98 protein-coding genes and 1 tRNA gene (1 of these 99 cut by a window edge) are annotated in these 113,037 nt (G+C 74.7%); 54 read left to right on the top strand and 45 right to left on the bottom strand.

Annotated elements, in window-relative coordinates; translation table 11 throughout:
• Positions 1–109: the end of a glycosyltransferase family 4 protein gene (locus ACIRBY_RS31710; protein ID WP_403907126.1), read on the top strand. 1,004 nt of this gene lie to the left of the window's left edge; 109 of the gene's 1,113 nt are visible here — the last part of the coding sequence; its start codon lies beyond the left edge, outside the window; its stop codon occupies positions 107–109.
• A gap of 12 nt (positions 110–121) precedes the next feature.
• Here ACIRBY_RS31710 and ACIRBY_RS31705 read toward each other — a convergent pair whose 3' ends face one another.
• The 3 genes from ACIRBY_RS31705 to ACIRBY_RS31695 form a co-directional block, all read right to left on the bottom strand.
• Entirely contained in the window at positions 122–1,744 is a 1,623-nt protein-coding gene (locus ACIRBY_RS31705; RefSeq protein ID WP_403907123.1) for a PucR family transcriptional regulator, read from the bottom strand.
• Between the two features lie 158 nt (positions 1,745–1,902).
• A complete protein-coding gene (locus ACIRBY_RS31700) occupies positions 1,903–3,285 on the bottom strand; it encodes an FAD-binding protein (RefSeq protein WP_403907121.1) in 1,383 nt (460 codons plus the stop codon).
• A gap of 88 nt (positions 3,286–3,373) precedes the next feature.
• Complete coding sequence (locus ACIRBY_RS31695; protein WP_403907118.1) at positions 3,374–5,227, bottom strand: glycoside hydrolase family 15 protein; 1,854 nt, start codon at positions 5,225–5,227, stop codon at positions 3,374–3,376.
• Between the two features lie 427 nt (positions 5,228–5,654).
• Between ACIRBY_RS31695 and ACIRBY_RS31690 the strand changes: the two genes are divergently transcribed.
• The 13 genes from ACIRBY_RS31690 to ACIRBY_RS31630 all read left to right on the top strand — a co-directional run bounded on the left by ACIRBY_RS31690 (position 5,655) and on the right by ACIRBY_RS31630 (position 20,267).
• Complete coding sequence (locus tag ACIRBY_RS31690; RefSeq protein WP_366454049.1) at positions 5,655–7,289, top strand: CTP synthase; 1,635 nt, start codon at positions 5,655–5,657, stop codon at positions 7,287–7,289.
• A gap of 72 nt (positions 7,290–7,361) precedes the next feature.
• Positions 7,362–8,000, top strand: coding sequence for an NUDIX domain-containing protein (locus ACIRBY_RS31685; protein ID WP_403907116.1), 639 nt, complete (start codon positions 7,362–7,364; stop codon positions 7,998–8,000).
• A 142-nt stretch (positions 8,001–8,142) separates the two neighbouring features.
• Positions 8,143–10,161, top strand: coding sequence for a tetratricopeptide repeat protein (locus ACIRBY_RS31680; protein ID WP_403907113.1), 2,019 nt, complete (start codon positions 8,143–8,145; stop codon positions 10,159–10,161).
• Between the two features lie 152 nt (positions 10,162–10,313).
• Positions 10,314–11,429 carry an alanine dehydrogenase gene (gene ald, locus ACIRBY_RS31675; protein ID WP_366454047.1) on the top strand — a complete coding sequence of 372 codons (1,116 nt, stop codon included), beginning with the start codon at positions 10,314–10,316 and terminating at the stop codon, positions 11,427–11,429.
• Positions 11,430–11,878: 449 nt separating this feature from the next.
• A complete protein-coding gene (locus ACIRBY_RS31670) occupies positions 11,879–12,916 on the top strand; it encodes a ParA family protein (RefSeq protein WP_237292736.1) in 1,038 nt (345 codons plus the stop codon).
• The gene (locus ACIRBY_RS31665; RefSeq protein WP_403907109.1) at positions 12,901–13,383 is read left to right on the top strand and encodes a hypothetical protein; all 483 of its coding nucleotides are present in this window, start codon (positions 12,901–12,903) and stop codon (positions 13,381–13,383) included. The genes ACIRBY_RS31670 and ACIRBY_RS31665 overlap by 16 nt, the downstream gene beginning before the upstream one ends.
• 279 nt (positions 13,384–13,662) lie before the next feature.
• Positions 13,663–14,721: a segregation and condensation protein A gene (locus tag ACIRBY_RS31660; RefSeq protein ID WP_403907106.1), complete on the top strand. Its 1,059-nt coding sequence runs from the start codon at positions 13,663–13,665 to the stop codon at positions 14,719–14,721.
• Entirely contained in the window at positions 14,721–15,326 is a 606-nt protein-coding gene (gene scpB, locus ACIRBY_RS31655) for an SMC-Scp complex subunit ScpB (RefSeq protein ID WP_403907103.1), read from the top strand. The genes ACIRBY_RS31660 and scpB overlap by 1 nt, the downstream gene beginning before the upstream one ends.
• Positions 15,326–16,570: a pseudouridine synthase gene (locus ACIRBY_RS31650; protein WP_403907101.1), complete on the top strand. Its 1,245-nt coding sequence runs from the start codon at positions 15,326–15,328 to the stop codon at positions 16,568–16,570. Before scpB ends, ACIRBY_RS31650 begins: the two co-directional genes overlap by 1 nt.
• A 130-nt stretch (positions 16,571–16,700) precedes the next feature.
• Positions 16,701–17,318: a nicotinamide riboside transporter PnuC gene (pnuC, locus tag ACIRBY_RS31645; RefSeq protein WP_403907099.1), complete on the top strand. Its 618-nt coding sequence runs from the start codon at positions 16,701–16,703 to the stop codon at positions 17,316–17,318.
• Complete coding sequence (locus ACIRBY_RS31640) at positions 17,315–18,403, top strand: AAA family ATPase (RefSeq protein ID WP_403907096.1); 1,089 nt, start codon at positions 17,315–17,317, stop codon at positions 18,401–18,403. Before pnuC ends, ACIRBY_RS31640 begins: the two co-directional genes overlap by 4 nt.
• Before the next feature lie 80 nt (positions 18,404–18,483).
• Positions 18,484–19,254 carry an NUDIX hydrolase gene (locus tag ACIRBY_RS31635; protein WP_403907173.1) on the top strand — a complete coding sequence of 257 codons (771 nt, stop codon included), beginning with the start codon at positions 18,484–18,486 and terminating at the stop codon, positions 19,252–19,254.
• Positions 19,251–20,267, top strand: coding sequence for an ADP-ribosylglycohydrolase family protein (locus tag ACIRBY_RS31630; RefSeq protein ID WP_403907094.1), 1,017 nt, complete (start codon positions 19,251–19,253; stop codon positions 20,265–20,267). The genes ACIRBY_RS31635 and ACIRBY_RS31630 overlap by 4 nt, the downstream gene beginning before the upstream one ends.
• Before the next feature lie 7 nt (positions 20,268–20,274).
• Here the strand turns inward: ACIRBY_RS31630 and ACIRBY_RS31625 are convergent, their stop codons facing one another.
• The 3 genes from ACIRBY_RS31625 to ACIRBY_RS31615 all read right to left on the bottom strand — a co-directional run bounded on the left by ACIRBY_RS31625 (position 20,275) and on the right by ACIRBY_RS31615 (position 21,895).
• Complete coding sequence (locus tag ACIRBY_RS31625) at positions 20,275–20,955, bottom strand: DNA polymerase beta superfamily protein (protein ID WP_403907091.1); 681 nt, start codon at positions 20,953–20,955, stop codon at positions 20,275–20,277.
• A gap of 29 nt (positions 20,956–20,984) precedes the next feature.
• On the bottom strand, positions 20,985–21,464 hold the full coding sequence (locus ACIRBY_RS31620; protein WP_403907089.1) for a Rieske (2Fe-2S) protein: 480 nt from the start codon (positions 21,462–21,464) through the stop codon (positions 20,985–20,987).
• Between the two features lie 86 nt (positions 21,465–21,550).
• Positions 21,551–21,895: a DUF952 domain-containing protein gene (locus tag ACIRBY_RS31615; RefSeq protein WP_403907088.1), complete on the bottom strand. Its 345-nt coding sequence runs from the start codon at positions 21,893–21,895 to the stop codon at positions 21,551–21,553.
• A 156-nt stretch (positions 21,896–22,051) separates the two neighbouring features.
• On the opposite strand from ACIRBY_RS31615, the gene ACIRBY_RS31610 reads away from it, so the two are divergent.
• From ACIRBY_RS31610 to der, 4 genes are all read left to right on the top strand, one after another.
• Positions 22,052–23,140, top strand: a complete 1,089-nt coding sequence (locus ACIRBY_RS31610; protein WP_403907085.1) for a prephenate dehydrogenase — start codon at positions 22,052–22,054, stop codon at positions 23,138–23,140.
• A 141-nt stretch (positions 23,141–23,281) separates the two neighbouring features.
• Complete coding sequence (cmk, locus tag ACIRBY_RS31605; protein WP_403907082.1) at positions 23,282–23,983, top strand: (d)CMP kinase; 702 nt, start codon at positions 23,282–23,284, stop codon at positions 23,981–23,983.
• Positions 23,944–24,627 (top strand): lysophospholipid acyltransferase family protein, encoded by a 684-nt coding sequence (locus ACIRBY_RS31600; protein ID WP_403907079.1) that lies wholly within the window; start codon positions 23,944–23,946, stop codon positions 24,625–24,627. The genes cmk and ACIRBY_RS31600 overlap by 40 nt, the downstream gene beginning before the upstream one ends.
• 75 nt (positions 24,628–24,702) lie before the next feature.
• Positions 24,703–26,166 carry a ribosome biogenesis GTPase Der gene (gene der, locus ACIRBY_RS31595; protein ID WP_403907077.1) on the top strand — a complete coding sequence of 488 codons (1,464 nt, stop codon included), beginning with the start codon at positions 24,703–24,705 and terminating at the stop codon, positions 26,164–26,166.
• Between the two features lie 16 nt (positions 26,167–26,182).
• Here der and ACIRBY_RS31590 read toward each other — a convergent pair whose 3' ends face one another.
• Together ACIRBY_RS31590 and ACIRBY_RS31585 are read right to left on the bottom strand one after the other, a co-directional pair.
• Positions 26,183–26,677 (bottom strand): hypothetical protein, encoded by a 495-nt coding sequence (locus ACIRBY_RS31590; RefSeq protein ID WP_403907074.1) that lies wholly within the window; start codon positions 26,675–26,677, stop codon positions 26,183–26,185.
• A gap of 170 nt (positions 26,678–26,847) precedes the next feature.
• Entirely contained in the window at positions 26,848–27,663 is an 816-nt protein-coding gene (locus ACIRBY_RS31585; RefSeq protein ID WP_403907071.1) for a hypothetical protein, read from the bottom strand.
• A 292-nt stretch (positions 27,664–27,955) separates the two neighbouring features.
• Here ACIRBY_RS31585 and ACIRBY_RS31580 point away from each other — a divergent pair, with 292 nt between their 5' ends.
• Together ACIRBY_RS31580 and ACIRBY_RS31575 are read left to right on the top strand one after the other, a co-directional pair.
• Positions 27,956–28,723, top strand: coding sequence for a transglycosylase family protein (locus ACIRBY_RS31580; RefSeq protein WP_403907068.1), 768 nt, complete (start codon positions 27,956–27,958; stop codon positions 28,721–28,723).
• A 232-nt stretch (positions 28,724–28,955) separates the two neighbouring features.
• Positions 28,956–30,005, top strand: a complete 1,050-nt coding sequence (locus tag ACIRBY_RS31575; protein WP_403907066.1) for a helix-turn-helix transcriptional regulator — start codon at positions 28,956–28,958, stop codon at positions 30,003–30,005.
• Between the two features lie 134 nt (positions 30,006–30,139).
• On the opposite strand, the gene ACIRBY_RS31570 is transcribed toward ACIRBY_RS31575, so the two are convergent.
• Entirely contained in the window at positions 30,140–31,189 is a 1,050-nt protein-coding gene (locus tag ACIRBY_RS31570) for a phosphatase PAP2 family protein (RefSeq protein ID WP_403907063.1), read from the bottom strand.
• 263 nt (positions 31,190–31,452) lie between these two features.
• Positions 31,453–32,589 (bottom strand): glycosyltransferase family 39 protein, encoded by a 1,137-nt coding sequence (locus ACIRBY_RS31565; protein ID WP_403907171.1) that lies wholly within the window; start codon positions 32,587–32,589, stop codon positions 31,453–31,455.
• 295 nt (positions 32,590–32,884) lie between these two features.
• Between ACIRBY_RS31565 and ACIRBY_RS31560 the strand changes: the two genes are divergently transcribed.
• The gene (locus tag ACIRBY_RS31560) at positions 32,885–34,591 is read left to right on the top strand and encodes an MFS transporter (RefSeq protein ID WP_403907061.1); all 1,707 of its coding nucleotides are present in this window, start codon (positions 32,885–32,887) and stop codon (positions 34,589–34,591) included.
• Positions 34,592–34,624: 33 nt separating this feature from the next.
• Positions 34,625–35,818, top strand: coding sequence for an acyl-CoA dehydrogenase family protein (locus ACIRBY_RS31555; protein WP_403907059.1), 1,194 nt, complete (start codon positions 34,625–34,627; stop codon positions 35,816–35,818).
• 16 nt (positions 35,819–35,834) lie between these two features.
• Here the strand turns inward: ACIRBY_RS31555 and ACIRBY_RS31550 are convergent, their stop codons facing one another.
• Positions 35,835–36,293 carry a cell division protein SepF gene (locus ACIRBY_RS31550; protein ID WP_403907056.1) on the bottom strand — a complete coding sequence of 153 codons (459 nt, stop codon included), beginning with the start codon at positions 36,291–36,293 and terminating at the stop codon, positions 35,835–35,837.
• A gap of 285 nt (positions 36,294–36,578) precedes the next feature.
• Here ACIRBY_RS31550 and ACIRBY_RS31545 point away from each other — a divergent pair, with 285 nt between their 5' ends.
• The 4 genes from ACIRBY_RS31545 to ACIRBY_RS31530 all read left to right on the top strand — a co-directional run bounded on the left by ACIRBY_RS31545 (position 36,579) and on the right by ACIRBY_RS31530 (position 40,474).
• Positions 36,579–37,922, top strand: coding sequence for a DUF5685 family protein (locus ACIRBY_RS31545; RefSeq protein ID WP_403907054.1), 1,344 nt, complete (start codon positions 36,579–36,581; stop codon positions 37,920–37,922).
• Between the two features lie 120 nt (positions 37,923–38,042).
• Positions 38,043–38,864: a DUF1684 domain-containing protein gene (locus ACIRBY_RS31540; protein ID WP_403907052.1), complete on the top strand. Its 822-nt coding sequence runs from the start codon at positions 38,043–38,045 to the stop codon at positions 38,862–38,864.
• Between the two features lie 162 nt (positions 38,865–39,026).
• On the top strand, positions 39,027–39,911 hold the full coding sequence (locus ACIRBY_RS31535) for a S1 family peptidase (protein WP_403907050.1): 885 nt from the start codon (positions 39,027–39,029) through the stop codon (positions 39,909–39,911).
• An 83-nt stretch (positions 39,912–39,994) separates the two neighbouring features.
• Positions 39,995–40,474: a hypothetical protein gene (locus ACIRBY_RS31530; protein WP_403907047.1), complete on the top strand. Its 480-nt coding sequence runs from the start codon at positions 39,995–39,997 to the stop codon at positions 40,472–40,474.
• Positions 40,475–40,516: 42 nt separating this feature from the next.
• On the opposite strand, the gene ACIRBY_RS31525 is transcribed toward ACIRBY_RS31530, so the two are convergent.
• The 6 genes from ACIRBY_RS31525 to ACIRBY_RS31500 form a co-directional block, all read right to left on the bottom strand.
• Positions 40,517–41,416, bottom strand: coding sequence for a DUF4231 domain-containing protein (locus tag ACIRBY_RS31525; RefSeq protein ID WP_403907169.1), 900 nt, complete (start codon positions 41,414–41,416; stop codon positions 40,517–40,519).
• A 73-nt stretch (positions 41,417–41,489) separates the two neighbouring features.
• Entirely contained in the window at positions 41,490–45,473 is a 3,984-nt protein-coding gene (fxsT, locus tag ACIRBY_RS31520) for an FxSxx-COOH system tetratricopeptide repeat protein (RefSeq protein WP_403907045.1), read from the bottom strand.
• Entirely contained in the window at positions 45,457–46,860 is a 1,404-nt protein-coding gene (locus ACIRBY_RS31515) for a TIR-like protein FxsC (protein ID WP_403907166.1), read from the bottom strand. Before ACIRBY_RS31515 ends, fxsT begins: the two co-directional genes overlap by 17 nt.
• Positions 46,861–46,903: 43 nt before the next feature.
• On the bottom strand, positions 46,904–47,698 hold the full coding sequence (locus tag ACIRBY_RS31510; RefSeq protein WP_403907042.1) for an aminoglycoside N(3)-acetyltransferase: 795 nt from the start codon (positions 47,696–47,698) through the stop codon (positions 46,904–46,906).
• Positions 47,695–49,953 carry a radical SAM/SPASM protein FxsBH, inactivated beta-hydroxylase extension form gene (gene fxsBH, locus ACIRBY_RS31505; RefSeq protein ID WP_403907040.1) on the bottom strand — a complete coding sequence of 753 codons (2,259 nt, stop codon included), beginning with the start codon at positions 49,951–49,953 and terminating at the stop codon, positions 47,695–47,697. Before fxsBH ends, ACIRBY_RS31510 begins: the two co-directional genes overlap by 4 nt.
• Before the next feature lie 29 nt (positions 49,954–49,982).
• Entirely contained in the window at positions 49,983–50,147 is a 165-nt protein-coding gene (locus ACIRBY_RS31500; RefSeq protein ID WP_403907038.1) for an FXSXX-COOH protein, read from the bottom strand.
• 244 nt (positions 50,148–50,391) lie between these two features.
• Between ACIRBY_RS31500 and ACIRBY_RS31495 the strand changes: the two genes are divergently transcribed.
• Positions 50,392–50,976, top strand: a complete 585-nt coding sequence (locus tag ACIRBY_RS31495) for an NADPH-dependent FMN reductase (protein ID WP_403907035.1) — start codon at positions 50,392–50,394, stop codon at positions 50,974–50,976.
• On the opposite strand, the gene ACIRBY_RS31490 is transcribed toward ACIRBY_RS31495, so the two are convergent.
• Both ACIRBY_RS31490 and ACIRBY_RS31485 read right to left on the bottom strand, forming a co-directional pair.
• Entirely contained in the window at positions 50,973–51,875 is a 903-nt protein-coding gene (locus ACIRBY_RS31490) for an alpha/beta fold hydrolase (protein ID WP_403907032.1), read from the bottom strand. The two genes, ACIRBY_RS31495 and ACIRBY_RS31490, sit on opposite strands and share 4 nt — an antisense overlap.
• 85 nt (positions 51,876–51,960) lie before the next feature.
• Positions 51,961–53,082 (bottom strand): DUF3533 domain-containing protein, encoded by a 1,122-nt coding sequence (locus ACIRBY_RS31485; protein ID WP_403907030.1) that lies wholly within the window; start codon positions 53,080–53,082, stop codon positions 51,961–51,963.
• Between the two features lie 147 nt (positions 53,083–53,229).
• Here ACIRBY_RS31485 and ACIRBY_RS31480 point away from each other — a divergent pair, with 147 nt between their 5' ends.
• Together ACIRBY_RS31480 and ACIRBY_RS31475 are read left to right on the top strand one after the other, a co-directional pair.
• On the top strand, positions 53,230–56,871 hold the full coding sequence (locus ACIRBY_RS31480) for a DNA polymerase III subunit alpha (RefSeq protein WP_403907028.1): 3,642 nt from the start codon (positions 53,230–53,232) through the stop codon (positions 56,869–56,871).
• The gene (locus ACIRBY_RS31475) at positions 56,868–57,938 is read left to right on the top strand and encodes a hypothetical protein (RefSeq protein ID WP_403907025.1); all 1,071 of its coding nucleotides are present in this window, start codon (positions 56,868–56,870) and stop codon (positions 57,936–57,938) included. Before ACIRBY_RS31480 ends, ACIRBY_RS31475 begins: the two co-directional genes overlap by 4 nt.
• 138 nt (positions 57,939–58,076) lie before the next feature.
• Here the strand turns inward: ACIRBY_RS31475 and ACIRBY_RS31470 are convergent, their stop codons facing one another.
• Positions 58,077–59,192 (bottom strand): hypothetical protein, encoded by a 1,116-nt coding sequence (locus tag ACIRBY_RS31470; RefSeq protein WP_403907023.1) that lies wholly within the window; start codon positions 59,190–59,192, stop codon positions 58,077–58,079.
• A gap of 206 nt (positions 59,193–59,398) precedes the next feature.
• Here ACIRBY_RS31470 and ACIRBY_RS31465 point away from each other — a divergent pair, with 206 nt between their 5' ends.
• Positions 59,399–60,259: an esterase/lipase family protein gene (locus ACIRBY_RS31465; protein WP_403907021.1), complete on the top strand. Its 861-nt coding sequence runs from the start codon at positions 59,399–59,401 to the stop codon at positions 60,257–60,259.
• A gap of 3 nt (positions 60,260–60,262) precedes the next feature.
• Here the strand turns inward: ACIRBY_RS31465 and ACIRBY_RS31460 are convergent, their stop codons facing one another.
• From ACIRBY_RS31460 to ACIRBY_RS31450, 3 genes are all read right to left on the bottom strand, one after another.
• Positions 60,263–61,321, bottom strand: coding sequence for a lytic polysaccharide monooxygenase (locus ACIRBY_RS31460; RefSeq protein ID WP_403907019.1), 1,059 nt, complete (start codon positions 61,319–61,321; stop codon positions 60,263–60,265).
• Between the two features lie 215 nt (positions 61,322–61,536).
• Complete coding sequence (locus ACIRBY_RS31455; RefSeq protein WP_403907017.1) at positions 61,537–62,019, bottom strand: DUF402 domain-containing protein; 483 nt, start codon at positions 62,017–62,019, stop codon at positions 61,537–61,539.
• Positions 62,016–62,972 (bottom strand): GNAT family N-acetyltransferase, encoded by a 957-nt coding sequence (locus ACIRBY_RS31450; RefSeq protein ID WP_403907015.1) that lies wholly within the window; start codon positions 62,970–62,972, stop codon positions 62,016–62,018. Before ACIRBY_RS31450 ends, ACIRBY_RS31455 begins: the two co-directional genes overlap by 4 nt.
• Before the next feature lie 55 nt (positions 62,973–63,027).
• Between ACIRBY_RS31450 and ACIRBY_RS31445 the strand changes: the two genes are divergently transcribed.
• Positions 63,028–63,417 carry a GntR family transcriptional regulator gene (locus ACIRBY_RS31445; protein WP_403907013.1) on the top strand — a complete coding sequence of 130 codons (390 nt, stop codon included), beginning with the start codon at positions 63,028–63,030 and terminating at the stop codon, positions 63,415–63,417.
• A gap of 182 nt (positions 63,418–63,599) precedes the next feature.
• Here the strand turns inward: ACIRBY_RS31445 and ACIRBY_RS31440 are convergent, their stop codons facing one another.
• Positions 63,600–64,694 (bottom strand): DUF5925 domain-containing protein, encoded by a 1,095-nt coding sequence (locus tag ACIRBY_RS31440; RefSeq protein ID WP_403907010.1) that lies wholly within the window; start codon positions 64,692–64,694, stop codon positions 63,600–63,602.
• Positions 64,695–64,900: 206 nt separating this feature from the next.
• On the opposite strand from ACIRBY_RS31440, the gene ACIRBY_RS31435 reads away from it, so the two are divergent.
• Positions 64,901–65,701, top strand: a complete 801-nt coding sequence (locus ACIRBY_RS31435; RefSeq protein WP_403907163.1) for an SGNH/GDSL hydrolase family protein — start codon at positions 64,901–64,903, stop codon at positions 65,699–65,701.
• Here the strand turns inward: ACIRBY_RS31435 and ACIRBY_RS31430 are convergent.
• Positions 65,671–67,341 (bottom strand): serine/threonine-protein kinase, encoded by a 1,671-nt coding sequence (locus ACIRBY_RS31430; protein WP_403907008.1) that lies wholly within the window; start codon positions 67,339–67,341, stop codon positions 65,671–65,673. The genes ACIRBY_RS31435 and ACIRBY_RS31430 overlap by 31 nt on opposite strands.
• Before the next feature lie 271 nt (positions 67,342–67,612).
• Between ACIRBY_RS31430 and ACIRBY_RS31425 the strand changes: the two genes are divergently transcribed.
• The gene (locus ACIRBY_RS31425; protein ID WP_390689946.1) at positions 67,613–67,882 is read left to right on the top strand and encodes a hypothetical protein; all 270 of its coding nucleotides are present in this window, start codon (positions 67,613–67,615) and stop codon (positions 67,880–67,882) included.
• A gap of 115 nt (positions 67,883–67,997) precedes the next feature.
• Here ACIRBY_RS31425 and ACIRBY_RS31420 read toward each other — a convergent pair whose 3' ends face one another.
• The 3 genes from ACIRBY_RS31420 to ACIRBY_RS31410 all read right to left on the bottom strand — a co-directional run bounded on the left by ACIRBY_RS31420 (position 67,998) and on the right by ACIRBY_RS31410 (position 71,021).
• On the bottom strand, positions 67,998–69,194 hold the full coding sequence (locus tag ACIRBY_RS31420) for a CaiB/BaiF CoA transferase family protein (protein ID WP_403907005.1): 1,197 nt from the start codon (positions 69,192–69,194) through the stop codon (positions 67,998–68,000).
• Positions 69,195–69,261: 67 nt separating this feature from the next.
• Positions 69,262–70,050, bottom strand: coding sequence for an ABC transporter permease (locus ACIRBY_RS31415; protein ID WP_403907003.1), 789 nt, complete (start codon positions 70,048–70,050; stop codon positions 69,262–69,264).
• Positions 70,047–71,021 (bottom strand): ATP-binding cassette domain-containing protein, encoded by a 975-nt coding sequence (locus ACIRBY_RS31410; RefSeq protein WP_403907000.1) that lies wholly within the window; start codon positions 71,019–71,021, stop codon positions 70,047–70,049. Before ACIRBY_RS31410 ends, ACIRBY_RS31415 begins: the two co-directional genes overlap by 4 nt.
• An 82-nt stretch (positions 71,022–71,103) precedes the next feature.
• On the opposite strand from ACIRBY_RS31410, the gene ACIRBY_RS31405 reads away from it, so the two are divergent.
• Entirely contained in the window at positions 71,104–71,829 is a 726-nt protein-coding gene (locus ACIRBY_RS31405; RefSeq protein WP_403906998.1) for a TetR/AcrR family transcriptional regulator, read from the top strand.
• 438 nt (positions 71,830–72,267) lie between these two features.
• Here the strand turns inward: ACIRBY_RS31405 and ACIRBY_RS31400 are convergent, their stop codons facing one another.
• Positions 72,268–73,389 (bottom strand): type ISP restriction/modification enzyme, encoded by a 1,122-nt coding sequence (locus ACIRBY_RS31400; RefSeq protein ID WP_403907160.1) that lies wholly within the window; start codon positions 73,387–73,389, stop codon positions 72,268–72,270.
• 150 nt (positions 73,390–73,539) lie between these two features.
• Between ACIRBY_RS31400 and ACIRBY_RS31395 the strand changes: the two genes are divergently transcribed.
• On the top strand, positions 73,540–73,710 hold the full coding sequence (locus tag ACIRBY_RS31395; RefSeq protein ID WP_362065136.1) for a hypothetical protein: 171 nt from the start codon (positions 73,540–73,542) through the stop codon (positions 73,708–73,710).
• 21 nt (positions 73,711–73,731) lie between these two features.
• Here ACIRBY_RS31395 and ACIRBY_RS31390 read toward each other — a convergent pair whose 3' ends face one another.
• Positions 73,732–74,481 (bottom strand): GntR family transcriptional regulator, encoded by a 750-nt coding sequence (locus tag ACIRBY_RS31390; RefSeq protein ID WP_403906996.1) that lies wholly within the window; start codon positions 74,479–74,481, stop codon positions 73,732–73,734.
• Positions 74,482–74,552: 71 nt separating this feature from the next.
• Positions 74,553–75,866, bottom strand: coding sequence for a homogentisate 1,2-dioxygenase (gene hmgA / locus ACIRBY_RS31385; RefSeq protein WP_403906993.1), 1,314 nt, complete (start codon positions 75,864–75,866; stop codon positions 74,553–74,555).
• A 184-nt stretch (positions 75,867–76,050) separates the two neighbouring features.
• On the opposite strand from hmgA, the gene ACIRBY_RS31380 reads away from it, so the two are divergent.
• The 8 genes from ACIRBY_RS31380 (at position 76,051) to ACIRBY_RS31345 (ending at position 88,118) form a co-directional block, all read left to right on the top strand.
• Positions 76,051–78,393: a right-handed parallel beta-helix repeat-containing protein gene (locus ACIRBY_RS31380; RefSeq protein ID WP_403906990.1), complete on the top strand. Its 2,343-nt coding sequence runs from the start codon at positions 76,051–76,053 to the stop codon at positions 78,391–78,393.
• 92 nt (positions 78,394–78,485) lie between these two features.
• Positions 78,486–79,304 carry a hypothetical protein gene (locus tag ACIRBY_RS31375; RefSeq protein ID WP_403907157.1) on the top strand — a complete coding sequence of 273 codons (819 nt, stop codon included), beginning with the start codon at positions 78,486–78,488 and terminating at the stop codon, positions 79,302–79,304.
• 152 nt (positions 79,305–79,456) lie between these two features.
• On the top strand, positions 79,457–80,797 hold the full coding sequence (locus ACIRBY_RS31370) for a hypothetical protein (RefSeq protein ID WP_403907154.1): 1,341 nt from the start codon (positions 79,457–79,459) through the stop codon (positions 80,795–80,797).
• A gap of 20 nt (positions 80,798–80,817) precedes the next feature.
• Positions 80,818–81,438, top strand: coding sequence for a TetR family transcriptional regulator (locus ACIRBY_RS31365; RefSeq protein ID WP_403907151.1), 621 nt, complete (start codon positions 80,818–80,820; stop codon positions 81,436–81,438).
• Between the two features lie 168 nt (positions 81,439–81,606).
• On the top strand, positions 81,607–83,880 hold the full coding sequence (locus ACIRBY_RS31360; RefSeq protein ID WP_403906988.1) for a molybdopterin oxidoreductase family protein: 2,274 nt from the start codon (positions 81,607–81,609) through the stop codon (positions 83,878–83,880).
• A gap of 73 nt (positions 83,881–83,953) precedes the next feature.
• Positions 83,954–85,450, top strand: coding sequence for a CitMHS family transporter (locus tag ACIRBY_RS31355; protein ID WP_403906986.1), 1,497 nt, complete (start codon positions 83,954–83,956; stop codon positions 85,448–85,450).
• Between the two features lie 107 nt (positions 85,451–85,557).
• Complete coding sequence (locus tag ACIRBY_RS31350) at positions 85,558–86,970, top strand: aldehyde dehydrogenase family protein (protein ID WP_403906984.1); 1,413 nt, start codon at positions 85,558–85,560, stop codon at positions 86,968–86,970.
• A gap of 68 nt (positions 86,971–87,038) precedes the next feature.
• On the top strand, positions 87,039–88,118 hold the full coding sequence (locus ACIRBY_RS31345) for a Zn-dependent alcohol dehydrogenase (protein ID WP_403906981.1): 1,080 nt from the start codon (positions 87,039–87,041) through the stop codon (positions 88,116–88,118).
• A 113-nt stretch (positions 88,119–88,231) separates the two neighbouring features.
• Here ACIRBY_RS31345 and ACIRBY_RS31340 read toward each other — a convergent pair whose 3' ends face one another.
• A complete protein-coding gene (locus tag ACIRBY_RS31340; RefSeq protein ID WP_403906979.1) occupies positions 88,232–88,915 on the bottom strand; it encodes a TetR/AcrR family transcriptional regulator in 684 nt (227 codons plus the stop codon).
• A gap of 79 nt (positions 88,916–88,994) precedes the next feature.
• Here ACIRBY_RS31340 and ACIRBY_RS31335 point away from each other — a divergent pair, with 79 nt between their 5' ends.
• Positions 88,995–90,149 carry an acyl-CoA dehydrogenase family protein gene (locus tag ACIRBY_RS31335; protein WP_403906976.1) on the top strand — a complete coding sequence of 385 codons (1,155 nt, stop codon included), beginning with the start codon at positions 88,995–88,997 and terminating at the stop codon, positions 90,147–90,149.
• 83 nt (positions 90,150–90,232) lie between these two features.
• The gene (locus ACIRBY_RS31330) at positions 90,233–90,877 is read left to right on the top strand and encodes a TetR/AcrR family transcriptional regulator (RefSeq protein ID WP_403906974.1); all 645 of its coding nucleotides are present in this window, start codon (positions 90,233–90,235) and stop codon (positions 90,875–90,877) included.
• On the opposite strand, the gene ACIRBY_RS31325 is transcribed toward ACIRBY_RS31330, so the two are convergent.
• Positions 90,868–91,329 (bottom strand): MaoC family dehydratase, encoded by a 462-nt coding sequence (locus ACIRBY_RS31325; protein ID WP_403906972.1) that lies wholly within the window; start codon positions 91,327–91,329, stop codon positions 90,868–90,870. The two genes, ACIRBY_RS31330 and ACIRBY_RS31325, sit on opposite strands and share 10 nt — an antisense overlap.
• Before the next feature lie 115 nt (positions 91,330–91,444).
• Between ACIRBY_RS31325 and soxR the strand changes: the two genes are divergently transcribed.
• Complete coding sequence (gene soxR, locus ACIRBY_RS31320) at positions 91,445–91,894, top strand: redox-sensitive transcriptional activator SoxR (RefSeq protein ID WP_403906970.1); 450 nt, start codon at positions 91,445–91,447, stop codon at positions 91,892–91,894.
• On the opposite strand, the gene ACIRBY_RS31315 is transcribed toward soxR, so the two are convergent.
• The 4 genes from ACIRBY_RS31315 to ACIRBY_RS31300 form a co-directional block, all read right to left on the bottom strand.
• Positions 91,869–92,597: a 3-keto-5-aminohexanoate cleavage protein gene (locus ACIRBY_RS31315; protein ID WP_403906968.1), complete on the bottom strand. Its 729-nt coding sequence runs from the start codon at positions 92,595–92,597 to the stop codon at positions 91,869–91,871. The genes soxR and ACIRBY_RS31315 overlap by 26 nt on opposite strands.
• Positions 92,598–92,848: 251 nt before the next feature.
• Entirely contained in the window at positions 92,849–93,448 is a 600-nt protein-coding gene (locus ACIRBY_RS31310) for a hypothetical protein (RefSeq protein WP_403906965.1), read from the bottom strand.
• Between the two features lie 159 nt (positions 93,449–93,607).
• Entirely contained in the window at positions 93,608–94,930 is a 1,323-nt protein-coding gene (locus ACIRBY_RS31305) for a serine-threonine protein kinase (protein WP_403906963.1), read from the bottom strand.
• A gap of 283 nt (positions 94,931–95,213) precedes the next feature.
• Positions 95,214–96,461: an exo-beta-N-acetylmuramidase NamZ domain-containing protein gene (locus ACIRBY_RS31300; protein WP_403906961.1), complete on the bottom strand. Its 1,248-nt coding sequence runs from the start codon at positions 96,459–96,461 to the stop codon at positions 95,214–95,216.
• A 100-nt stretch (positions 96,462–96,561) separates the two neighbouring features.
• Between ACIRBY_RS31300 and ACIRBY_RS31295 the strand changes: the two genes are divergently transcribed.
• From ACIRBY_RS31295 to ACIRBY_RS31285, 3 genes are read left to right on the top strand one after another with little or no spacing between them, the layout of a single operon-like run.
• Entirely contained in the window at positions 96,562–97,335 is a 774-nt protein-coding gene (locus tag ACIRBY_RS31295) for an SDR family oxidoreductase (RefSeq protein ID WP_403906959.1), read from the top strand.
• A complete protein-coding gene (locus tag ACIRBY_RS31290; protein WP_403906956.1) occupies positions 97,332–99,035 on the top strand; it encodes a class I adenylate-forming enzyme family protein in 1,704 nt (567 codons plus the stop codon). The genes ACIRBY_RS31295 and ACIRBY_RS31290 overlap by 4 nt, the downstream gene beginning before the upstream one ends.
• A 36-nt stretch (positions 99,036–99,071) precedes the next feature.
• Positions 99,072–99,683, top strand: coding sequence for a TetR/AcrR family transcriptional regulator (locus tag ACIRBY_RS31285; RefSeq protein ID WP_403906954.1), 612 nt, complete (start codon positions 99,072–99,074; stop codon positions 99,681–99,683).
• Here the strand turns inward: ACIRBY_RS31285 and ACIRBY_RS31280 are convergent.
• Positions 99,680–100,798, bottom strand: a complete 1,119-nt coding sequence (locus tag ACIRBY_RS31280; protein WP_403906951.1) for an alkene reductase — start codon at positions 100,796–100,798, stop codon at positions 99,680–99,682. The two genes, ACIRBY_RS31285 and ACIRBY_RS31280, sit on opposite strands and share 4 nt — an antisense overlap.
• A 55-nt stretch (positions 100,799–100,853) precedes the next feature.
• On the opposite strand from ACIRBY_RS31280, the gene ACIRBY_RS31275 reads away from it, so the two are divergent.
• A complete protein-coding gene (locus tag ACIRBY_RS31275) occupies positions 100,854–101,234 on the top strand; it encodes a MerR family transcriptional regulator (protein ID WP_403906949.1) in 381 nt (126 codons plus the stop codon).
• Here the strand turns inward: ACIRBY_RS31275 and ACIRBY_RS31270 are convergent.
• The 6 genes from ACIRBY_RS31270 to ACIRBY_RS31245 all read right to left on the bottom strand — a co-directional run bounded on the left by ACIRBY_RS31270 (position 101,225) and on the right by ACIRBY_RS31245 (position 105,947).
• Positions 101,225–102,439 (bottom strand): acyl-CoA dehydrogenase family protein, encoded by a 1,215-nt coding sequence (locus ACIRBY_RS31270; protein WP_403906947.1) that lies wholly within the window; start codon positions 102,437–102,439, stop codon positions 101,225–101,227. The genes ACIRBY_RS31275 and ACIRBY_RS31270 overlap by 10 nt on opposite strands.
• Positions 102,440–102,451: 12 nt before the next feature.
• Positions 102,452–103,477: a phosphotransferase family protein gene (locus ACIRBY_RS31265; protein WP_403906945.1), complete on the bottom strand. Its 1,026-nt coding sequence runs from the start codon at positions 103,475–103,477 to the stop codon at positions 102,452–102,454.
• A 113-nt stretch (positions 103,478–103,590) separates the two neighbouring features.
• Positions 103,591–104,499, bottom strand: coding sequence for an MBL fold metallo-hydrolase (locus ACIRBY_RS31260; protein ID WP_403906942.1), 909 nt, complete (start codon positions 104,497–104,499; stop codon positions 103,591–103,593).
• Between the two features lie 169 nt (positions 104,500–104,668).
• Positions 104,669–104,989, bottom strand: a complete 321-nt coding sequence (locus ACIRBY_RS31255; protein ID WP_403906939.1) for a DUF202 domain-containing protein — start codon at positions 104,987–104,989, stop codon at positions 104,669–104,671.
• Entirely contained in the window at positions 104,986–105,384 is a 399-nt protein-coding gene (locus ACIRBY_RS31250) for a DUF202 domain-containing protein (protein WP_366453972.1), read from the bottom strand. The genes ACIRBY_RS31255 and ACIRBY_RS31250 overlap by 4 nt, the downstream gene beginning before the upstream one ends.
• 20 nt (positions 105,385–105,404) lie before the next feature.
• The gene (locus tag ACIRBY_RS31245; RefSeq protein ID WP_403906936.1) at positions 105,405–105,947 is read right to left on the bottom strand and encodes an NUDIX hydrolase; all 543 of its coding nucleotides are present in this window, start codon (positions 105,945–105,947) and stop codon (positions 105,405–105,407) included.
• Between the two features lie 85 nt (positions 105,948–106,032).
• Between ACIRBY_RS31245 and ACIRBY_RS31240 the strand changes: the two genes are divergently transcribed.
• The 4 genes from ACIRBY_RS31240 (at position 106,033) to ACIRBY_RS31225 (ending at position 112,585) form a co-directional block, all read left to right on the top strand.
• Complete coding sequence (locus ACIRBY_RS31240) at positions 106,033–107,688, top strand: FAD-binding dehydrogenase (RefSeq protein ID WP_403906933.1); 1,656 nt, start codon at positions 106,033–106,035, stop codon at positions 107,686–107,688.
• Positions 107,689–108,387: 699 nt separating this feature from the next.
• Entirely contained in the window at positions 108,388–109,335 is a 948-nt protein-coding gene (locus ACIRBY_RS31235; RefSeq protein WP_403906930.1) for a hypothetical protein, read from the top strand.
• Between the two features lie 39 nt (positions 109,336–109,374).
• Positions 109,375–110,925 (top strand): APC family permease, encoded by a 1,551-nt coding sequence (locus ACIRBY_RS31230; protein ID WP_403906928.1) that lies wholly within the window; start codon positions 109,375–109,377, stop codon positions 110,923–110,925.
• Positions 110,926–111,145: 220 nt separating this feature from the next.
• Complete coding sequence (locus tag ACIRBY_RS31225) at positions 111,146–112,585, top strand: amino acid permease (RefSeq protein ID WP_403906925.1); 1,440 nt, start codon at positions 111,146–111,148, stop codon at positions 112,583–112,585.
• A gap of 146 nt (positions 112,586–112,731) precedes the next feature.
• On the opposite strand, the gene ACIRBY_RS31220 is transcribed toward ACIRBY_RS31225, so the two are convergent.
• Positions 112,732–112,816 (bottom strand) — tRNA-Leu (locus ACIRBY_RS31220).
• Between the last annotated feature and the right edge of the window lie 221 nt (positions 112,817–113,037).

Here is a 113,037-nt window from a genome sequence, read left to right as displayed (position 1 = left end):
CCTCGCCCTCGCCGGCCGCGCCCAGGCGGCGACGTGGCCGTCGGAGGACGACACGGTGGCACAGGTCCTGTCGGTCTACGACGAACTGATGGAACGCGGGCGCCCCTGACCGGCGGGGACCTCAGGACGGCGAGGCGTGGCGTCGGGCGCGCAGGGCCAGGCTCAGGGAGAGGACCGTTTCCGGGTCGTCCAGGTCCGTGCCCAGGAGTTCCGAGATCCGGGCCAGCCGGTTGTACAGGGTCTGCCGGTTCAGGTGCAGCTCGCGCGCCGTCTCCGCCTTGCGGCCCGCATGGGCCAGGTAGGTCTCCAGAGTGGGCAGCAGCGGCGGCCGGGACGCGGCGTCGTGGACGCGCAGGGCGCCGATCGCCCGGTCCACGAACGCCGCCAGGTCCGGGTGTTCGCGCAGCCGCCACAGCAACAGGTCGATGTCCAGGCGGCGCGCGTCGTACCAGGGGCGGGCCGGCAGGCCGTGCGCGGCGGTGGCGGTCTCCGCGGCGTGCCGCAGGCCCGCCGAGGCCGCCGACCAGCTGCCCGAGACGCCGACCACCACCACCGGCGGGGCCCCGGCCCGGTCCAGGCCGGCCCGCTCCACCCCGGCCCGCAGCGCGCCCGCCACCCGGTCGGCGACCGCCGTGCGCTCCGACTCCGCCCGCAGCGACACCAGCAGCGGCACCCGCCCCTCCACCGGGCGGACGCCCAGCAGCACCGGGACGCCGACCGAGGACAGCTCCTCCTGGACCGCCCGGGCCAGCACCGACCAGTTCCCGGACGGAACCAGGTCCGAGGACAGCCGCATCACCAGGGGCAGCAGCGGCCCCGCTCCCGGACGGAAGCCCAGCACCCGTGCCTGCGCCGGGGCGTCCTCCGCCGAGATCCGCCCCTCCGCCAGGTCCGTCAGGAAGTCGCCCCGGCCGCGCGCGGCCAGCTCCTCCTCCTGCCGGGCCTGCATCAGCACCACCGCGAGCACCCCCGCCGTCCGCTCCGCCGCCATCCGGTGGACCGGCAGCAGCGGCGCCGAGACCCCGACCAGGACGACCCGGGCCCGCACCGAGCCCGTGCCGTGGCCGCCGCCCGGCACGTCGACCACGACGGCGTTCGCCGGGGGCTCGGCCGCGCGCTGGCCCCGCAGCCCCTCCCACACCTGGAGCGGGTCGGCCGCGGCCTCCCCGGCCACCGGCCCGGCCGCGTACAGCAGTTGGCCGTCCGGGGTCTCCAGGAAGACCGGGTTGGCGGTGAAGTCGGCCAGGATGCGCAGCACCTGCGGGATCCCGCCGCCGCCCAACAGGGCCTCCGTGCACCGCCGGTGGACCTCCTCGGCCCGTTGGAGGAGCGCGTAGTGGTGGTTGACGATCTCGGTGTGGATCTCCTCCGTCACCGCGACGAAGGGGACTTCCCGGTGCAGCTGCACGAGCGGCAGCCCGGCCGTCCGGGCGGTCTCCACCAGGGTCGCCGGGAGCCGGGTGAAGCGCGGGCCGAGTTCCACGACCAGGGCGGCGATCCCGCGGTCCGCGAGGCGGCGGACGAAGGCGCGCTGCTCGGCGGGCCGGGTGCCCAGCCCCAGCCCGGTGGTCAGCAGCAGTTCGCCGCCCTTGAGCAGCGAGGCGATGTTCGGCACCTCGCCCGCGTGCACCCAGCGGACGGTCCGGCCGAGGCGGTCGGCGCAGGCCACCACCTCCGGCAGTCCGCTGCGCAGTCCCGGCAGTTCCAGTGCCCGCTGAACGGTGATCCCGCCCTGGTTGTCCATATCGCGGGACGCTACCGGCCGCGTTGTTCCGAGGACATCACCGGGTGGTCACGGAGTCCGGCATGTCCCCCCGACGGGCCGACAACTCGTCGCTCCCCCCGCAGGGATCACCGGACCGCGCACCGATTGTGGCGTACGTCACGGGGTGCGAGACGGGCTCAGACCGGCGGGATGTTGTGGTTGAAGCGGAAGACGTTGTCCGGGTCGTACTGCCGCTTCAGCCGCGCCAGCCGCCGCATGTTGTCGGCGCCCAGGCCGGCCACCACCCGGTCCGCGCCCTCGTCCCCGGTGAAGTTCAGGTACACCGCCCCGGTGGACCACGGCTGGACGTCGGCGCGGACGTCCCTGACCCACTGGATGGCCCGCTCGTCGTCGGCTGCGTCCTCCCACAGGCCGAAGGGGTGCACCGCCCACGGCGCGTCCCGGTACGGCACCGGGTAGTCCTCCCCGCCCGCGGCGATCGCCCCGCCCTGCGGCCAGAGCACGTGCTGGGTGCCGCTCGGCACCGGCATCGAGGCGGCCCGGGCGCAGAACACGTCCACGAACGCGTCGGGCGCCCCGGTCAGGTACTCCGCCGACCAGTAGTTCCGCAGCCCCGGCGGGTCGTCGAGCATGCACTGGAGCTCGGCGTACGGGATCGCCGTGACGACCTCGGCCTCGTGCGGGATCGCCAGCAGGGGGTCGGCCATCTTGCGCAGCTCGTCCTCGGGGCCCGCGTAGGTCACCAGCGCCCCGGCCAGCAGCAGGCCGACCAGGTGCGGCGGGACGAACGGCGCGGGCGGCCCGGTCAGGTAGAGGACGCCGCCGCCGGCCTCGTCCGGACCGGCTTCGATGACGTCCCGGTACGCGCGCACCACCTCGGGGCCGCGTTCCGGCAGGTAGAACACCATCGCGATCGACAGGGCCGGCAGGTCGTGCAGGCGCAGGGTCAGCGAGGTGGCGATCCCGAAGTTCCCGCCGCCGCCGTGCAGCCCCCAGAACAGCTCCGGATGGTCCTCCGCCGTGACGTTCAGCAGCTCGCCCTGGGCGGTGACCAGCTCCACCCCCAGCAGGTTGTCCACCGCCAGGCCGAAGGCCCGGTCGAGCCAGCCCGTGCCCCCGCCGAGGACGTAGCCGCCGACGCCGGTGGTGGAGGCCCGGCCGCCGGTGGTCGCCAGGGCGTACGGCTCGCAGGCCCGGTCCAGGTGGCTCATCGTGGCCCCGCCCGCGACGCGTACGGCCTTCGCCGCCGGATGGACGGTGACCTCGTGCATCCGGCGCAGGTCCACGACCACGCCCCCGTCGTTCAGGGACATCCCGGCCACGCTGTGCCCGCCGCCGCGCACCGCCACCGGCAGGTCCAGCTCCCGGGCGAAGCGGACCGTCGTGACCACGTCCGCCGCGCTCTCGCACTGGGCGATCACCGCGGGCCGGCGGTCGATCATCGCGTTGAAGACCGTCCGGGCCTCGGCGTACCCGGGGTCGCCGGGGGCGAAGACCTCGCCGGCCAGGTCCTCGCGGAGCGCGGCGAGCGCCGTGCCCGCCTTCGAGAGGGGCGCCATCGCCACCCCCCCTTTCCCAGAAGGGCATGGACCCCTCCAGGTTAGGCGGGCACCCGGGGGGCCGCGCGCCGGCGGCCCCGGCCCTCCGTCAGCCCCCGTACGCGCCGCTCGCCGTCAGCCGCAGGGCGGTGTCGATCAGCGGGACGTGGCTGAAGGCCTGCGGGAAGTTCCCGACCTGGCGCTGGAGCTTGGGGTCCCACTCCTCCGCCAGGAGGCCCAGGTCGTTGCGGAGCGAGAGCAGCTTCTCGAAGAGGCGGCGGGCCTCGTCGACCCGGCCGATCATCGCCAGGTCGTCGGCCATCCAGAAGGAGCAGGCGAGGAAGGCGCCCTCGTCCCCCTCCAGACCGTCCACGCCGGCCTCCTCGCCGGCCGTCGGATAGCGCAGGATGAACCCGTCCGGGGTCGACAGCTCGCGCTGGATCGCCTCGATGGTGCCGATGACCCGCTTGTCGTCGGGGGGCAGGAAGCCCATCTGCGGGATCAGCAGCAGCGAGGCGTCCAGCTCCCGGGAGCCGTACGACTGGGTGAAGGTGTTGCGCTCCGGGTCGTAGCCCTTCTCGCACACGTCCGCGTGGATCTCGTCGCGCAGGGCCCGCCAGCGCTCCAGCGGGCCGTCCGCGTCCCCGCTCTCGATCAGCTTGATCGTGCGGTCCACGGCCACCCACGCCATCACCTTCGAGTGCACGAAGTGGCGGCGCGGGCCGCGCACCTCCCAGATGCCCTCGTCCGGCTCGTTCCAGTGGATCTCCAGGTAGCGGATCAGCTTGAGCTGGAGCACCGAGGCGTAGTCGTTGCGGGCCAGGCCGGTCATGTGGCCCAGGTGCAGGGCCTCGGTGACCTCGCCGTACACGTCGAGCTGGAGCTGGTGGGCGGCGCCGTTGCCGACGCGCACGGGGGCCGAGTTCTCGTAGCCGGGCAGCCAGTCCAGCTCGGTCTCGCCCAGCTCCCGCTCGCCGGCGATCCCGTACATGATCTGGAGGTTCTCCGGGTCCCCGGCGACCGCGCGCAGCAGCCAGTCCCGCCAGGCGGCGGCCTCGCCGCGGTAGCCGGTGCGCAGGAGCGAGGAGAGGGTGATGGCGGCGTCGCGCAGCCACGTGTAGCGGTAGTCCCAGTTGCGGACCCCGCCGATCTCCTCCGGCAGGGAGGTGGTCGGCGCGGCGACGATCCCGCCCGTGGGGGCGTACGTCAGGGCCTTGAGGGTGATCAGGGAGCGGACCACCGCCTCCCGGTAGGGCCCGTGGTACGTACAGAGGTCGACCCACTCGCGCCAGAACTCGGTCGTGGCCTCCAGGGCCGACTCGGCCTCCGGGGTCTCCGGGGCGCCCAGGTGCGAGGGCTGCCAGCTGATGGTGAAGGCCACCCGGTCGCCCGGCGCGACGGTGAAGTCGGAGTAGGTCGTCAGGTCCTTGCCGTAGGTGTCCGCTTCGGCGTCGAGCCACACGGAGTCGGGGCCCGCGACGGCCACCGTGCGCCCCTCGACCTTGCGCACCCAGGGCACGACCCGCCCGTAGCTGAAGCGCATCCGCAGCGCCGACCGCATCGGCACGCGGCCGCTGACGCCCTCCACGATGCGGATCAGCTGCGGCGCGTGCCCCTCGCGGGGCGGCATGAAGTCGATGACGCGGACGGTCCCGCGCGGGGTGTCCCACTCCGACTCCAGCACCAGTGAGTCGCCCCGGTAGCGGCGCCGGGTCGCCTTCGGCGGCTCCGTCCCCGGCGGGAACGACGGTCCGATCCGCCAGAACCCGTGTTCATCGGTGCCCAGAAGGCTCGCGAAGACGGCATGGGAGTCGAAGCGCGGCAGGCACAGCCAGTCCACCGCCCCGTCCCGGCAGACCAGCGCCGCGGTCTGCATGTCCCCGATCAGTGCGTAATCCTCGATGCGCCCGGACACGTTGCTCTCCAGTCGAACGGCCACGTCCGCCCCGTAGGGCGCTTGCATTGCGCTGTCGCGCGGTCTCCTGTGCGCAGGGATCCCCGCGTCGAGTCCTACATTGCCGGAACCGGCGTTGTTACGCCGTTCGCCGGACTGCTCGGCGGCGATGTGCAGCGGTATCCGAGCAAGGTAAGTCCGCACCCTAGTGATCCCCTTAAGTATGGGGACAATGTCACTCGGCCGAACGGGTGACCTGGGGGAACGCGGCCGCGGGACGGCCCGGCGGGGTCGCGGGCGGAGCCGGCGCGCAGCGCGCCCGGAGGCGGACCGCCCCGGGCGCTGATAGGCTGGTACCCCGTGGACCGGTGGTCTGCCTGTGCGAATCAGGAGCCCCGAAACCGCAGCTTCGGCGCCCCCGGAAACGGGAGAAGTCGCCGGACGCACCTCACCTCGCGACCACGGGAGCCCCCTCTTGGCGATGCCGCCCAAATCCATGACGACCAAGCACATCTTCGTCACCGGGGGTGTCGCTTCGTCCCTCGGCAAGGGCCTGACGGCCTCCAGCCTGGGTGCGCTGCTCAAGGCGCGCGGCCTGCGGGTCACGATGCAGAAGCTCGACCCGTACCTGAACGTCGACCCCGGCACGATGAACCCCTTCCAGCACGGCGAGGTGTTCGTCACCAACGACGGCGCCGAGACCGACCTGGACATCGGCCACTACGAGCGCTTCCTCGACGTCGACCTCGACGGCTCGGCCAACGTCACCACCGGCCAGGTCTACTCGCAGGTCATCGCCAAGGAGCGGCGCGGCGAGTACCTCGGCGACACCGTGCAGGTCATCCCGCACATCACCAACGAGATCAAGCACCGCATCCGCCGCATGGCGACCGACGACGTCGACGTGGTCATCACCGAGGTCGGCGGCACGGTCGGCGACATCGAGTCGCTGCCGTTCCTGGAGACCGTCCGCCAGGTCCGCCACGAGGTCGGCCGCGACAACGTCTTCGTCGTGCACATCTCGCTGCTGCCCTACATCGGCCCCTCCGGCGAGCTGAAGACCAAGCCGACCCAGCACTCCGTCGCCGCGCTGCGCAACATCGGCATCCAGCCCGACGCGATCGTGCTGCGCGCCGACCGCGACGTCCCCACCTCCATCAAGCGCAAGATCTCGCTGATGTGCGACGTGGACGAGGCGGCCGTGGTCGCGGCGATCGACGCCAAGTCGATCTACGACATCCCGAAGGTGCTGCACACCGAGGGCCTGGACGCCTACGTCGTCCGCAAGCTCGACCTGCCCTTCCGCGACGTCGACTGGACGGTGTGGGAGGACCTGCTCGACCGGGTCCACAACCCCGACCACGAGGTCAAGGTCGCGCTCGTCGGCAAGTACATCGACCTGCCCGACGCCTACCTGTCGGTGACCGAGGCGCTGCGCGCCGGCGGTTTCGCCAACCGGGCCCGCGTCCAGATCAAGTGGGTCACCTCCGACGACTGCAAGACCCAGGCCGGCGCCGCCGCGCAGCTGTCCGACGTGGACGCGATCTGCGTCCCCGGCGGCTTCGGTGACCGCGGTGTGAACGGCAAGGTCGGCGCGATCACCTACGCCCGCGAGAACAAGATCCCGCTGCTGGGCCTGTGCCTGGGCCTGCAGTGCGTGGTCATCGAGGCCGCGCGCAACCTCGCGGGCATCGAGGAGGCGAACTCCACCGAGTTCGAGCCCTCGACCCCGCACCCGGTCATCTCGACCATGGAGGAGCAGCTGGCCTTCGTCGAGGGCGCGGGCGACCTGGGCGGCACCATGCGCCTGGGCATGTACCCGGCGAAGCTCGCCGAGGGCTCCATCGTGCGCGAGGTCTACGGCGACCAGGCGTACGTGGACGAGCGCCACCGCCACCGCTACGAGGTGAACAACGCCTACCGCGGCGAGCTGGAGAAGAAGGCCGGCCTGGTCTTCTCCGGCACCTCCCCGGACAACAAGCTCGTCGAGTACGTCGAGTACCCGCGCGAGGTGCACCCCTACCTGGTGGCCACCCAGGCCCACCCGGAGCTCCGCTCCCGCCCGACCCGCCCGCACCCGCTCTTCGCGGGCCTGGTCAAGGCCGCGGTGGAGCGCCAGCAGCAGGGCTGACGCTCGGTAACGTAGACGGCCGGGGTACGGAGATCCGTACCCCGGCCGTCGCGCGTTGTGGAGGACATCGGCATGGGCATCGCCATCAAGGACACCGCGGAAGCCTGGGAGACGCTGTCGACCGGGCGGCCGTTCCAGGGCGCCAAGACGGCGGTGGACTCCGACGAGGTCCGGATGCCGGACGGGTCGGTGGCCCGCCGCGACTACCAGGTGCACCCGGGCTCGGTGTGCGTCCTCGCCCTGGACGGGGAGGGGCGGGTGCTGGTGATCAACCAGTACCGGCACCCGGTCCGGCGCCGGCTGTGGGAGCTGCCCGCCGGGCTGCTCGACGTACCCGGTGAGAACCCGCTGCACGGGGCGCAGCGGGAGCTGTACGAGGAGGCGCACGTCAAGGCCGGGGACTGGCGGGTGCTCGCCGACTTCTTCTCCTCCCCGGGCGGCTCCGACGAGGCGGTCCGGATCTTCCTGGCCCGGGACGTGGCCGAGGCGGACGGGGTCCGCTACGCGGAGACGGATTCCGAGGAGGCCGACATGCGGGTGGAGTGGGTGGAGCGCTCCGACCTGGTACGGGGCGTCCTGGCGGGCGAGCTCGGGAACCCGGCGCTGGTCACGGGTGTCCTCGCGCTGACGGCCGCCCTCGCCGCCGAGGGCGGCCTGGACGCCCTCCGCCCGGCCGACGCCCCCTGGCCGGCCCGCCCGTACGAGGCGTAGCCGGGCCCGGAGGGTGCCCCGGCGCGGGGCGGGGAGGAGCCCCGCGCCGGGGCACCCGGACGGCCCCGGCTGATTAATAGGCCCATCCGCTGATCCGATCGGGCGATCTGTAGGCCGCGCTCCACACGGCCCGTCGCTCTGCGTGAACTACGCTCAGCAACCCGAAGGCAGGGAGAGGAGCGGATCCGTGGCGGATTTCGTCGGGCGGCGGCGTGAGCTGAAGGAGCTGCGCGAGGACATCGCGCGGACCGGGCTCGACACCCTCTCCGGCCGCAAGGCCAAGGCGCCCCGCGCGCGGGTGCTGCTCGTCGCCGGGCGCCCCGGCTCCGGCCGGACCGCCCTCGCCGAGGCCTTCGTGCGCGAGGTCGCCGACGACTACCCCGACGGGCTGGTCCGCGTCCGGCTCACCGCCCCCGGCGGCGAGCCCCTGGAGACCGAGCGGGCCGTGCGCGTCCTGCTGGAGGGCCTCGGGCAGCGCACCCCGCCCGGCGCCTGCGAGGACGACCTCAGCGCCGCCCTGCGCGAGACCCTCGCCGGGCGGCGGGCGATCCTGCTCCTCGACGACGCCGCCGACCCCCAGCAGGTCGACGCCCTGCTCCCGGACACCCCCGAGTGCCTGGTCGTCGTCACCGCCGAGGGCCCCCTCACGGGCATCCCCGACGTCCGCCCCTGCACGCTCGGCGGGCTCGACACCGGCTCCGCCGTCGGGCTGCTCGGCCGGATCATCGGGGACACCCGGATCACCGTCGACCCGCTCGCCGCCGAGGACCTCGCCGAGGAGTGCGGGGCGCTGCCCGCCGTGCTCACCCTGGCCGGGGGCTGGCTCGCCGCCCACCCCAAGGCCGCCGTGGCCGATCTGGCCAAGCAGCTCCACGAGATGTCCCCGGGCACCTCCGGCCCGCTCGGCCGCGCCTTCCGGATCGTCTACGAGTCCCTCCCGCAGCCCGCCCAGCGCACCCTGCGGCTGCTGCCGCTCGCGCCCGCCGGGATCCTCGACTCGCACACCGCCTCCGCCCTCGCGGGCTGCTCCGTGGCCGCGGCCCAGTCCACCCTGGAGGACTTCGCCCGGCTGGGCCTCGTACGGCACGACCGGGACGGCATCTTCCTGCTCCCCGGCTGCCTCGCGCCCTTCCTGCAGTCCCTGCTGGAGGCCAGGGAGCGGCCCGCCGAGGTACAGCTGGCCCGGGCCCGGATGCTGGAGCGGACCGTACGCCTGCTGACCTCCTGCCAGGCCATGGCCGACCTGCCCGACGAGGAGGCGGCGGAGGCCCGGGAGGCCCTGGACGGGCTCCCGCGCGCCCTCCGCTTCCCCGACCGCCGGGCCGCCGCGACCTGGCTGGACACCCGCCTGCCCGCGCTGACCGCCTCCGCCGCCCTGGCCGTGGCCGACGGCGGCCTGGACACCCTGGCCCGCAGGTTGGTCTCCGCGCTGGTCAGGGCCCTGGCCGCGCACCGGGGAACCGAGGCCGCCGCCCCCGAGCTGTACGGGCTGCACCGGCTCGTCCTGGGCGTGGCCGAGCGCCGCCACCTGCACCGGGAGCAGGCCGCGGCCCTGCTGAACCTGGCCGATCTGGACGCGGCCACCGGCCGCACCCCCGAGGCGCTGGAGCGCTACCGGGCCGCGCTGGCCGCCGGAAAGGCGGCGAAGGACCCGTACGCGACCGGCCGCGCGATGGAATCCGTAGGCGGTGCGTACCAGGAGCTGGCGGACTGGCCGAGGGCCTCCGACTGGTTCGGCCGCGCGCTGGCCCATGCCCTCGCCCGGGGGGAGCGCGCGGACGAGGCCCGGCTGTACGGGCGGCTCGGCAACGTGCACACCTACGCGGGCCGCTACGGGGACGCCCTGCGCAGCTGGCGCGCGGCCGCCGCGGGCTACCGCAGGCTCGCCGATGTCCCGGGACAGGCAAAGGCGTTGAGCGAGATGGCGCGCATTCAGGAGTACGCCGGCCGGCCCGAGGAATCACTGCACACCTGCCGCGAGGCGATCGAGCTCGCACGCCGTGCCGGAGACCTGCGGCTGCAGGCCGCGCTCCAGGTCCGGCTGGCCGACACCCTGGACCGGCTGGGCGACCCGGCGGCCGCCCGACTGCACCGGTCAGCGGCCGACAGATTGCTGGGAGACGACCCCGCAGCCTGCGAAATCCGCAGTGTCTCCGACTGAAATTATTGGTTTGCAAGGCTAGACAGCGCCTCATCCTTCATTAGACTGGCTTCACCACGACATCCAGTGGTGCATCCCGTTGCGCGTTCTTGTGGGCGGGTATGTATGGAAGTGCCCCGTAACATCCCCTGAGTCAAGGACCGTGATCGACGATGAAGGTCGGCATCCCCCGCGAAGTCAAGAACAACGAGTTCCGGGTCGCCATCACGCCCGCCGGCGTGCATGAGCTGGTCCGCAACGGCCACCAGGTCTTCATCGAGCAGAACGCCGGTGTGGGCTCCTCGATCACGGACGCCGAGTACGTCGCCGCCGGTGCCGAGATCCTCGGCACCGCCGACGAGGTCTGGGCGACCGCCGACCTGCTGCTGAAGGTCAAGGAGCCGATCGCGGAGGAGTACCACCGCCTCCGCAAGGACCAGACCCTCTTCACCTACCTGCACCTGGCGGCCTCCCGCGAGTGCACGGACGCCCTGCTGGAGTCCGGCACCACCGCCATCGCGTACGAGACGGTCGAGCTCGCCAACCGCGCGCTGCCGCTGCTCGCCCCGATGTCCGAGGTCGCGGGCCGCCTGGCCCCGCAGGTCGGCGCCTACCACCTGATGCGCTCGGCCGGCGGCCGCGGCGTCCTCCCGGGCGGCGTCCCCGGCACCCACGCCGGCGAGTGCGTCGTCATCGGCGGCGGCGTCTCCGGCTGGAACGCCGTGCAGATCGCCATCGGCATGGGCTTCCACGTGACCCTGCTCGACCGCGACATCAACAAGCTGCGCGAGGCCGACAAGATCTTCGGCACCAAGGTCAAGACGATCGTCTCCAACGCCTACGAGCTGGAGAAGGCCGTCATCGAGGCGGACCTCGTCGTCGGCGCCGTACTGATCCCGGGTGCGAAGGCCCCGAAGCTGGTCACCAACGAGCTCGTCGCCAAGATGAAGCCCGGAAGTGTCCTTGTCGACATTGCCATCGACCAGGGCGGCTGCTTCGAGGACTCCCGTCCGACCACCCACGCCGAGCCGACCTTCCAGGTCCACAACTCGGTCTTCTACTGCGTCGCCAACATGCCGGGCGCGGTGCCGAACACCTCCACCTACGCGCTGACCAACGCGACCCTGCCCTACATCGTGCAGCTCGCGAACCTCGGCTGGGCCGAGGCGCTCCGTCGCGACCCGGCGCTCGCGCTGGGCCTCAACACCCATGACGGCAAGGTCGTTTACGGCCCCGTCGCCGAGGCCCACAACCTCGAGTCCGTCGAGCTCAGCGCCCTTCTCGGCTGAACCGTCAACGACTGACGTCAATCTCACGTCTCCGGCCGGACCTTGCCCCCAAGGTCCGGCCGGAGGTGTTTGCGGCGGGCCCGCGGAGGCCGTTCAACTCGCCTCGAACGTAACCCTTTAACCCTTTCGCGCACCCGCGAAACTTCATGACGACCGCCCGTACGCCCTTGACAGAGTGGTGTTCGGTTGCCGACACATCGTGCCGGGTCCGGCGGATTGTGTTGCCGCTGGGCGGTGACACGCCATAGAGTCGCCAACCGTCGGCATGGTGCAACGCTGACCTATCGATAAGTGTCCTGGTCACGTCCGAGGAGGTAAGACGACTTGTGAATGAGTCGACATTTGCTCCCGGAGGTGGTCGAGCAGGGACGCCCGAGCGGAACCAGGGTTCCGCCGGGCTCGAAGCTGTCGGCTCCGTCGCGGTCCGCACCTTCGCAAACCACCAGCACATGACGACGCCCCAAAAGAGCATGGACGGCCTAGACGTGAACTCCACGGCCGGCGACCACAGCGGCGATGCGCCCATTGGTTTCGCCGACTACGACCAGGTGCCCGAGGGGCACTTCTACGACCCCGACGCGGAATACGAGCCGGACCCCGAGTACGCGGCCACCCTCGCGCCCGACGCTGCCCGCCAGCGCCGCGAGCGCATCGGCCCGACCGGACGCCCGCTGCCGTACTTCCCGATCCCGGGTCCGCTGACCGACCACGGTCCGGCGAAGATCATCGCGATGTGCAACCAGAAGGGCGGCGTCGGCAAGACCACGTCGACCATCAACCTGGGTGCCGCGCTCGCCGAGTACGGGCGCCGCGTGCTGCTCGTCGACTTCGACCCGCAGGGCGCGCTGTCCGTGGGCCTCGGCGTGAACCCGATGGAACTCGACCTGACGGTCTACAACCTGCTCATGGAGCGGGGCATGTCGGCCGACGAGGTGCTGCTCAAGACGGCGGTCCCCAACATGGACCTGCTGCCGAGCAACATCGACCTGTCCGCCGCCGAGGTGCAGCTGGTCAGCGAGGTCGCGCGCGAGTCGACGCTCCAGCGGGCGCTCAAGCCGCTGATGAACGACTACGACTACATCGTGATCGACTGTCAGCCCTCGCTGGGCCTCCTGACGGTGAACGCCCTGACGGCGGCTCACAAGGTCATCGTCCCGCTGGAATGCGAGTTCTTCGCGCTGCGCGGCGTGGCGCTGCTGACCGAGACCATCGAGAAGGTCCAGGAGCGCCTCAACCCGGAGCTGGAGCTCGACGGCATCCTCGCCACGATGTACGACTCCCGCACGGTGCACAGCCGCGAGGTGCTGGCGCGCGTCGTCGAGGCCTTCGACGACCACGTCTACCACACGGTCATCGGCCGGACGGTGCGCTTCCCGGAGACCACGGTCGCCGGTGAGCCGATCACCACGTACGCCTCCAACTCCGTCGGCGCCGCCGCCTACCGCCAGCTGGCCAGGGAGGTGCTCGCCCGGTGTCCCGCCGAGTGAGCCTGCCCGGCGCCGACGAACTGTTCCGCACGACCGGGGGGATGGCCCTCCAGTCGTCCTCGCCGCGGCGGGGCGCCGAGGAGGCGCCGCAGCCCGCGGGTACGGAGCACACGGCGGCCGCACCGGCGGACGGCACGGCGAGGACCACCGGGGACGCCCCGGCGGTGGGCGCGCAGCGCAGGCCGCAGGAAGGTTCTGGCAGCGCCGGGCCCCGGCAGAACAAGGCCCAGGGCCGCGGCGCGAACCGGCGGCCCAGCGGGCGCGAGCGGCACGACGAGAAGATCACGGTCTACGTCTCCGCCGAGGAGCTCATGGACCTGGAGCACGCCCGGCTGGTGCTCCGCGGGGAGCACGGGCTCGCGGTCGACCGGGGGCGGATCGTCCGCGAGGCGGTCGCGGTCGTCCTGGCGGACCTGGAGTCGCGCGGCGACGCCAGCATCCTGGTCCGCCGCCTGCGCGGCCGCTAGGCCCGCGGCGCCGTTCCCCACCCCGAGCTTCCCCCGCTCCCAGGGGCTCCGCCCCTGACCCCGTTCCGGGCGCTTCGCGCCGGTGCGCTCCGGCCCCGCCGGGCGTTTGAGGCGCGGGGGTCTGGGGGCGGAGCCCCCTGGGAACGGGCGAAGGGCGGGCAGGGGACCGCTCCGCGCAGCGGCACCGTCCCCCGCGACCGGCGGTGGACCGGGAAACGCCCGGCCAGGGCCTAGGCTGCCAGTGCCGCCCGGCCGCCACCCGCACCACCCTGGACCCGCATGCCCCCGAACCACACCCCCCGCCGCCCCCTGGGCCACGGCCCCGGCACCCCGCCGGAGCCCGCTGAGCCGCCCGCTGCGGGGCGAGGGGCCCCGGAGGGCGACGACGTCCCACGGCGCGGCCACGGGGCCGCCGACGGCCCCGCAGAGCCGCCACAGCAGCTCCCGGAGCCCGAGCCGACCGTTACGGCCCCCGACGCGACCGTTACGGCCCCCGACGCGGCGACGGTCCCTGGGGCGCACGGCGCACCCGCCGCCGGGGGCGACGGCCGGTTCACGCTGCGGCTCGACAACTTCGAGGGCCCCTTCGACCTGCTGCTCCAGCTGATCTCCCGGCACAAGCTCGACGTCACCGAGGTCGCCCTCTCCAAGGTCACCGACGAGTTCATGGCGCACATCCGCGCCATGGGCCCCGACTGGGACCTCGACCAGACCACCGAGTTCCTCGTCGTCGCCGCCACCCTCCTCGACCTCAAGACGGCCCGGCTGCTCCCCGCCGCCGAGGTCGAGGACGAGGCCGACCTCGCGCTCCTGGAGGCCCGGGACCTGCTCTTCGCCCGGCTGCTGCAGTACCGGGCGTACAAGCGGATCGCCGAGATCTTCGAGCACCGCGCCGAGGAGGAGGGCCGCCGCTTCCCCCGGACCGTGGGGCTGGAGCCGCACCACGCCGAGCTGCTGCCCGAGGTGGTCCTCGGCATCGGCGCCGAGGGCCTGGCCCGCCTCGCCGTCCGGGCCATGCAGCCCAGGGCCAGGCCGGAGGTCTACGTCGACCACATCCACGCCCCGCTCGTCAGCGTCCGCGAGCAGGCGGGTCTCGTCGTACGCCTGCTCAAGACGCGCGGCGAGGCGACCTTCCGGGAGCTGGCCGAGGACGCCCCGGACACCCTCACCGTCGTCGCCCGCTTCCTGGCGCTGCTGGAGCTGTACCGGGAGAAGGCCGTGGTCCTCGACCAGGAGGAGGCCCTGCTCACCCTCACCGTCCGCTGGTGCGGCGGGGACGGCGACGGCATGCCGACGGTGACCGACGAGTTCGACCGAGTCGTGGAGGTACGGGACTGATGGAGCTGAAGGGGGCCCTGGAGGCCGTCCTGATGGTGGTGGACGAGCCCGCGACCGCCGACCACCTCGCCAAGGTGCTCGGCCGCACCCCCCGCGAGGTCGCCGACGCCCTCGCCGCCCTCGCCGACGAGTACACCGCCCAGCGCAGGGGCTTCGAGCTGCGCCTGGTCGCCGGGGGCTGGAGGTTCTACACCCGGCCCGAGTACGCGGACGCCGTCGAGTCCTTCGTCCTGGACGGCCGGCAGGCCCGGCTCACCCAGGCGGCCCTGGAGACCCTCGCGGTCGTCGCCTACCGCCAGCCGGTGAGCCGTTCGCGGGTCTCGGCGGTCCGCGGGGTCAACTGCGACGGGGTCATGCGGACCCTGCTCCAGCGGGGTCTGGTGGCCGAGGCGGGCACGGAACCCGAAACAGGTGCGATCCTGTACAGGACGACGAACTACTTTCTGGAGCGGATGGGCCTGCGCGGCCTGGACGAGCTCCCGGAGCTCGCGCCCTTCCTCCCCGAGGCGGACGCGATCGAAGCCGAGACGCAAGAAGGTGTGCCGTCGTTCGATCCGGACGCACCGGACACTGACGTAGACGACGACAAGACGACGGAACTTTGATGCGAAGCAGCGGCAACGGCAACGGTGGCAACAGGAACAGCGGCGGCGGCGGGCGCGGTGGCGCCCGCGGCGGCTCCTCCGGTGGCGGCGGCTACCGCGGTGGCGGCAGCGGCGGCGGTGGCTACCGGGGCGGCTCCGGCGGCGGCTCGGGCAGCGGCGGCGGCTACCGCGGCTCCTCCGGCGGCCAGGGCGGCTCGCGCGACCGCGACCGCGACCAGGCACCCCAGCGCCCCCGCAACCCGCGCCCCGAGGAGCGCCGCTACGACGTAGGCCCCGAGGGCGAGCGCAGCGGCCGCAGCGGCGGCGGCGCCCGTGGCGCGGCGGCGCGCGGTGGTGCCAAGGGCGGCCCCAAGACCTCCAAGACCCCCGGCATCGGCGGCGCCGGCGGCCCGCGCCGCGGCCCGGGCAGCCGCAGCGGCCAGTCCCGCCCGCGCGAGCTGGACGCGCGGATCGAGGAGCGCGTGCGCGACCGGTACGCCGACAAGCCGGTGATCCGCACCCCGAAGACCTTCCCCGGCGCCGAGCTGGAGGGCGAGCGCCTGCAGAAGGTGCTGGCCCGGGCCGGCATGGGCTCGCGCCGCGCCTGCGAGGAGCTCATCGAGCAGGCCCGCGTCGAGGTCAACGGCGAGATCGTCACGGAGCAGGGCAAGCGCGTCCAGCCGAAGGACGAGATCAAGGTGGACGGCCTGACCGTCGCCACCCAGTCGTACCTGTTCTTCGCGCTGAACAAGCCGGCCGGCGTCGTCTCCACGATGGAGGACCCGGACGGCCGCCAGTGCCTGGGCGACTACGTCACCAACCGCGAGACCCGCCTCTTCCACGTCGGCCGGCTCGACACCGAGACCGAGGGCATCATCCTCCTCACCAACCACGGTGAGCTGGCCCACCGCCTCACGCACCCGAAGTACGGCGTGCAGAAGACCTACGTCGCCGCGATCACCGGCTCCCTGCCCCGCGACATCGGCAAGCGGCTCAAGGACGGCATCGAGCTGGAGGACGGGTACGCCCGCGCCGACAACTTCCGCGTCGTCGACCAGGTCGGCAAGAACTACCTGGTCGAGGTGACCCTCCACGAGGGCCGCAAGCACATCGTCCGCCGCATGCTGGCCGAGGCCGGCTTCCCGGTCGACAAGCTCGTCCGGACCTCCTTCGGCCCGATCGAGCTCGGCGACCAGAAGTCCGGCTGGCTGCGCCGCCTGACCAACACCGAGGTCGGCATGCTCATGCGCGAGGTCGGCCTCTAGCCGCCCCGAGACCCGTACGGAAGCCCGCGGTGCCCCCGGCACCGCGGGCTTCCGCGTTCCCGCGCGGCTTGTCGGAGCGGCCCCCGCCTGTTTATAGTCAACCTGACTATTAAAGGGAGCGGGTGGCCCCATGGGCTGGTACTTGAGCTGGACCGAGATCCTGGGCTTCGCCACGGGCGCCCTGTGCGTCTGGCTGGTGGCCCGCCAGCACGTCGCCAACTGGCCGGTCGGCATCGCCAACAACGTGTTCTTCATCGTCCTGTTCACCCAGGCCGGCCTCTACGCCGACGCCGGCCTGCAGATCGTCTTCATCGCCCTCGCCGCGTACGGCTGGTGGTCCTGGACCCACGGGGGTGGACCAGGAACCGCCGAGGCCCTGCCGGTGCGCCGCACCACGCGCGCCGAATGGCTCCGGCTGCTCGCGGCGGGGGCGGTGGGGGCGGCCGCGCTGACCCTGCTGCTGGGCCGGGCCAGCGACTCCACCGTCCCCTTCTGGGACGCGCTCACCACCGCCCTCTCGCTCATGGCCACCTACGGGCAGTGCCGCAAGCTCCTGGAGTCCTGGTGGCTGTGGATCGCCGCCGACCTCGTCTACGTCCCGCTGTACGCCTACAAGGGGCTGTACCTGACCTCGGTCCTCTACGTCGGCTTCCTCGCCCTGTGCGTGGCCGGGTTCCTCGGCTGGCGTCGCGCCCTCCCGGCGCGCGGCGCCGCCCGCACGGCCACGGCGGCGGGGGCCTCGGCATGAGCGGCGGAAGGCGGTTCGGGCACGGGCTGGTGCTCGGCAAGTTCTACCCGCCGCACGCCGGCCACCACCATCTCGTGCGCACCGCCCAGGACCAGTGCGAGCGGCTGACCGTGCTGGTCTGCGCCGCCTCCGTGGAGTCGGTGCCGCTCGCCGACCGGGTCGCCTGGATGCGCGAGGAGCACCCCGGCGCGGACGTGGTCGGCGCGGTCGACGACGTCCCCGTCGACCTGCACGACCCGGCGGTCTGGGAGGCGCACATGGCGATCTTCCGGGCGGCGGTCGGCCGGCCCGTGGACGCCGTCTTCACCTCCGAGGAGTACGGCACCGAGCTCGCCCGGCGCTTCGGCGCCGAGGAGGTCTGCGTCGACCCGGCGCGCACCCTGTTCCCGGTCTCCGGGACGGCCGTACGGGCGGACCCCGCCGGCTGCTGGGAGTTCCTGGGACCGGCCGTCCGGGCCGCGCTGACCCGGCGGGTCGTCGTGCTCGGAGCCGAGTCCACCGGGACCACCACCCTCTCGCGGGAGCTGGCCGCGCACTACCGGCGGCGCGGCGGGGTGTGGGCCAAGACCGGCTGGGTCGCCGAGTACGGGCGCGCGTACAGCGAGGAGAAGCTGGCCGCGGCCCGCGCGGCGGACCCGTCGGCCTCCTGGGAGGACGTGTCCTTCACCTCGCGGGAGTTCCCGGTGATCGCCCGCCGCCAGGACGCCGACGAGGACCGGGCCGCCCGGCTCGGCTCCCCGGTGCTCTTCTGCGACACGGACTCCTTCGCCACGGGCATCTGGCACGAGCGCTACGTCGGCGGGCGCAACCGCGAGGTCGAGCGGATCGCCGCGCGGACCCGGCGCGACCTGTACCTGCTGACGGACCACGAGGGGGTCCCCTTCGAGGACGACGGGCTGCGCGACGGGCCGCAGCTCAGGCCCTGGATGACCGCCCGCTTCCGGCGGGAGCTCGCCCGTACCGGGCGGCGCTTCCTGGTCGTGGGCGGCGACCGGCGCGCACGGCTGGAGGAGGCCGTGGCGGCCGTCGACGGCCTCCTGGCCGAGGGCTGGCACTTCACCGCCCCGCTCCCGGAGCGCCGGTGAACGCCCCGGCGGCGGACCCCGGCGGCCGCCACCGCCCGACGGGCCCCGGGCCGGCTGCCGGGGCCGGCGGCGCGGGCGGTGTGCGTCCCGTCCCGGCCGGTGGCGGGCCCGGACCGGAGGCCGCCGCGCCCTACGATCCGTACGCCTTCGAGCCGTTCGCGGTGACCGTCGACCTGGCCGTGCTCACCGTGCGCGGCGGCGTCCTGCACGTCCTGCTGATCCGGCGCGCCCAGAACCCCTACGCGGGGGCCTGGGCGCTGCCCGGCGGCTTCGTACTGCCCCGGGAGTCCGCCGAGACGGCGGCCCTGCGCGAGCTCGCCGAGGAGACGGGCCTGCCGCCGGAGCTGGTCCGGTCCCTGCACCCGGAGCAGCTGCGCACCTACAGCGAACCCGACCGCGACCCCCGGATGCGGGTGGTCTCCGTCGCCTTCACGGCGCTCGTCCCCGACCTGCCGGAGCCGGCCGAGCGGGGCGGCGGGGACGCCGACCGGGCGCGCTGGGTTCCGGTGGCGGAGGCCTCGGGGCTCGCCTTCGACCACGCGCGGATCCTGGCCGACGCCCGCCGGCGGGTGGGCGCGAAGCTGGAGTACACCTGCCTCGCCACCGCCTTCTGCCCCCCCGAGTTCACGCTCGGGGAACTCCAGGCCGTCTACGAGACCGTCTGGGGCACCGGCCTCGACCGCCCCAACTTCCGCCGCAAGGTGCTCGCCACCCCAGGCTTCGTCGAAGCCGTCCCCGGAGCCGCCCGGCTCACCGGCGGCCGCGGCAAACCGGCCGCCCTCTACCGGGCCGGACCGGCGACCACCCTCCACCCGCCCCTGCTGCGACCCACGGAAGGACCGACCCTGTGAGCGCCCCGAAGCGCGCCGCGACCGGCGCCCTGATCGGACTGGCCCTGGGCGACGCCCTCGGCTTCCCGACCGAGTTCAACGACGTCCCGTCCATCCTGGCCAAGACCGGGCCCTGGCGGCAGATGCGCCTGCCCCGCCCGGCGATCGTCACCGACGACACCCAGATGACCCTGGCCCTGGCCCGCGGCATACGGACGGCCTCCGAGCGCGGCCCCGTCGGCCCGCTGCGCCTGGCCCGGCCGGTCCGCGAGGAGTTCGTCGACTGGTACCACTCCCCGGAGAACAACCGCGCCCCCGGCCGCACCTGCCTGGTGGCCTGCGGCCTGCTGAACGACCCCGCGCGGGACTGGCGGGACGCCAGCCAGACCGGCTCCAAGGGCTGCGGCGCCAACATGCGCGTCGCACCCGTCGGCCTGGTCCCCGGCTGGACGGACGAGGAGCGCGCCGGCGCCGCCCAGCTCCAGTCGGCCCTCACCCACGGCCACCCCACCGCCCTCGCCGCCTCCGACCTGACCGCCCGCGCCGTCCACCTCCTGGCACAGGGCACCGAGGTGACGGGCCTGGTCGGGCGGCTGCGCTCGTACGCCCTGGAGAACCGCACCCGCTACCACGAGCGCTGGCTCGGCGACCTCTGGATGCGCACCGCCTCCGACGCCTCGCCCGAGTCCTTCATCGCCCGGGGCTGGGACGACTGCCTGGCCGTCCTGGACCGGCTCGCGGCGGCCCTGCGCACCCCGTCCCCGGAGACCGACCCCTGCCTGGCCACCGGCGAGGGCTGGATCGCCGAGGAGGCCCTGGCCACCGCCCTCCACTGCTTCCTGCTCTTCCCGGACGAACCCCTGCTGGCCCTGCGCCGCGCGGCCTGCACGGCGGGCGACTCCGACTCCCTCGCCTGCCTGGCCGGCGCCTTCGCGGGCGCCCACCTCGGCGCCGACGCCTGGCCCCGGGACTGGGAGGGCGGCATCGAATACCGCGAGGAACTCCTCGCCTTCGGCACCCTCTGGGACGCCTGAGCCGACCCTAGCGGGCAGAGGCGAGGCGGGTCCGGTGGAGGAAGGCCCCGACCCGGGCGAGGTCGGGGTCGGCGGGGAGGGAGGTGGTGGTGAGGGCCGTTTCGGACTCCTCCGTCAGGCGGGTCATCCAGGCGTCGGTCTCCTCCCAGGTCAGCTCGCCCCGCTTGACCGCCAGGAGGAGGTCGCGGTAAGGGGTGGCGTCGATGTCCAGGCGGCCCGAGCGGAGCAGGTCGCGGCAGGACAGGAGCAGGCGCAGCAGGTGCATGGCGTGCTTCCAGCGGGGCGCGCCGTGCAGGCGGACGTCCGCGACGAGCTTGCGGTGCTGCGAGACGGCGTAGCGGGTGAAGGTGGCGTGGGCCCGGCGGGAGAGGAACGCCTCGCGCAGCGAGAGGAGCTCCTCGCCCACCGGGGTGAGCCGGTCCACCAGGGGGGAGTGCAGGCACTCCAGGATGTTCGGGTTGGCGCGCAGGGCGAGTTCGCAGAAGCGCTCCAGCTCCCAGGAGAACTCCTCCTCCCGCGGCCCCTCCACGTGCGTGGGGGGCTTCTCGAACCGCCAGAAGAGCGGCGTGGGGGCGAGGAAGACACCGCGCCGGTCGGTGTCGCTCGCCTCCGTGGCCAGCCCGAAGGCGCGGGAGCCCATCACGCAGGCGTAGATCGTGTGGTCCCGGACCAGGGTGAGGTCGTCCATGCGGGGGAGGGTAGGCGGCCGGGTCCCGGCTAGGCGAGTGAGATTTCGCCGTTCGGGGCCACCGTGATCTTCTTCTCCTCCAGGCCGCGCGTCGCCGGACCGTGGGTCACCGCACCGTCCCCGACCTGGAACCTGCTGCCGTGGCACGGGCAGTCGATGGTGCCGTCCGCGACCTTGTTCACCAGGCACCCCTGGTGAGGGCACACCGCCGAGAAGCAGCGGAAGGACCCGGCCGTCGGCTGGGTCACCACCAGCTTCTCCTCTTTGAGCACCGTGCCGCCGCCCACCGGCACCTTCGAGGCCGCCACGAGGGCCTTCGCGGACTTCGGCGGGGCGGACGCCTCCGGCGAGGAGGCCGCCGACGCGGCGGCCGAGGGCTGGGCGGACGGGGCCGCCGGCTCGGTGGCGGACTTCTCCGCCCCGCCTCCGCAGGCGGCGAGCGTGCCGCCGGCCAGGGCGGCCGCTCCGGCCGCGAGTACCGTGCGCCGGGCGGTCTGTGACTCAGTCATGGGAGCTCCGTGGTTCGGTCGGTGGCGGGGGCGGCGGGCAGCATCCTGGCGCGCGACGGGCTCCGGCAGAAGCCCGCCACTCCGGTTCACCCGCCCCGGTGCCAGGGGGTCAGCTCCGCCGGGCCGCCGCCGGGCGTGCGTACGACCTCCCACACGCGCAGCACGGCGTCCCGGTTCAACGGCCCGTGGACGTGCGGGTACGGGTCCTGCGGGCCGCCCGTGCGGCGGACCTCCGACGTCAGGGCCGCCTCGTCGAGCTCCACGGCGAGCAGGGGACCGGGCACCTCCCCGTAGTGGGACCCCACGACGGCCAGGACGGTCGGGCGGTCCGCCGAGCAGTGGACGAACCCCTCGGAGGCGAGCGAGGGCGGGGCGTACGGGAGCCCGGGGGCGGCGCTCCAGTCCGCGAGCGGGACGATGTGGAAGATCATGCCGTCGTTCTACCGGACCGGGGCCCCGGAGGCGCACCGGGCGGCGGCGCGTGTCGGTCGCCCGCCGTCCACAGGGCGGACCGCAGGGGACCGGAGGCGTATCCGCTGGCTACCCTGAGTCAGGACCAGCCGTCAGCGATCACCTTGGAGCGCCCCGTGAGAACCGCCGCCGTCATCGGAACCGGACTGATCGGCACCTCCGCGGCGCTCGCCCTGACCGCCCGCGGGATCGCCGTCCACCTCATCGACCACGACCCGGCGCAGGCCCGGACCGCCGCCGCCCTCGGCGCCGGCACCGACGACGCCCCCGAGGGCCAGGTCGACCTCGCGATCGTCGCCGTGCCGCCCGCCCACGTGGCCGCCGCACTGGCCGACGCCATCGGGCGCGGGCTGGCCCGGGCCTACGTGGACGTGGCCAGCGTCAAGGGCGGACCGCGCCGCGAGCTCGCCGCGCTGGGCGCCGACACCTCCGCCTACATCGGCACCCACCCCATGGCCGGCAAGGAGCGCTCCGGCCCCCTGGCCGCGACGGCCGACCTGTTCGAGGGCCGCCCCTGGGTGCTGACCCCGACCCGGGACACCGACCACGAGGTGCTGAACCTGGCGCTGGAGCTCGTCGCCCTGTGCCGGGCCGTCCCCGTGGTGATGGACGCCGACGCCCACGACCGGGCGGTCGCGCTCGTCTCCCACACCCCGCAGCTGGTCTCCAGCATGGTCGCCGCCCGCCTGGAGGAGGCGGACGAGACGGCGGTCCGGCTGTGCGGCCAGGGCATCCGCGACGTGACCCGGATCGCGGCCTCCGACCCCCGGATGTGGGTGGAGATCCTCTCCGCCAACCCGGGCCCGGTCGCCGACGTCCTGGCCGGCATCGCCGCCGACCTGGAGGAGACGGTGGAGGCGCTGCGCGGCCTCCAGTCCGCCGACGAGGCCAAGCGCCGGGGTGGCGCCGCCGGCATCGAGGACGTCCTCAAGCGGGGCAACGCCGGACGGGTGCGGGTCCCCGGCAAGCACGGCGCGGCGCCCACGGCCTACGAGACGGTCGGGGTGTTCATCAGCGACAAGCCCGGCGAACTGGCGCGGATCTTCGCCGACGCCGGCCGGGCCGGGGTCAACATCGAGGACGTGCGGATCGAGCACGCGACCGGCCAGCAGGCGGGCCTGGTCCAGCTCATGGTCGAGCCGCGGGCCGTCGCCGCCCTGACCACCGAGCTCCGCGAACGCGGCTGGTCCCTGCGCCAGCAGTAGGGCCCCGGCGGTGCCCGGGGCCCTGGCGCAGCGGGCCCCGCCGACCGCCCGGGACCGGCGGGTGCGCGGGGCCGGTAACCTGGGGAGGGGCGCTATTGGCGCGCCCGGACTCGTCCGCGCAACCAGGAAGGTGCCCGCACCGTGGAATCCGTAGCTCCGTCCGCCGTGATCGTCGCCATCGACGGTCCCTCCGGCACGGGCAAGTCCAGCACCTCCAAGGCCGTGGCCGCCAAGCTCGGGCTGCGCTACCTGGACACCGGTGCCCAGTACCGGGCCATCACCTGGTGGATGATCACCAACGGCATCGACACCGACGACCCGCAGGCGATCGCCCTCGCCGCCGGCAAGCCGGCCATCGTCTCCGGGACGGACCCCTCCGCGCCCACCATCACCGTGGACGGCCTGGACGCCTCGGGCCCGATCCGCACCCAGGAGGTCACCTCCAAGGTCAGCGCCGTCAGCGCCGTCCCCGAGGTGCGCACCCTGATCACCGACCTCCAGCGCTCCATCGCCGCCGAGGCGGCCGAGCAGGCCGACGGCATCGTGGTCGAGGGCCGGGACATCGGCACCACCGTCCTGCCCGACGCCGACCTCAAGGTCTTCCTGACGGCCTCCGCCGAGGCCCGCGCCGCCCGCCGCAGCGGCGAACTGCGCGGCAAGGAGGCCACGGACCTCGCCGCCACCAAGGAAGCCCTGATCAAGCGGGACGCCGCCGACTCCGGCCGCAAGACCTCCCCGCTGGCCAAGGCCGGCGACGCCGTCGAGGTGGACACCACCGAGCTCACCCTCGACCAGGTCATCGAGTGCGTCGTGACCCTGGTGGAAGAGCGGCGGGGCAAGTGAGCGGTACGCCCTCCCTCAAGGGCGCGGCGGTCGGCAGACGCATCGGGATCGGGCTCATGTACGGGCTCTGGAAGCCGCGCGTGCTGGGTGCCTGGAAGGTACCCGCCACCGGCCCCGTCATCCTGGCCGTGAACCACTCCCACAACCTCGACGGCCCGCTGGTCATGGGCACCGCGCCCCGGCCGCTGCACTTCCTGATCAAGAAGGAGGCGTTCGTCGGGCCCCTCGGTCCCTTCCTGGAGGGGATCGGGCAGGTGAAGGTGGACCGCGCCGGCACCGACCGGACCGCCATCACCCGCGCCCTGGACGTCCTCGGCGAAGGCGGCGCCCTGGGGATATTCCCCGAGGGAACCCGAGGCGACGGCGACTTCGCCTCCCTGCGCGCCGGGCTCGCCTACTTCGCGGTCCGCAGCGCCGCGCCCATCGTGCCGGTCGCCGTCCTCGGCAGCACCGACGCCAAGGGCCGGCTCGTCAAGGGCCTGCCGCCGCTGCGCAGCCGCGTCGACGTCGTCTTCGGCTCCGCCTTCGAGGCCGGGGACGGCACGGGCCGCCGCACCCGGACCGCGCTGGACGCGGCCACCGTACGCATCCAGGACCGGCTGACCGCCCACCTGGCCGACGCCAAGCGCCTCACCGGCCGCTGAGCGAGACTTGAACCCAGTAGTGGCGCCCGCCGCGCGGGTACCACCGACCACCACGAACGACGAGGAACGGACTTCATGAACGACCAGCACGACCACGGAGCACTTGGCGACGCCGAGTACGCGGAGTTCATGGAGCTCGCCGCGGAGGAAGGCTTCGACCTGGACGAGGTCGAGGACGCCATCGGCGAGGCCGGCCACGGACCGCTCCCCGTACTCGCGGTCGTCGGCCGCCCGAACGTCGGCAAGTCGACCCTGGTCAACCGCATCATCGGCCGCCGCGAGGCCGTCGTCGAGGACAAGCCCGGCGTCACCCGCGACCGCGTCACCTACGAGGCCGAGTGGGCCGGCCGCCGCTTCAAGGTCGTCGACACCGGCGGCTGGGAGCAGGACGTCCTCGGCATCGACGCCTCCGTCGCCGCCCAGGCCGAGTACGCCATCGAGACCGCCGACGCCGTCGTCTTCGTCGTGGACGCCAAGGTCGGCGCCACCGACAGCGACGAGGCCGTCGTCAAGCTGCTGCGCCGGGCCGGCAAGCCCGTCGTGCTCTGCGCCAACAAGGTCGACGGCCAGAGCGGCGAGGCCGACGCTGCCTACCTGTGGTCCCTCGGCCTGGGCCAGCCGTACCCGGTCTCCTCGCTGCACGGCCGCGGCACGGGCGACATGCTCGACGCCGTCCTGGAGGTCCTGCCGGAGGCCCCCGAGCAGACCTTCGGCGGCGCCCCGATCGGGGGCCCGCGCCGCATCGCCCTGATCGGCCGCCCGAACGTCGGCAAGTCCTCGCTGCTGAACAAGGTCGCCCGCGAGGACCGCGTCGTCGTGAACGAGCTGGCCGGCACCACCCGCGACCCGGTCGACGAGCTGATCGAGCTCGGCGGGGTCACCTGGAAGTTCGTCGACACGGCGGGCATCCGCAAGAAGGTCCACCTCCAGCAGGGCGCCGACTACTACGCCTCGCTGCGCACGGCCGCCGCCGTCGAGAAGGCGGAGGTGGCGGTCATCCTGATCGACACCACCGAGAACATCAGCGTCCAGGACCAGCGCATCATCACCATGGCCGTCGAGGCCGGCCGCGCGATCGTGATCGCGTACAACAAGTGGGACGAGCTGGACGAGGAGCGCCGCTACTACCTCGAGCGCGAGATCGAGACCGAGATGCAGCAGGTCTCCTGGGCGCCCCGGGTCAACGTCTCCGCGAAGACCGGCCGCCACATGGAGAAGCTGGTCCCGGCGATCGAGACCGCCCTCGCGGGCTGGGAGACGCGCGTCCCCACGGGCCGCCTCAACGCCTTCCTCGGCGAGATCGTCGCCGCGCACCCGCACCCGATCCGCGGCGGCAAGCAGCCCCGCATCCTGTTCGGTACCCAGGCGGGCAGCAAGCCGCCGCGGTTCGTCCTCTTCGCCTCCGGCTTCCTGGAGCACGGCTACCGGCGCTTCATCGAGCGCCGCCTGCGCGAGGAGTTCGGCTTCGAGGGCACCCCTCTGCACATCTCGGTGCGGGTGCGCGAGAAGCGCGGCGCCCAGTACAAGAAGAAGAAGTAGCGGCGGCGCGCCGGGGTCAGTAGCCCCGGCGCGGAGCGGGCGGCAGGGCCGCCGGGATGTGCTGCATCCCGGTGTGGTGCTGCCGCCCGTCGCCGTATCCGGGTCCGGCCGCGGTCCCGGACACGGTGGCGCCGGCATGGGCGTACAGGGGCTGGGGGACGACCGGCGCCGGCGGGTACGGGGGCTGCCAGGGGTCGTCCCGCTGCCATGCGGAACCGTTCCACCCCGCGGTGTACGAGCCGCTGCCGTAGGAGACGCCGGAGGACCCGGTGTAGGAGCCGCCGTACGGGTACCCGTAGGAGGAGCCGTACGAGAAGGCGGTGAAGCCGAGGTCCTCCTCGCCGCTCCGGTCGCCCGGCAGGGCCCGGAAGGCGCGCAGGTACTCGGAGTACAGGGCGTCGAAGATCGGGGTGTGCGAGGCGGCCGGAGCGTGGTCCCGGTCCAGTGCGGGGCGCATCGGGGGGACGCTGCTCGGGTGGGACGGGGCGCGGGAGGGGTCGTATGCATGCACGTATCAGCCAACGAAACCGTGGCCCTGCGGATGCGGGGTGACGGGGCGTAAAACGCAGATCGCCGGGGGTGCGCGGGACGGACCGCGCACCCCCGGCGCATGCCGCCCGGCCCCTTTCGCGGGGAGGTCGGGCGGCCGTTTCCGGCGGGGAGGAAAAGGAGGGGGCGGGCTCAGGCGCCCGGGGCACCCGCGAGGGGCATGGAGGCCGCGACGAGCTTGCCGTTGCTCGCGGCCTTGTCCAGGGCGTCGCGGAGCAGGTCCTCGCGCGGCTGCTGGCCGATGGAGCCGACCGGGGCGGCGTAGACCAGGACGCGCTGGGTCTTGTTGACCGCGGCCCGCCAGCCGTCGGTGACGGACAGCGCCTGGTGCGCCTGCCACCAGGAGGCCTGGGGGCCGCCGCCCGCGCCGGGCTGGAGCACGGCGTGCAGCTGGCCGCCGGCGAGCAGGACCGACCAGCCGTCCAGGGCGGACGGCACCTGGTTGGTGTCGGTGACGGGGATGAAGCCCTGCTCGATGAGGAGCGGCAGGAAGTCGTCGCCGGGGCCGGTGGTGCCGGGGCGGGCGATCGGCGCGGTCGGCTCGACGACCAGCGCGGGGTGGAGTTCGCCGTTGATCAGGATCAGGCCGCTGGTGATGCCGAGGACGGCCTGGCCGCCGGGGACGCTCTGCGGGACCTCGCCCGCGGGGGTCGCCCGCTCCGGGGCGGGGCTGTCGCCGGTGATGCTGCGGACCGCGCCCTGGAGCTCGGCCTCGGAGACCGTGACCACCTGGGAGGGGATGCAGCCGGCGTGGGCGAAGGCGAGGACGGCCGTCTCCTCGCCCACGAACAGCACGGTGCTCGTCGGGTCGGTCTCGGGGTCGCCGGGGGTGCGGCAGGAGGTGCAGTCGTAACTGCCCGGGGCGTCGTCGCCGGTGAGCAGCCTGTCGGCTTCTTCGTCACCGATCTCGGCACGTACCTCAAGACTGACGTCGAGCATGCGCGGCACGGGGTGGCTCCTCATTCGTGCGGAGGCCGGGGGGTTCCCGGCTCGCCGGGATCAACGCCCGAGGCTCGGCCGGGGTCACGCCGTCCGAGGGAACGGAATCGAACCGGCCACCCGAACGAGTGAACCACTCGGGGGCGGCTTCTTTTTTGTGGCAACTGTTGCTTGGTTGTGCGCAGTTGATGGCCGGTGCTGGCTGTTTGGGCGGGGTGCGGCGGTCGGCCGTCCGGGTGGGGCGCGGAGGTCCGCCGCGTGGCGGGCCGGGCGGCGGGCGGGGGCTGCGTAGCGTGGCGCGATGCCCGATGTCCGTCTCCGGCGGGCCGCGTTCGCGGTCTGCGCCGCGCTGGTGCTCGTACTCCCGTGGAGCGCCGGCGCGGTCGCGGCGCCGCCCCCGCCCGCCCCCGGGCCGGCGGGGGCCGCGCATCCCGGTTCGCCGGGCGTCATCGGGCACGGGCCGGGGGACTGCGGGCCGGGCGGGGAGTGGCCGTGGGACTGCGTGGCCGACTGCGAGAGCAGCGGGCGCTGGTCGGTGAACACGGGCAACGGCTTCTACGGGGGCCTGCAGTTCTGGCAGCCGACGTGGGTGGAGCACGGGGGGCTCGCGTACGCGGCGCGGGCCGACCTGGCGACGCGGGAGCAGCAGATCCGCGTCGCGGAGGACGTGCTCGGGTCACAGGGGTGGGAGGCGTGGCCGGTGTGCGCGAAGCGGTACGGGCTGGCCGGGCGGATGCACGTGGTGCGGGGCGGGGACACGCTGGAGGGGATCGCGCGGCGCCACCGCGTCGCCGGGGGCTGGCGGACCCTGTACGACACGAACCGGACCGTGATCGGCCCGGACCCGTCGGCCCTCCCCCTCGGCCTCCTCCTCATCCTCCCCCCACCCCCACCCACGGCCCCGACGCCGACGCCGACGCCGACGCCGACGCCGACGCCGACGCCGACGCCTACGCCTACGCCCCAGGCCCCCGTGCCCCCGCCGCGGCCGACCCCCACGCCCTCGGCGACTCCGGCTCCGGCGGCCTCGTCCCCGACCGCCCCGGGGCCGGTTCCCGCGCGGCCGTAGACACGGCGCTCCGCGCCCGCGCCTCAAGCGCCGGCGGGGCTGTGAACGGCCCCGCCGGCGCTTGAGGCGCGGGGTCTGGGGCGGAGCCCCGGGGAACGGTGGAAGGGCGGGTGGGGGACCACGCTCCGCGCAGCGCCGACGGTCCGCGGCTGACGGCCGGACCCGGCCAGGGGCGGGACCCCGCCCGGCACTCGACGGACGGAGTCCGCGGCGGAGAGGGGAGACTGGGCCGATGCTCGAGACCTCCGCACGGCTGCTGCGCCTCCTCTCCCTCCTCCAGGCCCACCGCGAATGGACCGGCGCCGACCTGGCCGAGCGGCTCGGGGTCACGCCCCGGACCGTCCGGCGGGACGTCGACCGGCTGCGGGAGCTCGGGTACCCCGTCAACGCCAGCCCCGGCACCGGCGGCGGCTACCAGCTCGGCGCGGGTGCCGAGCTGCCGCCGCTGCTGCTCGACGACGACGAGGCCGTCGCCGTCGCCGTCGGGCTGCGCACCGCCGCCGGTAACGGGGTCGAGGGGATCGGGGAGGCCTCGGTGCGGGCGCTCGCCAAGCTGGAGCAGGTGCTGCCGGGCCGGCTGCGCGGACGGGTGTCCGCGCTCAACGAGTTCACCGTGCCCATGCTCCGCGGGCCCGGCCGCGACACCGTCGACCCCGCCGTGCTCACCGAGCTCGCCGCCGTCTGCCGGGACGGCGAGCGGCTGCGCTTCGGGTACCGGGACCACGGCGGGGCGCTCAGCCGCCGGACGGTCGAGCCGCACCGGCTCGTGTGCACCGAGCGCCGCTGGTACCTCGTCGCCTGGGACCTCGACCGCGAGGACTGGCGCACCTTCCGAGCCGACCGGATCGAGCCCCGCCCGCCGCACGGCCCGCGCTTCACCCCGCGTCCGGCCCCGGCCGAGGACCTCGCCGCGTACGTCTCCGAGGGGATCTCGGGGCGCGCCTACGCCGCCCGGGCGGTGGTGCGGCTGAAGGTTTCGGCCGAGGCGGCGGCGCGGGTCGTCGGCCCCGCGGACGGGGTGCTGGAGCCGCTCGGCGCGGACGGCTGCCTGCTGCGCACCGGGGCGGTGAACCTCGACGTTCTGGTGATTCACATCATGCTGCTCGGGTGTGAGTTCGAGGTGGTGGAGCCGCCGGAGCTGGGCGATCGGATCCGGGCTCTGCGGGACCTTCTCGGCCGTGCGCTGGAGAGCGCGGGTGAGAAGGGGAATTCGGTTCGGGGGGATTTGAATTCCGTCCAAGGAATGGGCGATTCGGCGGTTGCGGCTGTCGACAACCCGTGACACAAGCGTGACCCGGTACGGAGGAACGTACGGGCGCGTTGCTGACGCGCCGGACATATGAACGGCGGCCCGGTTCGTGGAACCGGGCCGCCGTCGTGGTGCGGGGTGGGTGTGCGTACCGCCCCGCGGGGGCGTCAGCCGCCGGTGGCGGGGCGGGCGCTGCGGGCGGCGGCCCGCTCGGTGTGCGCCGGGCGGCGGCTGCCGGCGGGGGTGACCGGGGTGCGCTCGGAGCGGATCAGGTGGGGCCGCGACACCGGGTGGGCGTGCGGGCCGGGCCGCAGCGCGGGGGAGTGCCCGCCGGCGGCCGTCTGGGCGGCTACGGGCGCCGCCTCGGCCGCGTCGGCCCGCCGGGGCCGCCACTTGCCGCCGGCCGAGAGCAGCGGGGTGAGCGCGGCGGCGACGGGCTCGGAGACCCGGCCGTCCTCCAGGCGGCGGCGCCACTGCTCGCGCAGCTCGAAGACGTACGCCTCGGAGCGGGCGATCAGCGGCTCGAACCAGGGCAGCGCCAGCATGATCAGCAGGCCGGCGGTCCAGCCGAGCAGGACGTCGCTCACCCAGTGGGTGCCGAGGTAGACGGTGGTCGCGCCGACGCTGAGCGAGAGCACCCCGGAGAGGATCGACAGCACCCGCCGGGTGACCGTGGTGGAGGCCAGGTAGGCCAGGATCCCCCAGGTCACGACGGCGTTGGCGGTGTGGCCGGAAGGAAATATATCGCCGCCCGCGAAGAGCTCGGCCGAGCCGATCTGGGTGGCGTAGTGCGGACCGAGCCGGCCGAGGCCGAGCTTCACGGAGCCCACGGTGATGTTCAGCAGCAGCAGGGCCACGCCGAGGGCGATCAGCGGGCGGAGGGTGTGCTGCCGCCAGGAGCGCCAGCCGAGCCAGGCCGCCACCATCACCGCGGTGGGGCCGCGCTGGCCGAGGACGACCAGGTAGTCGAGGAAGGCGTGGATCTGCGGCCACTGCTCGTAGGGCCGGAAGAACATGATCTGCCAGTCCAGGCGGACGAGCCAGGACGTCGTCAGCACGGCCACGACGATCGCCACGTAGAAGGCGAAGGTCGCGGAGAGGAGCACGATGCGGTGCCGGCTCATCTGCGGAGTCTGCAGATGAGCCGGTCGCTCTGGTTCCCGGTCCAGCCGGGCGAACACCGGCTCCAGACGGGTCAGCAATTGATCGGTACGCACTCAATCGACGTTACCGCGCGGCGAAGCACGGCCCGTGCGAATCGCGCGCTTTGTGATGACCATGTGATGTGGAGTGCGTCTCACGCGGGACTTAATTCCCGTTATTTCGCCCCTCGTTGGAACTCCCCGGAAACAGCTCTCGGAGTGCTGCGCGGCCAATTGTCCGCGCGCTTACGGCAGGTTTATCGTCGCAGCTCAATTCCTTTGCGCAATCATGGATTGGAATGTTCCGTTCCGTGATCAAGGGCCGATGGCGCCGGCGGTCACGGCGGGCCCGAGCCGTTGAGCCAGAACGCCCCGTAGACCGCCGAGGCCAGGGCGAGCCCCCCGACGACGGCCGCGGCCCGCCCGGGCCGCCACCGGGCCAGCGCCACCGCCGGCGGCAGCACCAACGGGAACGCCGGCAGCAGCAGCCGGGGCTTGGAGCCGAAGTACCCCGAGGCGCACAGCGCCAGCGCCACCACGATCCCGCAGTAGACGAGGAGCACGGCCGGTTGGCGGCGGCGCACGCACAGCGCGTACAGCCACAGCACCAGCAGCACGCCCGCGATCAGGCCCACCCCGGCGGGGAACGCGGACGAGGCCAGCCGCGCCCCGATGAACCGGGCGAAGGCCAAGCCCCCGTCGAAGCCGTTCCCCCAGCCCGCCTGCACGTCCAGGTAGCCCGTCAGCCCCCCGCCGGTCCGGGCCCCGACCCACAGCGCGTACGCCCCCGCCCCCAGCGGGGCCAGCGCCACCCCGGCCGCCATCCGCCACGAGCGCTCCCCGCGCCGCCACGCCAGCGCGGCCGCCACCCACACCGCCGCGACCACCGCCGCCCCGACCGGACGGGTCAGCCCCGCCCCCGCGGCGAGCAGGCCGGCCGTGAGCCAGCGCCCGCGCAGCGCCGCGTACAGGGCCCAGGCGGCCAGGGCGGTGAACAGCGACTCGCTGTACGCCATCGACTGGACGATCCCCACCGGCAGCGCCGCCCACAGCGCCACCGCCAGCACCCCGGCGCGCCGCCCGTACAAGAGGTCCGCGACGGCGAAGACCCCCCACGCCGCGGCGAGCCCCGCGACCGCCGACACCACCAGGCCGGCGGAACCGTAGGAGAGCCCTGAGGGCGCCGCCACCAGCCGCTCCAGCCACGGCAGCAGCGGAAAGAACGCCAGGTTGGAATGGACGGCCCCGCTCGGCAGGACCACCTCGTACCCGTACCCCTGCGCGGCGATGCGGGCGTACCAGAGGGAGTCCCAGCGCGCCGACAGCAGCGTGTGGGGGCTGCTGCCGGCCGCGGCGGACCACACCGCGAGCACGGCCAGCCCGAGCAGCCGCACCGCGGCGAAGGCGGCGAGCGCGGGCGCGGCCCGGCGCGGGCCGGGGCCGGGATACTCGGGGGGAGCGTCGGAGGCGGGCACAGTTGTCACGTGGACGAGTATCGACGGCGCCGCCACCGGGGACGGAAACAGAACCACGGGCCGTGACCGGGCGTGTACACCGGGGGAGGGGGGAGCGGGGCGAGTGGCGCACACCACAGGGGGGCCGCCGCCGGGATGAGAGCTTGACCACGTGTCGGGCACACGAACTCGCGTACGCTGACCCTTCACTCGCGTGTCGATGCCGGACCCCGTAGGACGCCGCACAGGGCACCACCCCGCGGCGCCACACGACGCTGGTCCGCCGAGTGCGAGGGATCACCTGGGAGGTACATGGATGTCGGGGACGAACACGGCCGGCGACAGGAAGCCCTCCCTGAGACAGCGGATCACCGAGGCCTCCGGCGGCGCCAACCGCTGGGTCGTCCTGGCGGTCCTCTGCGTCAGCCTGGTGCTCGTCGCGCTCGACGCGACGATCCTGCACGTCGCCGTCCCCGCCGTCACCGAGGACCTGCGCCCCGGCTCGCAGGAGCTGCTGTGGATCGTGGACGCCTACCCGCTGGTGTGCGCCTCGCTGCTGATCCTCTTCGGCACCCTCGGCGACCGCGTCGGCCGCCGCCGGATCCTGCTCCTCGGCTACACCCTCTTCGGCGCGGCCTCCGCGATCGCGGCCCTCGCCGACGACGCCCAGGTGCTGATCGGCGCCCGGGCCCTGCTCGGCGTCGGCGGGGCGATGATCATGCCCGCCACCCTGTCGATCCTGCGCCAGGTCTTCCCCGACCGGCGGGAGAGGGCCCTGGCCATCGGCATCTGGACCGCCGTCGCCGCGATCGGAGCGGCGAGCGGACCGGTCCTGGGCGGCTTCCTCATCCAGCACTTCTGGTGGGGTTCCGTCTTCCTCATCAACATCCCGCTCATGGCGCTCGTCCTGCCCCTCGGCCGCTGGCTGCTGCCCGAGTCCCGGGGCTCGGCCGACGGCCCCTGGGACGTGCTGGGCGCGCTGATGGCCGCCGCCGGCGTGCTCGGCGTGGTCCTGGGCGTCAAGCGGATCGGCGCCGAGCGCCAGCTCGCCGACCCCCAGGCGCTGGTCCCGCTGGTCCTCGGCACAGTGCTGCTGCTCCTCTTCGTGCGCCGCCAGAAGCGGCGCGAGCACCCGCTGATCGACATGCGGATGTTCTCCCGGGCCGCCTTCTCCACCTCCGTCGGCTGCATCGTGCTCGCCATGCTGGCCCTGGTCGGCCTGGAGCTGATCGCGGTCCAGTACCTCCAGCTGGTGCTGCGCCTGAGCCCGCTGGAGACCGGCCTGCGGCTGCTGCCGCTGACCTTCGCCGCGATGGCCGCCGGGGCCACCGGCTCGTACACCCTCCAGCGGGTCGGCCCGCGGACGATGGTCTCGCTGGGCTTCGTGCTGACCGCCGGCGCGGTGCTGCTGCTGACGCTGATGGGCCAGCACGACCGGCCCGCGCTGCTGACCGCCGGGTTCGTCCTGCTGGGCTTCGGCCTCCAGACCACCCTGTTCGCGGCGTACGAGTCCATGCTCAGCGAGGCCCCGGTGGAGGCCGCCGGCGGGGCCGCCTCCATAGGCGAGACCTCCTACCAGCTCGGCGCGGGCATGGGCATCGCCCTGCTCGGCAGCGTGATGAACGCCGCCTACCGGCCCGGCCTGCTCGGCGTCCCGGGGGTGCCGGCCGAGGACTCGGCGGGCGCCGCGAACTCCCTCGGCGAGGCCTACCAGATCGCCGCCCACCTCGGCGGCGCGGCGGGGCAGTCCCTGGCCGCCGCCGCCCGGCACTCCTTCGTGCACGGGCTGCACGTGACCCTGGTGGTCAGCGCCGGCCTGCTGCTGGCGGGCGCGGTGATGGCGCTGAAGCTGCCGCGCACCATGGACGGCGCCGAGCCGGCCGCCTGCGGCCCGGTCGCGGAGGCTCCGGCCCCCGCCGCCGACGCGGGGGCGTCCGTACGCCTCCCCGCCCAGGCCGCGGGGCCCGCCGCTCCGGTCGGGGGTGGACCCGGGGCGGGGTCGGCGACAAACTTGCACCGCTAGGTTTCGCCCCACGCGCCTGCCGGGAGGCCCCTCTTGTCCGCGTCGTCCGCGCCGAAGACCCCCTTCGTCCCCACCGATCCGCTCGGTCTCGACGAACTGCTCAGCCCCGAGGACCTCGCCGTCCGCGACACCGTCCGCGCCTGGGCCGCCGACCGGGTCCTGCCGCACATCGCCCAGTGGTACGAGGCCGGCGAGCTCCCCGGCATCCGCGAGCTGGCCCGTGAGCTCGGCTCCCTCGGCGCCCTCGGCATGTCCCTGACCGGCTACGGGTGTGCGGGCGCGAGCGCCGTCCAGTACGGCCTGGCCTGCCTGGAGCTGGAGGCCGCCGACTCCGGGATCCGCTCGCTGGTCTCCGTCCAGGGCTCCCTCGCCATGTACGCGATCTGGAAGTACGGCTCCGAGGAGCAGAAGCAGCGCTGGCTCCCGGGCATGGCGGCCGGCGAGCTGATCGGCTGCTTCGCCCTGACCGAGCCCGACGTCGGCTCCGACCCGGCCGCGATGCGCACCCACGCCAAGCGCGAGGGCTCCGACTGGATCCTGAACGGCCGCAAGATGTGGATCACCAACGGCTCGGTGGCCTCCGTGGCCGTCGTCTGGGCGCAGACGGACGAGGGGATCCGCGGCTTCGCCGTCCCCACCGACAGCGCGGGCTTCTCCGCCCCGGAGATCAAGCACAAGTGGTCGCTGCGCGCGTCGGTGACGAGCGAGCTGGTGCTCGACGACGTACGGCTGCCCGCGGACGCGGTGCTGCCGGGCGTGACGGGACTCAAGGGTCCGCTGGGCTGCCTCAGCCACGCGCGGTACGGGATCGTCTGGGGGGCCATGGGCGCGGCGCGCGCCAGTTTCGAGGCCGCGCTCGACTACGCGCGGACGCGCGAGCAGTTCGGCAGGCCCATCGGCGGCTTCCAGCTCACCCAGGCCAAGCTGGCCGACATGGCGCTGGAGCTCCACAAGGGCATCCTGCTCGCCCACCACCTGGGCCGGCGCATGGACGCGGGGACCCTGCGGCCGGAGCAGATCAGCTTCGGGAAGCTCAACAACGTCCGCGAGGCCATCGACATCTGCCGTACCGCGCGGACCGTCCTCGGGGCCAACGGGATCTCCCTGGAGTACCCCGTCATGCGGCACGCCACCAACCTGGAGTCGGTGCTCACCTACGAGGGCACCGTGGAGATGCACCAGCTGGTGCTGGGCAAGGCGCTCACCGGGCTGGACGCTTTCCGCTAGGCCGGCGAGTCCTTGCTCAGCTCTGGTTGAAGAAGTCGCGGGAGCGGGCGCCCGCCTCACCGCTGACGATCTGGGTGTCGGCCGGGGTCAGGAGGAAGACCCTGGTCGCCACCCGCTCGATCGAGCCGCGCAGCCCGAAGGTCAGGCCGGCCGCGAAGTCGACCACGCGCTTGGCGTCGGTCGGGTCCATGGACGACAGGTTCACGATCACCGGGACGCCCTCGCGGAACAGCTCGCCGATGCCGCGGGCGTCCCGGAACCCGTCGGGGGTCACCGTCGCGATCCGCCGGCCGCGCTCGACCGCGGACTCCGAGGCCACCCGGACCCGGGGGTCGGTGACCCACTGGTCGCCGGGCCCGGAGACCGAGCCCTGCCGGCGGTCCACCGCCTCCGCGTAGTCGTCGTCGTAGTACCGCTCGTCGTCGCTGTCCTCCACGAGACCCAACCAGGCGCTCGCCTTGCGTACCGAACCCATGGACGCCTCCTTTCACCGTGGCCAGTCTGTCTTCTGCTCCGTTGCCCCTATGGTCGTCCATGATGCTGACAACGCGCCAAGTGGATAGCCGCCGCGCAGGGGTTTCGTGACGGGACTGGTGCAGAACATCCGTTGCACCGGTGAGGTTCCCGGCCCCCGCCGCTGCTGACTGAGTGAAAATACGACCACCGCCGCCGTCCGGGTGACGAGCTCGGGCGTACGGGTGAACGAATCGGCTGGATACGATGCCCCCGAAACACGCGGATGACACACGGGGGAAGCGGATTGTTCGGCATCGTCAGACCTTGCACGCACCGGCTCGGCGACCGGTTCAAGACGGAGTGGATGGCCCATCTCTGCGGTCTGTGCCTGGCACTTCGCGGTGACCACGGCCAGTTCGCGAGGATCGTCACGAACTACGACGGGCTGCTGGTCTCCGTTCTGACGGAGGCTCAGTCGGGTCCGCTGCCCGGCGCGCGGCGCACCGCCGGACCCTGCCCGCTGCGCGGTATGCGCACGGCCCCCGTCGCCAACGGCGAGGGCGCCCGGCTCGCCGCCGCCGTCTCGCTGGTGCTCGCCTCGGCGAAGGTCCGCGACCACGTGGCGGACCGGGACGGCCTGTTGGCCCGCGCCCCCCTCGCCGCCGCCGCCCGCCGGGTGGCCCGGGGCTGGGACCGGGCCGGCGCCCGCACCGGGGCCGCGCTCGGCTTCGACACGGCGGTGCTCGTCGACGCCGTGGACCGCCAGGGCGGCATCGAGACCCTGGCCGGCCCCGGCACGCCCGTCCTGGTGGTCACCGAGCCGACGGAGACCGCCACCGCGGCCGCCTTCGCGCATACCGCGGTCCTGGCGGGACGGCCAGGCAACGCCGCGCCGCTGGCCGAGGCCGGACGCTACTTCGGGCGGCTGGCGCACCTGCTGGACGCCGTCGAGGACCAGGCCGCCGACGCCGCCGCGGGCGCCTGGAACCCGCTCACCGCGACCGGGACCTCCCGCGCCGAGGCCCGCCGGCTCTGCGACGACGCGCTGCACGGGATCAAGCTGGCGATGCGCGAGGTGGAGTTCGCGGACGCGGGGCTCGCCCACCGGCTGCTGGTGCACGAGCTGCGCACCTCGGTGGACCGGGCCTTCGGCACCACCTCCTGCGGGCACGGCCACGCCGCCGCGAACTCCGCCGGGCAGGGCTACGGGCAGCCCCCGCAGGGCTACCCGCCGCAGGGCCACGACCCGTACGCCCCGGGCGGCCACGGGCAGGGCGGTCCGTACGGCGGCGCGCCGTACGGCCAGAACCCCTACGGCGGCGCGCCCCAGTACGCCCCGGGCGGTCCCGGCACTCCGCCCCCGATGGGCCCCGGCGGCCCGGGCGGCGGGGGCGGGGGCGGCGGCTTCGGCGGGCAGCCCCCGCAGAAGCCGCGCCGGGGGCTGCTGCACGGCTGCGCGGTGGCCATCGGACTGTTCTGCACCTGCCAGATCTGCTGCACCGACTACGAGGGCCCCTGGTCCCGCAAGAAGCGCGACGCCTGGTGCGACGACTGCGACTGCGACTGCTGCAACTGCGACGGCTGTGACTGCTGCAACTGTGACGGCTGCTGCTGCGACGGCTGTGACTGCGACTGCGGCTGCAGCTGACACGGCGTCGGCCCCGCGCCGGGCGCGGACGCCTGAGGACGAGTCAGTCCACCGGCTCCACAGCCCCGGACGGCGTACGGGGGGATTCCCGTCCGGGCCCGCGTGGAAGGGTTGTGCGGCATGGATGACGACGAAGCGACCACAGCCTGGCAGCGGTGGCACGAGCAGCGCACGGCCACCGTCTCCGCCCCCTACGGACCCCTCGCGCTGACCGGCACCCACTGGATCTCCTCCAGGGTGCCGGAGGACTTGGAAGGTCGAATTCCGGCCGTTCCGGGGCTCTGGAGCGCCACCGCCGACGGCGTGGTGGTGAGCGCCGAGCCGCAGGACGGCCTCCGGCTCGACGGCGAGCCCCTCGCCGGGGAGGTGCGCCTGGGGGCCGACGCGGGCCCGCCGGCCGGCTCCCGCCTCGCCGCGGGCGGCGTACGCCTGGTGGTGATCCGGCGCGAGGGGGAGTGGGCCGTGCGCACCTACGACCCCGGCTCCGCCGCCCGGCGCTCCTTCCGCGGCATCGAGGCCACCCCCTACGACCCCGCCTTCGCCCTGCCGGGCCGGTTCCGCCCGTACGGGGAGGGCCGGACCGTCCAGGTCGAGAACGCCGACGGGCGCACCCGCGGCCTCGGCCTGGGCGGCGAGCTGCTCTTCGAGCACGGCGGCGCCCGCCACGCCCTCCAGGTGGCCGTCGACGGGGACGACGGCAGCCTCTGGGCCGTCTTCGCCGACGCCACCAGCGGCGGATCCAGCTACCGGTTCCGCTTCCTGCGGCCCGGCGTCCCGGATCCGGACGGGGGCGTCACCGTCGACCTCAACCGCGCCCTGCTGCCGCCCTGTGCGTTCGCCGACCACTTCATCTGCCCGTTCCCGCCCCCCGGGAACACCCTGCCGTTCGCGGCCGCCGCCGGAGAGCGACGGCTGAAAGGCGCCCTTGCCGCCGGTAACTGACGCCATGACACTCCGGTTCAGCGTCATCCGGCGGACTTGTCAGGGGCACGGCGAAACGTTCGGCCGACGGCCGTGCGTCCGCCGCGCCCTCCCCCCGCCGCTCAAGGGCTCCGGCACCCCCACGACCGCCGGGCCCCAGACCCCCCTCCGGGAGGACGTGAAGTGAGGATCAAGAGCACCATCCGCCTGCGGCTGCTCGCCGCGGCCACCGGCCTCGCCGCCGCGGCCGCGATCGCCGCCCCCACCGCCGCCAGCGCCGACCCCGCGGACACCGGTTTCAGCGCCGCCCGGCTGGCCGCCGCCGGCGCCTCCGTCCTGCGGGCCGACGTCGCCGGCACCGCCTGGCACACCGACCCCGCCACCGGGACCCTCGTGGTCACCGCCGACTCCACCGTCACCCAGGCCGACCTGGCCAGAATCCGCCAGGAGGCCGGGCCCGACGCCGCCGCGCTGCGCATCGAGCGCACCCCGGGCAAGATCACCAAGCTGCTCTCCGGCGGCGACGCCATCTACGCCAGCAGCTGGCGCTGCTCGCTCGGCTTCAACGTCCGCAGCGGCGCCAACTACTACGTCCTGACGGCCGGCCACTGCACCAAGGGCGCGGGCACCTGGTGGACCAGCAGCTCCCACACCACCACCATCGGCAGCACCGTCGGCTCCAGCTTCCCCACCAACGACTACGGACTCATCAAGTACGCCAGCAACAGCCCGGTCCCGCCCGGCACCGTCGGCAGCCAGGACATCACCACCGCCGTCGACGCCACCAACGGCATGTCCGTCACCCGGCGCGGCTCCACCACCGGCATCCACGGCGGCACCGTGACCGGCCTCAACGCCACCGTGAACTACGGCAACGGGGACGTGGTCTACGGCATGATCAAGACCAACGTCTGCGCCGAACCCGGCGACAGCGGCGGCCCGCTCTACTCCGGCAGCCGCGCGGTCGGCCTCACCTCCGGCGGCAGCGGCAACTGCACCTCGGGCGGCACCACCTTCTTCCAGCCCGTCACCGAGGCCCTGAGCGCCTACGGCGTCAGCGTCTACTGACGGCCGGCCCCGGCGCAGGCCCCCTGGACGTCCTCCCGCCTTCTGGGAGGATGTCCAGGGCGTCCACGGGGGAGGAAGCTCGTATGAAGCGGATCGGCGTGACCGGGCACCGGTCGATTCCCGACGCGGGCCTCGCCCACGTCGAGGAGGGCCTGCGGAACGTGCTCGGCGGCCAGCCGGGGCCGCTGGTGGCCCTCTCCAGCCTCGCGGACGGAGCCGACCAGCTCTTCGCCGCCATCGCCCTGGAACACGGCGCCGAGCTCACCGTCGTCATCCCCAGCGGCGACTACGAGGAGACCTTCCACGACCCGCACGCCCTCGCCGCGTACCGGCGGCTCAAGGACCGCGCCACCCAGGAGGTGGTGATGGCCTTCCCCCGCTCGACCGACGAGGCCTACTACGCCGCCGGCACCTACATCGCCGAGACCTGCGACCGGCTCGTCGCCGTCTGGGACGGCCTCCCGGCCCGCGGGCACGGCGGCACCGGCGAGATCGTCGCCTACGCCCGCGCGCTGGGCAAGCCCGTCACCGTCATCTGGCCCGAGGGCGTGGCCCGCGACTGAACCACCCCCCCCCGCCCCGCCGCACGGCTCCGGACCCGTCCCTCAACTGCTGTGCCGCGCCAGCCAGTCGGTGTGCTGCGGCGACACGTACCGCTCCGTCTCGTACACCGCCGACGGCCACTGCGACTCCGTGATCGTCGTCTGCATCACGACCATCATCGCCGACAGGTCCTGCTCGATCAGCGTGTGCGCCTCGATCAGCGGATGGTGGCGCCGCACCTCGTTCCAGGCGATCGCCGCCGCCGCGGCCGCACTCGTCAGCCCCGCCGCCGCCGACGCCCCCGGACCCGAGCCGAACGCCCCGAACAGCGCGAACAGCAGCCCCAGACAGGTCAGCAGCACGATCGTCCACGACCACAGCGCCGTCGCCCGCCGCGAGCCCTCCGCCCGGCGCTGGTACCAGGTGCGCTGCTCGATCAGCCGGTCCCGGACGTAGGTCTCCCTGCGGACCTGGTACTCCAGCCCGCGCAGCCGCTGCATCGCCCCCGTGATCTCCCCTCCCTCCGGCAGCAGGCCCGCCGTCCGCGGATCCCGCCAGCCCATCTTGCGCAGCTCGTCGAGCCCCTTCTCCAGCCGCGCCCGGTACACCTCCTCCGGCCCGGCCACCTCACTGCCGAAGGGCGCCCCGTGCACGGCGTACCGCCACGCCAGCGACTTGATGAACTCGGCCGCGCTCCGGTTGAGCTGCCACTGCGGACGGGCCCGGCGCCGCGTCGCCCGTACGCCCACGGCCAGCACCCCCGCGTACGCCAGCGCGCCCAGCGCCGCGAACACGTGCAGCCCGCCCGCCGCGGGCCCCGACGGGAGGGCCGCCGCCCCCGCCGCGACGACCAGCAGCACCAGCTGCGCCCGCGTGGCCTGCGTGGACTCCCGCTGCCGGGAGACCGCCGCCTGATCGGTGTGGTGGAAGAGGGCCGGCAGGTCCTCGTTGCGAAAGGTCATGCTGTCGGTCACGGCGCCCCCTGCGCTCGCTCCCGGGCGGCCGGGCCGCGCAGGCCCCGCCGCCCTCGTCGGATCACACCGCGAGCGGCTCCAGGTCCCGGTGGACCCGCCGCTCGTCCCGGGCGTACCGGGTCAGACCGTGGTCCTCCCCGAGCAGCCGCGCCAGCTCGGACACCGCCTCCGCCCGTACCCTCGCCGCTTCCTCCTTGCGGCCCGTCATGTCCAGGCTCACCGCCATGTTCGAGGAGCTCGCCAGGGTCTCCGGGTGGTGCGCCCCGAGCGCCTCGCGCAGCCGCACCACCGCCTCCCGCTCCAGCTCCAGGGCACCCTCCGGATCGCCCAGGTCCGCCCGGGCGTTGGCCAGGTTCAGGTGCGCGAAGACGGTGTGCGGGTGGTTGTCGCCCAGCACCTCCCGCATGCTGCGGATCGTCTGCCGCAGCAGCGGTTCCGCCGTCTCCGCCGACCCCGTGCCCCAGTGGAACACCGCCAGGTTGTTGAGCGCGGCCAGGGTGTACGGGTGCCTCTCGCCCGGCACCTTCATGTACTCGTCCACCACCTCCTGCGCCAGGTCCCGCGCCGCGCCCGGATCACCCGTCGCGAACAGGTCCGAGGCCAGGTTCAGCTCGCAGGCCAGCAGGTCGGGGTTGACCGAGGTGTACTTGGCCCGGTACCGGTTGCGGGTCGCGGTCGTCAGCCGCAGCGCGTCCTCCAGCTCCCCGGCCCGGCGCAGCGACACCGCCAGGTTCTTCGCCGCCGACAGCGTGCCCGGGAAGGCCCGGCCCAGCGTCCGCTTGTAGATGTCGTACGTCCGGCCCAGCAGCTGGACCGAATCGTCGTACCGGCCCACCTCGCGCAGGTCCCGGGCCAGGTTCTGCGCCGAGGACAGCGTGTACGGGTGGTCCGGGCCCAGCACCTCCGTGCGCCGGTCGAAGACCTCCTGGTCGATCTCCCTGGCCCGCGCGTACTGCCCGACCATGCGCAGGTTCAGCGCCAGGTTGTTCGCCGCCGCCAGGGTGCGCGGGTGCGCCTCGTGGAAGATCTGCCCGAAGCCCTCGTGCGCCGCCGTCGCCAGCTCCATCGCCTCGCCGTACCGGCCGAGCGCGCCCAGGTCCATCGCCAGACCGCTGGTGGTCATGTACGTGTGCGGGTGCGAGGGCCCCAGCGCCGCCCGCTGCCGCTCCAGCGTGACCTCGTCCAGCTCCTTCGCCTCCACGAACCGGCCCTGCGAGCGCAGGATGTTCGAGAGGTGGAAGCGCAGGTACAGGTACTGGAGGTCGTCGCTGCCGAGCATCTCCCGCCACGCCTCGCGCAGCTCCTCGCCGAGGGTGTACGCGGCCTTGAAGTCACCGCGCTTCCACAGGTAGCGGACCCGGTCGATCAGCAGCCGGCGGGTCTCCGGCTCCTTGCAGAACCGCGCCTCGGACGGGTTCAGGTGCGGCCAGATCGTGTTGAACCTCGGCCACGTGGCCGGGTTGTCTATCGGCTCGTCGTCGTCCGGGCGGGCCCCCGCCAGGATCCGGTGCACCGCGTGCCGGGCCTCGCGCTGCTCCTCCTCCGACAGCTGCGCCCGGATCACGGCCTGCACCAGCCGGTGCACCTGGATGCTGTTGCTGACCTGGTCGACCTTGGCCATCGCGAACCGGCCGATCTCCCGGATCACCCGGCCCAGCACCAGCTTCTCCTGGAGCGAGGCGTCGTAGGGCTTGAGCGCGTCGATCATCTCCTTGCTGTAGAGGAGGTTCGCCGAGATCGGCTCGGGAGCGAAGAAGGCGCACAGCTGGAGCAGCCGCACGGCGGCGGGGGAGCGGGACTGGAGCCGCTCGATCGACACGTTCCAGGTCGCGGCCACCGGCTGCGGGTACCCGGCCGGCTGGTTCAGGCCCAGCACCCGGGCGGTCTGCTCGGCGAGCTGCTCCAGGTACGCGGACACGGGCGTCGCCGTCTCCGCGATCCAGGCCCCGGCCTGTTCGACCGCCAGCGGCAGGTCGCCCACCGCGACGGCCACCTGCTCGGCGTCGTCCTTGGTGAGCCCCGGCGCGCGGCGCTGGAGGTGCTCGATGGACTCCTCGCGCAGGAACACGTCCACCGGCAGCGCGTCCCCGTACTGGGACCAGGACTGGTTGCGGGAGGTCACCAGCACGTGCCCCGGGCCGCCCGGGGGGAAGAACCGCTTGAGCGTCTCGGGATCGTCGGCGTTGTCGAAGACCAGCAGCCAGCGCGAGGACGGCACCCCCCGGCGCAGCAGGTCGATCGCCTCCTGGGAGGCGGCCGCCATGTCCTCGCCGGTCTGCGCGCCCAGGCGTACGGCGAGCTCCGCGAGGGCCGCGACCACGTCGTCGGTCTGCTCCGAGGAGATCCACCACACCAGGTCGTAGTCGGCCATGAACCGGTGCACGTACTCCAGCGCCACCTGCGTCTTGCCGACGCCGCCCAGCCCGTACAGGGTCTGCGGCTGCGGCAGGACCACGGCCATGCCGCCGCCCAGCTGGTCGCGCATCCGCTCCAGGACGATGCTGCGGCCGGTGAACCCGGGGTTGCGGGGCGGCGCGTTCCAGATCTTGGGGACCGTCCCCGGGAAGCGCGGGCCGGGCTGGGAGGCGCCGGCGACGGTGTCCGCGAGGGCCATCGGCCGCTCCACCGCGCGCAGCAGGGCGGCGGTCGCGTGCACCTCGTCGAGCCGGAACAGGTCCACCGGGTTGCGGTCGATGTAGGGGGTGGCCAGGCGCACGTCGCCGACCCGCAGCGGTATCAGGTGGCGCCGGCCCCCGGTGGGGTCCTCGGCGGCGGCCCGGTTCCACACCTCCACGGCCCGGGCCGACTTGAGGTAGGCGCTGGAGAGCAGCACCACCGTCCGCGCGGCGGTGTCGACGCTGATGCCCGTCCCGCCGCCCAGGGTGTCGCCGCCGCCCTCGGGGGCGGGCGGGCGCTCCGCGGAGACGTCCTTGGGCACGACCCGGAAGCCGGCCCGGGTGAGCACCGACTCGATCCAGTCGGCCCACATCCGGTTCTCGGCGACGTAGGAGAGGAAGAGGTCGGCGGGCAGGGCCGGGCGGCGCCGGGTGAAGGCGTCCCGGATCCGCAGCCGCACCTCTTCGGCGATCACCGGCATGGAGGTGACCTCGCCCGCGGTCACCACCGTCGTCAGCCGCTCGAAGGCGGAGAGCAGCGAGTTGGTGAGCCCGGCCTCGTCGCCGAAGGTGGCCAGGGTCTCCTCGTAGGCGTAGTAGGGACGGTACGGGATCTCCACCGCGCCCCAGTAGGAGGTCAGCTCGTCCCCGACGAGCCCGCCGGGGAACCGGTCGAACTTGATCCGGGCCAGCGCCCGGCCCGCGTCGGCCTTCTCCTTCTCGCCCTCGTCGATGCGCATCGGCACCGGGTAGATCGTGATGCCGCGGTCGCCGAACCGCTCGTCGATCTGGCGGGCGACGGAAGCGGCGCCGTCGATGGACTGGTCGGACAGGGTGAAGCAGTCGACCAGGACGTCGGGGAGGTGGACGGTGCAGATGTCGGCGATGTCGGACAGGCCGGTGCGGCTGTCGATCAGGACGTAGTCGTAGTTCCGCTTCATGTCCGCCCGCAGGGCGTCGAAGAAGAGCCCGCCGCCGAGCCGGTCGTAGAAGTTGTCCCAGTCGAAGGTGGACACGGTCGCCGAGTACTCGCGGTTCTGCCGGCCCGCCGAGACGAAGTCGAGGGTGCCCCCGTCGGGGAAGTCCCAGCCGAGGGTCTCGGGGTTGAGCGAGACGGCGTGCGGCTGGATCCGCGCGTAGTCCTTGTGCCAGTCGGCGGCGCGCTGCACCGGGCTGGTGGCGGCCCAGGCGTACTCGCTGATCAGGTCGATGACCCCGGTGGTGGCCCCGAGCGTGGAGGGGTCGAGGAAGGGGTGGAAGAACCGGTGCAGGCCCGGGGCTTCCAGGTCCCAGTCCACGGCGAGGACCCGCTTGCCGTTGGAGGCGAGGATCCAGGCGGTGTTGGCCAGCGCCATCGTGCGGCCGGTCCCGCCCTTGTACGAGTAGAAGGTGACGATGCGTCCGTCTCGGCTGTCACGACTGGCTGTCATCCGCGTCCCCCCGGTCGGTGTCGGTGCTGTCGTCGGCTGCGTCGCTTCGGTCCCGCCCGAGCCGGTGCGCGGTGGGCGGGAAGGGGGCCGGTGGCGGGTCGCCCATCCCCATCGGCCCGACCAGGCGCCGGCGTTCGGTGGGGGTGTGCCCGGCCGGCGGGTACGCCTGGGCGTGTCTGAGGTACTGCTGGGCGGCGGCCTCGACCACCTGGGGGAGGATCTGCCCGAGGGTCTCCAGGCTGGCCACGCCGTTGGCGGCGGCCCGGCAGGCGGCCCGGCCCTGGCCCATCTTGACCGGGAGGGTCTCCTCCAGCCGGCGCGCCAGCTCGTCCTCCTTGGCCCGGCTCTGGTGGTCGTACCGGTTCCACGGCACCACCACGTTGATCCACGGGCGGTGCTCCTGGTCGAAGGCGGCCAGGCGCTGGCGGCGGTGCTCGTCCTCCACCGCCCAGCGGTCGACGATGAGGATCTCCGGCCGGGTCGGGGGCTGCTTGCTGTCGAAGTGGCCGGCCTCGTCGTCGAAGGAGGACAGCGTGGTCTGGTAGTTGAGGTTCTTGACCAGCTCCTCGGCCACGTACGCGACGGGCCGCTGGGAGGTCGGGTGGTACGGGTTCCACTCCAGGGCGCTCTCCCCGTAGTACTCGGGGCTGCGGCCCTCCGGCAGCTCGTGCCGGGAGGCGGCGGCCACGGTGACGTGGAGGGTGCGGGCGGAGGGGCCGCCGGGGCGGGCGCCGGCCGGCCCGAAGGCGCTGGGCACCACCCGGTAGTCCAGCGGGCGGACCGGCTTCAGGCGGACGTTCTCGGCCACCCCGACGATGTGGCGGGCCAGTTCGTACACGGCGTGCTCGTACTGCTCGGCGTAGCCGCGCAGTTTGATCAGGCCGTACAGCCCGTCGGTGACGTAGCGCTCGCCGAAGGTGCTGTGGTTGAACTGCAACCGCTCGGCCGGGAGGGGCAGTTGGGCGGGCGGTACCGGTACCCACAGGGCGGGGACGATGGCCTCGGTCTTCTCGTTGCTGGCGGCGCCCACCTGGATGGCGCGCTGGGCGAAGGCGAACCACTCCTTCCCGCACATCTGGCTGGCGAAGTAGCGCGGCGAGAACAGGGGGACGAAGACCCGGCAGGTGGCGAGGGCCGCCCCGAGCCGTTCCGACCAGCCCTCGCCGTTGCGTATCTCGCGGTCCATGAAGCCGACCTCGGAGCCGGCGGGCAGGCTGGTGAGCGCCATGATGTGGTTGCACAGGTCACGGAAGAGCCGCTCCACCCACATGTCCGGGTCGGGTCCTCCGGGCCCGAACCTCGGCGTATGCGCATAACTGAGAAAAAAGTACGGCTGCACTGATGCGGGCACACGACCCCCGTCCCGAAGATGCGAGCGAAGGAACATCATTCCGGAGCTCTTCCGCCACATCCCCTCCTCGTTCAGTCAATCAGCATCTGTTTTCGGTCATCCAGGCCTGGGCGTGATCGACGGCGTCCGCGATCGAGAACAGAACGGCGGGTGCCCCGCCCACCTTCCCCCTGCGCAGGAGCGAATCCGGGAACGCCCGGCCGATCTCCGCGAAATCACTGTCGTCCAGGGCGACGTCCTCGTACCTGGTCCACTCCCCCTCGTCCCCGTGCCCCCGCCGCCCGCCCGGAAGGTTCACCTTCACCACACAGTCGTACATGCGCAAGGGGGGCTTCGGAATTCGGTACTCCGCGAGGTGGAAAGCGGTGCACGCCGAAAATCCCACATTGATCATGAGTACCTGTCCCCCCTCCCAGCACAGTCTTCCCAGGGGGGAATCCTCGCCCAGGTGGCATTCCAGCCGGTGTTCCGCGCAGATCCGCCGCGCGTCCGCCCCGAGCGCGGCGAAGGAGGTCTGCGGATGGCCGCTGCGGGCCGCGCCCGGCGCGGTGCGGACCGCCTCGGCGAAGGCGCCCACGCCCTGGCTCGGGGTGCGCTCCGGGTCGAAGGCGGGCATCCGGGCGCGGAAGGCCGCCACCGCGTCCTCGTCGAGGCCGGCGATCCGGGCCAGGTGGGCGGAGGAGGTGAGGGAGTTCTCCGCGGTGAAGGCCGGGACCACGAGGGTGCCCTGCGGCCCCAGCACCCCGGTGAGGGCCTCGCGCAGCGTCCCGGGGTGCAGGCCGGTGCCGCCGAGGGCGGCGTGCACCAGCAGCCGCCGGCGCGGGCGCACGCCGAGCAGCCGCAGCTGGACCGCCAGGGCGAGGGGGCCGCTCACGCGCCCACCGCCTTCAGCTCCCAGCGCAGCTCCTCCACCAGCCGCTTGCCGGTCACGGTCAGCTCGGCCGCCTCCGACAGCCGGTCCAGGGCCCGGTGGAGCCGGTCCGCGCCGCCCGGCTCCTGCGTGGTCGTGGCCCGCCGGTAGGCCTCCACCGCGACCCGCTCGTGCACGTCGGCCAGCAGCCGCGACACCGGTACCGGCCGGGTCCGCCAGGGCGAGGGGTGCTGCCAGGCCCCGTCGAGCGCGTACAGGTCGGCCACCTCGGCCAGCGCCCGCAGCCGGGCCCGCCGCCGCCCGGTCAGCAGGGCCAGCGCGGTCTCCCGCACCCCGGCCGCGTAGGGTACCCCGAGCGCGCCCGGCCCGTGCCGCCCGGCCTCGCCCCAGCCCTGGGCCCGCGGGCCGCCGGCCAGCGGGGTCAGGGTGCTCAGCCCGGCGGCGGCCGCCCGCGCGAACTCGGGGACGGTGCGGTGCAGCAGGGCCCAGGCCGCGTCGAGGCGGCGCCGCCACGCGTCGGCCTCCCCGGCGCCGAGCCGCAGCCGGGGCGGGCGGGCGAAGCAGTTGCGGTACGGGTCCAGGTCCTCCAGGGCCACCGGGGGCTGCCCAGGCCCGGGCCGCCAGGTCCGTACGGGCAGCCAGCGCGCGTCGCCCGCCGCCGGGCCGAAGCGGTGCTCGGTGCGGCCCGCCCGGACGACCGCGTACTCCCCGCCGGCGGCGTGCAGGGCGGCGCGCCCCTCCGTACCCGGCTCCCCGAGCCGCAGCAGGCCCAGCGTCGGCAGGTACACCTCGCCGTCCCGGTAGGTCACTTCGGCCGCCGGTTCCAGCCCGCCGCGCAGCACGGCGGCCGCCGCCAGCGCGGCCAGCCTGCGGGCGGCGGCCGGGGCGTCCAGGCGGCCCTCGCGGGCCGCGTCGAGGGCCTCCAGCACCCAGGTCCGGGTGAACGGGTGGTCCAGTACGGCGTCCAGCGCGTCCGGGCCGGCCTCCTCGACCCCCGTCAGCACCTCCCAGGCCCGCGCCCACTCCGGGCCGGCGGCCAGCTCGCCGTTCAGCCGGGCCAGCAGGGCGCGGGTCAGCTCCTCCTGGGAGCGGGCGAGTTCGGCGGGGTCGGCCAGCTGCGGGGCGGTCTCCCGGGAGGCCGTCCGCCCCTCGACCCCCTCCACCAGTTCCCGCAGGTCGGAGCAGTAGACGGAGGGGTTGTCGAAGCCCGCGCCGCCCGGGCCGTCCTCCCGGTAGCGGTGGGTGTAGAGCCCGCCACCGCACGAACGTACGACAGGGCACCGGCGGCACGTCCCGCTGACGCCCGCCAGCCCCAGCTGCCGGGCCCGCACCCCGGGGTGGGCCGCCACCCGGTCGAAGGCGTGGTCGAAGACGTTGAACCCGGTGGCGGCCGCCCCCTCGAAGGCGCTCTTGAGGGAGTCGACCTGCTCCAGCGTCCCGTCGGTCTCGACGACGACCAGGTCGGTCGGGGCCAGCCCCAGGGACTCCGTCAGGCTGGGCCCGCCGCGCAGCGTGGAGAGCAGGGACTCGAAGAGCCGCACGGGCACCGGCCGCCCCAGCCGCTCCCAGTGGTCGAAGACCCGCAGCAGCCAGCGGGCGTACGCGTCGGGCGCGCCTCCGGGCCGCTCCGGCGGGGTCTGCCAGGTGGCGTGGGGGAGCAGGAAGTCCACCCGCGGCGGCTCCAGCGCGACCAGGGCGTCCAGGACGGCGACCGGGTCGTTGGCCACGTCCACGGTGCACAACAGGCCCTGGTACAGGTGGCGGTAGGGCTCCGAGCGGAGCAGGTCGACGGCCCGCAGGACCAGCGGGTGGCTGGAGCGGCCGTCCGAGAAGCGCCGGTGGCGGTCGTTCGCCGCGCGGTCCCCGTCGAGGGAGACGCCCACCCGGACGCCGTACTCGGCGAAGAGGTCCAGGTGGCGGGGTCCGAGCTGGAGCCCGTTGGTGTGGACGCGCAGGTCGAGCTCGGCCGTTCCGGCGAGGGCGCGGGTGAACTCCTCGCACACCAGGCGGAGTCGGTCCGGGCCCGCCAGCAGGGGTTCCCCTCCGTGGAAGATCACCGTGACGGAGGGGAGTGCATGGTCACGGGCATGTTCGGCGAGCCGCGACGCGGTCTGGGAAATGACCTCGGGGGAGATCACTTTCGGCCGGGCTCGCCAGCTCTGATCAGCGTGTTCGTAGACATAGCAATGATCACAAGCGAGATCGCATCTGCTGTGAACTTTCAGGACGATCTCGCGAAATGCGATCAGGCCGGTCATTCCACCAGTCTAGAGCGCTTACTCCATTGTCAGAGCGCAGAGTTGAAGATCGGTGCCTGCGCGTGACGGCCGGATTCCGACGGCAGTACCCGGCCGAGGGCCGCGGCGACCGGCGCGCTGCGAATGTCGATCTTGTCGAGGGGGACCCGGCGGTCCTTGACCGCACTGGTTGGCGGGGTTGCGGAAGTGTTCATGGCACCGTCCTCGGGGAGGCCAGATGAAACGGGGAAGAATCGACGTCGGCGTGCCGCCGGCATCTGGCTGGGACTTTACTCGTCTGCACCCCATTGGCAACCGAGACATGACGCCTGGTCAAGCGTTCTATAGAAAGAGTGGGGGAATACTCGAGGTGCCGTACGCGGCCGTTCGCCGCCCGGAAAGACCCCGTTCCCCGGGGGCGGCCCGCGGGCGTCCCGAGGCCGTCGGTAGCGTGGACGGATGCCCACGTCAGACGCACTCCCCGTGATCCTGCTCCTCTCCGGAAGCCTGCGCGCCGGCTCCGTCAACGAGGCCGTGCTGCGCACCGCCGAGGCCGTGGCCGCCGTGGCCGCCGAGGCCGGGGCCCCCGCGCCGGTGGCCGCCCTCCGCTACGAAGGCCTCGCGGGGCTCCCGCACTTCAACCCCGACGAGGATGCCGACCCGCTGCCGGCCCCGGTCGCCGCGCTGCGGGAGGCGATCGCCGGGGCGGCGGCGCTGCTGGTCTGCGCGCCGGAGTACGCGGGCACCCTGCCGGGCTCGTTCAAGAACCTCCTGGACTGGACGGTGGGCGGCACCGAGATCTCCGACAAGCCCGTGGCCTGGGTGAACGCGGCCGCCCCGGGCCGCGGCGGGGGCGCCGAGGCCACGCTGCGGACGGTGCTCGGCTACACGGGCGCCGCCGTCGTCGACGCCGCCTGCGTACGGATCCCGGTGGACCGCGGGACGGTGGGCGCCGACGGGACGATCGCCGACCCCGCCGTCCGCGCACGCCTCGCCGAGGTCCTCGCCCTGCTCGCCGCTGCGGCGCAGGAGCCGGCGGCCTAGGCCGGCTGCTGCTCGCCCAGGGAGGGGTCGGGGAGCTCGCGCAGCAGCCAGGTGAGGACGTCGGGCAGGGCGCGCAGGGCCGCGAAGTGCGCCGCGTCCGGGTCGATGGTCGTGGTGGCGCCCGGGATGCGCCGGCCCAGCCAGCGCGCGTGCCCCACGGGGGAGAACACGTCGAGCTCCCCGTGCCAGATCAGCACGGGGCAGCGGATGTCCGCGGGGTCGAACCCCCAGGGGCTGCTCGCGGCGAGCATGTCGTCGATCCACCCGAACGCCGAAGTGCGCACCCCTTCGCGGTAGTTGCGCAGGAGCATCGACCGCAGGCCCGCGTCCGAGACGATCATCCGGTCGCTGGCGGTCAGCTCCCGGCGCAGCTCGTCCAGCAGTCGCCCGGGGTCCCGGGCGATGCCGCTGGCGCGCGGGATCAGCCGGGCCGTCAGCTCCTCGGGGTCGGCGGCGGCGGTGGTGTACTCCCGCACGTTCGAGGCGGCCATCCCCGCGAACCAGTCCAGGTCCTCCGCGTCCCGGGGCGCGAGGGGCACCAGGGCCGCCGTCCGCGTCACCCGCTCCGGCAGCAGCGCGGCGCAGGCCAGGGCCCCGGGGCCGCCGCCGGAGCGGCCGGCCACGGCGAAGACGTCCACACCGAGGGCGTCGGCGACCGTGGCCACGTCCTGGGCCACGTCGGCCACGGTGCGCCCCGGGTGGCGGTCGGAGCCGCCGTAGCCGGGCCGGTCGTAGGCGATGAGCCGTACCCGCCGCTGGTAGAGGACCATGCCCCGGGGGGCCGGGCCGAGCCTGCTGCCGGGCATGCCGTGGAGCAGGAAGACCGGCTTGCCCTCCGGGTCGCCCCAGTGTTCCGCCATCAGGACGCGTCCGTCAGCGGTGCGCACCTCTTCGCGCACGCGCTCCCTCCCTCACGTCAGGCGCGAGCAGTCAGGGTGATTGTGCTCCCGGGACGGGCGATGCGATAGGGCGCGAAGGAGGCCTTCAGGGGCCGGAAGGGGCGGACGCGGCGCCGGGCGTCCCGTCGGGCAGGCCGCTGCCCACCGCCGCCCCCGGCCTGCCGTGGCGGGCGGCCCCGCAGGCCAGCGTGACCGCGGCGCCGGCCACCGCCCAGGCGGCCAGGACCAGCATCGGGCCGGCCGCGCCGTTGCCCCGGAAGTACGTGAGGGAGCGGGCGGCGTACGTACCGGCGCCCGGCGGCAGGGCCGGGCCGATCGCCCGCCAGAACGGCGGCAGCAGCGGGTACGGGTAGGCGCCGCCCGCGCTCGGGTTGCCGAGCACCACGACCAGCAGGATGGCCAGGCCGATGCCGACCACGCCCGCCAGCCCCTGGAGGGCGAGCGTGAGCGCGCCGACCGCGAAGACCACCAGGGTGCCGAGCCCCCACAGGGCCGCGACCGGGCCCGGCAGCGCGCCCAGCACGGGGCCCGCGACGACCGTGCCGAGCAGTCCGGCGGCGATCGAGTACAGGAGCAGCACGCCGAGCCGGATCACGGCGCGGGCGGAGTTCGCGGGCCGGGCGCCGGCGCTGATGGCGAGGATCGCGGCGCACAGGTAGCCGCCCACGCACCAGCCGACGACCAGGTAGAAGGAGCTCAGGCCGCGGCTGTCGCCCCGGCCGGCGGGGGCCACGTCGACGACGACGACCCCGCGGCCCTGCGACTTCTCCGCCAGGCCCACGATCTGCTCCAGGGCCTGGGACAGGGAGGCCCCGGCGCCGCTCGCGACCAGCAGCCGGTCGTTCGGGCGGGCCGGGTCGACGATCAGCGCGCCGTCCACGTCCCGGTTCCCGACCTGCGCGAGCGCCGTCGCCTCGTCCGCGACCGGCCGCGGGTCGAGCGGCTTTCCGGGCAGGGCGCCGAGCCGCTGCGCGACCTGTGCGGCGACCGGCTCCGCGGGGGCGGCCACCGCGAAGGGGATCTCACTGGGCTCCGGGTGGTGGAAGGCCCCGATGTACGAGGTGATGAAGGCCAGCTGGAGGGCCAGCACCCCCAGGACCAGCACGGCGGCCCGGATGGTCACGGCGTCCCTGACCTCGGCGAGGAATCCGCCGGACGGGCCCGGATCGGTGTCGGTGGGCCCGGTGGGCGGGCTGGGCTGGGTCATGCCCCCACGCTCGGCGCGCCGGGGGCCCGGCGCAGCAGGGGCGGACCGAATGGATGATCGAACAAGTGTTTCGCACGGATATTCGAATTGCTCTATGGTGGACGAAGGGGGGTGGCAAGAAGGTCGAGGGAAGCAGGAGGGCCGCGGGTGCCCGGGTTCACGCATCTGCACACCGTTTCGGGGTTCTCCGTGCGCTACGGCGCCTCGCACCCGCAGCGGCTGGCGGAACGCGCCGCGGAGCGGGGCATGGACGCCCTCGCCCTGACCGACCGCGACACCCTCGCGGGCGCGGTCCGCTTCGCGAAGGCGGCCGCGGCGGCCGGGATCCGGCCACTGTTCGGCGTGGACCTGGCCGTTTCCCCCGCGGGGTCGCCCGAGGGGTCCGGCCTGCCCGGCGCCGGCCGGGCGGCCGGGTCCGAGGCCTCGTACCGCCGGCGCGTGCCCGTCCGGGGCGGGGCCTTCGTCGACGAGTCCGCCCCGCGCGCGGTCTTCCTGGCCCGCGACGGCGCCGCCGGCTGGGCGGAGCTCTGCCGCCTGATCACCGCCGCGCACGCCCCTGACCCGGGCGGGCGGGCGGCGGGGGCCGGCGGGTTCGCGCCGGAAGGCGCCGGCGGTGACGCGGCCGCGCTCGCGGGGCGGGCCGCCGTCGGCGGGCCCGGCCGGCCCGCCGGGGACGGCGCGGGCGGGTTCCCGCACCCCGCCGCAGGCTCCGGGCAGCCGTTGGTGCCCTTCGGGGCGCTCGGCGGGGACGGGGTGTTCGTCCTGCTCGGGCCCGGGTCCGAGGTGGGGCGGGCGCTGGCCGCCGGACGGCCCGACCGGGCCGCGCGGCTGCTCGCGCCCTGGCGGGAGGTCTACGGGGACGCCCTGCGCCTGGAGGCCGTCCACCACGGCCGCCCCGGCACCGGCCCCGGCTCGCTGCGCCTGGCCGCCCGTACCGTCGGCTTCGCCGCCGAACAGGGCGTCCCCGCCGTGCTGACCAACGCCGTCCGCTACGCCGACCCCGGCCAGGGCCCCGTCGCCGACGTCCTCGACGCCGCACGCCGCCTCGTCCCCGTCGACCCCCGGGGCCCCCTCGACAGCGGTGAGCGGTGGCTCAAGGACCCCGCCGCCATGGCCGGGGCCGCCGACCGGATCGCCCGGGCGGCCGGGCTGCGCCCCGCCGACGCCCGCCTGCTGCTCGCGCGCACCCGCGAGACCGCCGAGGCCTGCGCCGTGGACCCCGAGGACGACCTCGGCCTCGGTTCCGTGCACTTCCCCGAGGCCCGCCTCGTCGGCGCCGCCCACCGCACCGCCCAGCGGGTGCTCACCTCCCGCGCCTGTGCGGGCATGGTGCTGCGCGGCCACGCCGGCGACCGCGCGTACTGGGAGCGGATGCACGAGGAGCTCGACGTCATCGCCCACCACGGCTACGCCTCGTACTTCCTGACGGTCGCCCAGGTCGTCGACGACGTACGGGAGATGGGCGTCCGGGTGGCCGCCCGCGGCTCCGGCGCCGGCTCCCTCGTCAACCACCTCCTCGGCATCGCGCACGCCGACCCCGTCGCCAACGGCCTGCTCATGGAGCGGTTCCTGTCCCGGCGCCGCCGCGTCCTGCCCGACATCGACATCGACGTGGAGTCCGCCCGCCGCCTGGAGGTCTACCGCCGGATCATCGACCGCTTCGGCGCCGAGCGCGTCGCCACCGTCGCCATGCCCGAGACCTACCGGGTCCGCCACGCCATCCGCGACGCCGGCGCCGCCCTGTCCATGGACCCGGCCGCCGTCGACCGGCTCGCCAAGGCCTTCCCGCACATCCGGGCCCGCGACGCCCGCGCCGCCCTGGCCGAACTGCCCGAACTGCGCGGCGTGCGCGACGACGTGCGGGGAGAGGGGCACGCCCGGCTGTGGGACCTCGTCGAGGCCCTGGACGCGCTGCCGCGCGGGACCGCCATGCACCCGTGCGGGGTGCTCCTCTCCGACGCCACCCTGCTGGAGCGCACCCCCGTGGTCCCCACCAGCGGCGAGGGTTTCCCCATGTCCCAGTTCGACAAGGAGGACGTGGAGGACCTCGGGCTGCTCAAACTCGACGTGCTGGGCGTACGGATGCAGTCCGCGATGGCGCACGCCGTCGCGGAGCTGCGCCGCGCCACGGGGGAGGAGCTCGACCTCGACGACCCCGCCCAGGTCCCGCCGGGCGACCCGGCGACGTACGAGCTGATCCGCTCGGCCGAGACGCTGGGATGCTTCCAGATCGAGTCCCCCGGCCAGCGCGACCTGGTCGGACGGCTCCAGCCGGCCGCCTTCCACGACCTGGTCGTCGACATCTCCCTCTTCCGGCCCGGCCCGGTCGCCGCCGACATGGTGCGGCCCTTCATCGAGGCCCGGCACGGGCGCGCCCCGGTCCGCTTCCCGCACCCCGACCTGGCCGACGCGCTGCGCGAGACCTACGGGGTGGTGGTCTTCCACGAGCAGATCATCGAGATCGTGCACGTCATGACCGGCTGCGGCCGCGACGAGGCCGACCGGGTGCGGCGCGGGCTCTCCGACCCGCAGTCCCAGGGCCGGATCAAGGCCTGGTTCGCGGCCACGGCCGCCGGACGAGGCTACCCGGCGGAGGTGGTCGCCCGGACCTGGGAGATCGTCGAGGCCTTCGGCAGCTACGGCTTCTGCAAGGCGCACGCGGTCGCCTTCGCCGTGCCCACGTACCAGTCCGCCTGGCTCAAGGCCCACCACCCGGCGGCCTTCTACGCCGGGCTGCTCACCCACGACCCGGGCATGTACCCCAAGCGGCTGCTGCTGGCGGACGCGCGCCGGCGGGGCGTGCCGGTGCTGCCGCTGGACGTGAACCGCTCGGCGGTCACCCACCGCATCGAACTGGTGTCTGATGCATCGGGTCGGGGCGGGCCGGACCGGTGGGGGCTGCGGCTCGCCCTGGCCGACGTCCACGGCATCAGCGGGGCCGAGGCGCTGCGCATCGAGGCCGGACAGCCGTACACCTCCCTGCGCGACTTCTGGAGCCGGGCCCACCCGGGCCGCCCCGTGGCCGAACGGCTCGCACAGGTCGGCGCCCTGGACGCCTTCGGCGCGAACCGCCGCGACCTGCTGCTGCACCTGACGGAACTGCACGGCGCCCAGCGTGCCGCCGGGGCGCGCGGCGGATCCCAACTGCCCCTCGACGGCGGCCGGTCCACCGCCCCCGTCGGCCTGCCCGACCTGACCGAGGCCGAACGGCTCAGCGCCGAACTCGGCGTCCTCGGCATGGACGCCTCCCACCACCTGATGGCCGACCACCACGCCTTCCTCGCCGAGCTGGGCGTGGTCCCGGCGCGCCGTCTGCGGGAGACCGCGCACGGGCGGACCGTGCTCGTCGCGGGAGCCAAGGCGGCCACCCAGACCCCGCCGATCCGCTCCGGGAAACGGGTCGTCTTCACCACCCTGGACGACGGCACCGGACTGGTCGACCTGGCCTTCTTCGACGACAGCCAGGAAGCCTGCGCGCACACCGTCTTCCACTCCTTCCTGCTGCTGGTACGGGGCGTCGTGCAACGCCGCGGCCCGCAGAGCCTGAGCGTCGTCGGGGCGGCCGCCTGGGACCTCGCCGAACTGGCGCGGCTGCGCGAGGACGAGGGCCTGGAGGCGGTCACGGCGCACCTGGCGCGGCCCCTGCCCGAAGGCCCCGGGGACACCGGCCGCCGCATCCACCTGCCCACCGGCTACGCGATGAACCCGTGGGCCGACCTCCAGCCGCCCGGCGAACGCGCCGCCACCGGCCGCAAGCTGTGGCACTCCAGTCCGGGGAGCGCGGGATGACGACGGCCCTGAGCACCCGGCCCCGGCCGGGCACGGCGGACGCCGCCCCGGCCGCCCCCGGCGCGGACCCCGGCGGGAGCGGCGTCCTGCACGTCCGCTGCGCCCCCGCCCTGCCCGGAGAGGGCTACCGCGAGGTACTGGAGCTGCTGCGCGAGTTCTCCCCGCTGGTCCAGGCCCTGCCGCCGCGGGCCGCGCTGGTCCAGGTGCGCGGCGCCCGGCGCTACTTCGGCGCCGACGCCGCCCGGATCGCCGAAGTGGTCCGGCTGCGCGCCGTGGCCCGGCTGGGCACGGACGTACGGATCGGGGTGGCGGGCACCTGGGCGGTGGCGGCCATGGCCTCCGCCCGCCTCCCGGGACCCGGCGGGGTCCTCGCCGTGCCCGCCGGGCAGACGGACGCCTTCCTCGCGCCCCTGCCCGTGGAGGCCCTGCACGGGCTCGGCCCCCGCCAGGCCGAGGCGCTGCGCGGATACGGGCTGCACACCGTCGGGGCGCTCACCCGGGTCCCGCCCGGGGTCCTGGAGCGGATCCTCGGCAGGCGGACCGGCCGCCTCGTCGCGGAACGCGCCCGAGGGGTCGACCCCCGACCCGTCACCCCCCGCGACCTGCCCTCCTCCGCCGCCGCCCGGACCGGCTTCACCCGCCAGGAGCTGGACGGCCCGCACGCCCGGGCCGCCCTGCTCGGCCTGGTGGTCCGGCTCGGCGCACAGCTGCGCGGACGCCGCCAGGCCGCCCGGTCCCTGTGCCTGACCCTCCAGTTCGCCGGAGGCACCCGGTGGGAGCGCTCCCGGCGGCTCGCCGAGCCCTCCGCCCACGACGAGGACCTCCGCACCCTCGCGTACCGCCTCATGGACGCGGCGGGCCTGCAACGGGCCCGGCTGACCGGCATGGTGCTGCGCGCCGAGGACCTCGCCGCCGCGGAGGGCGTGACCCGGCAGCTCTCCCTGGACCCGGTCCGCGAGGCCCGCCTGACGGTGGAAGCCGCCATCGACCGCGCCAACGCCCGCTTCGGCCCGGGCACGGTCCGCCCGGCCGCTCTTCTGGGGCTCGGTTCGCCTCCGGGGCGCTGAAGCCGTGCCCCGGGCCCGACCGCGCCGGCTTCGCGGCGGGCCGGAAGCCGCCCGGGCCGGGAGCCGTCCGGGCCGGGAGCCGTCCGGGCCGGGAGCCGTCCGGGCCGGGAGCCGTCCGGGCCGGGAGCGCCGGGGCGGTCAGAGGTCGCCCAGCATCAGCCGGGCCGTCTCCGTGCGCAGCGGGGTGGTCTGGGCCTGGATCAGGTGGAACTGGGCCTCGCGGGAGAGCCGGCCCGCGGTGTGCCCGTACTGGATCGCACGGCCGCCGGCGACGGCCACGCAGGCGGCGGCCGCCCGTACGGCCAGGTCCAGGGCGGCGGCCCGCAGGGAGAGCCGCTCCCCGACGCCCTCGCCGGCCGGGAGTCCGTCGCGCAGGGCGTAGGCGTCGGCGCGCAGTCGGGCGGTCTTCTCCGCCAGGCGCAGGCCGAGTTCCCCGTACGGGGCCGAGCGGAGCAGGAAGTCGGCCGTGGCGCGCAGCTGGCCGAAGACGGCCGGCTGGGCGTCGGCGTTCTCCAGGTCGTAGGCCCGGATCCAGTCGGCCCGGGGCAGCACCCCGAGCACCCGGGCGTCGGGTACGAACACCCCGCGCAGTTCGACGGAGGCCGTGTGCGTCCCGCCCATCGCCCACAGCGGGGCCCCGTCGACGGCGCTCAGCCCCTCCGCCGCGCCGCCGGGGGCGCACTCGACCAGGGCGAGGACCGCCTCGTCGGTGCCGGTGACGGCGCCGGCGTAGAGGGAGTCGGCCACCCCCCACCCCGTCACCCACGGCATCCTCCCGGTCAGCCGCCATCCACCCGGGACCCGCTCCGCCGTGACCGGCGGGCGCGGATGGCGCAGGAAGGCGTAGCCGGCCGTGGGGCGCCGCTCACCGCGCACGAGCCCGGGCAGCCAGCCCTCGCGCAGGGCGGCCCCCGCCGGGCCGGCCGCCTGGCCGAGGGCCTTGGCCAGCGGGACGTGCTGGGTCCACACGAACCAGGTCGACGGGTCCACCGCCGCCAGCACCTCGTGGACCTCCCGGACCACCTGACGGGGCGTGAGGCCGGAAGAGGGCGCCGGTTCGTATCCGATCAGCCCGTACGCGCCGCAGGAACCGAGCGCGTCCAGGTGCGTACGGGGCACCCCCTCGGCCGCGGTCCGCTCCGCCTCCGGCCGCAGCACCCGCACGGCCGTCTCCGTCACGGCGGCCACCAGCGGGTCGGCCGCCAGCTCGGGCGGGGTGGCCAGGGCGGTACCGGCTCCAGGGGCCTCGTGCATGGCGGCGATCACCTCGGGGTGGGGGTCCGGACGCGTCCATCCTTCCCGAGCGGTACTGGAGGAACGCCGGACACGCGAGTTTTTACCGCCGCGTAACTTCCCAGTCTTGCTACTCGCCCGTAATTTAGCGGCAGCAGCCCCCTTGTGATCCGGATCACGGGACGGAACCCCCACGCCTTTCCCCTTGACCGCGAGGAGATCACACCATGCTGCCCTGGAGACGCCTGCTCCGCCCGCTGGCCGTCCTCACCCTGGCCGCCGCCGCGCTCGTCGCCCCCACCGGCGCCGCGCAGGCGGCGTCCGCCCCCAGCAGCGGCTGGAACAACTGGTCCTGCAAGCCGTCCGCCGCACACCCGCGCCCGGTCGTCCTCGTCCACGGCACCTTCGGCAACTCCGTCGACAACTGGCTCGGGTTCGCCCCGTACCTGGTCCACCGCGGCTACTGCGTCTACTCCCTCGACTACGGCCAGCTGCCCGGCGTGCCCCTCTTCAACGGGCTCGGCCCCATCGACAAGTCGGCAGGCCAGCTCGACGCCTTCGTCGACCGGGTGCTGGCCTCCACCGGAGCACCCAAGGCCGACCTCGTCGGCCACTCCCAGGGCGGCATGATGCCGCGCTACTACCTGAAGTTCCTGGGCGGCGCCGCCAAGGTCAACGCCCTCGTCGGCCTCGCCCCCGACAACCACGGCACCACCCTGTCGGGACTCACCCAGCTGCTCCCGTACTTCCCCGGGGCCGCCGACCTGATCAGCACGGCGACCCCGGGGCTGGCCGACCAGATCGCCGGATCCGCCTTCCAGCAGAAGCTGAACGCGGGCGGGGACACCGTCCCCGGCGTCTCCTACACCGTCATCGCGACCAAGTACGACGAGGTGGTCACCCCGTACCGGAGCGCCTTCCTCGACGGGGGATCCGTCCGCAACGTCGTCCTCCAGGACCTGTGCCCCCTGGACCTCTCGGAGCACGTGGCCATCGGCCTGACCGACCGGATCGCCTGGCACGAGGCGGTCAACGCCCTCGACCCGGCGCACGCGGAACGGACCACGTGCGCCTCGGTCTTCGACTGACCCCTACCGCACGCTCCGGCCCGCCCCGGCAGCCCGGCGGCGGGCCACGGCGAACAGCACGGCCGCACCGACGGCCACCACCCCGGCGCCGGCGATCGCGAGCGCCGGGGTGGCGCCGTTCCCACCGGTCTCCGCGAGGTTCCCGCCCTCCTTGCCGCCGGCGGGGGAGGGGACCGGGGCGGAGACCGGTGCGGCGGCGATCGGGGAGGCGGCGCCCTGGCCGTTCGTCCTGGGGTCGTTGTCGCCGTGGCCCCCGTGCTCCACGGTGGACTTCCCGGCGCCGTCGGAGATCTGCTGGTCCGTCGGCGCCTTGGGCGGCTCGGCGGACGCGGGCCGCGAGGGCTGCGCGGACGCGCTCGGCGCGCCCGTGCCCGCGCCCGCGCCCGGAGCGGTCCCGGTCCCGGCCCCGGTCCCGCTCCCGCCGTCCTTGCCGAAGACCACGTCCGAGCAGGTGTAGAAGGCCTCGGGGCTGTCGGAGCGCTGCCAGATGCTGTAGACGAGGTGGCGCCCGGTCTTCTTCGGCAGCACCCCGCCGAACACGTAGTCCCCGTTCTGCATGCCCGGGTCGGTGGCCTTCGCGAAGGGCGCGGGCTCCAGGTCCGACCACTTCAGCGGCTTCGACGGGTCGTACCCGTCCTTCGTCACGTACAGCTCGAAGGTGCCCTTGTGCGGGGCGGTCCCCTTGTAGCGGAAGGTGTGCGCCCCGGCCGTCATCGGGGTGGCCGGCCAGTCGGCGCGGGCCAGGTCGAGCCCCTTGTACTTGGCGTTGCCCGCCGAGCACAGCTGCCCGTCCGGGATCAGGGACCTGCTCTTGCCGGCGGCGTTCGCGATGTTCACCGCGTTCCAGTCGTAGAGGGGCTGTGTCCCGCCCGCCGCGACGGCCGCCTTGCACGCCGGCGACTTCGGCGCCTCCGGCCCCTCCGCGTAGCACGCGGCGACCCGGCTGACCGGGTCGGTCATCGACCCGTGGGCCGCCGCCGGGACGGCCGCGTACGCGGCCACCGCGAGCGGGGCGAGGCCGACGGCGGCGATACGGGCGGCGGTGCGGTGGCGTGCGGGCATGGGCGGAGCTCCTTCGGGCGCGGGGCAGGGGTGCACCAGCGGAACCGGCCGCTTCGGCGCCGCCCCCGTCGGGGCCCGGCGCCTCCCGCGGCCTTGCTGGCCCGGCCAAGCTAGCCCGGGGGAAAGCCCGTTCGGTCGCCTTCACGCCCCCGGAGAGGATCCTTAGGGTCCGCTTAAGGAACCCCTAAGCACCCCCACAGACAAGCCCCGCCCGGCTACCCCAGCAGGGCGGTCAGCCCGTCCGCCGAACGGGCCTGCTCCTCCAGCGCGTCCAGCGCGCGTACGGCCCGGGACGCCGCCTCGGGGTCGCTCGCGGCCAGCCCGCTCTCGGCGAACTCGTCCTCGTCCAGCCGCAGGACGGTCTTCCCGTCCGCCGACACCCACAGGTCCAGGTCCAGGTCCTCGACGAGGATCCCGCCCTCGCGGACGACGGCCGGGCGCGTGACGTCGCAGTACCAGCCCTTGAGGACCCCCTCGCCGCTCCAGACCTCCTTGACCGCGTACCAGCGCGTCCGCCAGAAGTGCTCGACGAACACGTCGCCCGGCTCGAAGCGGACGAACCCGAAGTCCCGTACGCCCTCGGCCGCCCAGGGGGCCCGCACCGAGATCCGGTCCCCGTCGTCGGCCAGCTGCACCGCCGGGTAGCCGATCTTGGTCCGGCCGCCCTTGGTGAGGGTGATGGTCCAGGTGGTGGTCATCGTGAGGCTCCTCCGAGCTTCTTCGTGAAGCGCGTTTCGGTCGCGCAGATCTCGTATCCGAACCACTTGTTGATCGCGAGCATCGGTCCGTTCCCCGCGTCGTTGCCGGTGAAGGCGTCGGTGTAGCCGGCCGCGCGGGCCCGCCGGAGCGAGTCCGTCTTGGCGAGCTTGGCCAGACCGCGGCCGCGGAAGGCGCGCCGGGTACCGGTCATCGCCGAGGAGTAGCGGGTGCGGCCGTCGGTGCGGGCGGCGGAGAAGGCGGCGACGGCCCCGTCGACGAGTGCGACCGAGGTCAGATCGTGGTCGAGGGTGGGGTCGTGCCAGACGCCGTCCAGCCAGTCCTGGTAGTCGTCGAGGGCGGCCGGGACGTCACCGGGCTCGTCGGCGGTGGCCTCGGCGTCGGCCTCGAACAGCGGCCGGGGGTCGGCGGCGAACGCCGAGGCGGGGCGCAGTTCCACCCCGGCGGGCAGGGTGCGGGGGAGCGGCGGGAGGGTGTCCGCCGCCAGGTCCAGGCGCAGGAAGTGCGCGGAGCGGCTGGGGCGGTAGCCGTGCCGCTCGGCGAAGGCCCGGTGCGCCGGCTCGTCGAGCACCCAGGCGTACGCGTCCACGGCCCCGCACGCGGCGAGGTGCTCCTCCGCCGCGCGCAGCAGGGCGGTTCCGGCACCGAGGGAGCGGTGGGCGGGGTCGACGAGGGCGTTGACGTACGACTGGCCGGGTTCGGGGCTGTCGTGGGCGAGGCCGACCTGGGCGGTGCCGACGGCGCGCCCGTCGGCGGTCTCGGCGATCAGGAGGCGGTAGTGGGCGCCCGGGTGCGCGGAGCCGAGCTCGAAGGCGACGCCGTCGGGGGTGGTGACCATGAAGGGCAGGGCGGCGCGGCGCACCCGTACGACGGCCCCGGTGTCGGCGGGGTCGTCGGGACGCAGGTCGCGCACGTGCACGGCGGGGAGGGTCATGCGGCCGACGTTACGGGCGGAACCGCCCTGGGCGCCTGCGAATTACAATCGGCGCGTGACCTCGACCAACCCCCTCAGGATCAGGCTCGACGGCGCGGCCGGCTCGGCGGCACCGTACGAGCAGCTGCGCGCGCAGATCGCGGACCAGGCCCGGTCGGGCCGGCTTCCGGCGGGCTTCAAACTGCCGACGGTACGGGGCCTGGCGGAGGAGCTGGGCCTGGCGGCGAACACGGTCGCCAAGGCGTACCGGGCGCTGGAGGCCGACGGGGTGGTCGAGACGCGGGGCCGCAACGGGACGTTCGTCGCGGCGGCGGAGGGCTCCTCGCGGGAGGCCGCCCTCGCCGCGCAGGCCTTCGCGGACCGCGCGCACCGTCTGGGCCTCACGGAACCGGAAGCCCTCGCCGCGGCCACCGCCGCCCTCCGGGCCCGCTACGCGGCCAAGTAGCCCCGCCGGCCCCGCCGCGCTGCCATTCCGGCCCGCGCGGCGTTTGCGCGCACCGGGCGCCGGGCGCACGGTATCGGGGGCCGGGGCGGAGCCCCGGGGAACGGGCGAAGGGCGGGTGGGGGACCCCGCCCCGTGCGGCGACGCTCCGCAGGCGGCCTCCGGCCCCGGCCGTCGGGGGCCGCTCAGAGATAGAGTCCCGCCTCCGACTGCGGCTGCGCCGGGAGGACCGCCGCCGGCCCCGTCCCGCGGCGCAGGGCGAAGAGTTCCGCCAGGGTCGCCCCTTCCCGGGACACCCCCTCGTCGGTCCCGAGCCACTCCACCGCCTCCCGGTGCGTCAGCCGCCCGACCTCGATGCGGGCCAGGCACCGCCCCGGCCGGACCACCGCCGGGTGCAGCCGTTCCAGGTCCTCGTTGGTCGTGACCCCGACCAGCACGTTGCGGCCCTGCCCCAGCAGCCCGTCCGTCAGGTTCAGCAGCCGTGACAGCGCCTGTCCCGCCGTGTGCCGGGCCTCCCCGCGGATCAGCTCGTCGCAGTCCTCCAGCAGCAGCAGCCGCCACCGCCCCTTAGCGGTGCCCTCGTCCTCGCCGATCGCGATGTCCATCAGGTAGCCGACGTCGTTGAACAGCCGCTCCGGGTCCAGGACGCAGTCCACCTGGCACCAGTCCCGCCACGACCGCGCCAGCGTCCGCAGCGCCGAGGTCTTCCCCGTCCCCGGCGGCCCGTGCAACAGCAGCAGCCGTCCCGCGATGTCGTCCGGGGTGACCTTCATCAGCCGGTCCATGGCCGCCGCCACCGGAGCCGTGTAGTTCGGCCGGACCTCCGCCCAGGTGCCGGCGGAGATCTGCCGGGTCGTCCGGTAGGGACCGCGGCGCGGGGAGACGTACCAGAAGCCCATCGTCACGTTGTCCGGCTGGGGTTCGGGTTCGTCCTGGGCACCCTCCACGGCCTCCCCGAGCACCCGCTGCGCGAGTTCGTCGCTGACGGCGGTGACGGTCACGTCCGCGCCCCGGCTCCAGCGGGAGACCAGCACCGTCCAGCCCTCGCCCTCGGCGAGCGTGGCGCTGCGGTCGGTGTCGCGCGCCGAGCGGAGCACGGTGGCCCGCGGGGGCAGCAGCGTGGCCTCCGCCTTCACCCGCTCGATGGTGACGCTGTGCGCGTACGGCTGCTCGCCGGTCGCGAACCGGCCGAGGAAGAGCGCGTCGACGACGTCCGACGGTGAGTCACTGTCGTCCACGTGGAGCCGGATCGGCAGCGCGTCATGCGGGTCTGCTGGCATGGCGCCCATGATCCGGCACGAACTGTGCTCCCGCACCCGTGTTTCGCCGGATCGGGTGGCCGGGTTCCCCCTTCAAACGCATCGGACGTGAAGATTCCGACGCCAACCCCGCCCCGAAAATTCTTGGCATGAACACTTCCGGCCATCCCCGGCTGCTTGTACCAACGACTGAGGAGTAACCCCCACAAGGAGCCGCACACATGAGCATGAGAATGTCGCGCCTCGCCGCCCTCGCCTCCTCCCTGGTCCTCGCCGCGGGCGCCGCCCTGTTCGGCGCCGGACAGGCCTCCGCCCAGGCCGACTTCGGCTACGTCGCCCTCGGCGACTCGTATTCCTCCGGCGTCGGCGCCGGGAACTACGACAGCGCCAGCGGCAACTGCAAGCGCACCACCCGCGCCTACCCCGCCCTGTGGGCCGCCGCCCACTCCCCGCAGACCTTCTCCTTCACCGCCTGTTCGGGCGCCCGGACGGGTGACGTCCTCTCCGGCCAGCTCGGCCCGCTCAACTCCGGCACCGACCTGGTCAGCATCACCATCGGCGGCAACGACGCAGGGTTCTCGGACGTGATGACGACCTGTGTCCTCCAGTCCGAGTCCACCTGTGTCAACCGCGTCAACCAGGCCAAGGCGTACGTCGACTCCACCCTCCCCGGCCGGCTCGACCAGGTCTACGACGCCATCCGCGGCCGCGCGCCCTCCGCCAAGGTGGTCGTGCTCGGCTATCCCCGCTTCTACCAGCTCAACGGCAGCTGCATCGCCGGACTCACCGAGGGCGAGCGCTCCGCCATCAACGGGGCGTCCGACTACCTCAACGCCGCCATCGCCAAGCGCGCCGCCGACCACGGATTCACCTTCGCCTCCGTCGTCGGGGCCTTCACCGGCCACGAGATCTGCTCCGGGGACGCGTGGCTGCACAGCGTCAACTGGACCAACATCGGAGAGTCGTACCACCCCACCGCGGCCGGGCAGTCCGGCGGCTACCTCCCGGTGTTCAGCGGCAAGGCCTGAGGGCCGGCCGCCGGGCTCCCCGCCGGCGCCGACCCGGAGGTCGGCGCCGGCGTCCCGGCGGTCGGGCCCGAGGGGCTCGCGGGAGCGGGCGAGGAGGCCCCGCCCGTCGGGGCCTGCCTCTCGCAGGCCACGGAGAACTCCATCCAGGGCGAGGTCTTCAGCTGCGGGGCGCGCACCTCCAGCCGCACCGCGTCCTGCACGTCCTCGCCCGCCCGGCCCACGGGCTCGTCGTGGTTGAGCTGACGGGTCCGCGCCCCGCCCGCCTCGTACGTGATGCTCTGCCACGGCGTCGCGGAGGTCGACCCGTCGAGCCGGGCCCAGCGGTACTCCACCACGACGGGGGTCACGGCCACCTCGATGGTGGCGGTGAAGGAGGGCACGCCCGTCGCCGGCGGCGGGCAGCTCCCGGCGTAGGCGGCGCGCAGGGTGTGCGCGTACAGGGTGACGTTCTGCGCGGGCCCCGTGGTCGCGGACGGGGACGGCGACGGGGACGCGGAAGCCGGCGCGGACGCGGAGGGCCGCTCCGGGGCGGCCGGACTCCCGGCCGGCCCGCCCGCACCGCTCCCGCCCCCGGTGTCGCGCACCAGCAGCCACACCAGCAGGAGCAGTACCCCGAGCAGCACCACCACACCGACGGCCAGCACCGCCCCGGCCCCGCCGTGCCCCGACGGCTGCGCGAGGGCGGGAGCGGGCGCCGAGGGGGCCGCGGGCCCCTCGTACGCCCCTTCGTGCGTCCCCTCGTACGGCGCCGCCACCACCGTCGCAGCCCCGGGGTCCCACACCGGCCCGCCCGGGTCCCGGACGGCGCCGCCCGCGCCGACGATCCGCAGCATCCGGGCCGCCTCCGCCGCGGGCAGCCGCGCGGCCGGGTCCTTGCGCAGCAGCCCCTCCAGTACCGGCGCCAGCGGGCCGGCCCGCCGCGGCGGGGGCAACTCCCCGTCCACCACGGCCTCCAGCGTGGCCACCGGGCCGTCCCGCAGGAAGGGCGAGACCCCCTCCACGGCCGCGTACAGCATCACGCCGAGCGACCACAGGTCCGACTCGGGGCCGGGCTCGCGCCCCAGCGCCCGCTCCGGGGCCAGGTATTCGGGGGAGCCGACCACCTCACCGGTCATGGTGATCGGAGAGGAGCCCGACAGGCTCGCGATCCCGAAGTCGCCCAGCACCACCCGGCCGTCATTGGCGACCAGCACGTTGGCGGGCTTCACGTCCCGGTGCAGGACCCCCGCCCCGTGCGCCGAGCGCAGCGCCGCGAGCACCTGCTCGCCGAGGTGCGCGGCCCGCTGCGGGGTCATCGGTCCCTCGCCCTCCAGCACCTCCGCCAGGGAGAGCCCGCGCACCAGCTCCATCACGATCCACGGCCGGTCCTCCTCGGTGGCCACGTCGTAGACCGTCACGACCCCGCGGTGCGAGACCCGGGCCGCCGCCCAGGCCTCCCGCTCCAGCCGCCGGTACAGCCGCGCGACCTCGTCCGGGTCCAGCCCGGCGGGCGCCCGGACCTCCTTGACCGCGACCTCCCGGGCCAGCACCTCGTCCCGGGCGCGCCACACGACGCCCATGCCGCCGCGGCCCAGTGGGCCGAGCAGCCGGTACCGGCCGGCGATGACACGCCCGGCCTCCCCGCTTTCGTTCGCACGCACGCGATTCCCCCCTGCGTCACCGGGTGATCACTCCAAGTTAGCGCAGCGGGCCTCCGGTGGCCCCCGTCGTGACGGCACTCCTCGCGACCCTCACGGAGCGTGTCCCCAAGTGCCGCATTTCGTACGGAGAGTGACGGTCGACTCCGTTGAGTAATCGTCAACTACCCGTACTCACAGGGGTAATTCACACCACCGGGATACCCGAGGACATTGCGCAGGCGATAGGGTTACCCTGCCCGGGCCGGGTGCCCTCGTACGGGTGGGGAGAGACATGGAACAGATAGCAATGCGCAGCAGGCCGCCCCGCGTGCCTGCCATCACCTGCGGGAGCAGCGCGGTCAGCTCGCGCCTCGACCGCCATCTCGCGGTGCTGGGCGGACCCGCCGCCCCGCGCCACGAAGTGGCCGAGGCGACCCTGCTGATGCGCGAGCTCACCTCGCGCGACCACACCCACGTCCAGCGGAGCCGGAGCGCGCGCGTCGCGCTGTTCGCCCCGCTGCGCAGGCTGCGGCGCACCCTCCTCGGCAGCCGTCGCGCGTAACCGTCCCCAGCGACCGTCCCCGTAGCGCAGCCGGCCCGTCCGGCTGCACCCGGCCCCGTCCCCTTCCCCGGCGTCCTCCGGCGCGCACCGCGCCGGATCCCCCGGCGCCCAGGCCTCAGGCGACCACACCGTCCCCGCGCAGTTCCGCGATGCGCGCGTCCGTCATCCCCAGGGCGCGCAGCAGGAGGTCGGTGTGCTCGCCGAGCGCCGGCACCGCTCCCATCCGCGCCTCCGCGCCCCCCGGCAGCCCGATCGGCGGCAGCAGCGCCCGCAGCGGGCCCGCCGGTGAGTCCACCTCCCGCCAGCGGTCCCGCGCGGCCAGCTGCGGGTGACCGGCCAGCTGCGCCACCGAGTTGAGCCGCGCACAGGCGATCCCGGCCGCCTCCAGCCGTTCCACGGCCTCCCCGGCCGGCAGCTTGCCCAGCACCCCGGCCACCGCCGCGTCGGTGTCCTCCCGCCTCCGGGTGCGGGCCGCGTTGGTCGCGTACCGCGGGTCCTCGGCCAGCTCCGGCCGCTCCAGCACCTCGCGGGCGAGCCGCCGCCACTCGCGGTCGTTCTGCACCGACAGCAGGACCCGGTCCCCGTCCGCCGTCGCGTAGGCGTCGTACGGCGCGATCACGGCGTGCGCCAGGCCCATCCGTACGGGCTGCTCCCCGCCGTGCATCGTGTGGTGCAGCGGATGCCCCATCCACTCGGCGAGCGACTCCAGCATCGAGATCTCCACCGGCCCGCCGCGCCCGGTGGTCCCGCGCCGCAGCAGGGCCGCGAGCACCCCGGAGAACGCGTACATGGCGGCCGCGATGTCGGCGGCCGGGATGCCCGCCTTCACGGGCCGCTCGGGCGTCCCGGTCACCGAGACCAGTCCCGCCTCGCACTGCACGAGCATGTCGTAGGCGCGCTTGTGGGCGTACGGGCCCCCCTCGCCGTAGCCGGAGATGTCCACGGCGACCAGCCGCGGGTAGCGGGCGCACAGCGCGGCCGCGTCGATCCCCAGGCGGGCGGCGGCCCCCTGCGCCAGGTTCTGGACGAACACGTCGGCGTCCTCCAGCAGGGCGTGCAGCACCTCCAGGCCGCGCGGGTCCTTCAGGTCCAGGCAGAGGGACTCCTTGCCCCGGTTGGCCCAGACGAAGTGCGAGGCCAGGCCGCGGGCGGCGGTGTCGTAGCCGCGCGCGAAGTCGCCGCCGTCGGGCCGTTCCACCTTGATCACCCTGGCTCCGAGATCGGCGAGCTGGCGGGTGGCGAAGGGGGCGGAGACGGCCTGTTCGACGGCGACGACGGTGAGGCCGGCCAGGGGGAGGGGTTCGGTAGCCATGGGCCCCTGCCTACCGGGTGGGGGCGGGGTCTGTCACCCCCTTCCCGCAGCCCTCCCGTACGCGGGCTCAGCCCTGGCCGCGCGCGAACCGGCGCGTGGCGAGCGGCGCGAACAGGGCCAGGAGCAGCAGCGACCACAGCACCGCCCCCGCCACCGGGTGCGCCGCCGGCCACGCCGCGCCCGGCGCGGCCGCGCCGCCCGCGTTCCCGCACAGCGCCCGCACGGCGGTGGCGACGGAGCTGATCGGGTTCCACTCCGCGACCGTCCTCAGCCAGCCGGGCAGGCCCGCCGTCGGCAGGTAGGCGCTGGACAGCATCGGCAGCACGAACGTGGCGCTGCCCAGCTGGCCGGCGGCCTCCTCGCTGCGGCTCAGCAGCCCCAGGTAGGTGCCCGCCCAGGCGGAGGCGAAGCGGAACAGCAGCAGGACGCCGAGCGCCCCCAGTGCGCCGGGCAGCCCGTTCTCCACCCGCCAGCCCATCGCCAGCCCCACCAGCATCAGCGGGACCATCGACACCGCCGTGGTGAGCAGGTCGGCGGCCGTCTGTCCCAGCGGGACGGCGCCCCGGCTCATCGGCAGGGTGCGGAAACGGTCCATCACCCCGCGGTGGGCGTCCTGCGCGGCGGTGAACATGCCGGTCATCAGGCCGTTCGCCGCCGTGGCGGCCAGCAGCCCGGGCACCAGGAACTCCCGGTACTCGGCGCCGGGCATGGCGAGCGCGCTGCCGAAGACGTAGCCGAAGAACAGCAGCATCGTCACCGGCATGGTCTGCATCAGGACCAGCAGGGCCGGGGCGTGCCGGGCCTTCTGCAACTGCCGGGCGAGGACGGCGCCGCCGTCCGGGAGCAGGGTGGTCATGCCGCGTCCTCCTTGTCGTCCGCCCGGGTGGCGGAAGGGATCCGGGTGAGGCGCAGGAACACCTCGTCGAGGGTGGGCGGGCGCAGGCTCGCGTCGGTCACCGGGATCCCGGCGGCGTCGAGCTCGCGGATGATCCGGGGCAGGGTGAGCGCGGAGTCCAGTACGGTCACGCCGACGGTCAGGCGCTCCTCGTCCAGGGCGGGCCGGCCGCGGGTGAGCCGGTCGAGGACCACGGCCGCGCCGGCGAGGGCGGGCGGCTCGGCGACGGTGACCTCGGCGCGGGCGCCGATCCGGGACTTGAGGACGGCGGGCGTGCCCGTGGCGACGGCCCGGCCCCGGTCGACGAGCACGATGTCGTCCGCGAGCCGGTCGGCCTCCTCCAGGTACTGGGTGGTGAGCAGCACGGTGGTGCCCTCGTCGGCCAGGGCCCGCACCGCCGTCCAGATCTGCTCGCGGGCCGCCGGGTCCAGGCCGGTGGTGGGCTCGTCGAGGAACAGCACGCGGGGGCGGGTGATCAGCCCGGCGGCCAGGTCGAGGCGCCGGCGCATTCCGCCCGACCAGGTCGAGGCGACCCGGTCGGCGGCCCCGGCGAGCCCGAAGCGCTCCAGCAGCCCGTCGGCGCGCTCGCGCCCGGCGCGCCCGCGCAGTCCGGCGAGGCGGGCGAAGAGCCGGAGGTTCTCCCGGCCCGTCAGGTCCCCGTCGACGGAGGCGTACTGGCCGGTGACCCCGATGCAGCGGCGCACGGCGCCCGGGTCGCGGGCGACGTCGTGGCCCGCGACCCGGGCGCGCCCGGCGGTGGGCGGGGTGAGCGTGGTGAGGATCCGCACGGCGGTGGTCTTGCCCGCGCCGTTGGGGCCCAGCAGTCCGCAGACGGTGCCCTCCGGGACGGCCAGGTCCAGCCCGTTCAGGGCCCGGACCTCGCCGTAGGACTTCTCCAGACCTTCACTAAGTACAGCGTACGTAGTCGTCATGCGCCGCACCCTACCGCACTCCGTACGGTGTACGTAACTAAGATGGTGGCGAGGGTCGCGAGACGACGAGGTGATGTGACCGATGGCAGCCGGCGGGCGTCCCGCTGAACCCGAAGTGATCTGGGCCCGCCCGCAGCGGGCCGGCCGCGGGCCCCGGCCCGCGCACAGCCGCGACTCGATCGCGGCCGAGGCGGTCCGGATCGCCGACGCGGAGGGCATCGAGGCGGTCTCCATGCGGCGGGTGGCCGCCGGGGTCGGGGCCGGGACGATGTCCCTGTACAACTACGTCCCCCGCAAGGAGGACCTGTACGAGCTGATGGTCGACGCCGTCAGCGCCGAGTACGAGCTGACCCCGCCGACCGGCGACTGGCGGGCCGACCTGCTCGCCCTGGCCCGCCAGACCCGGGCCCTGATGCGCCGCCACCCCTGGCTGCCCCGGCTGCTGAGCCCGGTCTACGGCTTCAGCCCGCACGCCCTGCGGTACCTGGAGCACAGCCTGGCCTGCCTGGAGCCGCTGGAGGCGTCGGGGGCGGAGAAGCTGGAGCTGGTCGCCGCGGTCAACGGCACGGTGGCCACCTTCGTGGCGGGGGAGCTGGCCATGGCGGAACGGGCCCGCTCACTGCCCTGGAGCGAGGCCGCCGAACAGGGCGTCCGCACGGCCTGGCTCGGCTCCCGGCTGGCGACGGGGGAGTACCCGCGCCTCGCGGCGGCCCTCACCGCCGGCGACCCGGTCCCGGGGGCGGGCCTGGACATGGCCGCCGTCTTCGACCGCGCGGTGATCCGGCTGCTGGGGGCGTGGGGGTCGTAGGGCCGGGTCGGGACGGCCCCGACCAACCACCATGGACCTGCCCGTCCCACGCCCACGGCGCCCGCTGCGTTCGCCGGCCCCGGCCGGGCGGGGTCCGGCCTCGGGCGGCGCGTTCCGGCCGTGCCGGCGTTCGAGGCGCGGGTTTGGGGTGGAGCCCGAGGGGGCCGCCGCTGCGTTCGCCGGCCCCGGCCGGGCGGGGTCCGGCCTCGGGCGGCAGGTTGCGGCCGTGCCGGCGTTCGAGGCGCGGGGTCCGGGGCGGGCCCCCAGGGGGTCCGGGGCGGAGTCCCGGGGAACGGGGGAAGGGCGGGGCGGGGAGCAGCGCCGCAGGCCGGCGCAGGCCGGCGCAGGGGTCCGCCGAGCCCGCGACGGGGCCGTCGGCAGGGTGCGGCTGCCGCGCCCAAGCCCCCGACCGGTGTGCGCGGCACCCGCGGCCGGGGCTCAGAGAAGCGCGAACTGCCCTCCCGGCCCCTCCTCCTGGTGGTCCAGCACCGACGCCGGGCGGCGGGACCAGCGCGGCGGCGGCAGCACCCCGGCGGCCGCCAGCTCGGCGGCCGGGAGCAGCGGGCCGGGCGCGAACGCCGCCCGCTCCGGCGCCAGATCGGCCAGCAGCGCCAGGGTCGTCACCAGCGCGAGCAGCTCCGACGTCCAGGCCTGCGGCCACTCGGCCGGCCCGAACCCCTCCAGGCCCCGCACTCCCGGATCCCGGTGCGCGCTCCGGGCGGCGAACCAGGACTCCAGCACCCGCACGCCCTGCGCCTCGTACTCCCAGGCCCCCACCGGGACGGGGGAGACGGCCCCGTCCCCGACCGACAGCGTCTCGCTCTCCGCGTCGTACGCGAGCTCCAGCGGCCAGGCCGTCACCGCAGCCCGGACGTACGGGCGGCGCCCGCCCGGCAGCCGGGGCGGCTCCCCGCCGCGCGCCCCGCGCAGCTGGACGGTCAGCAGCCGGTGGCCCAGCTCCAGCCCGGCCCGCCAGCGCCCGGGGTCGGCCGGGAGCGGGACCTCGTACCCCCGGGGCCCGGGGCGCCCGGCGGCGAGGATCCAGCACAGCACGTCCTCCGGGGCGGCCCAGCCGCCGTGGCGTGCGCCCAGCAGGGCCGGCAGGCCCGGCGCCAGGTTCGGTTCGGCGCCGCCCGGGCGCCGGTGCAGCGGGCGGATCCGGCCGAGCCGGCCGGCCGGGAGGTGGGCGGTGACCAACGGGCCGGGGGCCTCCAGCAGGAACAGCTGCTGCGCGTCCAGGACCCGCCACAGCTCGGGGCGGGCCGCGTCGATCAGCCGCTGGTCGGGCAGCAGCCACTGCTCGTCGAAGGGAGCGCGGAGCACCCGTACGGGGTCCGGGAAGGGGCCGGGGTCGTCCGCGAACCGGGCGGTGGCCGAGCGCTGCCCCGGCAGGGCGGCCGCCCCGGCGGAGGGCGTACGGATCCGGCTCGGGCGGAACAGCGCCTCGCGCTCCGGCCCTTCGGCCCCGGTCAGAGCCGTCCAGCGGGCGCGCAGCGTCGCCGGATCGGGGGCCGCGACCCAGGCGCGGCCCAGGCGCAGGCCGCTCACGGACCAGGGCATCAGATCGTCCAGCAGCGGTACGTCGTCGCTCACCCGGCCGATGGTAGCGACGGGCCGCCGGGGCCGGGCCGTGTCCTGGCCGAAGGGTTACGCTCCTTGTGTACGCGTCCGTCACGTACGTTCGCATCCGTACCGACCGAGGAGTCGGCCATGAGTCAGTACGACGAGTATTCGACCCCCTCGCAGGCCGAGGGCGAGCGGCTCGACGAGGACATGGACGAGAAGCAGAGGGAGCAGCGCCACCACCCCCAGACGATGCGCACCACCCCCTCGCAGGCCGAGGGCGAGCGCCTCACCGAGGAGAACGAGCAGCAGAAGTAGCGCGCGCCCAGGCGGGCCCGCTCAGGGCGCGTCGACGGTGACCGTGAAGGAGAACCGGTCGCCCCGGTAGCGGATCCGGGCCACGTCGACCACCCGCCCGTCCTCCCCGTACGTCACGCCCGTGCAGTGCAGGATCGGGCTCAGCAGCGGCACCTGGAGCAGTTCGGCCGTCTCCGGGTCGGCGAGGCGGGCCTCGACGGTGTCCGTGATCCGGCTGATCCGCACGCCGACGACGTCGCGCAGCACCTTGGTCATCGGCCAGCGCTCCAGGTCGGCGAGGTCCACCGCCTCGGCGAGCTCGGGGCGCACCGCGTTCTCCGCCCAGTTCGTGGGCTCCCCGCTCTGCCCGTCGCGCCGCAGGCGGCGGTACGCGACCACCTCCGCCAGGTCCGGGAAGTGCTCCAGCAGCTCCCCGGACACCGGCGTCCGCTCATGGCCGAGAACCGTCGTCCGCTCGCCCGACTGCTGGGCCACGATCGCGTCGACCGAGCCGAGCAGCCGCACCGGGGCGCTGCGGCGGGCGCCCGGCTCGATGAAGGTGCCCCGCCGCCGGTGCCGGCTGATGAGGCCCTCGCCCTCCAGCTCCTTGAGCGCCTGCCGCATCGTCAGCACGCTCACCCCGTAGTGCTCGGCGAGCTGTTCCTCGGTCGGCAGGCGCAGCGAGGCGTCCGGGGTGCGGCCGAGTATCGAGGCGCGCAGCGACTGTGACACCTGGTACCAGAGCGGCAGCTTCCGGTTCAGTACCAGGGAGTCGGGGGCGAACGCGGTCACGGGTGGTTCTCCGTACGGGCTGGCTCCGCAGTCGGGGCGGCTGGCGGAGCGGTGCGGGGGCAGGGCGAATACTAGGCGCGGAAGTGGCGCTCCAGACCCTCCCAGACGTCGTCGTATCCGCGCTGGAGGTGGTCCGCGCCGGCCGCCTGGGCGGTGGCGGTGATCGGCCAGCGGGTCTCGAACATGAAGGCCAGGCCGTCGTCGATCTTCTGCGGCTTGAGCTCGGCGGCGCTGGCCCGGTCGAAGGTCTCCCGGTCGGGTCCGTGCGCGGACATCATGTTGTGCAGCGAGCCGCCGCCGGGGACGAAGCCCTCGGCCTTGGCGTCGTAGGCCCCCTCGATCAGGCCCATGTACTCGCTCATCACGTTCCGGTGGAAGTACGGCGGGCGGAAGGTGTCCTCGCCGACCAGCCAGCGCGGGGCGAACACCACGAAGTCCACGCCCGCCAGGCCCGGGGTGTCGGAGGGCGAGGTCAGGACCGTGAAGATGGACGGGTCGGGGTGGTCGTGGCTGATGGACCCGATGACGTTGAACTTCCGCAGGTCGTAGACGTACGGGACGTGCGTGCCGTGCCAGGCGACGACGTCGAGCGGGGAGTGGTCGTAGGTCGCGGCCCAGAGGTTGCCGCAGAACTTGTTGACCACCTCGGTCGGGCGCTCGCTGTCCTCGTACGCGGCCACCGGCGCCCGGAAGTCGCGGGCGGCGGCCAGGCCGTTGGCGCCGATCGGGCCCAGGTCCGGCAGCTCGAAGGGCTGGCCGTAGTTCTCGCAGACGTAGCCGCGGGCGTCGGCGTCCAGCAGCTCGACGCGGAAGCGGACGCCGCGCGGGATCAGCGCCACCTCGCCGGGCCCGGCGCTGAGCAGGCCCAGCTCGGTGCGCAGCAGCAGGCCGCCGCGCTCGGGGACGATCAGCAGCTCGCCGTCCGAGTCGCTGAACACCCGGTCGGTCATGTCGGCGTTGGCGGAGTAGAGGTGGACGGCCATGCCGGTGCGCTGGGTGGCGTCGCCGTTGCCGCCGAGGGTCCACAGACCGGCCAGGAAGTCGGTGCCGGGGGCCGGGTCGGGCAGCGGGTTCCAGCGCAGCCGGTTGGGGTCCGCGACGGTCTCGGTGAAGGGCCCGGTGCGCAGGGCGCCGTTGTCGACGCGGGTGAAGGCCGGGTGCGCGGCGGAGGGGCGGATGCGGTAGAGCCAGGAGCGGCGGTTGTGGCGGCGCGGCTCGGTGAAGGCGCTGCCGCTGAGCTGCTCGGCGTAGAGGCCGAGGGGGGCGCGCTGGGGGGAGTTGCGGCCGTGCGGGAGGGCGCCGGGCACGGCCTCCGAGCTGTGCTCGTTGCCGAAGCCGGTGAGGTACTCCAGCGCCTGCGCCGTCTTCCTGGCCTGCTCACTCATGGGCTGCTCCCGCTCCGTCGAAGGAATCCTATGGTCGACAGTAGGATTCCGCGCGCCGCACGTCAACGCCGTCTTTCCGGCCAGGGCCCGGCCGGGGGCCGTCCGCGCAACGATCCGGTCACCGCCCGCCGGGATCGCGCACGGGGGGATCCAAAAAGATGAACATTGCTCTACTCTCTCGCGCATGTCGTGGACCCGCAGGTTCCCTGCCGTGCCGGCGGCGCTCCTCGCCGCCCTCCTCGCGCTCCTGTCCCTCCTCGCCGCCGCGCCCGCAGCCCGCGCGCACGAGGAGCGCCCCGTCGCCCTCCCCGACGGCTCCGGATCCGTACCGCGCTACCGCGCCGCCGAGCCCGACCTGCTGGTCTGCAAGACCGACCGGGCCGACTTCGAACGCCGCACCGCCGGCTTCCCCGAACAGCTCAGACAGCGCAACCTCACCCTCTACGAGCGCTGCGCGACGAGCGGGTACCGCCACCTCCAGGAGGCCGTGGACGCCGTCGACCGGCCCGGGATGAACATCGCGATCCTCCCCGGCCTCTACGAGGAGGAGCCCTCGCTCCCCAAGCCCGCGGGGGAGTGCGCGCACCTCAAGGCCCCCGACTCCGCGCTCGGCTACCAGATCCTGTCGTACGAGCAGCAGCAGCGGTGCCGCCACAACCAGAACCTCGTCGCGATCCTCGGCAAGAAGGACCTCCAGATCGAGGGCACCGGAGCCGCCCGCACGGACGTCGTCATCGACGCCAAGTACCAGAAGCTGAACGCCATCCGCGCCGACGGGTCCGACGGCGTCTACTTCCGCAACTTCACCGCGCAGCGCACCACCTTCAACTCCCTGTACGTGCTCGCGGCCGACGGCTTCGCCATCGACGACGTACTGACCCGCTGGAACGACGAGTACGGCTTCCTGACCTTCGCCAGCGACCACGGGCTCTACAAGAACTGCGAGTCCTACGGCAACGGGGACTCCGGCATCTACCCCGGCAGCGCCTCGAACATCAACGACGGCCGCGGCTACGACGTGCCCCGCTACTCCATCGAGATCACCGGCTGCCGCAGCCACCACAACATGGTCGGCTACTCCGGCACCGCCGGGGACTCGGTGTGGGTGCACGACAACGAGTTCGACCAGAACATGGGCGGCGCCTCGATGGACAGCGCCTTCCCCGGCCATCCCGGCCTCCCGCAGAACCACGCCCGCTTCGAGCGGAACCTGATCCACGACAACAACGCCGACTACTACCACTACGTCGCGGACGGCACCTGCGCCAAGCCGCCCGCCGAGCGCGGCTACGAGCAGGGCGTGGTGTGCCCGCAGATCTCCATGCCGCCGGGCACCGGCATCATCACCGCCGGCGGCAACTGGAACGTCTACGAGGACAACTGGGTCTACGGGCACCGGCGGGCCGGGTTCTTCCTCAGCGCCGTGCCGGCCTTCATCCGCGGCGAGGAGAAGTGGTCCAAGCAGACCGACACCTCCCATCACAACCGGTACGCGGGCAACGTCCTGGGCAAGGACCGGTCCGGCGCCTCCCGCCCCAACGGCAGCGACGTGTGGTGGGACGGCCAGGGCCGCGGGAACTGCTGGCAGGACGGACCCGACGGCTCCACCCCGGGCACCCTCCCGCAGTGCGGGAAGGAGCGCGGCCGGGTCAGCGGCTCCTCGGCCCGGCTCGTGGGCGAACCGGTGAAGCTGACCCAGCTGCTGGTCTGCGCCGACTACAACGTCCAGGCCCGCAGGCTCCCCGCCGGCTGCGACTGGTACGGCGCCCGGGGCCTGGAGCGGGTCGAGACCCAGATCGCGCTGGCGGTGGCGGCGGTCCTGCTGCTGGTCGGCGGGGTCCTGTGGGGGCGCCGCCTGCGCCGCTCCCGGCTGGGTACGGCGGCCGCCGCGGCGGGCCTGGCGGGCCTGGCCCTGGACGTCGCCGGCTCCACGACGTCCCTGACGCACACCCCCGTCCCGGCCCTGGCCCTGCTCCTGCTCGGCCTGTGGTGGACCGGCACCGGCCTGGCCCTGCGCCCCGAGCGCCCCTGGCTGGCCCGCCTCACCCTGCTCCTGGGCGCCCTGACCCTGCTCGACGCCTTCGACAAGGCCGTCCTGATGATCCCCTGGATCCCGCTGAGCCCCGCCTGGATACGGGCCCTCGTCGCGGTGGTGTGGGTGCTGTGGGCCGCCGTGGCCTCCGCCCGCCCCGCCGCCCCGCCCACCCCGGCCCACCCCGCCGACCCGGCCGGCGACCCGGCCAATGACCCCGCCGGTGACCGCACCCCCGTTCCTGCCGGCCCCGCCCCGGCCGGTCCCACTCCGGCCGGTCCCCTCCCGGCTGGCCCCGCCCCGGCCGGTCCCACTCCGGCCGGTCCCGTCCCGGCCGGTCCCACTCCGGCCCGCGACACCGCGGCCCCCCGCCCCGGCCCGGCCGGTCCCGCCCCGGCTGGTCCCGCCCCGGCCGGTCCCACTCCGGCCCGCGACACCGCGGCCCGCGACACCGCGGCCCCCCGCCCCGGCACGACCCCCGGAGACCCGCAGTGACGGACCTCGCCGAGCCCCGCATCCCGTGCGACACCTGCCGGGCCGCCGCCCGCCGGGCCAGCCCGCGCCGACGTCCCGCCCACGCGGCCGCGCTGGCCGCCGTGCTCCTGGTGCTCGTGGGCGCCGCCGCCACCGGCTGCGGCGGCCGCGCCACCACCCACCACAAACCCGGCACCACCCACCAGCAGGCCTCCGGCGAGGCCGGCACCCTGCTCGACGCCCAGGACGGCAGCGGGCACCGCCTGCGCGAGGTACCGGCCCAGGGCGCACCGGCGGTACGGCTCACCGCCCGCCCCGACTCCGAGGACGGCTGGAACCTCCAGCTGGCCGTGACCGGCTTCCGCTTCACCCCCGACAGCACCGGCGGCGCCGCCCTCCCCGGCGCCGGCCACGCCCACCTGGAACTCGACGGCCACAAGCTGGCCCGCGTGTACGGCCCCTGGTTCCACCTGCCCGCGGCGCAGGTGCCCCAGGGCCCGCACACCCTGACCGTCCGCCTCTACGCGGACGACCACACCGCCTGGGCCGTCGCCGGCAAGCCGGTCGAGTCGACGGTGCAGCTGACCGCGGGCCCCCCGGGCCAGGACGCCCACAGCCACCCCGCACCCGCCCCGACCGGCTCCCCGGCACCCCCGCAGGCACCCGAGGCCGACCGGACCGTCACCCTCACCGTCCGGGACGGCAAGGTGTCCCCGCCCACCGGCCGCACCGAGCTGAGGCGCGGCGAACGGATAGCCCTGCGCGTCACCAGCGACCGCGCCGACACCCTGCACGTCCACGGCTACGACAGGGAACTCCCCCTGCCGGCGGGCCAGGAGGCCACCCTGGTCCTGACGGCCGACCGCACGGGCCTCTTCGAGGTCGAGACCCACGAGTCCGGACTCGTCCTGACCCAGCTCCTCGTCCGATGACCCCCAGGCACACGGCAGCCCTCCCGGCGCCCCTCCCGCACGGGGCCGGCCCGGGCCCCGGCCGGCCGGAGGCCCTGACGGCCGGGCCCTTCCCGGCAGGGCCGCTCCCGGCCGGCTCGCTTCCGGCCGCGTCCGGTGCAGCCGGTCCGGGCGTGCTGCCGGGGCCGGCCCCCGGGTCCGGCCAGGGCGTGGTCCTCCACCCGGCCGACCCGTCGACCCTCCTCGCGCACGGGATCGGCTCCCAGCACGACCTGCCGATCTCCCCCTTCTACGCCTTCGCCGGCGCCTTCGCCGCGCTCTTCGTCTCCTTCCTCGCGCTCGGCCTGCTCTGGTCCGCGTCCCGCTTCCGGGGCGACCGCTCCGGACTCGCCCTGCCCGCCGGGCTCCAGCGGGTGGCCGACGCGCCGGCCACCCGCACCGCCCTGCGCGGGCTGGGTCTCGCCGCAGCCCTCGCCGTGCTCCTCCACCTCCTCCTCGGTCCCGACGACCCCGCCCGCAACCCCGCCCCGGGCGCCGTCTACGTCCTGCTGTGGGTCGGACTCGTGCCCGCCTCCCTCCTCCTCGGCCCCGTCTGGCGCCTGCTCAACCCGCTCCGCACCCTGCACCGCCTCCTCAGCCGGGCCCGCCGCCGCCCGCCGGGAGCCGGCCGCCCCCTGCCGCCCGGACTCGGCCAATGGCCCGCCGCCGCCGGACTGTTCGCCTTCACCTGGCTCGAACTGGTCTCACCGGATCCCGCGTCCACCACCTCCCTCCTGACCGCCCTCACCTGCTACGCCGCCGTGCACCTGCTGCTCGCCGCCCGCTTCGGCGAGGGCTGGTTCACCGGCGCCGACGCCTTCGAGGCCTACTCCGACCTCCTGTCCCGGCTCTCCCCCCTGGGCCGCCGTGACGACGGCCGCCTCGTCCTGCGCAACCCCTTCCACGGACTCGACGCGACGCCCGAGCGGCCCGGACTCGTCGCCACCGTCTGCGTCCTGCTCGGCTCCACCGCCTACGACGGCTTCTCCGACAACCCCTCCTGGATCAACGCCACTCAGACCTCCCCCCTCGGCCGCCCCGCCGCGGCCACGCTCGGACTGCTCGCCTCCGTCGTCCTCGTCGCCACCCTGTACTGCCTGTGCGCAGGAGCCACCCGCCTCGTCAGCGGCCCGCACCCCCGCCCGCTGACCGCCTTCGCGCACTCACTCGTGCCGATCGCCCTCGGCTATCTCATCGCCCACTACTTCTCCCTCCTCGTCACCGAAGGACCACGCACGGTAAGCATGGCACTGGGCACTGACAACGCCCCCGAACCCAGTCCCCCCTTGGGTCCCGGCGGCCTCGCCGCCCTCCAGGTCGTCGCCGTCGTCGCCGGGCACGTACTCGGTGTGATCGCCGCGCACGACCGCTCCGTACGCCTCTTCCCTCCGGCCAAGGCCGTCGCCGGACAACTGCCCCTGCTGGCGCTGATGATCACGTACACGATCGGCGGGCTCACCCTCCTCTTGAACTGAGCCCCGCCAGGAAGGGCATGATGGATCCCGTGCCTCCCGCCCACCCCCTGCGCCGGGCCCCCGTCCAGCAGCGCAGCGCCGACCGCCTCGCCCGGATCCTCGACGCCTGCGCCGAACTCCTCGACGAGACCGGGTACGAGAACCTCAGCACCCGCGCCGTCGCCCTGCGCGCCGGCGTCCCCATCGGCTCGGTCTACCGCTTCTTCGGCAACAAGCGGGCGATGGCCGCCGCCCTGGCCCAGCGCAACCTCGACCGGTACGCCGAGGGCGTCACCGCGCGGCTCGCCGTGCTCCCCGCCGCCCACTGGCGGCCCGTCGTGGACGCCGTGCTCGACGAGTACCTGGCCATGAAACGGACCGTCCCCGGCTTCGCCCTGGTCGACTTCGGGGTGCCCGCCCCGCCCGCGGAGGGCCCCGCCGCCGACCCCAACCACCAGGTCGCGGCCCGCCTCACCGGGCTCCTGTGCGCCCACCTCGGGCTCACCCCCGACCCGGCCCTCGAACGGGCGGTCCTGGTGGCCGTCGAGGCGACCGACGCCCTCGTCCAGCTGGCCTTCCGGTCCGGCCCGGCGGGGGACCCCGGGATCATCGACGAGACCCGCGCGATGATGCACGCCTACCTGGCCGGCGTCCTGGACTGACACGGCCGCCCCCGCCGCCCCGCCCAGTGGGGCCGGACGGGCTGCCGCAACCCCCTCCCCACCCTCCCTACCGGTCGGTATGCTCGGGGCGCCCGCGGGCCCGCGCCGCGCGGCGCGCCCCGCCGGTTCCGCCGGTCCGCGTCGCCGCCTGCCGTCCCAGGAGGGTCCATGCCCCGCACCGCCCCGCGTATCTGCCCCCTCTGCGAGGCCACCTGCGGCCTCACCCTCACCATCGAGGGCACCACCGTCACCGGCGCCCGCGGCGACCGCGACGACGTCTTCAGCCGCGGCTTCGTCTGCCCCAAGGGAGCCGCCTTCGGCGCCCTGGACGCCGACCCCGACCGGCTGCGCACCCCCCTCGTCCGGCGCGGCGGACAGCTGCGGGAAGCGAGCTGGGAGGAGGCGTTCGAGACCGTCGCCGCCGCCGTCCCCGCCCTCGTCCGGGAGCACGGCGCCCAGTCCGTGGGGGTCGTGCTCGGCAACCCCAACGTCCACACCATGGCCGGCGCCCTCTACCCGCCCCTGCTCCTCGGCGCCCTGGGCACCCGCAACCTCTTCACCGCCAGCACCCTCGACCAGATGCCCAAGCACGTCTCCAGCGGGCTCCTGTTCGGCGACCCCTTCGCCATCCCGGTGCCCGACCTGGACCGCACGGACTTCCTCCTGCTGATCGGCGCCAACCCCGTCGAGTCCAACGGCTCCCTGTGCACCGCCCCCGACTTCCCCGGCCGGCTCAAGGCCCTGCGGGCCAGGGGCGGCACCCTCGTCGTCGTCGACCCGCGCCGCACCCGCACCGCCCGGCTCGCCGACCGGCACCTCGCACCGCGCCCCGGCAGCGACGCCCTGCTGCTGGCCGCGCTCGCGCACACGCTCCTGGAGGAGAAGCCCGCCGAGCCCGGCCCGCTCGCGGAACACACGGAAGGACTCGGGGAACTCGCCGAGGCCCTCGCCCGTTTCACTCCCGAGGCCGTCGCCCCCGCCTGCGACCTGCCGGCCGAGGAGATCCGCACCCTCGCCCGGGAGCTCGCGGCCTCGCCGACCGCCGCCGTCTACGGGCGGATCGGCAGCTGCACCGTGGAGTACGGGACGCTCGCGAGCTGGCTCGTCGACGTCCTGAACGTCCTCACCGGCAACCTCGACCGCCCCGGCGGAGCCCTCTTCCCGCTCCCCGCCACCGGCCCGCGGCCCCGTCCCGCCGGGCCCGGCAGGGGGTTCGCGCTCGGCCGCTGGCACAGCAGGGTCAGCGGTCATCCCGAGGTCAAGAGCGAACTGCCCACCGCCGCCCTGGCCGAGGAGATCGAAACGCCGGGGGAGGGGCGCGTCCGCGCCCTGATCGCCATCGCCGCCAACCCCGTGCTGTCCGCCCCCGACGGCCGGCGGCTCGACGCGGCCCTGGCCGGGCTCGACTTCATGGTGAGCGTCGACCCCTATCTGAACGAGACCTCCCGCCACGCCCACGTCGTCCTGCCCCCGCCGCCGCCCTCCCAGAGCGCGCACCACGACTTCGCCTTCAACGGGTTCGCCGTCCGCAACCAGGTCCGCTACACCCGGCCCGCCGTGCCCCTGGAAGCGGACCGGCTCGACGAGTGCGAGATCCTCGCCCGCCTCGTCCTGGCCGTCTCCGGCACGCACGGCTCCGCCGAGCCCTCCGCCGTCGACGACATGGCGATCCGGGCCGCCCTCGCGAAGGAGACCGCCGACCGGCACTCCCCCCTGCACGGAACCGACCCGGACCGCCTCGCGGGACTGCTCACCGGCGAGAACGGCCCCGAGCGCAGACTCGACCTGATGCTCCGACTCGGCCCGTACGGCGACCTGTTCGGCGCCGCCGGGTCCGGGGCGGCCGGGTCCGGGGCGGCCGGGTCCGGGGCGGTGGAGGGCGGACTCAGCCTGGAGCGGCTCCTCGCGCACCCGCACGGCATCGACCTGGGTCCGCTGCGGCCGCGGCTCCCCGGCCTGCTGAGGACCCGCAGCGGCAGGATCGAGCTGCTGCCGGCGCCGATCGCGGCCGAGCTCCCCCGGCTGCGCGCGGCGCTCGCCGAACGCCCCGCCGCCCTGGTGCTCGTGGGCCGCCGCCACCTGCGGTCCAACAACAGCTGGCTGCACAACGTCCCGGCCCTCGTCGGAGGTTCCAACCGCTGCACCCTCCAGGTCCACCCCCGGGACGCCGACCGCCTGGGCCTCGCCGACGGCGGCCGGGCCCGGGTCACCGCCGACGGCGGCAGCGTGGACGCCTTGGTGGAGGTCACCGACACCGTCCGCACCGGCGTGGTCAGCCTCCCGCACGGCTGGGGCCACGACCGCGGCGGCACCCGGCTCGCCGTGGCCGGCGCCGAGCCGGGCGTCAACGTCAACCAGCTCCTCGACGGCAGCCGCCTCGACCCGCTGTCGGGCACCGCGGTGCTCAACGGGTTCCCCGTCACCCTGACACCCCTGCCCTGAGCTGGGGTTTTGCTCGTATTGCTCACGCGCGGACGTCTTGTTGGCCCCAGGAGGCGGCACCTACCTTCCCTGCATGCTGACCTTCCTCGGCTTCGCCATGATCGCGACCTTCCTGGTCCTGATCATGCTGAAGAAAATGTCGCCCATCGCGGCGCTCGTCCTCATCCCCGCGCTCTTCTGCGTGTTCGCCGGAAAGGGCGCGCACCTGGGGGACTACGTCATCGACGGGGTCGGCAAGCTCGCGCCGACCGCGGCCATGCTGATGTTCGCCATCGTCTACTTCGGCGTGATGATCGACGTCGGCCTCTTCGACCCGGTCGTCCGGGGCATCCTGCGGTTCTGCAAGGCCGACCCCATGCGGGTGGTGGTCGGCACGGCGGTCCTCGCGGCGGTCGTCTCCCTCGACGGGGACGGGTCGACCACCTTCATGATCACCGTTTCGGCCATGTACCCGCTCTACAAGCGGCTCGGCCTCAGCCTGGTGGTCATGACCGGTGTCGCCGCGACCGCCAACGGCGTCATGAACACCCTGCCCTGGGGCGGTCCCACCGCCCGCGCCGCCACCGCGCTGAAGCTCGACGCGGCGGACGTCTTCGTCCCGATGATCCCGGCCCTGGCCGTCGGCCTGGTCTTCGTGTTCGTCCTGGCCTACGCGCTGGGCCTGCGCGAGCGCCGCCGGGTCGGCTCCCTGGCCCTGCCCGGGGACGCGGCCGTGGAGGAGGCCGGGGCAGAGGCCGAGGCGGGGTCCGGGACCCTGGTCGCGGCCGGATCCGGGGCGAAGGCGGCGGCCGGGGGTTCCTCCGCCGGCGGCTCCGGCGGCCCCGCCGCACCCGCGGCCCCCGCACCCGCGGCCGGCGGCTCCGCCCCCGTGGCCGGTGACTCCGCGCCCGCGGCCGGCGGCTCCGCCCCCGCGCACGGTCCCGAGGACATCCAGGGCCTCGACCCCCGCCGGCCGACCCTGCGCCCGCGCCTCTACTGGTTCAACGCGGCCCTCACCGCCGCCCTGCTCACCGCGATGATCATGGAGTTGCTCCCCATCCCGGTGCTCTTCCTCCTCGGCGCCGCGCTCGCCCTGACGGTGAACTTCCCGCACATGCCCGACCAGAAGGCCCGGATCGCCGCCCACGCCGACAACGTCCTCAACGTCGCCGGCATGGTCTTCGCCGCCGCCGTGTTCACCGGCGTCCTCTCCGGCACCGGCATGGTCAAGCACATGGCCGACTGGCTGGTCGGCGCGATCCCCGACGGCATGGGCCCGCACATGGCCCTGGTCACCGGCCTGCTGAGCCTGCCCCTCACCTACTTCATGTCGAACGACGGCTTCTACTTCGGCGTCCTGCCGGTCCTGGCCGAGGCGGGCGCCGCCCACGGGGTCCCCCCGCTCGAGATCGCCCGCGCCGCCCTGGTCGGCCAGGCCCTGCACATGTCCAGCCCGCTGGTTCCGGCCGTCTACGTCCTCGTCGGCATGGCCGGGGTCGAGTTCGGCGACCACACCCGGTTCACCGTGAAATGGGCGGCCCTCACCTCCCTCGTCGTCCTCGGGGCGGGGATGCTTTTCGGCATCATCTGACCCGCGCCACCCCTGGCCGTCCGAAAACTACCGGCGCTAGTTTGTAGGGTGGTCGCGACGTCAGGTCAGCGCGTCTTACGCGCTCGTGCGTGCTCGGGAGGAATGCGATGAAGGCCCACGACGGGATGTACATCGGCGGGGAGTGGCGGCCCGCCGCCGGATCCGGCCGCATCGAGGTCGTCAACCCGGCCGACGAGCAGGTCATCGCCGGCGTCCCGGCCGGCAGCGCCGAGGACGTGGACGCGGCCGTACGGGCCGCCCGCGCGGCCTTCCCGGGCTGGGCGGCCACTCCTCCCGCCGAGCGGGCCGCGCTGATCGGGGCCCTGCGGGACGTGCTCGTCGCCCGCAAGGCCGAGTTCGCGGAGACGGTCACCGCCGAACTCGGCTCGCCGATCGGCTTCGCGGAGGCGGTGCACGTCGGCGCGCCCGTCGCGGTCGCCTCCTCGTACGCCGAGCTGGCCGCCTCGTACGCCTTCGAGGAGCGGCTCGGCAACTCGACCGTGTTCCTGGAGCCGGTCGGCGTGGTCGGGGCGATCACGCCCTGGAACTATCCCCTGCACCAGGTCGTTGCCAAGGTGGCACCCGCTCTCGCCGCCGGCTGCACCATCGTCCTCAAGCCGGCCGAGGACACCCCGCTGACCGCACAGCTCTTCGCCGAAGCCGTGCACGAGGCGGGCGTCCCGGCCGGGGTCTTCAACCTCGTCACCGGCACCGGCCCGGTCGCCGGCCAGGCACTCGCCGAGCACGAGGGGGTCGACCTCGTCTCCTTCACCGGCTCGACCGCCGTCGGCCGCAAGATCGGCGCCATCGCCGGCGCCGCCGTCAAGCGCGTCGCCCTCGAACTCGGCGGCAAGTCGGCGAACGTCATCCTGCCCGGGGCCGACCTGGCCAAGGCCGTCGCGGCGGGCGTCGGACACGTCATGAACAACACCGGCCAGAGCTGCAACGCGCTCACCCGCATGCTCGTCCACCGGGAGCAGTACGAGGAGGCCGTCGCCCTCGCGGCCGCCACCGTCGCCAAGTACCCCTCGGGCGACCCCCGCGACCCGGGCACCCGCCTCGGGCCGGTCGTCAACGCCACCCAGCGCGACCGGGTGCGGGGATACATCGGCAAGGGCGTCGAGGAAGGCGCGCGCCTGGTCGCGGGCGGCCTCGACGCGCCCCGCGAGCGCGGGTACTTCGTCGCCCCGACCGTCTTCGCCGACGTCACCCCCGACATGACCATCGCCCAGGAGGAGATCTTCGGCCCCGTGCTGGCGATCCTCTCCTACGAGGACGAGGACGAGGCCCTGCGGATCGCCAACAGCACCGTCTACGGCCTGGGCGGCGCGGTGTGGGCGGCGGACGCCGAGACGGCCGTGGCGTTCGCCCGCCGCATGGACACCGGGCAGGTGGACATCAACGGCGGCCGCTTCAACGTGCTCGCGCCCTTCGGCGGCTACAAGCAGTCGGGCGTCGGCCGCGAGCTGGGCCCGCACGGCCTGGGGGAGTACCTCCAGACCAAGTCCCTGCAGTTCTGAACACGCCCCGGGCCGGGTCCGAACCCCGGCGCCCGAGCCCCCGCACACACGAGACGGAGACGACGACCATGGTCCGCGCCGCCATCCTGCCCGCCGTCGGAGCCCCGCTGGAGATACGGGAGATCGTGCTGCCCGATCCCGGACCCGGACAGGTCCGGGTGCGGCTCGCCGCGGCCGGCGTCTGCCACTCCGACCTCTCCCTCGCCGACGGCACCATGAGGGTGCCCGTCCCCGCCGTCCTCGGCCACGAGGGCGCGGGGACGGTCCTCGCCGTCGGGGAGGGCGTGACCCATGTCGCCCCGGGCGACGGGGTGGTGCTCAACTGGGCCCCGTCCTGCGGGGAGTGCCACCACTGCGGGATCGGCGAGGTCTGGCTCTGCGTCAAGGCCCTGTCCGGGGTCGGGGCGGTCCACGCCCACGACGCCCAGGGCGTGGAACTGCACCCCGGGCTGAACGTCGCCGCGTTCGCCGAGGAGACGGTCGTCGCGGCGAACTGCGTGCTGCCCGCGCCCGCCGGGATCCCGCTCCAGGAGGCCGCGCTGCTGGGCTGCGCGGTGCTGACCGGCTACGGGGCCGTGCGCCACAGCGCGCAGGTCCGGCCGGGGGAGTCGGTGGCGGTGTTCGGCGTCGGCGGCGTCGGCCTCGCGGCCCTCCAGGCGGCGCGGATCGCCGGGGCGGGGCCGGTCGTGGCGGTCGACGTCTCCCCGGCCAAGGAGGAGCTCGCCCGGGCCGCCGGGGCCACCGCGTTCGTGCTCGCCTCCGAGACCACCGCGAAGGAGGTCCGTGCGCTGACCGGCGGGCGGGGCGCCGATGTCGCCGTGGAGTGCGTGGGGCGGGCGGAGACCATCCGGGCGGCCTGGGACTCGACCCGGCGGGGCGGGCGGACGACGGTCGTCGGCATCGGGGGGAAGGAGCAGCGGGTCTCCTTCCACGCGCTGGAGATCTTCCACTTCGCGCGGACGCTCAGCGGGTGCGTGTACGGGAACAGCGACCCGGCGCGGGACCTTCCGGTGATCGCCGAGCACGTGCGGGCCGGGCGGCTCGACCTCGGGGCGATGGTCACCGACCGGATCGGGCTGGAGGGGATCCCGGCCGCGTTCGAGGCGATGGTCGCCGGCAAGGGCGGGCGGTCGCTGGTCGTGTTCTAGCCGGCGCGGGCCCGGGACCTGGGTGCGGAGCGGGGCGTGCGCGTGAGCCGGGGCCTGAGCGTGGGCCGGGGCTCCGGCGCGGCCCGGGGCTCCGGCGCGGGCAGCCGGCCCGGTCAGGGGGTCTGTGGGGTGGGGCGGAGGGCTTCGTACTGGAGGGCCAGGCCGTCCAGGAGGGCCGTGAGGCCCGTTTCGAAGGCGCCCTCGTCCACCTCGCGCCTGCGGTCCGCCAGGAGGTGGGCCTGGCCCAGGTGCGGGTAGTCCGCCGGGTCGTACGCCGTCTCGTCGTCCACGAAGCCCCCGGCGAAGGAGGCCACCGCCGAGCCCAGGATGAAGTACCGCATCAGGGCGCCGATCCGCGTCGCGTGGGCCGGGGGCCAGCCCGCCGCCGTCATGGCGCCGAACACCGCGTCCGCCAGGCGCAGCCCCGCCGGGCGGCGGCCCGGGCCCCGGGCCAGTACCGGCACGATGTTCGGGTGGTCGGCCAGGGCGTCCCGGTAGGAGTGGGCCCAGGCGTGTAGCGCCCCCCGCCAGTCCGGGCCCGCCTCCGCCTCTCCGTCCGCACCGGAGCCCGCGGCGTCGAACACCGACAGGTCGACGCGCGCGCTCACCGCGTCCGCCACCGCCTCCAGGATCTCGTCCTTCGTCCGGAAGTGGTTGTAGAGGGACGGGCCGCTCACCCCGAGCGCGGCCGCGAGCCGCCGCGTCGAGACCGCCTCCAGCCCCTCCGCGTCCACCAGCTCCCCCGCCGCCTCGACGATGCGGTCTCTGCTGAGGAGGGGCTTGCGCGGTCTGGCCATGCGCCACATAGTAGGCCCTGCCCCGCCATAAACTAGCGCTGCTAGTTAAAGCCGCGCCCCACGCCACCCGGAGGGACCCGTGAACCTGGAGCTCAGCGAGGAGCAGGAGGCCGTGCGCCGCCTCGCCCGCGCGTTCACCGACCGCGAGGTCTCCCCGCACGCCGCCGCGTGGGACCGCGCCGAGAGCGTGGACCGGTCGATCGTGAAGAAGCTCGGGGACCTCGGCTTCCTCGGCCTGACCGTCCCCGAGGAGTACGGCGGCTCCGGCGGCGACCACCTCTCCTACGTGCTGGTCACCGAGGAGCTCGGTCGCGGGGACTCCGCCGTGCGCGGCATCGTCTCCGTCTCCCTCGGGCTCGTCGCCAAGACCGTCGCCGCCTGGGGGACCGAGGAGCAGAAGCGGTCCTGGCTGCCCCGCCTCTGCTCCGGCGCGGCGCTCGGCTGTTTCGGCCTGACCGAGCCCGGCACCGGCTCCGACGCGGCCTCCCTCGCCACGCGCGCCGTCCGCGACGGGGACGCGTACGTCATCAGCGGCAGCAAGATGTTCATCACCAACGGCACCTGGGCCGACGTGGTCCTGCTGTTCGCCCGGACCGACCCCGCCGCGCCCGGCCACCGCGGGATCTCCGCCTTCCTCGTCCCCGCCGACGCCCCCGGCCTGACGCGCCGGGAGGTCCACGGCAAGCTCGGCCTGCGCGGCCAGGCCACCGCCGAGCTGACCCTCGACGGCGTCCGCGTCCCCGCCTCCGCGATGCTCGGGCCCGAGGGCCAGGGCTTCTCCGTCGCCATGTCGGCCCTCGCCAAGGGCCGGATGTCGGTCGCCGCCGGATGCGTCGGCATCGCCCAGGCGGCCCTGGACGCGGCCGTCTCCTACGCCGCGCGGCGCGAGCAGTTCGGCAAGCCGATCGCCCACCACCAGCTGGTCCAGGAGCTGATCGCCGACATCTCCGTCGACGTGGACGCGGCCCGGCTGCTCACCTGGCGGGTCGCCGACCTCGTCGACCGGGGGCGGCCCTTCGCCACCGAGGCCTCCACCGCCAAGCTCTTCGCCTCCGAGGCCGCCGTGCGCGCCGCCTCCAACGCCCTCCAGGTGCACGGCGGCTACGGGTACATCGACGAGTACCCGGCTGGGAAGCTGCTGCGCGACGCCCGCGTCATGACCCTCTACGAAGGCACCAGCCAGATCCAGAAGCTGCTCATCGGCCGTGCCCGCACCGGGGTCTCCGCCTTCTGAGGGCCGGGCCCGCACCAGGGTTCCTAAGCGCTTGCTCACCCTCCGGTAAGCTGTTCCATTCCTACAGGGCGGAGAGGTGAGCGATGGACAGCGCGGCGGAGACCACCGACGGCTACCAGGCGTGGTCGGAGGTCACCCCGGACGCCGCGCGGCGCCTGCTCGTGGCCGCCGTCGAGGCCTTCGCGGAGCGCGGCTACCACGCGACCACCACCCGCGACATCGCGGGCCGCGCGGGCATGAGCCCCGCCGCCCTCTACATCCACTACAAGACCAAGGAAGAGCTCCTCCACCGGATCAGCCGCATCGGCCACGACAAGGCCCTGGAGATCCTGGAGACCGCCGCCTCCGGCCCGGGGGCGGCGGCCGAGCGGCTCGACGCCGCCGTGCGGTCCTTCGTGCGCTGGCACGCCGCGCACCACACCACCGCGCGCGTGGTCCAGTACGAGCTCGACGCCCTCGCCCCGGAGCACCGCTCCGAGATCGTCGCCCTGCGCCGCCTCAGCGACGCCGCCGTACGGCGCATCCTCGCGGAGGGCGTGCGGGCGGGGGAGTTCGACGTCCCCGACGTCCCGGGCACCACCCTCGCCGTGCTGTCCCTGTGCATCGACGTGGCCCGCTGGTTCAACGCGGACGGCCGGCGCACCCCCGACGAGGTCGGCGCCCTCTACGCCGACCTCGTCCTGCGGATGGTGGGCGCGCGCCCGGCGGCCGGGCCCGGTCAGAAGTAGTAGCGGGACAGCGACTCCGCCACGCACACCGGCTTCTCGCCGCCCTCGCGCTCGACCGTCACCGTCGCCGCGACCTGCACCCCGCCGCCCGCCTCCGTGACCTCCGTGATCACGGCGGTGGCGCGCAGCCGCGAGCCGACCGGCACCGGCGCCGGGAAACGCACCTTGCCCAGGCCGTAGTTGATGCCCATCCGCATGCCCTCGACCCGCATGACCTGCGGCACCAGGCTGGGCAGCAAGGACAGCGTCAGGTAGCCGTGCGCGATGGTGGAGCCGAAGGGTCCGGAGGCGGCCCGTTCCGGGTCCACGTGGATCCACTGGTGGTCGCCGGTCGCGTCCGCGAAGAGGTCGATCCGCTTCTGGTCCACCTCCAGCCACCCGCTCGGCCCGAGCGGTTCGCCGATCGCGGCGTGCAGCTCCTCGGCGGACGTGAAGATCCTCGGTTCGGCCATGCCCTGCCCCCGTCTTCCACTGGATCCGACCCTGCAAACGATGTGAATAAGCGCTTGCTCAGCATGCTGGGGGCCCCGCGCGTCTGTCAACGGACCTGCGACTACCCTCGGACACGTGCCGCAGATTCCGGAGAAAGTCCACGAACTCACCGTCGGTCAGCTGTCCGCGCGCAGCGGGGCGGCCGTGTCCGCCCTGCACTTCTACGAGACCAAGGGCCTGATCAGCAGCCGCCGGACCCCCGGCAACCAGCGGCGCTACACCCGTGAGACCCTGCGCAGGGTCGCCTTCGTGCGCGCCGCCCAGCGCGTCGGGATCCCCCTCGCCCACATCCGCGACGCGCTGTCCCAACTGCCCGAGGAGCGCACCCCCACCCGGGAGGACTGGGCCCGGCTGTCCGAGGACTGGCGCACCGAGCTCGACCGACGGATCAGCCAACTCAGCCGGCTGCGCGACCACTTGTCGGACTGCATCGGCTGCGGCTGCCTCTCGCTGAAGAACTGCGCGCTGTCCAACCCGGACGACGCCTTCGGCGAGAACCTCACCGGCTCCCGGCTGTCGTCCTAGCGTCCCGCCACAACTCCAGGGCGGCCGAGACGAGTTCGGCGTTCGAACGCGCCGGCCGCCCGTCGGGCAGGACCAGCACCTCCGCCACGCCGATCCGCACCCCGGCGCCGCACCGCGCGGCCAGCCGCAGCACGGGCCAGGCCGCGTCCTCCCGCCCGTACAGCACGACCGGCACCGGCGGCAGCCAGCGCAGCCCCGCGACCAGTGCCGGGTCGTCCTCCGCCAGCTCCACGACCAGCCGGACCCGCCCGTGCGCCGGCGGGCTCCACGCCAGGAAGCGCGCCAGCGGCTCCGTCCCGGCCCCGCCGCCCAGCGGCACCACGGCGTCCACCGCCACCCCGCGCTCCAGCAGGGCCCGCCCCAGCCGTCGCGCGCCCGGCTCCGCGAACGGCACCACCGCCCGGTCCGGCAGCACGCTCCAGGAGCGCACCCGCTCCAGCCGCCCGGCCGGATCCGGCTCGGCCGCGACCCCCGCCGGCACCGACAGCGGTACGCGGACCCCCGCGCCGCGCAACTCCGTCAGCAGCGGCCCGACCACCCGGGGCGAGAGGCTCTCCCGCCCGCACGGGGTCCTGGGATGCACGAGTACCTCACCGGCCCCGGCCGCGACGGCGGCCAGCGCGGACTCCGCCAGATCCGCCGGGGACAGCGGCACCGCGCCCCCGTCGCCGGCGCCACGCGAGCCGTTCAGCGCGACCTGCACCGCAGGACCCCGCCCGCCCCCGCCCGGGTCGCCGCCGCCACCGGCGGCACGGCCAGCGCCGGCCCCGCCGCCACCGGCGCCGCCCACGTAGGCGCCGCCCGCGTCGGCACGGCCCGTTTCGGCACGGCCCGTTTCGGCACGGCCCGTTTCGGGGCCGCCCGCACCGGGGCCGCCACCTGCGGCACGGCCCCCGGACGGGCGACCGCCCCCGCCCGCCGCGCCGGACCCCGGCCCGCCGGGCCCCGCCGCGCTCATGCCGCGTCCGCCGACGCCGGATGCACCACCGCCGCGTCCGCCAGCGCCGGCCGCGGCACCACGATCCCGCAGCCCCCGCACACCGGCCCGTCCCACGCCCAGGCCCCGCCCCACGCCGCCGGCCCCGACAGCGCGGGAGACCAGCGCAGTTCGTGCTCGCCGCAGACCGGGCACGCCGTCCCCGGCTCCGACTCCAGCGCCCGCACCAGCCGTCTCAGCACCTCGCCGAGCGTCCCCTCCGGCCGTACGCCCGGATCGGCGCACCGCACCACGGCGTCCCCGCTGCCGCCCCAGGCCCACTCCGGCTGCCGCACCCCGTCGTGCTTCTCGCGTCTGCGCCGCTCCGCGAACTGCTTCTCGTACTCCAGCCAGACCGCCCGCGCGTCCTCCAGCTCTTCCAGCGCCGCGACCAGCCGCAGCGGATCCGCGCCCCGGTCCTCCGGGGCGATCCCGTGCCGGTCGCACAGGTGCCACCACGTCGCCCGGTGCCCGTAGGGCGCGAACCGCTCCAGGCACCGGCGCAGCGAATGGCGCCGCAGGGCCCGGTCGTTGCGCGCGTCGCGCACCTGGTAGGCCAGACTCCGAAAACCCGCCACCGTACCTTCACCTCCGCCGTACCCCCGCCTGTATGCACCCGTCCCGTTCCGTGCTACCGCGTAGAACGAAGCAGCCCGCCCCGATGTGCCCAACATGCCCGAGGGGATGCGGGCGCATGCGGGGGCGGTCGAGGCGTGCGGGTGGCACATGGCCGGAAGTCAGCGCCCCATGCGCCCCGCGCCGACCACGATCCGGGCCAGCTCCTCGTGGCAGATGTCGCTGTGCGCCCCCGACGGGGCGCCGCCGCGGCGAACCACGGAACCCGCGTCCACACTGACGCAGCCGGTCCCGGGAAGCCCCCCGCTCAGGGCCCTGTCCAGGGCCATCCGCGGGGCGCCCGGCACCGCCTGCACCCCGTCGTGCCCGATCGCGCCCCACCGTTCGTCGAAGCCGAGCAGACCGGCCGAATCCCCCGCCATCCGGGAGGCCAGCGGATAGAACACACCGAGCGCCGAGTCGTGGGAGGAATGGCAGGCCACCACCGGTCCGTCCACCCGGCGATGGAGCCCGCGCAGGACGCCGCCGCGCCCCGGGTCGTGGGGGAGCCGGTCGCTGAACGCGTAGTGGGAGAAGGCCCCCTGGAGCAGCGTCAGCGACTTCACGTGGCGCGCCCCCTCCGGCACGGCGCGCAGGGAGAACGACACCACCCGCGCCCCGAAGCTGTGGCCGATGAGGTGGAAGCGCAGGGCGGGCCGGCGCCCCGCGAGGTCCGTCAGCACCGGCCCGAGCCCGTGCTCGCCGACCACCCCGGCCCGTCTCTTCATCTCGTAGTACGTCGCCTGGCGCAGCAGCTCCTTGGCGCCGCCCCACAGGGCGCGCAGCCCGTCGCCCGGCGCGAAGCCCGCCCGGGCCCCGTCCGGCGCGGGACCCGGCGGGTCCTCCCCGGCGGCCGCGCCCGCCTCGGCCAGGGCGGCGGTCAGGGCGCGGCACACCGCCACCGCGTCCAGGGAGAAGACGTCCGGCACCCCGGGCGCCGCCACCGCCGGCGGACCCGCCGGCCCCGCGCCCACGAGCTCCCGCACCAGCGCCGCGAACTCGGTGAACGCGGCCCCGGCGTCGGGCCGCTCCTCCAGCAGCGCCGCGATCCGGTCCAGCTCCGGGCCCCGCCCGGGCCAGAACGCGTCCAGCGCCCCGCGGGTCGCCGCGTCCAGGGCGGGGCCGGCGGCTGGGGCCTCAGCCAGCGCGCCGTGCGGATCGAAGTCCGGTATCGGCTCGTCGGAGAACCGGATCGAGGGCCACACCACCCCCACGTATCCCAGCCGCACCCCCGACCCCACCAGCCCGGGGAAGGGGGCGAAGAAGCTGTCGTACAGCCGGGTCGCCGTGGAGCGGTCGCTGTTCCACCCGTGGGCGAAGACCAGCAGGTCGGTCGCCTCCATCCGGGCCACCGCGGCCCGCGTGGCCGGGTCCACGTCCCCCTGGGCGTCGAAGGTCAGCTCCTGGTACGGCCCGACCCCGATCCCCGCTCCGCCGTCCGCCATGACGCACCCCTTCCGCGCGAGCCCTGCTCCGGGTCGGTCGCAGCATCCCGCCGCGGGGCCGCGACGGCCAGACCCGCGGCAGCACCGGTCCGGACGGGACCCGGGCCGCCGCCGGGCGGCACCCGGAAGCACCGGTCCGGCGGGACCCGGGCCGCGGCCGGGCGGCACCCGGAAGCACCGGTCCGGCGGGACCCGGGCCGCGGCCGGGCGGCACCCGGAAGCACCGGTCCGGCGGGACCCGCGGCAGCGGCGGCGGCACCCGGAAGCACCGGTCCCGGGCCGGTCACGGGTAGAGCAGGTACTCCTCCCGCACCGCCGCGAACCGTGCCAGCCCCGCCGCCCAGTCGCCCGCGATCTCCTCCACCCCCGCCCCCGCGTCCACCAGCGTCCGCACCCGGTCCGACCCGGTCAGCCGGTCGATCCAGCGGTCCTCCCGCCAGCCGAACCCGCTCCACGCCCGCCGCGCCGTGACCAGCAGCCCGATCCCCGCCCGCACCGGATCGAAGGCCTCCCGGTCGTGCACGACCAGCCGGATCCCGCCGCACACCCTTCCCGCGTGCTTGGAGAAGGCCGGGGTGAACCAGGCCTCCCGGAACCACACCCCCGCCAGCCCCAGCCCGTTCGCCGCCTCCGCCCACCGCCGGTCGACGCCCTCCGCGCCGACCAGCTCGAAGGGGGTGGTCGTGCCCCGGCCCTCCGACAGGGTGGTGCCCTCGAACAGGCAGGTGCCGGCGTACACGAGCGCCGTGTCCGGGGTGGGCACGTTGGGGCTCGGCGGCACCCACGGCAGGCCGGTCTCCCCGAAGAACGACCCCCGCCGCCAGCCCGCCATCGGCACCGTCCGCAGCCGCGGCCCGGCGCCCCCGAGGAACTCCCCGTGGAACAGCCGGGCCAGCTCGGCCACCGTCATCCCGTGCGCGAGCGCGATCGGCTCGCGGCCCACGAAGCTCGCGTACGGCCGGTCCAGCACGGGCCCGGCCGCCCGGAGCCCGCCGACCGGGTTGGGCCGGTCCAGGACCACGACCTCCTTGCCGGCCGCCGCGGCCGCGCGCATGCAGTCGTAGAGGGTCCAGACGTAGGTGTAGAAGCGCGCGCCGACGTCCTGGAGGTCAAAGACCAGCGTGTCGATCCCCGCCGCGGTGAAGAGGTCCGCGAGCTGCCGCCCGCTCCTGCCGTACGCGTCGTAGACGGGCAGCCCCGTCGCCGGATCGCGTCCGGCCCCCTCGGAGCCGCCCGCCTGCGCGGTGCCCCGGAAGCCGTGCTCCGGCCCGAACACCGCCACCAGGTCCACCCGTGCGTCGGCGTGCATCACGTCGACCAGGTGGCGGGCGTCGGCGGTGATCCCGGTCTGGTTGGTGACCACCCCGACCCGCCGCCCGGCGAGCTCCGCGTACCCGCCCGCGGCCAGCCGGTCGAAGCCGGTGCGGACCCGGCCGGGCGGCCGGGGGCCGGCGGGCACGCCCGCCCCGACCGCACCCGTGGCCCCCGCGGCCCCCGCCAGTCCCAGCAGTCCGCGTCGTGACAGCGTCATCCCGCCATGCTGGGGCGCGGCCCCCTTCCGCCCCGACATACCGACTGGTTAGTCTGCCCGGGATCCGGTGCCCCACGGGCCCGGCGGCCGGCGGCGAAAGGTGATCCCCGTGAGCGCGTACCAGGACCAGCGAGTCGTCGTCACCGGCGCGGGCGGAGGCATCGGCGCGGCCCTCGCCCACCGCTTCGCCGCCGAGGGGGCCACCGTCGTCGTCAACGACCTCGACCCGGCCCGGGCCTCCGCCGTGGCCGCCGCCATCGGCGACCGCGCGCTCGCCGTGCCCGGCGACGCCTCCGCGATCGTCGGAGAGGCCCGCGAGGCGCTCGGCGGGCGGGTGGACGTGTACTGCGCCAACGCCGGACTCGCCTCGGGCGGCGACGCCTTCGCCGAGGAGGCCGTCTGGGAGGCGGCCTGGGACGTCAACGTCATGGCGCACGTGCGCGCCGCCCGGGCGCTGCTGCCCGACTGGCTGGAGCGGGGCGCGGGGCGCTTCGTGTCCACGGTCTCGGCCGCCGGCCTGCTCACGATGATCGGGGCCGCGCCGTACAGTGTCACCAAGCACGGTGCCCTCGCCTTCGCGGAATGGCTCTCGCTGACCTACCGCCACCGGGGCGTGCAGGTCCATGCCATCTGCCCGCAGGGCGTGCGCACCGACATGCTGACCGCCGCGGGCTCGGCGGGCGAGCTCGTCCTGGCGCCGACCGCGATCGAGCCGGACGCGGTCGCGGACGCCCTGTTCGACGGCATGGAGAAGGGCCGGTTCTTGATCCTCCCGCACCCCGAGGTGGCCGACCACTACGCCGGGCGCGCGACCCAGCCCGAGCGGTGGCTGCGCGGCATGAACCGGCTCCAGCGGAAGTGGGAGTCCTCGTGACGGGCGGCTCCCCGTACGCCGCCCGGCCGTGGCTGGGCCGGCTGAGCGCCGCCCAGCTGGCGCCGGTCGCGCCGCCGGCCAGCGTGCTGGACGCCTTCCGCGAGGCCGTGGCGCGGGCGCCGGAGCGGGCCGCGCTGGCGTACTTCGACGGGCGGGTCGGGTACGCCGAGGCCGACGCGCTCTCCGACTCGCTGGCCGGGTACCTCGCGGGGCGGGGGGTCCGGCGGGGCGACCGGGTCGCGGTGATGCTGCAGAACACCCCGCACTTCGTGCTGGCCGTGCTGGCCGTCTGGAAGGCGGGGGCGGTGGTCGTCCCGGTCAACCCGATGTACAAGTCCGCCGAGACGCGGCACGTGCTGGGCGACTCGGGTGCGGTGGCGCTGGTGTGCGAGGACGGGGCCTGGGAGGGCTACCTGGGGGAGGCGGTGCGGGGGAGCGGGGTCCGGACCGTCGTGACGGCCCGCGCCGGCGACTTCCAGACCCGCAACGACCCCCGGGTGTTCCCGGCACAGGCCCCGGCCCCGGCACAGGCCCCGGCCCCGGTCTCCGGCGGGTCCCGCAACGCGGCCCCGGACGCCCCCGCCGACCTGCTCGCCGTGGCCCGCCGGGGCCACCCCGCGCCGGACGACCCGCGGCTCGGCGCCGGGGACATCGCGCTCATCAGCTACACCTCCGGGACGTCCGGCACCCCCAAGGGCGCCATGAACCCGCACGGGGCGATCACCTACAACGCCGTCCGCCAGGTCACCGGGCACCCCGTCCCCGAGGGGGCCGGGTACTTCGTGCTCGCGCCGCTGTTCCACATCACCGGACTGGTCTGCGAGCTCGCCGCCTGCCTCGTCAACGCCGGCACCCTCGTCCTCACCCGCCGCTTCGACGCCGGGACCGTCCTCGACGCCTTCCTGGAGCACCGCCCCGCCTACACCATCGGGCCCGCCACCGCCTTCACCGCGCTCGCCGCGCACCCCGCCGCCACCCGCGAGCACTTCGCCCCGTTCCGGGTGGTCTCCTCCGGCGGGGCCCCGGTCCCGCCCGCCCTCGTCGCACGCCTCCGCGCGGACTTCGGGTTCTACCTGCGCAACGGCTACGGCCTCACCGAGTGCACCGCCCCCTGCGCCTCCGTCCCCGCGCACCGCGAGGCCCCCGTCGACCCCGGCAGCGGGACCCTCTCCGTCGGCGTCCCGGGCGCGCAGACCCTCGTCCGGATCCTCGACGAGCACGGCGCCGAGCTGCCCCTCGGCGAGACCGGCGAGATAGCGGTCCGCGGGCCGCAGGTCGTGCCCGGCTACTGGGGGCTGCCCGAGGAGACCGCCCGGGCCTTCCCGGACGGCGAACTGCGCACCGGGGACGTCGGGTTCATGGACGCCGACGGCTGGCTCTACGTGGTCGACCGCAAGAAGGACATGATCAGCGCCTCGGGGTTCAAGGTCTGGCCGCGCGAGGTCGAGGACGTGCTCCACACCCACCCCGCCGTCCGGGACGCGGCCGTGGTCGGGGTCCCCGACGCCTACCGCGGGGAGACCGTCAAGGCGTACGTGAGCCTGCGCCCCGGCGCCCGCGCCGAGCCGGCCGAACTCGCCGCGTACTGCGCCGAGCGCCTCGCCGCCTACAAGTACCCGCGCCAGGTCGAGGTCCTGCCTGTTCTTCCCCAGACCACCAGTGGCAAGATCCTGCGACGAGAACTGCGCGAGCGCGGCTGAAAACAGTCGGAGGATCAGGAGAGGAAGGCGAGCACCATGGCCGCCACGAACACCGCGGGGCCCCGGGACGGCGACCGCGACACCCCGGTGCCGCAGCGGCTGCTGGCCGTCGCCACCAGGCTGTTCGCCGAGCGCGGTTACGACCGCACCTCCGTCCAGGAGATCGTCGAGGCGGCCGGGGTCACCAAGGGCGCCCTCTACCACTACTTCGGCTCCAAGGACGACCTGCTGCACGAGGTGTACGCGCGGATGCTGCGCCTCCAGCAGCAGCGGCTCGACGCCGTGGCCGGATCCGACGCCCCCGTCGAGGAGCGGCTGCGGGCCGCGGCCGCCGATGTCGTCGTCACCACGATCGAGAACCTCGACGACGCGATGATCTTCTTCCGGTCGATGCACCAGCTGAGCCCGGAGAAGTACAAGCAGGTCCGCGCCGAACGCCGGCGCTACCACGAGCGGTTCCGCGCGCTGGTCGAGGAGGGCATGCGCACCGGGGTGTTCGCCACGGCCACCCCCGCCGACCTGGTGGTGGACTATTACTTCGGCTCCGTGCACCACCTCTCCACCTGGTACCGGGCGGACGGCCCGCTCACCCCGCACCAGGTGGCCGACCACCTCGCCGACCTGCTGCTGCGCTCCCTGCGCCCCTAGACGAGGGCGGGGGCCAGCGCCGGGTAGTCGTTGTAGCCCTCCTCGCCGTGCACGTGCATCAGGAACTCGGGGCGCAGCACGTTCAGCGGTGCGCCCGTGCGCAGGCGCTCCACCAGGTCGGGGTTGGCGATGAAGCCCCGCCCGAGGGCGACGAGGTCGGCGCCCGCCGCCAGCAGCCGCTCGCCCCGCGCCAGGCCCGCGTCGCCGGCGGCCTCCTCGCGGGAGAGCTTCGGGTTGGCGATCAGCGTGCCCGGCCAGGCCCGCCGCAACGCCGCGAAGGAGGGCTCGTCCGGGTCGGCGTACACCACGTGCAGGTAGGCCGGGGCCAACTCCGCGAGGGCCGCGAGGAGCGCCGGGTAGATCTCCGCGGTGTCGCCCTCCTCGATGCCGTTGACGTTCTGTCCGGGGGAGACGCGCACCCCGACCCGCTCCGGGCCGACGGCCTCGGCGACGGCCCGGACCACTTCGACGGCGAACCGGATCCGCCCCTCGACCGGCCCGCCCCAGGCGTCGGTGCGCAGGTTGGTGTTCCGGGCGAGGAACTGGTGGAGCAGCATGCCGTTGGCGGCGTGCACCTCCACCCCGTCGAAGCCCGCGTCCACGGCCCTGCGGGCGGCGTCCGCGAAGTCGGCGATGGTCGAGCGGATGTCCTCCTCCGTCATCGCGCGGGGCGTGACGGAGTCCTGGAGGCCGGCGGCCGTGTGCAGCGGCTCCGGGAGCGCCACGGCCGAGGGGGCGAGCGGGACGTGCCCGCTGGTGTCGGGGTGGCCGATCCGGCCGCCGTGCTGGATCTGGAGGAACACCCGCCCGCCGGCGGCGCGCACGGCACCGGTGACCTCCTGCCAGCCGGCGGTCTGCGCCCGGGTGTGGATGCCCGGGATGTGCGGATAGGTCTGGCCGACGGCGTTCGGCGTGGTGCCCTCGGCGATGATCAGGCCCGCCGAGGCGCGCTGCGCGTAGTGGTCGGCCATGGGCCGGCCGGGCACCCCGTCCGCTCCGGCGCGGTTGCGGGTCAGCGGGGCCATCACCAGGCGGTTGGGGAGGTCGAGGGGGCCCAGGCGGACGGAGGAGAAGAGGCGGGATCCGGCGGTGGGGGTCTGTCGTGTCTGCGTCATGCCGGTACCGTAGAACCTGACACCAGTGTCAGGTTCAAGGCCGAATGAGGTGACCATGCGGATCGGTGAACTGGCGGCGCGCACCGGGGTGGGCGAGCGCTCGCTGCGCTACTACGAGGAGCAGGGGCTCCTGGCCTCCGACCGCACGCCCGGCGGACACCGGGACTTCCCCGAGCGGGCCGTGGACCGGGTGATCCGCATCCAGGAACTCTACGCGGCCGGGCTGAACAGCTCCAAGATCGGACAGCTCCTGCCCTGCATGCGGGACGAGGACGGCGGCCCGTCCCTGCGCGCCACCCCCGCCCTGGTGGCCGAACTCGCCGCCGAGCGGGACCGGATCGACCGGATGATCGGCGACCTCGTCCGCTCCCGCGAGGTACTGGACGAGGTCATCGAGACGGCCTCCGGCCGGGCCGGCGCCCCGGCTCAGCGGTAGCGCTTCAGCTCGCGGTGGGCCAGGGAGCGCTGGTGGACCTCGTCCGGGCCGTCCGCCAGCCGCAGGGTGCGCGCCGCCGCCCACAGCTCCGCCAGCGGGAAGTCCTGGCTGACCCCGCCGGCGCCGTGCAGCTGCACCGCCTGGTCCAGGATCCCCACCACCGCGCGCGGGGTGGCGATCTTGATGGCCTGGATCTCGGTGTGCGCGCCCCGGTTGCCGACCGTGTCCATCAGCCAGGCCGTCTTCAGCACCAGCAGCCGCAGCTGCTCGATGGTGACCCGGGCGTCCGCGATCCAGTTCTGCACCACGCCCTGCGCGGCCAGCTCCTTCCCGAAGGCGGTACGCCCCACCGCGCGCCGGCACATCAGCTCGACGGCCCGCTCCGCCATGCCGATCAGCCGCATGCAGTGGTGGATCCGGCCCGGGCCGAGCCGGGCCTGGGCGATGGCGAAGCCGGCGCCCTCCTCGCCGATCAGGTTCTCCGCCGGCACCCGGGCCCCGTCGAAGACCACCTCGGCGTGCCCGCCGTGGTCGTGGTCCGCGTACCCGTACACCGTCATCGCCCGGCGCACCTCCACGCCCGGGGTGTCGCGGGGGACCAGGACCATCGACTGCTGGCGGCGCGGATCGGCGCCGTCCGGATCGGTCTTGCCCATCACGATGAAGACCTTGCAGTCCGGGTTCATCGCCCCGGAGATGTACCACTTGCGCCCGGTGACCACGTACGCGTCGCCGTCGCGCTCGATGCGGGTCTCGACGTTCGTCGCGTCCGAGGAGGCCACCTCGGGCTCGGTCATCGCGAACGCGGAGCGGATCTCCCCCTCCAGCAGGGGCTCCAGCCACTGCTTCTTCTGCCGCTCGCTGCCGAACTGGGCGAGCAGCTCCATGTTCCCGGTGTCCGGGGCCGCGCAGTTGGTGGCCATCGGCGCCAGGTGCGGGCTGCGGCCGGTGATCTCGGCGAGCGGGGCGTACTGGAGGTTGGTCAGGCCGGCCCCGTACTCCGGGTCGGGCAGGAAGAGGTTCCACAGCCCCTGGCGGCGCGCCTCGGCCTTCAGCTCGCCGAAGACGGCCGGGGTGTCCCAGGGCGAGGCCAGCCGCGCGCGCTGCCCGGCGGCGACGGCTTCCGCCGGGTGGACGTACTCCTCCATGAACGCGAGCAGCCGCCCGCGGAGTTCCTCGGTCCGGGTGTCGAATGCGAAGTCCATCTGCGCGGCTCCTCAGCCTTCCTGGAGGGTGGTCAGACCGTGTGCGATGAAGACCGGGACCAGTTCGCCGATCCGGTCGAAGCCCGCGCCCACGGTCTGGCCGAGCGTGTAGCGGTAGTGGATGCCCTCGAGGATCACCGCGAGCTTGAACCAGGCGAAGGCCGTGTACCAGGCGATCGCCCCGGTGTCCCGCCCCGAGCGGGCGGCGTACCGCCCGATCAGCTCGGCGGGCTCCGGGTGCCCCGGCGCCCGGCTCGTCGTACTGACGGGGGAGTCCTCCAGGCCCAGGTCCGAGCTGTACATCACCAGCAGCCCGAGGTCGGTCAGCGGATCGCCCAGCGTGGACATCTCCCAGTCCAGCACCGCGCGGATCGTGTCGTCCGGGCCGCCGATCAGTACGTTGTCCAGCCGGAAGTCCCCGTGCACCACGGTCGGGGCGGGGGAGTCGGGCAGCGCCCGGCCCAGGGCCGCGTGCAGGGCGTCGATCCCGGCGAGCTCCCGGCCGCGCGAGGCGGCGAGCTGCTTGCCCCAGCGGCGCAGCTGCCGGTCGAGGAAGCCCTCCGGCCGGCCGAAGTCGCCGAGGCCCACGGCCTCCGGGTCCACCGCGTGCAGGTCGACGAGGGTGTCCACCAGGCCGAGCACCGCCCCCCGGGTGCGCTCCGGGCCGATCTCCGCGAGCTGTCCGGCCGTCCGGTAGGGCACGCCGTCCACGTGCTCCATGACGTAGAACGGCGCCCCCAGCACCTCCTCGTCCTCGCACAGCAGCAGCGGCTCGGGCACCGGTACGGCCGTCCCGTGCAGGGCGGCGATCACCCGGTGCTCGCGCCGCATGTCGTGCGCGGTGGCCAGGACGTGGCCGAGCGGCGGGCGGCGCACCACCCAGCGGGCCCGGCCGTCGGTGACCGCGTACGTGAGGTTCGACCGGCCCCCCTCGATCAGCCGGCCGGTCAGCGGCCCGGACGCGAGCCCGGGGCGCGCGGCGTCGAGGTGGCCGCGCAGCCGCTCCAGATCGAGGCCTCGGGGGTCGGCTGGGGTCATGGGCGCGCCTCCGTACGAAGTCGGGTCGACGACGGGTGTCCCGAGCCATCATGCCGACCAGTCGGTATGCCGTCCATAGGGCGGGCCGGAAGAACCCTTCCGGACCCGCTCCCTCAGGCGTGGCAGAGGAGGGGCGTGCCCCCGTTCATCACCGTCATGTCCCGCAGCACCGCCATGATGTCCAGCGGGGCGCCCTCCGGCTCCCCGGCCAGCTCCGCGTACGCCCGGTGCAGGTTCGCCACCAGCCGCTCGCTCTCCCGCCAGGCCGCGAACTCCCCGAGGTCGGCCCCGCGCGCGGTCTCCAGCGGGGTCAGCCCCCGGTCCCGGCCGTCGCGCGCCAGCTCCTCCACGTACCGCAGGTAGCGCTCGGTGGCCGCGTACGCCGCCGGGTCGGTCAGGGGCCCGTGCCCCGGGACGACCGTCTCCGCGTCCAGCGAGCGCAGCAGCTCCAGCGCCCGCAGCGAACCGGCCAGCGAGCCCATCGCCAGGAACGGGGTGCCCCCGGCGAAGACCAGGTCCCCGGTGAACACCACCCGCTTCGCGGGCAGCCACACGACCGAGTCGCCGGTGGTGTGCGCCACGCCCGGGTGGAGGACCCGCACCTCGGTCTCCCCGACGTGCAGCGTCAGCCGGTCGTCGTACGTGAGGTCCGGCGGGGTGATCTCCACCGCGCCGAAGTCGGTGGCGGGCCAGATCAGCTCCAGCTGGTGCCCGGCGGCGAGCTGCTCGGCCCGCGCGTTGTCGTGGCCCACGATCAGGGCCGGCGCGAAGGCGGCGTTGCCGTAGGTGTGGTCGCCGTGGTGGTGGGTGTTGACCACCGTGCGGGGCAGCGGCGACCCGGCCGCCAGGACCGCCTCGCGCAGGGCCAGCGCCCGCCGCTCCGTGGCGGCGGTGTCGACCAGCAGCGTCCGCCCGCCGTCGCTGACCCAGCCGGCGTTGTTCAGGCACCAGCCGCCGTCCGGCTGGACGTAGGCGTACACCCCGGCCGCGGGCTGGACTGCGTACGGCTTCTCGACGGTCATGGGCGCTCTCCCCGGGTCGCTGTGACAGGTGCTCGGCATCCTGCCAGCCGCTCCGGGCCCGGCGCGGGGCGGGGTTCGGCCCGGCTCGGGGGCCGGAGACCGCAGACGATCGCGGTCCTCAGCCGATCGCGGTCCTCAGACGTTCACGGTCCTCAGACGATCGCGGTCCTCAGACGATCACGGTCATCGCGAACACGGCCAGCGCCACCGTGCACGCCACCGCCCCCGCCGCCACCCCGTGCGACAGGACCGGCGGCCGGGCGGCCGCCAGCTGCCGGATCCGCCGGTGCGCCACCCACAGGAACGCCACCCAGATCAGCGCGATCAGGGACGCGCCGGTCACCTCCAGCGGCGACCCGGTCCCGCGCAGCGCCTGCCGCAGCGCCAGCACGGCGGTGACCGAGCAGGCCAGGGTGGTGCGCCGCCACGCCAGCCGGGTCCGCTCCGGCTGGAGCCCGGCGTCCCGGGCGGCCGTACCGGGCCGGGTCACGGCCGGTCCGTCCAGCCCATCAGCACGACCACCACCATCGCCACCGCGACCAGCCCCACCCCCAGGCTCAGCAGCACCGGGAACGGCGACAGCGGCAGGTCCTCGCCCCGCCGCATCGCCCGCTCGCACCGCACCCAGTGGTGCACCGCCCGCAGCGCGCAGGCGGCCCCCACCCCCAGCAGGGCGAGCGACATCCCGACCCGCACCCCCCAGCGCAGGTCGGGCAGGAACTGGTCCACCGCGAACCCGCCGCCCACCAGGGCCAGCGCGGTCCGGATCCAGGCCAGGAAGGTCCGCTCGTTGGCCAGGGAGAAGCGGTAGTCCGGGGTCTCGCCTTCGCCGCGCAGCCGCTGCGGTGCGAACCAGAGGCGCACGTCCTTGACGAAGTCGATCACCTGTCCAATTTACGTCCCCTTCACGCGCGGGGCGCGGGCGGCCGGGCCGCGCCCTCCCGGAAGGCGCGCAGCCGCCGGTACGCCTCCAGCCCGTCGGGCACCCACGGCCACCCCCCGTCCGAGACCCGCCGCTCCAGCTCCCCGGGCGCCAGCCAGGCGTGCCAGTCGACCTCGGACTCCTGGGGCGCCACCGGCAGCGCGCACCGCACCTCGTGCACGTACGACCACCAGGCCCCGCCCGGGCCCTCGTAGAGGAACTTGAACAGCGGCGCCGGCTGCTCCAGCCCGCTCACCCCCAGCTCCTCCTCCGCCTCCCGCAGCGCGGCCCCCGGATAGTCCTCCCCGGCGCCCAGCACCCCGCCCACGAACATGTCGTAGTGTGCCGGGAACACCAGCTTCGACGCGGTCCGGCGGTGTACGAAGACCCGCCCGAGCTCATCCCTGACCTGCACGAACACACACCGGTGGAGGAGCCCCCGGGCGTACACCTCGCCCCGCGGGGCCTGCCCGGTCACCCGGTCGTCGCGGTCCACCACGTCCAGTACTTCATCCGCTGCGCTCACCCGTCCATCCAACCACCGCTGTTGACGGGTTACCGCTCCGTAGCAAAGGATCTGCCCCACCACCGACCGGAGGACGGGCAGACGCATGGGCTACGACGCCGACGTGATCGTGATCGGAGCGGGCCTCGCCGGCCTCGCCGCCACCGCCGAGCTCGTCGACGCGGGCCGCCGGGTGATCCTCCTCGACCAGGAGCCCGAGCAGTCGATCGGCGGCCAGGCGCACTGGTCCTTCGGCGGGCTGTTCTTCGTGGACTCGCCCGAGCAGCGCCGGATGCGGATCCGGGACAGCCGCGCCCTCGCCCTCCAGGACTGGCTGGGAACCGCCGGCTTCGACCGGGAGGAGGACGCCTGGCCGCGCCGCTGGGCCGAGGCCTACGTCGACTTCGCGGCCGGCGAGAAGCGGCCGTGGCTGCACGCCCAGGGGGTGCGCTTCTTCCCCGTCGTCGGCTGGGCGGAGCGCGGCGGCTACGACGCCAACGGCCACGGCAACTCCGTCCCCCGCTTCCACATCACCTGGGGCACCGGCCCCGGCCTGGTCGAGCCCTTCGAGCGGCGGGTCCGCGCCGGGGCGGCCCGCGGCCTGGTCAGCCTCCGCTTCCGCCACCGGGTCACCGGCCTGGCGTCGACCGCCGGCGCGGTGGACACCGTCACCGGCGAGGTCCTGGCGCCCTCGGACGCCGTACGGGGGGCCGCCAGCGGCCGCGAGACCACCGGCTCCTTCAGCCTGCGGGCCCAGGCGGTGATCGTCACCAGCGGGGGCATCGGCGGCAACCACGACCTGGTGCGCGCCCAGTGGCCGGCCCGCCTGGGCACCCCGCCCGCCCGGATGCTCTCCGGGGTCCCGGCCCACGTGGACGGGCTGATGCTCGGGATCGCGGAGAAGGCGGGGGCCAGCCACATCAACAAGGACCGGATGTGGCACTACACCGAGGGCATCGGGAACTGGGACCCGATCTGGGCCCGCCACGGCATCCGCATCCTGCCCGGCCCGTCCTCCCTGTGGCTGGACGCCACGGGCCGGCGGCTGCCCGTGCCCCTCTTCCCCGGCTTCGACACGCTCGGCACCCTCGACCACATCATGCGCACCGGGCACGACCACACCTGGTTCGTGCTCAACCAGCGCATCATCGGCAAGGAGTTCGGCCTCTCCGGCTCCGAGCAGAACCCCGACCTGACGGGCCGCTCCGTCCGCGAGGTGGTCAACCGCGCCCGGCAGGCCGTACCAGGGCCGGTCAGGGCCTTCATGGACCGCGGCGCCGACTTCGTCGTCGAACGGGACCTGTCGGCCCTGGTACGCCGGATGAACGAGGTCACCGGCGAGGACCTGCTCGACGAGGCCGCCGTCCGGCGCGAGATCACCGCCCGCGACCGGGAGATCGCCAACCCCTTCACCAAGGACCTCCAGGTGACGGCCATCCACGGGGCCCGCCGCTACCTCGGGGACCGGCTGATCCGTACCGCCGCCCCGCACCGGATCCTGGACCCGAAGGCCGGCCCGCTGATCGCCGTCCGCCTCTCGATCCTGACCCGCAAGTCCCTCGGCGGCCTGGAGACCGACCTGTCCTCCCGCGTCCTGACCCCCTCCGGCGAGCCGCTGCCCGGCGTGTACGCGGCGGGGGAGGCGGCGGGCTTCGGCGGCGGCGGCGTCCACGGCTACCGCGCACTGGAGGGCACCTTCCTGGGCGGCTGCCTCTTCTCGGGCCGGGCCGCGGGCCGCGCGGCGGCCCGCGCCGTCTCCTGACCCCGGCCCCCGGAGGCGCGACCCCGGCCCCCGGGGGCGCGACCCCGGCCCCCGGGGCGCGACCCCGGCCCCCGGGGGCGCGACCCCCGCCCCCGTCGTCCGCGTGCCGCCAGTCCCCCTCGGCCAGCCGCGGCATCCGTACCTCCGCCACCTCCGCCGCCACCGCCGGCCGCTCGGCCGGGTCCGCCGCCACCGCCCGGCCGCCCGGCACGGGCAGCGCCCCGCCCGGCGTCCCGTACTCGCCCGGCAGCCCGGTCGCCGCGGTCCTCCCAGCGCTCGGCACCGCCGCGACCAGCCGGTCGCGCCGTTCCCCGGGGCAGGCCGGCTCGAAGGGGCGACGACCGCCAAGGCCCGTCACGGGGCCGCCGCGTGGACCGGCTGCACCCTCCGGCCCACCCATTTCGAACCGCCGCATGCGCCCCAACTTGCCCGCTTCGCGCACCAGTTGATTCCGGCCACGCGGCGGTCCGGACCTTGACTCGGAGCTGTGCATACCGGTTTGCTGTGAGTGATCATCCGGACTGACCACCGGAGTGATCGGGCCGCGCCCCGCGCGCCGCGCGCACCATCACCACCGGCACCATCAGCACCGGCACCGCACCCACGCACGCGCACGTCCGTACCCGCACCTCCGTACGCCGCCCATCCGTACCCCCGTACGTCGTCCACCCGCGCCCGCGCTCTGGAGGGAACCCGCGGATGTCCCCGCCGCCGCCCCTCGGCCGCGCCCGCAAGCGGGACGCCCAGCTCTTCGACCCGGCCCTCTGCGACTCCGAACTCGTCTCCGTACGCGGCCAGTTCACCCAGGGCCGGTGGGCCAGGGCCCGCAGCCTGCTGGCGGCCACCGGCGACGACTGGGACCGCCGCGGCCACCGCGTCACCGTCCTCGCCGAGACCCCCTCCGCCCTCGCCTGGGCCCGCGAGTGGCTCCTCGCCGAACCCGGCAGCGCCGACGCCGCCACCCTCCTCGCCTGCGCCGCCGTCCAGGCCGCCCTGCGCGGCAAGGGCACCCCCCAGGCCGCCGACGAGGCCTGCCGCCGCGCCGCCGCCCTGCTCCCGGCCGACCCCACCCCCTGGCTCGGCCTGCTCATGCTCTCCCGCGCCTTCGGCCCCGACGAGGACTTCAGCCGCCACTTCGACCAGGTCCGGGCCCGCCACCGCGAGCACCACCACGCCCACCACCTCATGGTCGCCCGGCTCGCCGAACGCGACCCCGCCGCCGGCCGCGACCCGCTCCACGAGGTCTACGACTTCGCCGCCTGGGCCGCCGAGGAGTCCCCGGCCGACTCCCCGCTCGCCGTGCTCCCCGTCATCGCCCACGCCGAGCGCTACCGCGTCCTCGCCGCCGCCCGGGGCCGCTCCGCCCCCGAGGACGCCGTCGAGCACTGGACCGGCCGCCGTGCCCGCCTGGTGCTGCGCTCCGCCTTCGACTGGTGGCTGGAGTGGGAGCGCGAGGACCACCCGCGCAACCGCGTCGACCTCAACTTCCTCGCGCACGCCAAGCTCTGCGAAGGGCGCCCCGCCGAAGCCGCGGCCCTCTTCCACCGCATCGGCACCCATGCCACCCGCGCCCCCTGGTCCTATCCGGACCGCGACCCCACCAAGGCCTTCCTCGCCGCGCGCAGCGCCGCGCTCGGCACGGCCTGACCCCCCGCCCCGACCAGTCGCCCCCGAAAGGACCCTGCCATGCCGACGGGCAGATCCACCGTGACGGCCGCCGCCACCGAGGCCGAGATCCGCACCTTCAAGGGCCAGGACCGAGCCCTGCGCGCGGGCCGCCTCGGCACCGCCGGGCTGCTGCTCTCCGTCCTGGCCGCCAGCGCCCCCCTGATGGTCGTCGCCGGTGTCATGCCCACGATCTACGGGGTCATGGGCATCGAAGGCCAGCCGCTGCTCTTCGTGATCCTCGGCGTCGTCCTGGCCCTCTTCGGCATCGGCTACGCCGAGATGAGCCGCCACGTCCACAACGCCGGCGCCTTCTACGCCTACATCGCCCGGGGCCTCGGGCCCACCGCCGGAGCCTGTGCCTCGCTCGTCGCCCTCGTCGCGTACAGCGCCATGCAGGTCGGCGTCTACGGCATCCTCGGCTTCGAGATCTCCGGACTCCTCGCCACCTACCTGCACACCCAGGTCGCCTGGTGGATCCCCGCCCTGCTCGCCGTCGCCGCCACCGGCGCCCTCGGCTGGCTGAAGATCGACCTCAACGCCAAGGTGCTCGGCGTCCTGCTGCTGATCGAGTGCGCCCTCGTCGTCGTCTTCGACCTCGCCGCCCTCGGCAAGCCCGGCCCCGAAGGCCTCTCCCTGAGCGCCTTCGACCCCGCCGGCCTCGGCGGCGCCGGCCTGGGCACCGCCCTGTGCTTCTGCATCGCCGCCTTCGTCGGCTTCGAGCAGTCCCCGGTCTACGCCGAGGAGACCAGCAAGCCGCACATCGTGGTCTCCCGCGTGATGTTCCTCGCCGTCGGCTTCGTCGCGCTCTTCTTCGCCCTCAGCGCCTGGGCCCTCAGCGTGGCCACCGGCCCCTCGCGGATCACCGGGGCGGCCGCCGACGCCGGCCCCGCCCTGCTCTTCGACCTCACCCAGAGCCGCCTGGGCGCCGGCTTCACCGACGTCCTGCACGTGCTCTTCGTCACCGGCATGTTCGCGGCCATGCTCAGCTTCCACAACGTCGTCGCCCGCTACGCCTTCGCCATGGGCCGCGAGGGACTGCTCCCCGCCCGCTTCGGCCGCACCAACCCCGGCACCGGCGCCCCCGCCACCGGCTCCCTGCTCCAGACCGTGGTCGCCGCCCTCGTCGTCCTCGCCTTCGCCCTCACCGACGGCTCCCCGGCCGGCGACCCCACCGCGCCCGTCCTGCACCTGTTCACCTGGATGGGCAGCGTCGGCGCCCTCGGCGTGACCGTCCTGATGGCCGCGTCCTCCTTCGCCGTCATCGCCTTCTTCGTCCGCCGGGGCGCCGCCGGCGCCCAGGTCTGGAGGCTCGTCGCGGCGGGCCTGGCCGGCGTGGCCCTGGTCGGCATCGCCGTCTACACCGTGAAGGACTTCGCCGTCCTGGTCGCCGCCGAGGAGGGCTCCGCGCTCAGCTGGGTGCTGCCCGCGATCATCGGCGTGGCCGCGGTGGCCGGGCTGGCCCACGGGCTGGTGCTCAAGGCCCGCCGGCCCGAGGCGCACGCCCGGATCGGCCTGGGCAACGAGGCCTTCCGCCTCGACCAGGCCGCGGAGGCCGGGCCGGGCGCCTGAAGCCCCGCGGCCCTCGTATTCGCACCCCCCAGTAGCCCCCGGCGACCGTTTCCAAGGTCACCGGCGGCTTCGGTGCGCAGTGGCTGATTTTGGCGGGGGGCGGAGGCTCATGGTCTCCTGGGGCGACAAAATCACCGGAACGCGGCACGGGGGACACCACCCAGCTCCCCCGCGCGCGGCTTCGGGCCTGCCTGTCCGACCCACGAAGGCGAAGTCGTATATGAGTGACCGCACCTTGACCGAGGCCCCCGCCGAGGCGTCCTCCCGCCATGTCGACGCCGGTGACGAGGGCTACAGCAAGGACCTCAAGTCCCGCCACATCAACATGATCGCCATCGGCGGGGCGATAGGCACCGGCCTGTTCCTCGGCGCCGGCGGCCGCCTCGCCGGCGCCGGCCCCTCCCTGGCCATCGCCTACGCGGTGTGCGGCGTCTTCGCCTTCTTCGTCGTCCGGGCCCTCGGGGAGCTCGTCCTCTACCGCCCCTCCTCCGGCGCCTTCGTCTCGTACGCGCGCGAGTTCATGGGGGAGAAGGGCGCCTACACGGCGGGCTGGCTGTACTTCCTGAACTGGTCGACCACCACCGTGGCCGACATCACCGCAGCCGCGACCTACGCGCACTTCTGGTCGATGTTCACCGACATCCCGCAGTGGGTGCTCGCCTTCATCGCCCTGGCCGTGGTCCTCACCGCGAACCTGATCTCGGTGAAGTACTTCGGCGAGATGGAGTTCTGGTTCTCCCTGGTCAAGGTCGCCGCCCTGGCGGTCTTCCTGATCGTCGGCATCTACCTCGTCGCCACCAGCCACGACATCGGCGGCAACACCCCGGGCCTGGCCAACATCACCGACCACGGCGGCATCTTCCCGTCCGGCGTGCTCCCGATGCTCCTGGTCATCCAGGGCGTGGTCTTCGCGTACGCCTCCGTCGAGCTCTGCGGCGTCGCCGCCGGTGAGACCGAGAACCCCGAGAAGATCATGCCGAAGGCGATCAACTCGATCATGTGGCGCGTGGGCCTCTTCTACGTCGGCTCCGTCGTCCTGCTCGCGCTGCTGCTCCCGTACACGCAGTACTCGGCCGACCAGAGCCCCTTCGTCACGGTCTTCGACAAGCTGGGCGTGCCCGGCGCCGCGGGCATCATGAACCTGGTCGTCCTGACGGCGGCCCTGTCCAGCCTGAACTCCGGCCTCTACTCCACCGGCCGGATCCTGCGCTCGATGGCCATGTCCGGCTCCGCCCCGAAGTTCACCGGCGTCATGAACAAGGGCAAGGTCCCCTACGGCGGCGTCCTGTTCACCGCCGCCTTCGGCGTCGCCGGCGTCGGTCTGAACTACTGGATGCCCGGCGAGGCCTTCGAGATCGTCCTCAACCTGGCCTCCATCGGCATCCTCGGCACCTGGGCCATGGTCATGATCTGCTCGCTGTTCTTCTGGCGCCGCGCGCAGAACGGCCTCGTCGAGCGCCCCGGGTACAAGCTGCCCTGGGCGCCGTACACCCAGATCGTCACCCTGGTCTTCCTGGTGACCGTCCTGGTGCTGATGTGGTGCGACGGCGGCGTCGGCCGCACCACGGTGATGATCCTCCCGGGCATCGCCGCGGCCCTGGTCGGCGGCTGGTTCCTGGTCCGCCGCAGGGTGAACGAGATCGCCGCCTCGCGCGACTGACGTCCTCCACGGGCCCCAGGGGCCCCCGGGACGGGCTCCGGCCCGCCCGGGGGCCCTCCGCCTTTTCAGGGCCCCCACCCGCCGGTCCACGGCCTCCGGCCGGAAACGAAGAAGGACCCCGCCGGAGCGGGGTCCTTCTCACTGTGTGTCCGAGGGGGGACTTGAACCCCCACGCCCGATAAAGGGCACTAGCACCTCAAGCTAGCGCGTCTGCCATTCCGCCACCCGGACCGGGTGTGTGTCGTTGCGGCCTCGCGGGCCGTGGCGACAGGTGAAACATTACCAAACATTCCGGGGGCTCCCGCGCCACCCCCCGACCGCCCGCTCCCGGCCGCCGCAAGCCCTGCCGGAAACGCGGAAGGACCCCGCCGGAGCGGGGTCCTTCTCACTGTGTGTCCGAGGGGGGACTTGAACCCCCACGCCCGATAAAGGGCACTAGCACCTCAAGCTAG

Origin of the sequence: Streptomyces sp. NPDC096136 (assembly GCF_044763325.1) — a bacterium.
Taxonomy (GTDB): domain Bacteria; phylum Actinomycetota; class Actinomycetes; order Streptomycetales; family Streptomycetaceae; genus Streptomyces.
Note: the sequence above shows the minus strand (reverse complement) of the source record. Positions and strands in the feature narration are given on the sequence as shown.

Excerpts from the sequence above, each read along its gene's own strand:
- ACIRBY_RS31705 (WP_403907123.1), bottom strand. The coding sequence starts at position 1,744 with ATGGACAACCAGGGCGGGATCACCGTTCAGCGGGCACTGGAACTGCCG.
- ACIRBY_RS31700 (WP_403907121.1), bottom strand. The coding sequence starts at position 3,285 with ATGGCGCCCCTCTCGAAGGCGGGCACGGCGCTCGCCGCGCTCCGCGAG.
- ACIRBY_RS31695 (WP_403907118.1), bottom strand. The coding sequence starts at position 5,227 with ATGCAAGCGCCCTACGGGGCGGACGTGGCCGTTCGACTGGAGAGCAAC.
- ACIRBY_RS31690 (WP_366454049.1), top strand. The coding sequence starts at position 5,655 with ATGACGACCAAGCACATCTTCGTCACCGGGGGTGTCGCTTCGTCCCTC.
- ACIRBY_RS31685 (WP_403907116.1), top strand. The coding sequence starts at position 7,362 with ATGGGCATCGCCATCAAGGACACCGCGGAAGCCTGGGAGACGCTGTCG.
- ald (WP_366454047.1), top strand. The coding sequence starts at position 10,314 with ATGAAGGTCGGCATCCCCCGCGAAGTCAAGAACAACGAGTTCCGGGTC.
- ACIRBY_RS31670 (WP_237292736.1), top strand. The coding sequence starts at position 11,879 with ATGACGACGCCCCAAAAGAGCATGGACGGCCTAGACGTGAACTCCACG.
- ACIRBY_RS31660 (WP_403907106.1), top strand. The coding sequence starts at position 13,663 with ATGCCCCCGAACCACACCCCCCGCCGCCCCCTGGGCCACGGCCCCGGC.
- scpB (WP_403907103.1), top strand. The coding sequence starts at position 14,721 with ATGGAGCTGAAGGGGGCCCTGGAGGCCGTCCTGATGGTGGTGGACGAG.
- ACIRBY_RS31650 (WP_403907101.1), top strand. The coding sequence starts at position 15,326 with ATGCGAAGCAGCGGCAACGGCAACGGTGGCAACAGGAACAGCGGCGGC.
- pnuC (WP_403907099.1), top strand. The coding sequence starts at position 16,701 with ATGGGCTGGTACTTGAGCTGGACCGAGATCCTGGGCTTCGCCACGGGC.
- ACIRBY_RS31640 (WP_403907096.1), top strand. The coding sequence starts at position 17,315 with ATGAGCGGCGGAAGGCGGTTCGGGCACGGGCTGGTGCTCGGCAAGTTC.
- ACIRBY_RS31625 (WP_403907091.1), bottom strand. The coding sequence starts at position 20,955 with ATGGACGACCTCACCCTGGTCCGGGACCACACGATCTACGCCTGCGTG.
- ACIRBY_RS31620 (WP_403907089.1), bottom strand. The coding sequence starts at position 21,464 with ATGACTGAGTCACAGACCGCCCGGCGCACGGTACTCGCGGCCGGAGCG.
- ACIRBY_RS31615 (WP_403907088.1), bottom strand. The coding sequence starts at position 21,895 with ATGATCTTCCACATCGTCCCGCTCGCGGACTGGAGCGCCGCCCCCGGG.
- der (WP_403907077.1), top strand. The coding sequence starts at position 24,703 with ATGAACGACCAGCACGACCACGGAGCACTTGGCGACGCCGAGTACGCG.
- ACIRBY_RS31580 (WP_403907068.1), top strand. The coding sequence starts at position 27,956 with ATGCCCGATGTCCGTCTCCGGCGGGCCGCGTTCGCGGTCTGCGCCGCG.
- ACIRBY_RS31575 (WP_403907066.1), top strand. The coding sequence starts at position 28,956 with ATGCTCGAGACCTCCGCACGGCTGCTGCGCCTCCTCTCCCTCCTCCAG.
- ACIRBY_RS31560 (WP_403907061.1), top strand. The coding sequence starts at position 32,885 with ATGTCGGGGACGAACACGGCCGGCGACAGGAAGCCCTCCCTGAGACAG.
- ACIRBY_RS31550 (WP_403907056.1), bottom strand. The coding sequence starts at position 36,293 with ATGGGTTCGGTACGCAAGGCGAGCGCCTGGTTGGGTCTCGTGGAGGAC.
- ACIRBY_RS31540 (WP_403907052.1), top strand. The coding sequence starts at position 38,043 with ATGGATGACGACGAAGCGACCACAGCCTGGCAGCGGTGGCACGAGCAG.
- ACIRBY_RS31530 (WP_403907047.1), top strand. The coding sequence starts at position 39,995 with ATGAAGCGGATCGGCGTGACCGGGCACCGGTCGATTCCCGACGCGGGC.
- ACIRBY_RS31525 (WP_403907169.1), bottom strand. The coding sequence starts at position 41,416 with ATGACCTTTCGCAACGAGGACCTGCCGGCCCTCTTCCACCACACCGAT.
- fxsT (WP_403907045.1), bottom strand. The coding sequence starts at position 45,473 with ATGACAGCCAGTCGTGACAGCCGAGACGGACGCATCGTCACCTTCTAC.
- ACIRBY_RS31515 (WP_403907166.1), bottom strand. The coding sequence starts at position 46,860 with ATGTTCCTTCGCTCGCATCTTCGGGACGGGGGTCGTGTGCCCGCATCA.
- fxsBH (WP_403907040.1), bottom strand. The coding sequence starts at position 49,953 with ATGACCGGCCTGATCGCATTTCGCGAGATCGTCCTGAAAGTTCACAGC.
- ACIRBY_RS31500 (WP_403907038.1), bottom strand. The coding sequence starts at position 50,147 with ATGAACACTTCCGCAACCCCGCCAACCAGTGCGGTCAAGGACCGCCGG.
- ACIRBY_RS31495 (WP_403907035.1), top strand. The coding sequence starts at position 50,392 with ATGCCCACGTCAGACGCACTCCCCGTGATCCTGCTCCTCTCCGGAAGC.
- ACIRBY_RS31485 (WP_403907030.1), bottom strand. The coding sequence starts at position 53,082 with ATGACCCAGCCCAGCCCGCCCACCGGGCCCACCGACACCGATCCGGGC.
- ACIRBY_RS31475 (WP_403907025.1), top strand. The coding sequence starts at position 56,868 with ATGACGACGGCCCTGAGCACCCGGCCCCGGCCGGGCACGGCGGACGCC.
- ACIRBY_RS31470 (WP_403907023.1), bottom strand. The coding sequence starts at position 59,192 with ATGCACGAGGCCCCTGGAGCCGGTACCGCCCTGGCCACCCCGCCCGAG.
- ACIRBY_RS31465 (WP_403907021.1), top strand. The coding sequence starts at position 59,399 with ATGCTGCCCTGGAGACGCCTGCTCCGCCCGCTGGCCGTCCTCACCCTG.
- ACIRBY_RS31460 (WP_403907019.1), bottom strand. The coding sequence starts at position 61,321 with ATGCCCGCACGCCACCGCACCGCCGCCCGTATCGCCGCCGTCGGCCTC.
- ACIRBY_RS31455 (WP_403907017.1), bottom strand. The coding sequence starts at position 62,019 with ATGACCACCACCTGGACCATCACCCTCACCAAGGGCGGCCGGACCAAG.
- ACIRBY_RS31450 (WP_403907015.1), bottom strand. The coding sequence starts at position 62,972 with ATGACCCTCCCCGCCGTGCACGTGCGCGACCTGCGTCCCGACGACCCC.
- ACIRBY_RS31440 (WP_403907010.1), bottom strand. The coding sequence starts at position 64,694 with ATGCCAGCAGACCCGCATGACGCGCTGCCGATCCGGCTCCACGTGGAC.
- ACIRBY_RS31435 (WP_403907163.1), top strand. The coding sequence starts at position 64,901 with ATGAGAATGTCGCGCCTCGCCGCCCTCGCCTCCTCCCTGGTCCTCGCC.
- ACIRBY_RS31425 (WP_390689946.1), top strand. The coding sequence starts at position 67,613 with ATGGAACAGATAGCAATGCGCAGCAGGCCGCCCCGCGTGCCTGCCATC.
- ACIRBY_RS31420 (WP_403907005.1), bottom strand. The coding sequence starts at position 69,194 with ATGGCTACCGAACCCCTCCCCCTGGCCGGCCTCACCGTCGTCGCCGTC.
- ACIRBY_RS31415 (WP_403907003.1), bottom strand. The coding sequence starts at position 70,050 with ATGACCACCCTGCTCCCGGACGGCGGCGCCGTCCTCGCCCGGCAGTTG.
- ACIRBY_RS31410 (WP_403907000.1), bottom strand. The coding sequence starts at position 71,021 with ATGACGACTACGTACGCTGTACTTAGTGAAGGTCTGGAGAAGTCCTAC.
- ACIRBY_RS31405 (WP_403906998.1), top strand. The coding sequence starts at position 71,104 with ATGGCAGCCGGCGGGCGTCCCGCTGAACCCGAAGTGATCTGGGCCCGC.
- ACIRBY_RS31400 (WP_403907160.1), bottom strand. The coding sequence starts at position 73,389 with ATGCCCTGGTCCGTGAGCGGCCTGCGCCTGGGCCGCGCCTGGGTCGCG.
- ACIRBY_RS31395 (WP_362065136.1), top strand. The coding sequence starts at position 73,540 with ATGAGTCAGTACGACGAGTATTCGACCCCCTCGCAGGCCGAGGGCGAG.
- hmgA (WP_403906993.1), bottom strand. The coding sequence starts at position 75,866 with ATGAGTGAGCAGGCCAGGAAGACGGCGCAGGCGCTGGAGTACCTCACC.
- ACIRBY_RS31380 (WP_403906990.1), top strand. The coding sequence starts at position 76,051 with ATGTCGTGGACCCGCAGGTTCCCTGCCGTGCCGGCGGCGCTCCTCGCC.
- ACIRBY_RS31365 (WP_403907151.1), top strand. The coding sequence starts at position 80,818 with ATGGATCCCGTGCCTCCCGCCCACCCCCTGCGCCGGGCCCCCGTCCAG.
- ACIRBY_RS31360 (WP_403906988.1), top strand. The coding sequence starts at position 81,607 with ATGCCCCGCACCGCCCCGCGTATCTGCCCCCTCTGCGAGGCCACCTGC.
- ACIRBY_RS31355 (WP_403906986.1), top strand. The coding sequence starts at position 83,954 with ATGCTGACCTTCCTCGGCTTCGCCATGATCGCGACCTTCCTGGTCCTG.
- ACIRBY_RS31350 (WP_403906984.1), top strand. The coding sequence starts at position 85,558 with ATGAAGGCCCACGACGGGATGTACATCGGCGGGGAGTGGCGGCCCGCC.
- ACIRBY_RS31345 (WP_403906981.1), top strand. The coding sequence starts at position 87,039 with ATGGTCCGCGCCGCCATCCTGCCCGCCGTCGGAGCCCCGCTGGAGATA.
- ACIRBY_RS31340 (WP_403906979.1), bottom strand. The coding sequence starts at position 88,915 with ATGGCCAGACCGCGCAAGCCCCTCCTCAGCAGAGACCGCATCGTCGAG.
- ACIRBY_RS31330 (WP_403906974.1), top strand. The coding sequence starts at position 90,233 with ATGGACAGCGCGGCGGAGACCACCGACGGCTACCAGGCGTGGTCGGAG.
- ACIRBY_RS31325 (WP_403906972.1), bottom strand. The coding sequence starts at position 91,329 with ATGGCCGAACCGAGGATCTTCACGTCCGCCGAGGAGCTGCACGCCGCG.
- ACIRBY_RS31305 (WP_403906963.1), bottom strand. The coding sequence starts at position 94,930 with ATGGCGGACGGCGGAGCGGGGATCGGGGTCGGGCCGTACCAGGAGCTG.
- ACIRBY_RS31300 (WP_403906961.1), bottom strand. The coding sequence starts at position 96,461 with ATGACGCTGTCACGACGCGGACTGCTGGGACTGGCGGGGGCCGCGGGG.
- ACIRBY_RS31285 (WP_403906954.1), top strand. The coding sequence starts at position 99,072 with ATGGCCGCCACGAACACCGCGGGGCCCCGGGACGGCGACCGCGACACC.
- ACIRBY_RS31280 (WP_403906951.1), bottom strand. The coding sequence starts at position 100,798 with ATGACGCAGACACGACAGACCCCCACCGCCGGATCCCGCCTCTTCTCC.
- ACIRBY_RS31275 (WP_403906949.1), top strand. The coding sequence starts at position 100,854 with ATGCGGATCGGTGAACTGGCGGCGCGCACCGGGGTGGGCGAGCGCTCG.
- ACIRBY_RS31270 (WP_403906947.1), bottom strand. The coding sequence starts at position 102,439 with ATGGACTTCGCATTCGACACCCGGACCGAGGAACTCCGCGGGCGGCTG.
- ACIRBY_RS31265 (WP_403906945.1), bottom strand. The coding sequence starts at position 103,477 with ATGACCCCAGCCGACCCCCGAGGCCTCGATCTGGAGCGGCTGCGCGGC.
- ACIRBY_RS31260 (WP_403906942.1), bottom strand. The coding sequence starts at position 104,499 with ATGACCGTCGAGAAGCCGTACGCAGTCCAGCCCGCGGCCGGGGTGTAC.
- ACIRBY_RS31240 (WP_403906933.1), top strand. The coding sequence starts at position 106,033 with ATGGGCTACGACGCCGACGTGATCGTGATCGGAGCGGGCCTCGCCGGC.
- ACIRBY_RS31235 (WP_403906930.1), top strand. The coding sequence starts at position 108,388 with ATGTCCCCGCCGCCGCCCCTCGGCCGCGCCCGCAAGCGGGACGCCCAG.
- ACIRBY_RS31230 (WP_403906928.1), top strand. The coding sequence starts at position 109,375 with ATGCCGACGGGCAGATCCACCGTGACGGCCGCCGCCACCGAGGCCGAG.
- ACIRBY_RS31225 (WP_403906925.1), top strand. The coding sequence starts at position 111,146 with ATGAGTGACCGCACCTTGACCGAGGCCCCCGCCGAGGCGTCCTCCCGC.